This is a genomic window from Acinetobacter sp. V116_7 (assembly GCF_056735735.1).
The window spans coordinates 57,534-172,876 of sequence record NZ_JBWZIF010000011.1 but is presented as its reverse complement, the minus strand read 5'-3'; the positions used below and the strand labels follow the sequence as shown (position 1 = coordinate 172,876).

The following is a 115,343-nucleotide window of genomic DNA, read 5'->3' as shown; positions in this document are numbered from 1 at the left end:
CGCTTGGTTTATTCAAGAAATTATTGATGCTTTAACAGCTGTGCCAGAGGTTTGGAGTAAAACAGCACTCATTATCAATTTCGATGAAAATGATGGTTACTTTGACCACGTACCGTCACCATCAGCGCCATCTCGTCTCAAAAATGGCCAGTACGCAGGCAAATCGACATTAAGCAGTGCCGATATGCAGGATGAGTATTTTGATCATGCTGCGCCTGAAGGAAGCCATTCTCAGCCTACACCTGATGGACGCGTTTATGGTCCGGGCCCTCGTGTTCCGTTATATGTGATTTCCCCATGGAGCCGTGGTGGCTGGGTGAACTCGCAAGTGTTTGACCATACTTCTGTGCTTATGTTTTTAGAAAAACGTTTCGGTGTAAAAGAGCCGAATATCAGTCCATACCGCCGTGCAGTGTGTGGTGATTTAACCAGTGCATTTAACTTTAAAACACCAAATGCAGATGTTTTACCGCAGCTGAATGGTAAACAAACACGTTTGCAGGCCGATGAGCTAAGAAAAAATCAAGAAGCTTTACCAGCTGTTCCTGTACCAACGGATATTAAGTTCCCGATTCAACAGAGTGGCATACGTCTGTCGCGTGCGCTACCTTACGAGCTGCACACCAGCGCGCGCTGTAAAGCCGATGGTAAAGTGCAATTGATTTTCTCTAATACGGGGAAACAGGCAGCAGTTTTTCATGTATATGACAAACTTAACCTAGACCGTATTCCAAAGCGTTATATTGTCGAGCCGAATAAAACTCTAGATGATGAATGGGATGTTTTAAAAGATAACTTGGGCCGTTATGACCTATGGGTACTTGGTCCAAATGGCTACCATCGTCATTTTAAAGGCGATACTCAACGTATTGTCGATAGTAGTGTTAAACCTGAAATTCGAGTGTGCTATGACATTGCCAATGGTGATGTTTATGTCGAACTCATGAATGATGGTACCAAGGATACAATATTGACGGTAAAACCTTGTGCATATCGACAAGATGCGCCGTTACAACTTACCGTAAAGGCGGGGCAGGTTGTTAAGCAACATTGGGCTTTGGCTGATGTCGGGCATTGGTATGATTTTGAAATCACGAGCCAGAGTGATCCATACTATTACCGACGTTTTGCTGGTCGAGTTGAAACGGGTGAAGACTCTTTTAGTGATCCCGCAATGATGTAAGCTAAAACGAGGCAAAAAGAGCTGTGTATTTTCTTTTTGCCTCATTTTTTATAATAAGAAATTCTCTAAAACCTCACGAACTGTCTCGGAAATTAGCACAGTCTTACGCGTTTCGCGATCAACAAACACATGCACAAAATGCCCTTGAGCTGAGGCTTGATCTTGACCTTGTTTAAAGATTGCCAATTCATAACGTAATGAAGTCGTACCGATTTTACCAATCGCCACACCTACCTGAATAATTTCTGGAAATGATAACTCTTGTAAAAAGCTACAAGCTGAATCAACCACTAAGCCAATTGACTTTGCTTCATGAATATCAAAACCTGTTTCTTGAATGAGCAAAGCATTGGCTGCTGTATCAAAGTAGCTATAGTAAGTCACATTATTCACATGACCATAGATGTCATTATCTGCCCAACGCGTTTGAATATCTAAAAAGAACTTAAATTGAGCTCGGGTTTTTAAAACGGGTTTAGTCATTAATGAATCGCCTGATAAATTGCTAAAGCAGCGGCTTCTGTCATGTCACGCGGGTTATTTTGTAGCAAGCGAGTTTGTAACATGGCATCTTGTGCAAGCCGAGGTAAGCTCGACTCATCAATACCCAAATCTCTAAGTTTTAAAGTTAAACCACTACGGTCCAAGTGGTTCTGCATATGGTCAATAAACAGATCACACAAGCCATCAGTGCTACCATTACTATATGGATCTAGCCATTGCATAAGCTCCGCATAGTATTTTTTTGCATTAGGTGCATTAAATTTTAATACTTCGACCAACACTAAAGCATTGGTATGCCCATGCGATAAATGAAAATGTCCGCCTAATGGGTAAGCTAAAGCATGCACAGCAGCAACAGGCGAGTTTGCAAACGCTTGACCCGCGAGCATTGAACCAAAAAGCATGTTTTGACGTGCTTCTAAATCATTACTATCTTTAAGAACTTTCGGTAAGTTATGATTTAACAACTTCAAAGCATTTTTAGCTAAAATATCGGTGTATATATTCTTCTTGTGTTTAGAGGTATATGCCTCAATAGCATGTACCATCGCATCGATACCTGTTGCAGCGGTAATATGTGCTGGAAGGTTTTGAGTAAAAGTAGCATCAAGAATCGCAGTGTCGGCGTACAGTACTGGAGAGACAATCCCCATTTTTGTTGTCTCGCCAGTAGTCACAATTGAAATAGGCGTTACTTCAGAACCTGTACCCGCTGTCGTTGGAATCAAAATAAGTGGTAGGCGAGCAGTGGTTACTTGGTTTACGCCGTACATCTCTTGCAAATTTTGAGTTTGGTTGGGGTGGGCGAGTAAAGCGATTACTTTTGCAACATCTAAAGAACTGCCACCACCAAAACCAATGATGGCATCTACATTTTGCTGTTTTGCATAATTGGCTGCATCTAGTACTACTTGTTCAGGTGGATCAGCCTGCACATCTGCATAAATGTCATATTCAATATTGAGCGTATCTAAAATTTGAAGAATAGGCAGATGTAATTGATTTTTGACCATGCCTGCATCTGTGACTAGCAATAAATTACGGTAAGCTTTTGAAAACAAAACATTCTGTAATTTTTGTATAGAGCCTAAGCCAGAGATGATATTTGGGACGGTTTGAAATTGAAAATGGCTCATATACATTATTTCCTTATTTTTGAAAATTATTGTTGAACTGTTCTATAAGATTCAATCTTCAAATAACTTAGCATAAGACACCTTAAAATAAAGTAGTTCTGAGGCGATTATGTTGAGTGTTATATGAGATAAGCACTATTTTCATGTGGTCAGAGTCAGATGATAGACGGAGATCATGCAAGTAATTTAAAAGATCATCGAAAGGTGGGCTTTTTGTTATTTATAGGGTTATGTAGATTTTCCTGAAGGCTGCTAATTCATATAATGTCTTAACAATTTATAATTTTATTCGGTTCAAAAAATGAAAATTTCTAAGACTTTACTTAGTATTATTGGATGCACTTGCTTCATGCTGAGCTCCGCAGTAATGGCTAAAACTAGCTCTAGCGTCTATTCACCAAAAAAGGGTGTAATTTGTGACAAATATATTTGTGCTGACAAGAAGGGTGTATCTAAAAAACTTACCGCCAAATACTTAGGAACTCACAAAGCCAACAGAGCATTCTCTCAAGGCGATTTTGATACTTCAGCATTTACACTCTCAAATGGTGTGTTCTGTGATACCAAAATGAAACTATGTCATGTCGATCGATATTTTGAGAATGGGCACCGTAGCAAGATTGATAGAACTATGACTGATAAATTATTTAAAAATAAATAATTTTTGTCTTCATGTTGCTTAAAAGCCCATAATATTTGGGCTTTTCTCTAGAAAATATAAGATAAAATAGATTACTAATTAAAAACTATATAAGCTCTGAAAAATCAGTTTTTTATTTAGGTTTTCTGAATATATAAATAAAGACTAGTTTAATAAGTTGTATTACCGGCATTGAAAAATTTTATGGGTTTGCAATTATGAAGAAGGTAGCATTTGTTTTAATTAATGCGGACTCTTAACACATTAAATTCTTAATTATCATAGATGAATAGAATAGTAAGGCAAAATAATTATCGAATTAATTAGAAAATCAGAGATGTTATTGAAAATAGTTAACTACCCGTATGTTTGTCACTTATCGGATTTTATAAAAATATTTACCCACTTGTTTATACTAAGTGTTCAAAATAAAAACAGGATAATGATATGAAAAAGATAATACTAGCGACAATAATGAGTTTTGGTGGAGTAGGGAGTGCTTTTGCAGAATGTACTTATAACTTTGATGCAACGCTAACTCAATTACAATCTTTAGGTAATACTTCTGTTCAGAAGTTCCCAACTATTACAGGAAATAAGTTTTCCTATAAGACCTCTCAGCAAAGTCCCATTTATATGGCTTACAGTCAGGACTATCTTACAAGAGTATTAGCCGCAAATGATTCTCAGGCTTCGCTCTATACGCGTGGTGACAAAATACTACCGACAACTGGAATTATCGCTTTTGAATATAAAATTAAAGTTCCAACATTAGGTAATACAGGCTATGTAAATATTTTCCCGGCTTTATCTGGTGGAATCATGCAGAACGGTAAGGCTGTACATTTTATAGTGGCTTATCAACATGGTCCCACAACTAATAATTTTTATATTCAAACGACTTCAAATGATAGTGCATTAGTTTCTAATGGATTTAATTTAGCTCCTGAAGTTACTTCTGATGGTTATCAAAAGATTGGTATCTATATTAATCAGAATTCTAATCAAGTTGGTTTAGTTTTTAATGGGGTTAACAAAGGTTATTTTGCAACGTTTCCTTCCAAACTAGATAACTTGTATTTTTCATTAACCTCTAATTTTTATGATTTAGCCGTAACTGATGTAAATAAAGATGTTTCGATTGAGTTTCTACTTGATCAATCAAAAATTACACAAAGTTATCCGACTGGTACTAAAGATATTTGTGGAGTAGCTTTATAAAAAGTCTGTTAAATTTAAAAAAATTCTCATCAGCCACTTTCGAGTGGCTTTTTTACAGTTAAACGAAAGTGAGATGAACAGAACAAATTATTCCTTATTTCTGCGAGGAATGAGTTTCAATACCAGATTATTAAGATCTATGACTTGATTAGATGAATCAACAAGCTTTAATTTGAGTTGATCATCTGAATTCTTCTTAAAAACTTTCACGACATCTTTATCTGCTTCAATAAAATTACTACCAGATTCAAGCATGGCAAGCAAAACAATATTTAGACTTTTACCTTTTTTGGTGAGTAAGTATTCTTTACGTTCTCGTACACCCACTTCTTTATAAATTGATAGTTCAAATATTTCTAATTGAATGAGGTGTTTTAGACGATTAGATAAAATTTGCTTCGATATACCTGTATTTTCTAGAAAATCATTAAATTTCGTTACGCCGTAAAAAGCTTCTCTCAACAATAGGATCGTCCAACTATCGTTCAATATCTCAGCAATTTTGAAGATTCCACATACATCTACTGAAAATCTATGATCTGGAATAATATTTGACATTCTAGGGAGCTCCAATTAACATGAGTCTATAATTTAGACCTAGACTTAATTCAGGTAGCATTATGCCATTTATAAATATACAAACTATAGAGGGTTTACTAGATAAAGATAGTAAAGCCGAGCTTTTTAAACGAATAACAGATTTATTTGTAGAGATAGAAGGAAAGGGAAATCCAGCTTTTCAAGAGCATGTCTGGATTCGAATTGATGAACATCCACCTGAACAGTGGCAATTAGGTAGCTTAAGGCCAACGAAGGAAATGATTGAGTTAATTAGTAACGTTAAATGATTGTTTTGGGCCTTTTACTAAAGCTGTATTAGAAAATCATAAGTTGTACATTAAGTAGTTGCTATTCTTTTTTAGGATTTAAAGCTCATATAATTATTAATAATGTGAGTATCTACTTTGTTGTAAAAGCTCTCTTCGGAGGGCTTTATTGTTTTATTCAAAATTAGAAGGGCAGCTACTTTATCGACTGATTTATCAACTTTTAATCTATTGATAAACATTATTTTCCTTTTCAAGCCATGTGAGTTTTGACAAAATGCAACACGTCACAATGGTCAATTCGATTCTGACAATCATTGATAGTTTTGTCAGGGTTTTACATGCTCCATATTAATTTCTATTTAATTCAAATGTTTGGAAGTAGTTTCTAATGGAAACACAATATAAGGTGTTATGCGTCTGTTTAGGAAACATTTGCCGTTCTCCCACGGCTGAAGTGGTTTTCAGACATTATTGTGATGCACATCAACTTAATGTCATTGTCGATTCAGCTGGAACGAGTAATTATCATCCAAATAAAGCACCTGATCAGCGTAGTCAGTTGCACGCTAAAAAAAGAGGTTATGACTTGTCGTCTTTACGTGCAAGGCAGCTTTCAACACAAGACTTTTTAGAGTTTGATTTGATTTTGGCAATGGATCACCAAAACTTTGATGATATTCATGACATGCTACAAAGCGCGGTTTCTCAGTTTGGTACTCATCAAATTCGTGCAAAAGTAGCTTTAATGAGTGAGCATGATCCTCAATATCTACAACAAGCCTTACCTGATCCTTATTATGGTGGTGCTGATGGCTTCGAGCGCGTACTTGACCAATGTGAGTCTAGTAGTTTGGCGTGGATTAATATTTTAAAAAAACAATTGAATGTTTAAGAATAGGTTTTTCAACACAATGCAAATTCAGAATCAGATACAGCTTAAACCATTCAATACATTAAGTTTAGATGCAACAGTTTCACATTACACAAAAGTCGGTAATATTCAGGATATTGAAGAAGCTTTGGATTTTGCTAAGCAGCATCATTTAAATGTACTTGTGTTATCGGGCGGTAGTAACATGTTGTTGCCGCAGCAGATCAATGCCTTAGTGATTCATCTTGATATTCAAGGAATTGAAGTTTTATCTGAAGATCATGATTTCGTTCGGGTTAAAGTAGGTGCAGGTCAAGTCTGGCACGATTTTGTTTTATATAGTACAAAGCAAAATTGGTTTGGTTTGCAGAATCTAGCGCTTATTCCAGGCTTAGTAGGTGCATCACCTGTACAAAACATTGGTGCTTATGGAGTAGAGGTCGGTGAGTTTATTGAGTCGGTACAAGTGTATGACCGTAAATTAAAAGAAACTCAGTCAATTTTAGCGGCTGACTGCCATTTCGCTTACCGCCATAGTATTTTTAAAGATGATCCGAACCGTTATATCATCACGCATGTCACTTTTAAATTACTTAAACAGCCAAATTTAAAACTTAACTATGGTGATTTGAAGCAAGCAGTTGGTGATAATCAGACTGCTGAGAACTTACAAAATCAAGTGATTCATATTCGCCAAAGTAAACTCCCCGATCCAAAACAATATCCAAATGTAGGGAGTTTCTTTAAAAATCCGATTGTTAATCCTCAAGAATTTGAACGTCTAATCACACAATTCTCAACAATTCCACATTATCCTCAAGCTAGTGGAAACGTTAAAATTGCAGCAGGATGGTTAATTGATCAGGCGGGTTGGAAAGGGAAGCAACTCGATATGGTAGGGATGTTTCATAAACAGGCATTAGTTTTGGTGAATTATGCCAATGCATCTCTTACTGATGTAAAGAAAACTTATCAGGCTGTACAACATGATGTTGATCAGCGTTTCCATATTATGTTAGAACCAGAGCCTGTGCTTTATAACAGTTTAGGTTTAATTGAAAATCATACGGAATAGTTTTATGCCAAAAGTACACTTAATGGTACGTTTAGTACAAGTAGTCACCGTGCTATTTGTACTATTAGGCTGTTTCGTGGTTTTTTTATATTCGCCGTTTTATTCAAAATTAATTGTAGCTGGACTTAATTATTTTGTACCGGTTGATGTGAATCAAGTCGCCGCTGAAAGTCAGAGACAAGCTGCATTAAGTGAACATGATAATTTAGAGCCAGGTTCAAATCTATGGATTGCTCGTCAAGCGTATTTAAAGCTGACTGAAAAAGCTTTACGTGAAAAAAAGACAACAGATCTGACCTATCTTCAAGAAAACTATAAGGCTTTGCAGCAAATTATTCTTTTAGAAGAAAAGGAACAAGATTCAGAGGCAGCCGCTTCTGTAACGGTTCCTTTAGTCGTGAAAAACTCAGAAATTGATGCTGCTGATGAAGCAAGTAGCCCAATTGATGAAGCACTCTTTATTAATAGTTCAGAAAATAAGGCCCTTACAGAGCAATATACCGAGTTTTTAGCACGAAAACCTGTAGTGCCAGAACACCAGAAAGCTGTGAGCGAACCTGAACAGAAAATCGAGTATGTTCGTAAAAATCCTTTACCAGCTCCATCTAAAAAGTTATCACAACCTTATGCAATTGTTGTTTTAGGTGGTGGTTTGACTCTTGATAAAAATGGAAAAGATATTGTAGTTAATGGCTATACACGCTTGAGACTAGAAAAAACCTTAGAAGTTGAAAAACAAAATCAGCTTCCTATTGTACTGAGCGGTGTTGAAGCGCCTTATATGCAAGCTTGGTTAAAAGAGCGCGGCGTTGATGCAAAGTTACTAGAAAAACGTAGTATGAATACTTGTGAGAATACAAGATTTAGTTCTCTATTGCTTCAGAAAAAGGGTGGAGCACCGACGGTCATGTTGGTTACAGATGAATACCACATGCCGCGTACTCGCCGACTATTTGCTTTAAATGGTATAGAAACCATTCCTGTTGTGGCTCCAATGCCAACACCACTGACACGCTGGCAACCAAGTGTGCAAAATTACGATCATAGCCGTCGTGCAAATTATGAATTACTTGCGACAATTCGCGACATGTTGTTTGGTTCAAGTGATTGTCGAGAGGTACCTTAATGTCAGATATCCCATTTCTCAATCCTGCCGTATTAAAACAATTAGATTTGCCGGTTCCTAACCGTGATCTTACGCCACAGGTTTTAAGTCCACTTAATTTAAATACATTAGAAGAACCATCTCGAGATTTACTGGCTTACCGTAAGTTATATGGTTTGCATTTACTTGAATGTGATCATTGGCAGGGCTATGTTCAAATGCCTTTGTTTCGATTACATGTGCAAGTTTTCAAGCCTAAAGTAGAGAAAATACAAGGTACTGTCTGCTTATTACATGGCTATCTTGAGCATAGTGGTATTTATCAGCCTATTATTCGTGAAATTCTTGAACAAGGCTTTAGTGTCATTACCTATGACTTACCAGGGCATGGTTTAAGCAATGGCTCACCAGCAAGTATTCAAAATTTTGATCACTATCAACAAGTGCTGATGGCTGTTTATCAATATGTAAAACATGCAGATCAGTTACCAAAACCTTGGGTAGGAATTGGACAAAGTACGGGTGGCGCAATCTGGATGCATCACTTATTGGAATATGCTGAAAAACGCCAAGATCCGATTGTAGATAGAGTTTTGCTACTTTCTCCTTTGATTCGTCCTGCAAAAACAGCATGGTGGCATAACCCAGTTGGATTGGGCATTATTCGCCGTATTAAGCGCCAAGTACCGAGACACTTTAGACGTAATAATCATAATCCTGAATTTTTACGTTTCATTCGTTTAAAAGATCCTTTGCAACCTCGAATGATGGGTATGGACTGGATTTTGGCAATGTCTAAATGGATGCAAGAAATGGAAGAGCGGCCAGCTTGTCGTATTCCCGTCTGGCTTGCACAAGGTGCTCTCGATCAGACCGTTGATTGGCGTTACAACATTGAATTTATTCGTCGCAAATTTAGGTTGCAAACGTTATTAATGCTAGAAGAAGGATCTCATCAATTAATTAATGAGCGTGCGGATATACGTGCAGCTTTAACGGGATTGATTCCAGCATTTTTACATGCAAAGCCAAAACATTTTTATTATTAAAAAATAATGCATCTATCCAAAAAATGGATAGATGCATGACTTAATCTTTGTACTTTATTTTGAATTTTGATAAAGCTGCATAAAGTTTTTATAAACCGAAGACTGCTTTTGTGGACTATACATATTGCGTTCGATTGTTCCTTTATCCGTTTTTATCAAAACATTTACATTTTGAGCATTTTTAAACTCTTGTAAGAATTTACTTGGAATAACAAAGAACGTTGTAGAATGTTTAGGAACTAATCGGCTCACATTCGTTTTTTCAGTTGATTGAGCGGGTTGATAGTTAAATCGTTTCCCATCAATATCAAATGTTAACTCGTTAATATCATAAAAGTTATAACTACTACTTAAATGAACATCTACACGAAGCTGATCTTTTTGATTTTCGTTCCATTTCACGAGCAAGCTTGGGCATAGTTCAGTTGGTGAGCAGTTTAGCTGACCCGCTGTCTTTACCTCTTTAGGAGCTGTTGTACTAACCTGTGTGGTGCTACAAGCCGCTGTAAGTAGACATGAACCCAATAAGAGTAGAGATTTCTTCATCATATAAATTCCAAGAGAGTATGCTTAATATTATTTATGTTAAGTGTAGTAAATTTTGACATAAATTAACGCATAGATGGGCTTAAAAATACAAATGGTTTTGCAATTTTAAAAGAAGAAGTTGCATCACCTGCATATATATGGCTTTGATCAGGGCCTAAATCTAGTCTACGTGTTTTACCATCTTTGAAATTAATCTTTTTCAAATCAACCCAAAACACATTGGGCGATAGGGCAGACTCGAAAAAGTAAAGCATCTGTTTATGATCGGCCACAGTTCGCCAGCGAGTTGAAGAGATATTCGGTTCTTCTTGAGTATTTAGTCCATAGGGAACAGATGCATTTCGAATGACACTAAATACAGAGGCTTGAGCCTGTTTACTATCATCATTTTTAGGAATTGCATTAATGTAAAAAGAAGCACGTGCAAAGCGATCAGATGCTCGGTTTGTACCGGGGAGCATGATTGTTCCACCAATTTGTTTCCAATATTCGGCAAGTGCAAGTTGTTTATCGAAAGTAGGCGAGTTAGTCATGACTTGATAGCTGCGACTATGATGAATCACTTGTTTTCCACCAATATATTCAATAATTGCGCTATCACCTGTTTTGTCAGAAATAGATAAATGTAGGGTAGTGAGGCGTGTTTCGCCTGGGACATTATCGGTCACAATCGTGTAAGGTTCTTTTTCTAATGCTTTAACGGCTTCATCGACAGTTGCGAAATTATCGAGTACATATTGAGCCCATGCCGCAATACTGAGTAAAGGCTTATCCGTTTTTTTCACATCTGGGTATTGAGACTCCACTAACCATAAAATATTAGCAACCAAGCCAGCTTCATTCATTCCATCTGTTGTGGAAACTTCATAGCCTGTGGCAATTACACTTCCATATTTAGACGTCCATTTTATTGAATTGGAGCCTGCACTACCGTCACGACTAACCCCGCTTGGCATAATCCACAAATTTGTACCCGTATCAACTTTCCAGTCCATTGAGCGAGCAGTAATAATATGTTGGTTATTGCCTAAATATACGGCACGTGTACAAGCAACAGCATAGCTACTTAAACCTACTGCTAGTGCGACAAAAGAAGAGATGAATGATTTTTTCAACATGATGAGATACCTTCTTGTTATAAGCATTAAAAAATTTTTATTAAATAAAATTAAATTGTGTACGTTATTTATACTTTTATATTAGGTGAAAAATCTATTAAAGACAAATTAAAAGGGGAATGAAATTTGAGGGGAAATCACATATTCAATTCAAATATGGAAGAGCATCACACTCTAAATGTAATGCTCAACATATCAAGTTAATATAAATTAAAAGTGATTAGCATCTGCCATATTCCACATCCGATAATAAAAATTATCATCGTCATTATTAAGTTCAGACTGTAAAAGTTCGCCTTCTTTTAAGAAAAAATGCAATTGAGCATAGTTCTTAATTTCACGGTCGTTTACTCGCTGAGCCAAATGATGAGCTTTAATATCAGAAGGGTGACGCAAACCAGCCGCAGCAATCATTTCTGATAATGCATGCAATGTATTTTTATGAAAATTAAATACTCGTTCTGATTTTGTGGGTACATCAATTGCTTTTTGACGGTCTTTATCTTGGGTTGCAACACCTACAGGACACTGGTTAGTGTGACAGCTTTGTGCCTGAATACATCCAACAGCAAACATGAAACCACGTGCTGAATTAACCCAATCTGCACCTAACGCAAAAGTACTGGCAATATCGAAGGCACTAATGATTTTACCACTTGCACCAATCTTAACTTGATCTCTTAGTCCTGCACCCACAAGGGTGTTATGAACAAAACGTAAGCCTTCACGTAATGGAGTACCAATATTGTCGCTAAACTCAATCGGTGCTGCACCTGTACCACCTTCAGACCCATCAACAACAATAAAATCAGGAACAATTTTTGTTTCTAGCATTGCTTTAACAATACTCATGAATTGCCAAGGCTGACCAATACATAGTTTAAAACCAACTGGTTTACCACCTGATAATGTGCGCAATTTCTGTAAGAAATGCATCATTTCAATAGGGGTAGAAAAACTAGAATGTTTTGCTGGAGAAATACAGTCATGATCGCGAGAAACGCCGCGGATTTGCGCAATTTCTGCGGTAATTTTATGTTTAGGTAAAATACCACCATGACCTGGTTTTGCACCTTGGGAAAGCTTTAGCTCAATCATCTTGATCTGTGGTAATTGAGATTGCTTGGCAAACTTTTGTTCGTCAAATTTCCCATCCAAAGTACGGCAGCCAAAATAACCGCTGGCAATTTGCCAAACAATATCACCGCCATTTTCCAGATGATAAGGGCTTAAACTACCTTCGCCAGTATCATGATAGAAACCGCCTAACTGCGCACCTTTATTTAAAGCACGAATCGCGTTGGCACTTAAACTACCAAAGCTCATGGCAGAGATGTTCATAATTGATGCACTATACGGTTGAAGGCATTGTGCATTACCCACCTGAATACGAAAGCTCTTTGGATCTGCTGGTGGGCAAGGGCTTATTGAATGGACAATGAATCGATAATTTTCTTGATAAACGTCAATGATTGAACCAAATGGTTTATCTGCATTTTCATTTTTAGCACGCTGATAAACTAGACTTCTTTGCATACGCGAAAAAGGTAGAGCATCTTGATCCGCTTCAATAAAGTATTGGCGAATTTCTGGACGTATATCTTCAAACAAAAAACGGAAATGCCCCATAATTGGGTAGTTTCTTAGAATTGAATGTTTATTCTGCAAAACATCGTAAAGGCCTAATAAACTTAGTGCACCTGTAAGCACCCATAACCCGTTAAGGAGAGTATCAGAAATAAAATAATAGATACTGTGAGGGGTGTATACGGTTCGAAACCAGGTGATGCTTAGTGCAGTAAAAATACATAAGAACCAGAGAGAATGGCGCGAAAAGAATGTATTGAGAAATTTATGTCGAATGATTTGTGCTGGACTCGCCATATTGGAACAAATTCCTAATGTTTTACTGGTACATACCTTGCCAAGAAGCAAGTGAAACTACAAGTGTGGAATTGTTAGTTTCAAGAGAAAACAAACAGTACAGCTGTGGTTCACTCAATTTAGAAATAGATTTTAAAAAAAGTATTTAAGCGATTATTAATATCTAATTTGGAGGTTTAGGAGATTAAATAAATTATCAAATACTTAATTATTAAATTGATATATTTTATAAATTTTTAGCTGTAATAAAGAATATTTCTATTAAGTATTTTCATTGAAAGGGATGTGGATTAATTGGATTTAACTTTAGATTTAATTAATAATAAATTTTTTATTTGTATATTTTTTGATTTAATTAATGTTGTCCTAATTAATTATTTTTTGCTAATATAAATAAATTGAAATATTTTTTTAATACACATTACTACAACTATATAAGATTCTAAAAAATCATTTAAGGACTGAAATGAATTGGAAACTATTAATCTGCTCTGTTTTTCTCACAGAGGTTTTGTTCTTAACTTTAATGTTCTATCTCGGTTTTGATCTAGATACTTTTAAAAAAGTCGCTTTAGTACAAAGTATATTAGTTGCTGCAACTTTAATATTCGACTCTATGGAAAGGAAGAATAATCCTATTTTTCCTGGATTTATCGTTTATCCCTTACTGGGTGTTTTTTTTGTTTTTGGGTTTACACCTATTCTAGATTTTTTTGCAGAAAGACCTAAAGGATTCCATAGTTGGGACATTAAAAATATTTTAGTAATGGGGTCGCAAAGTGCAGATTATCAATTTAGGGAGTTAGCTTGGTACGGTAAAGCCTATATACAGTTGGGTTTTGCTATGGGAGGTGGTTTTATTGGCTTGATTTTTCATTTAATTTTTAGAAATAGTTAAGCTAACACGAACTTCTTTTTGTAGGGGGAAATTGTGTAAGTACTAAAAATTCTTAAAAAAATCCTGGAAGTATCTATAAGTTACTTAGATTTCTTATTCATAAAATATTCTTTTCTTATTCATTTAAAATATATAGAACAATCAGTAGCTTACTTTTTGTTCATACTTTTTTTACCAAAAATTAAAAAAATATAAAATACTAAAAGTGATGGTAAACTTTAACTAATGAAAATCTATACTTTTTTTAGTAAAACTAACAAAAGTTAGATAAAAGTATCGAAAATCGTTATAAAAAGCATGATAAACCATAAAAATTTTTATAATTGAGAAATTCATCAGAAGTTGAATTATTAATTGATATTTAGAATGAAAGTTATGTTAGTGTTTTTGTTGTTTTTTTGTATTATGCGCCGTAAGTAGAGTAAAAAAATAACGCTTTGAAAAAACAATCAGAAAAGCTAGTGATTGTGATGGGGAAGGCTAGTTTTTACATCTATTAATTTTATTGGCGTAATGTAAAAAGGTTTTTAACCATGAAAAAGTCTCTCATTTTATCAGTAATTACTTTGGGTTTAATGTCTATCAATGCGGCAAATGCTGCAACTGCAACAGGTACTTTGACTGTTAAAGCAACAATTACAAATAGCTGTGTATTGAATACTTCAGCTACAGGTACAACAGCTAACGCAGTTTTAGATTTTGGTACTTTAAGTTCTCTTGCGAGCAACGTAGACGCAGACACCACAACGACAGGTGGTACTGCAATTAAAGTTTTATGTAACAACACCGTGCCATGGACTTTGGCTTTCGATGCCGGCAAAAATGCTCAAACGACTCAACGTCGTATGATCGGTGGTGCAACCAGCAACGAATTTATTCCTTACAACCTTTTCTCTGACACTAACCGTGCAACAGCAATTGGTATTGCAACTACTGCTTATAGCGGTACTGGTACTGGTGTGCCACAAACAGTTAACGTCTATGGTCGTATCCCAGCTGGCTCAACTTTACCAAGTGCTGGTAGCTATGTTGACACAGTAACAGTAACAGTGACTTACTAATTTTTAATAAGTTTTATTGTGTCATTGCTAGCTCTTGATTTAGAGAGCTAGCCTAATTTGAGAAAAGTCGTTCTGGGCAAATCATGAGAAAAAATATCTTTGTTACTACAAGTTTATTGTTATTTTTGCCTAGTATGCTGAATGCTGCATCAATTCGCCTTTCGCCTGTAAGTGTTGAAATATTAAGCGATCAAGCTGCATCCTCAATTAGCTTATATAACCAGTCGAATGAAAGCAGTGATTTGCAGGTGCGTGTATTTGAATGGCGCCAAAATGCTGGGCAAGATCAATTAATACCTACAGATGAGATCGCGGTTAGTCCACCATTTTTAAAATTACAACCTAATGATTCTTATAACTTACGTGTAGTTAGAATTAATCCAGTACCAGTTTCTGGTGAACAAACCTATCGTATAATTATTGATGAGTTACCAAAACCGATTGATAACCGTAAAGTGGATCAGGGAGTTAATGTACTACTACGTTCGTCATTGCCTTTATTTGTGGTCAATAAAGATGCAATTACTAAACTTACTTGGTCAATACAACAAGAGCAAAATAATTCCTCTCTTATAATTAACAATGTTGGAAATCGACATGCACTTTTAAGCAATTTAACGCTTGTTGATACAACAGCGAATAAAAGCTATGCCATTAAAGTAAATACAGTGAATGGTTATATTCTTGCTGGTAAAGCAAGAAATTTTAATATTAGCCCTGATTTTAAATTTCAAGCGGATCATAAATATAATATTTCATTGAATATTAACGGTAAGCAAACATCTCTTTAAAGAGGCACACATGAAATATCTCGTAAGTGCCTTATGTGTTATGTACTTGCCGATTCATGCTTTTGCGGAATCATTGCAAGATAGCACCAATGCTGCTTTACCAAGTATTCCGGAAGTTACAAACTCTTCTCATCAGGTATTCATTTCTGATAAGGCGTATACACAGCTTTTCTTAAAGATTTCTATTAATTCGAGTATTTCAACAGATTTGATCTCGGTGCGCCAAGATCAAGATAGAAAGCTGTATATCCGTTCTCGTGACTTGAAAGTTTTAAGGGTGAAAATGGATGAGCAGACTCCTGATAACCAATGGGCGTGTATTGATGAACTAAAAGGAATCCGTTTTAAATATCTAGAGAATGAGCAGGCTCTAAATTTGCAAGTTCCATCGAACATGTTGACGGATTATTCAGTTGACTTAAATGGCCAGCAGATTACTAGCCCTCATTTGCTGAAAATGAAGCCCTTAAACGCAGCTATTCTGAACTATAGTTTGTATAACACCATAACCAATGACGAGAATGTTTTCTCAGGTTCGGCAGAAGGAATCTTTAACAGCGCAATTGGTAACTTTTCTTCGGGCGTTTTATACAACGGTAGTAATGAAACGAGTTATAGCCATGAAAAATGGGTGCGCTTAGAAAGTAAGTGGCAATATGTAGACCCTGAAAAGATCAGGATATATACCTTAGGGGATTTTATTTCCAATAGTTCTGATTGGGGTAGCAGTGTACGTCTGGCAGGTTTCCAGTGGTCAAGTGCTTACACCCAACGTGGCGATATTGTTACCTCGGCACTACCGCAATTTTCAGGCTCGGCTGCATTGCCTTCGACTTTAGATTTATACGTTAACCAGCAAAAGATTTATTCAGGGCTTGTGCCTTCAGGCCCGTTTGATATTAAGCAGCTCCCATTTATTTCAGGCAATGAAGTGACGCTTGTGACTACCGATGCAACGGGTCAGCAGAGCATTACTAAACAGGCTTACTATTTTTCATCTAAAATTCTGGCAAAAGGCATTAATGAATTCTCAGTAGATGTTGGGGTTCCACGCTATAACTATGGACTGTATTCAAACGATTATGATGATGCCACTTTTGCTTCGGGTGCGATTCGATACGGTTACAGCAACTCGCTGACCTTAAGTGGTGGTGCAGAGGCTTCAACAGATGGTTTATCAAATTTAGGCACGGGTTTTGCCAAGAATCTGTTTGGTTTTGGGGTGATTAATGCTGATATTGCAGCGAGTCAGTACAAAGATGAAAACGGTTATTCTGCTCTAGTCGGTTTAGAAGGGCGTATCAGTAAGAATATTTCGTTTAATACCAGTTACCGCAAAGTGTTTGATAATTACTTTGACCTTGCCCGTGTGTCTCAAGTTCGATATTTAAAAGATAACCAGATCACGTCTGAACCACAGAACTACCTGAGCTACAGTGCGCTGGCAGATGAGATTTTTAGGGCAGGAATTAACTATAATTTTTATGCAGGCTATGGCGTTTATTTGGGCTATAACCAGATCAAATATAGCGACAATGCTAATAAATTAGTATCTGCCAATTTAAGCGGAAGCCTGAACAAAAACTGGGGCTTTTATGCATCAGCGTATAAAGATTATGAAAACCAAAAAGACTATGGCATTTACTTTGCGCTACGCTACACACCATCTAGCCGAGTCAATGCGATTACAAGTATTTCTAATGAAAGTGGTAAAACAACCTATAGACAAGAAATAAATGGATTTAGCGATCCACAAATTGGTGCATTTGGATGGGGAGGCTATGTTGAGCGCGATCAAGATGCGAATCAAAACAATGCTTCAATTTATGGTTCTTACCGTGCTCGTGCAGCTTACCTGACAGGTCGATACAACCGAATTGGGGATAACGACCAAGTTGCGCTTTCAGCGACAGGATCATTGGTTGCGGCAGCAGGGCGAGTCTTTGCGGCCAATGAAATTGGAGATGGTTACGCTGTTGTAACTAATGCTGGGCCACAAAGTCAAATTTTAAATGGCGGGGTAAATTTAGGAGCAACTGATGGAACCGGTCGATTCTTAATTGCAAATTTAAGACCTTATCAGCTTCATCATATCTATCTAGATCCATCATATTTACCTTTAGAGTGGGATGTTAAATCCACTAACCAAACAGCATTTGTAGGTTATCGCCAAGGAGCTTTGATTGACTTCGGCGCTCATCAGGTCATTTCAGGATTAGTGAAACTTGTTGACCAGAATAATTCACCTTTACTACCGGGTTATACGGTTCGAATTAATGGACAACAAAATGGAGTGGTTGGCTACGACGGTGAAGTATTTATTCCAAACCTATTAAAGCAAAACAAGCTTGAAGTCGATCTTCTGGATCATGGCTCATGCCAAGTTAGTTTTGCGTATGAAAATAAGCAATACAGTGCTAAAAAATTGGGGCCTTATGTATGTCGTTAACTACTGCGAGTCATAGTTTTTGGATGAAGAGTGAAAAGTTTTCATTGGCCATAAAGTATATTTTAGCACCTGTTCTGTTTTTTATATTATATGCATTTTTTAGCTCTGCACATGCGGCTTGTACGGTAACGGGAACAACTAATAGTACTTATACCTATACGGCTGCTACGATTAATAGTGACGCAAACATCAACTTCTCTGGCACGATTAGCTGTCTTGGAGGGCGTACTACTCCTGAAATTTCAGGTTATATGTGCATGAAAACCGTATTTACGGGAACCACAAATACTAATAACAGCGTTTCATTACCTTACACCGTCATAGCAACCGTAGGTGGCGCTGGATCTTCTACCACCAACCAAAGCTCAAATGTTTGGTATGGTCCAGTGAGAACGGTCGCTTCAAATAATATTATTAGTTACTCGGTAAATGTAAAAGTCCCAGCCCGCACAGGGTCTCTTATTGCCTATCCTAAAGGGACATATACGGGTACGGTTCAACTTTTTTGGGATATGCAAGCAAGTTCTAGTACTGTCTGTGAAGGTGATAGCGGAGGCGGATGGGACTCAGGCAATACCACTATCACTGCTAATTATGTTGTACCGAGTATGTGCCAATTAGACTCCACATCAAATGTAGATTTTGGCAATATCAATGATATTGGTACGACGAGTCGTGATTACACGGCACAAGGTGCAGTGAATACGACGTGTAACAATGGAACCTCATATAGTATTTACTTGGGTGATGGAATTAACCGTATTGCTGGAGGCTTTAGACGTATGACAAATGGTAGTAGTCAATATATCCCTTACCAGCTATATCAGAACTCGACTTATACTACGGTATGGGACACTACTGGTGGTGTAGCCACGGTTGGAGGTTCTGGAGGTGTTTCTAAAACAGGCTCAGGCACTGCCCAAAGTACAAATGTCTATGGAAAAATTCCGCAGGGTACAGCTATTTCAACGACACCTGGTAATTACTCAGATACGATAGTTGTTACAGTAACTTATTAATAATCTGTTGGAATTTGATATTGAGTCTGTTTTTATATTGGGTTGCTCATGAGATTTAGATTTGATTTTTTAATTGTTCTAATTTGAAGATGGTGTAAAAGCTTTTAAAGAAAAGATAGATGTAAAAAGGTGATCAACGGTAATGTTGTTTTAGAATAAGTAAAAATAGAAAAAGACAAATTAAAAAAATAAGAAAAAACATCTGATGAATAAATACCTTATGAATATTAAATGTATTTTTACACAAGTTAACAGATTGTACAAATTAAATTACAGTTGTCTTATATTCATTTAGTCTTTCTTATCAATAAAAAAAGCTTTTAGAGGCGAAGTTGGTTATTAATAATTTAGTTATTTGTATTGGAAAACAAAGTGTTAAAATTATGGGGTTGGGATGCTTTGAATATACAATTATCTCGAATTTTAACCTATTGAAACTACTAAGGTTTACAACTTGTTCCAACCACTTACAATCCAAACCAGACTCGGCGGATTCTACTTTTTTTACTATTCCATTGTTGGTACGTTCATGCCTTATTGGAATTTATATCTTCAAGATCAAGGGTTTAATTATCAAGAAATTGGTGTTTTATCATCAATTGCGATTGTAACTCGTTTTTTTGCGCCTTTAGTGTGGGGATGGGTTGCCGACAAATCTGGTAAGCGAATGCTGTTAGTGCGGCTGGCCACTTGGATGGAATCATGTATATGGTTAGCTATTTTTATAGTACCAAATACGTTTCAATCCATAGCTTTACTCATGCTTATTTTTAGCTTCTTCCAAAATGCTATTTTAGCTCAATTTGAAGGGGTTACTTTATTTTGGTTGGGTGATCAAAAAGCTAAACTTTATGGCAAAATTCGTAAGTGGGGATCTGTTGGATTTATTGTCGGTGTTTTTGTTATTGGTGCACTTTTGGAAATAGTACCCATTTCGATGCTTCCAATTTTATTATTAATTATTGCTTCATTAGCATTTATTTGGTCTTTTACCATTCGAGAACCGGATGGTGCACCTACCTCACAGAAAAAGTTAGAGCCTTTACTTCCTGTATTAAAGCGCCCGACAGTAGCTGCATTTTTCACAATTGAATTTATTTTACTTTTTTCACATGCACCTTTTTATAGTTTTTATAGTAACTTTCTGAAATCTTTGAATTTCAGTACGACTGAAATTGGATTTTTATGGGCAATGGGGGTTTTTGCTGAAATTTTTATGTTTTCAATTGCCTCAAAGATTTTTCAACGTTTTTCGTGGCGTAGTTTAGTCATTGTGTGTTTGCTTGTGACGAGCATACGTTGGATGCTTGTTGCACTATTTTCACATTACTTTGTTGGTCAGCTTTTTGCACAGTGTTTGCACGCTTTTAGTTTTGGTTTATTTCACTTAATTGCAATGAGAGTTATTTTTCAAAACTTCTCTGCTGGACAGCAAGGGCGTGGACAAGCTCTTTACAGTACCATGTGGGGACTGGGTGTAGCTTTTGGTAGTGTTCTGGCTGGGCATTTCTGGAAAATTCTTTCTGGTGAACTCATCTTTATGTGTGCCGGTGTGGTTGTACTGTTAGGTTTGTGCTTTGTAATGTGGCTTCCGAAACAAGTCGATTCTTCAGCTGCCTAAGCTTGAGATAATCTAAAACAAAGAATTTATATTGAAAAAAGCAAGTAAATATAAAATTGTTTGATGACTTGTTGTAGCACGTTACAGTTGAAAAATATTGTTTTTATATGGTTATGGAGCAGTGATTTTGTCAAAAAATATGCTAACTTAACTTCATGCGTTTAATGATTAATAAATCTATGAAAAATATTTATATTATTGGATTATTGTGGGCTTGTTCTGGTTTAGCTGTGGCAGAAACGGCTACTCAACAGCCAGCCGAACAACCCGTTCGGACTGCAAGTAATCCTAATGCTATACGTATTGTTACGCGTCCTGAAATTATGGGATTATGGGGAATGGAAATTCCAAATAATAAGAAATGTGTGGAATATTATAACTTCCGTAGTAGTAATGATGTAGTGATCAAAAGTGGTCAAGAATGGTCATACGGCTTATATGAATATCAACCATCTGATGACCCTAAAGAGCAGTTAGCTGCTTTAGTAATGCAAATTAAATTTGATAATAACAAAGTGGATTGTTCAGGTCAGAAACAAGATCAAACAGGTGATGTTTCTCAGTATTTTGTACAGTGGAAAAATGACCATACTATCAACTTCTGTTCAACCGCTAAGGGTGAGCAGTGTTTTGCGACTTTACGTAGAGTCCTACCATAGAGTAATAGATATAAAAAAAGCCTCTTACGTATAAGAGGCTTTTTTTATTATGCAGTTTCAGCTTTCTTCTTTTCTTCCAATTGCTTTAACAAGTGCTTTTCAAGGTAATGGATGTCCATTGCTTGAGAACAGAAGCTCTTATCTTGCAAAATGAGATCTTTATGCAGAGGAATGTTAGTTTTAATTCCTGTAAGGATCATTTCATCTAACGCTTGACGCATACGTGCAAGTGATGTTTCACGGTCTTTACCATGAGAAATCAATTTAGCAATCATAGAGTCATAGTAAGGTGGAATGCTATATTCTGGGTAGATATGAGAATCTAAACGAATACCAGCACCGCCTGGCGCATAGAAACTTTCAATTTTACCTGGTGAAGGTAAGAAAGTTGTTGGATCTTCAGCATTGATACGACATTCGATTGCATGACCATTAACTTTGATGTCTTCTTGTTGAAGCTCTAGTCCTAGGCCGCCTGCAATACGTAATTGTTGCTCAATAATATCAACACCAGTAACCATTTCAGTAACAGGGTGCTCTACCTGAACACGAGTGTTCATTTCGATAAAGAAGAATTCACCATCTTCAAATAGAAATTCAAACGTACCAGCGCCACGATATTGCATTAACTGACATGCATGAACACATGCTTCTAAGATATCAGCTCGAGCTTGCTCTGGTAGATTTGGTGCAGGTGCTTCTTCTAACACTTTTTGGTGACGACGTTGTAATGAACAGTCGCGGTCATATAAATGGATCGCATGGCCATTACCATCACCAAGAACTTGCACTTCAACATGGCGAGGTTTCTGTAAGAAGCGTTCCATGTAAACGGTATCATCACCAAACCACATTTCTGCATCGCGCTGAGCTGCTTGAACTGATTCAAGTAGTGTATCTACACGTTCAACAATACGCATACCGCGTCCACCGCCACCAGATGCCGCTTTAACAATAAGCGGGAAACCGATTTCTTTAGCTTCTGCAAGGGCATTGTGGATGGTTACAGCATGGTCACAACCAGGTACAGTAGGTACACCAGCTTTTTTCATGGCAACAATCGCAGAAACTTTGTTGCCCATAAGGCGAATGTGTTCTGGACGTGGACCAATAAAAGTAAAACCTGAACTTTCTACAATTTCAGCAAATTCAGCATTTTCTGAAAGAAAACCATAGCCGGGATGAATAGCATCGGCACCGGTAATTTCTGCAGCAGTAATAATTGCCGGGATATTTAAATAGCTATCACTACTTGCACCGGGACCAATACATACTGCTTCATCAACAAAACGTAAATGCATCAAATCTTTATCAGCATCTGAATAGATACCAACAGTCTTGATTCCTAATGTTTTGCAAGCCCGGGTAATTCGTAAAGCGATTTCACCACGGTTTGCAATTAAAACTTTTTGCAACATAGACGTCCCCGAGGTAATTACGCGCGATAACGGAATAAAGGTTGACCGAATTGGATTACATCGCCATTTTTCACTAAAATTTCTTCAACCACGCCACTTTGAGTTGCTTCAATTGGGTTCATGATTTTCATTGCTTCAATAATACCCAAAGTTTCACCAGCAGATACAGTTTGACCTACTTTAACAAATGGTGCTTCGCCTGGACTTGGGGCAGCGTAGAACACGCCAACCATTGGAGAGGTTTCAACTGCTCCACGTGGTGTTTTTGCTACTGGTGCTGCTGCAACAGGAGCTGCTGGAAGTGCTACACCAGCCGCAGCAACGACTGGACTACGGCGAGTTAAAGCGATTGATTGATCACCTTCTTTAACTTCAATCGCTTGCAAGTCAGACTCAATCATTAAATCGATGAGTTTCTTAATTTTGCGGATATCCATGGGCGACTATTCCTAAACTAGTTTGGGTTAGATGGTTGAATTTTTTCAATAGCGTAATCGAGTGCAAAACTATAACCTTTTGCACCAAGACCACAGATCACGCCAATTGCTTTATCGGATAAATATGAATGATGTCTAAATGCTTCTCTTGCATGGACATTCGACAAATGTACTTCAATAAATGGAATGGCAACGCCGAGTAGGGCATCACGTAGAGCAACGGAAGTATGGGTGAGGGCCGCAGGATTAATAATAATAAGTTTTACGCCTTCGGTTTGTGCCTGATGAATACGGTCAACAATGGCACCTTCCCAATTGCTTTGAAAAGTATCTAATGTAATTGATGCGTTTTGAGCTTGGATAACGAGTTGTTGGTTAATATCACCTAAGGTAAGATGACCATATACTTCTGGTTCGCGTTTTCCCAGCAAATTCAAATTCGGTCCATGAATCACCAAAATGGTCGAACTCATTCAGATTGCTCCAGCTCTAAAGTTGCAAATATTCTTTGCAAGATGTCTGCAAAGTTTGCTTATTATGGCATATGTTTCTACAATTTTTTTATAATTTGTTTTAATTGTCGCAGAAAGGGTATACCAAATTCGGCTTATATATTGTAAATTTTGCGATGATTTAGCAATGTTAAAAAATGACAAAATTTCAAGTAATTTAATGAAGCTCATTTTAAACTGAATTGACAAAAACAGTTCATGTATTTTGTGTAACGGCTGTAGAATTCTCTCCAATTACAAGTAGCTCATTCCATCGAGTTAGATAGTTTTTTGAACGGTGACATTGTTTCATATGCCAAGATTGGCTACGGGAATGATAACCGACTTGTAGATAGTGACTGCCGAATCGATTACGAACTGTACTTAGTGTTTTCATGAGTTGTTGTCTTTGCTGAATTAACTCAAGAGGTTGCCATAAGTCATCAATGTGATGTTGACGGGCATGCAAACCACAAAATAAGACTCCAATCTTAATATATTTTTTATTTTCTTTATATAAAACATCAATTTGTTGCATTGCTGCTTTAGTTAATATGCATAGGTCATCTGTTGCATACGTTAAACCTATCGCTTGAGATGATGCTTTTTTATAAGGTGGTTTATCTGTTTTTTCATAAAGCATGACTTGAATACAGGCACACAGCTGTTCTTGTTTCATTAAACGCCGGTGAGCACGATTGAGATGAAAGATAAGCGCTTGTTTAATAATCTCAATGCTGGATAAAGCTTGAGCGAAACTTCGTGATGCTAAAATTCGTTTTGTTAAGATGGCAGGATCATCAAGTTGGATACAAGATTGGCCTTTTAGCTCACGAATAGTACGTGCCATAACCACAGAGAAAGCTTTTGCGAGATGGTGTTCATTGGCAAAAGTTAAGTCTAGGCATGAATAAATTTCATAGCTTCGTAATTGTTTGACCAATTGATAGCCAATTCCCCACACTTCTTTGACAGAAGTTTGTTGCATGAGGTCTTCAAGCAGTAGGGGATCTAAAGTAGTGAAATTACAAATTCTATTAAAGCTTTTAATTTTTTTAGCGTAGTGATTGGCTAACTTGGCCTGAGTTTTTGAATATCCGATGCCAATACAGCAAGGTAAGCTTAACCATTTTTCTAGGGTTTCTACTGCTTTGGCACAATGAGAATGAATATCTAGAGATTGAAGATAAGGGGTTAAACGGATAAAGCATTCATCAATAGAATAAGCTTCTAAATCATCGGGTGAGAAGAATTCACCTAAAATCGAAAAAAAGCGACGAGACATCTCAGCATATAAAGTGTAGTTACTTGAATAGACGTGTACGCCTGCTTGGAGAGCTTCTTCTTCAATTTGGTACCATGGGATTGCCATCTTTATACCCATGTTTTTTGCTTCTTCACTGCGTGATACAACACATCCATCATTATTAGAAAGCACGACAACGGGCACGCCAATAAGTTTGGGGGCAAATAGTCGCTCACAACTGACATAACAGTTATTAATGTCTACAAGCGCGTAAATTTCGCGGTGTGAGATGTCCATTCTGACTTGCCCCATTAAAAATGTTCGTAAAACTACATAATTTTGAATATGTAACAAAATCAAGTTAACAAAATTTCTAGTGGAAAGCTAGGGGAGTTCCGACAGTCGGCATTTAGCTAATAAAGGAAAGAAAATAAAACTTTATTTTTTTAGTAAAAAAAGGAGATCGCGCTGATCTCCTTTTTTTGTGAATCATTCTATGTCAGTTTTGATTACCACTTGTGACTATAAGTCACTTTAAGCGTTGCACCATTTGCAACTAAATGGCTGGTGTTATTGCCAGATCTTAATAATTGACTATAGAGAGGATAATACTTGCGGTTAAACATGTTCTCTAAACCAATTGTCACAGTGTCTTTTTTGTTAAGCGCAAAACTACTGATTAAATCTGCTGTTGTATACGTTTTTACATCATAACGGCCAAAACTATTCACACCATTTAAACGGTAATCTTCTGAACCGAAGTAAGTTGCTTGTAGGCGGTTCGTCCAAGTTTCAGTTGGGCTATAAGAAACGTAAGCTGTGAGTTTTAATGGTGGAATACGGAAACCTGTCATGTCCTGTTCTGCACCGTTTTGAGGTTTTTCACGGCCTTTCATCCAAGTAACGCTACCACCAGTTCCCCAAACATTTGCATCATCAAGATAATCAAGTGTTGCCTCAACACCAGTGATTTTCTCTTTAGTTCTAAGCATAACCAAACTATTACTCACTGGCTGCACAGCACCAAGATCAGAAGTAGAGTGGAATACAGCTAAGCTTGGTGAAAAGTTATTGAAGTTTCCTTTCCAGCCAAGTTCGTAGTTATCAACTTTTACAGGCTCTAAGAATGATGACCCAAGGTTAAATCCTGTGTCGGCATTTCGGATGATCACACCGACATCAGGTAACTGAAAGCCTTGATTAAACGATGCATAAATAGAGTTTTGGTCATTTGGAGAGAAGGTCACATTAGCATTGTATAACCATGCATCAGCTTTCACTTTTCCGCCTGGAACAGTGTAAGGGTTAGTCTTGCCTAATTGTGATAATGGAACAAAACTATCAATTTGCGCATAGCTATCTTCATAGCGTGTACCAGCTTCTGCTGACCATTGGTCATTAAAGCGATGTTTTAACTGTACAAAACCACCAACACTTTGCGTGGTGAGTTCAGGTAAATAAATGAGCTTGCCAGTTTTTACAAATTCTAGACCACCAGATTGATCATAAATTTTTTGGTCGAAAATATCTAAAGGCATTTCGCTTTTTTCACGGCTGAAGTCACCACCCCAAACCAATGAGGTGTCACCTAGAAACTCAAGTGGTGTGGTCACAGTTAAGCGGCTACCGAGTACGTTATTTTCTTGATAGACCTGATCTACTTGTCCACCGCGTGGACTGACTTTATCTGGGGCAACACGTGCATCAAATGGTGAAAAACGAGTAAAGAAGTCGCGATAATAAATTTGAGCATCAATCTTATTACCAAAAAGGTCTTTATGGTTATAAGTTAAATTGTATATCTGGTTTTCGTTTTTAGTCTGGTCTTTGAGCTTTAAGCCTTTAATTGCTTTTGCCGGTACAGTTCCAGCAGGAGTATTCTTAACGCTTGTGTCAGATGCATAATCTGAGTCTTGCTCGGCATTATAGTAGTTTGCAGCAAATTGTAGATATTGATTGTCATCAATATGGTAACCCAGCTTACCGCCTATGCTATAGCCATCGGAATCATAAAGGTCGCCCTGACTTGGTTCAGGTGCAACACGGTCACCACTTGCATCGTATGGGCTACCAATACGTTGATAACCAAAATCAAATGCATAATCAAAGGCATTAAAGCTGCCTGTGAAATATTGGTGAATATCTCCACCTAAAGCATCAGAGCGGAAATTCGTTAAAGGCGTTTGTAGTCCAATAACGGTTTTTGCTGTAGGTTCACCACCCGCAGCTTTTGTGGTAATTGAAATAATTCCACCCGCAGCACCACCGCCATAAATTGCGTTACTGCCGCGAATCACTTCAATGTTCGCAATACTTTCAGGGTCAATGGCTGAAAGTCCACGTGATGTATCGCGCGTCAGATTCATCGGCACGCCATCGACTAAGATGAGGGCATTACGGCCACGTAAGGTTTGACCATAATCGGTAATAGTTCGGCTTGAGTCCGATAGGCCCGGTACGGCTTTCGCTAAAACAGTCGCAATACTTCCAGATGAACCATTTCTTAAAAGTTCAATTTGTTTTTCATCTAACTTGGTGACTTGTTTGGCAGAGGTAGAGAGTTCATCTGCACGTGAAGCAGTGATTGTAATTGTAGGAAGTGCTTCAGGTTTCTTTTCTGTTTCTGTGGTTTCAGCAGGTGAAGCTGCAAATGCTGAGTTTGAAAGGAAAATGGCTCCACCAAGTGAAAGAAGTGGAATGATATTTTTAACTTCAGACTTTCTTGTAAAAAGTTTATTACTTTTTATCTTATTTCCCATTATCTCGCCCTGAGAGTGATTTTAAATTGAGCGAATTATAAATGAGAATCATTGTAATTAACAATATTATTAATTGCTTAAAAATAATATATTTGAAATTTATTCAATGAATTAGGGGAGTAGGAGTCTATTCCCCCAAAAAGTTGAATAGTGATTAGATTTCTTTAAAAGTATTTAGGTGATTTTGATGGGCACGGCGAATAATGCTTCGGTCATCACCGAGCACAAAAAGCTGAACAGCTTGCTGTTTCCACGCCGCGATATCTTCAGGTTGTCGGGGAATAGCACAGAAATGCTTTTGACTATTTTTAGTCTTTAAATACATCTCTTGAACTTTTTCTTTGACCAGCGGATGGCTGGTTTGCCACGGCATTCCCATCGATTGAGAAAGATCGGCAGCACCTTCAAGAATAATATCGATACCTTCGACTTTTAATATTTCATCTAGCTGCTCTAGTCCTTCTAAGCTTTCAATCATAGCAATGACAACAGTCTCGTTTGCAGCCTGTTGAACAAAACTCGCTAAATCGTCCATACCATATCGATTTAACCTTGTTGAATTCAGTCCTCTTTGTCCAAGCGGCATATAGTGACAATAGTTCACGGCTTCTTGTGCTTGCCGAGCATTTTCAATACGTGGAAACACAATGCCCGTTACACCTGCATCGAGCAGAGGTAAAACTAGGTGGTTAGCGTTTAAAGGTACTCTTACAAACACATCGAGGCTCATGGTTCTAGCGGCTAAAATCATGGTCTCGACTTGAGACGTACTAAATAAAGTATGTTCCAAGTCGATAATAATAAAGTCATAGCCCGCGAGTGCCATTTGCTCGACATTAATCGGAGAAGCTACGGAACAAAATATTCCGTAGAGCGTCTCGCCATTTGCTATTCGTTTCTTAAAAGAAATCGAATGCTTATTCATATTCAATTTCCTTAATAAGGCTGAGCGGGTTGGGTGTGGTTTGTACTCTTAAGCGAATTTCCGGAAGGAAACGGCGGCTTGCGAGCTGTTCAATATCGATAGTGTCATCTGTAAAGTTAAACAGTTCATATCGCTCGGCAAACTCTGGGTGAGCTTCTTTATGCTGATTAATGATGGTTCTTAACATGGTCCAGAATTTGATTTCATCGAAGTCATAATGTTCATTTAAGAAAATTGCTAACTCGGCCAAATTTACAAACCAAAGTGCATCTTGAGTAAAGTCTCTTAGCTCATTTGGAGAGTGGGTTTCCAAGAACGAGTTCGGGTTAATTTTAGCGTGTTCCTTTGGTGCATCTTGTAGGTTAGGTAAAAGCTCTGGCTCACGTAAAAGATGACGACTAAAACGGATTCCATCGTGGAAATCTTTCAAGGCAGCTTTAACAGGTAAGCCATTTTTATGAATCAGTACCATGTTTTGCGCATGTGACTCTAAAGCGAGGCCGTGGCACCATAAAATATGCATGATTGGTAAATAAGCATTGCTGAGTAATTTTTCTAACCAGAACTCGATACCGTACTCTTGAATCCACTCATCGATTAGCGGTTTTTGATCCGTATCAACTTGCATTAGGCCTGTTACAGGCGTTGCTGATTCACCATCTTTTAAGTAGCTGTAAATACTTTCGCGCCAAATGCAGGCGAGTGCGCCGTATTGAACAGGTAGCGCAATCTGCTGGTTAACCGAAAGACCGCCAATCTCTCTTAAAATAACAGGCTTGCGCTGTTTTTCTAAAATATGATCTTGTTCAACAATGTTATACAGCCAGTCACTCATTCTTGCCGCATTTTGAACGGTATGCGGTGCCAATACGCGAGAGGTCGAAGTATTGACCAAGTTCATTGCCAGCTTGAGAGAAAGTGCCGAAATATCACTAATATTCGACAAGGTCCTAATCGACTGCTGTGGTAAATAAGTTGGACCTTCAATATCTAACGGAATGATCAGTTGGTTACTAATCGCATCTTGATAATATAATTCAATAATTTTATCCCACTGCCATGGGTGAATTGGGGTAAGGGTATAATCTTTAAAATCTACATTTTGCTCTTTCAATTGATCATTAATAGTTTGTAGATCTTTCTCTGAAAAATGCTGTTTATAGAGCTGCTCTAAGTTAATGGTTTCACTTAAAACTAGTTTGCATAAACTGTTATGAGTTGCCACCCATTTAACCGTAAAACCTTCAGAAAGCTCAGGTGCATATTTTTGATTTTCTTTTAAATCGAAGCCGATACGAGACTTAAAACTCGGGTGATATAAATGCGCGTTGGTAATTCGCGCTTCTTGTTCTAGGTAAGGCAAGGTTCTTAAAGGTTGGGCAGGAACTTGGCTCAAAGTCTGCGCATGTTTAACATAAGTTAAATTGAGTTCATCATTAAAGTTTTGCCATTTAACAGGGTCTGCTTCAATAATATTTTTTAGGTCAGCAAGTAGCGTTTTTAAGTTAGGGCGAGTTTCAGCGTCTAAGGTAATATCAAAACGAATTAAGCTTGAAGGATCTAACTTAATTCGTTTAAAACTAAAGTGTCGTTTAGCCGCACAGGTATAAAAGACGGTATCGGAAATATAGAACTTGATTTGACCTTTAGAAAATTCGTATTTAAAAGTATTTTCAAAAATGAGTGCTTCTAGTAATTGGCCCATCACGCGGTTTTCCGCGATGGTTTTATAATTAATTTGTTGTGTTGGTTGAAGAGGGCAAAGTGCTTCTGCGCCGCGATATTTATAAATAGGGTTTTCAACTTCAATCCAGATTGGATTGCCACCACTGTAGTAGAGCGTATTTAACATATTTGCCTTGATTGGTAATGTGAGTGAATGAATTAATAAATCGCGGTATTGCTGACCTTTGGCGCTAAAGTTTTCTTGTGTGAGCGTAAGGCGGGTGGCTTGCCAAAGTTCAGATTCTTCAATGGCCGTAACGCGTGCAATTGCACTGATGAGATGAGCAATGTGATTGATCACGAGGTAATATTTTAAAAAGGTCCATGCATCTTTTTGAGAGAACCAAACAGTACTATCTTCAGAAATAGATGAGTCATCTGCTATCATTTCTGGAACAATACTAATGCCTTCCATGTCTCGAAGAATAAGACGATGTGGATAGCCGTTTTTAAATTCCATTAAGCTGTTTTGCATATGCGCTTCTACGCTAATGCCTTTGTTTGCAAACAACTCAACTAATGGAATAAGCGAAACTTTAACGTACTGTTTCCACCAAAAAGTGATGAAGTCTTTAGCATCGTTGGATTGTAGATTTTGATTCGGTGCCGCTTGCTGAATAAAGCTTAGAAGTGGGATTTCATAGTTTTCGTTTTCTTCGACCAAACCACCCAGCATTCGGGTATTTTCTAATACATCTGGTGTGAGTCCCGCTCTATAAATAATACCAAATGAACTTTCAAGCTCTGGAATTTTGACTGTTTTTGCCTCTAACTCTGGCAGAATCACAAGGTCAGGATATTGCTCATTAATCTTGTGATTAATAATAATTTTGCTCGCATCAATCGCGCGTTCCATTTCATCCATTGGGTTATTACGAATGAAACTGGTAATTCGCACATCAATGGAAAGCTTTAAGAATAGATTCGATTGAGGTAACCACACTGTACGAACGGATGAAGTTGGCCATACAGTTTGACCTAAAGCTCCCAAATAGATCACGTCTTGGTTATCTAAATGTTTCTTTAAAGATGGATGTTGAAGTAAGAAATTGGCTTGCCACGGATGGGTTGGCATGAGCTCATAGTTTGCAAAGTTTTCTTGCAAACGCTCTTTTACAGTTTCTAAAACTTCATTTTCAATACGGTGAGAAGGTTCGGTCTCACTTACAAGATTTTGGATTAAAGACGAATGAACCACGAAGTAGTGGAGTTGAAAACTTGCACCTAACTCGGGGCTATACTTTTTCATGTCCTCTTTAGAAAAACCTAGATTGGCTTTAGAGGTCACATGAAAAGGGTGCCCATATAACATGCCTTGTTCAGTAGCTTGAAAGCCACTCAATGCTTTAGTTGCTGTTTGAGATGGCTTATTTTCTAAAAAGAATTTTGTGTTCTCGATACTATTGGCAATATCGGAGTACAGATTTTTATTTTGGTTTTTATCTTTAAATAAGCTATTCAGTTCATCTGTAATCAGCTTCACTAAGTATTTAGGGTCGGTGAGCGAGTCAAACGTATTATCGTTCAAATTTTGCAGAACAAAACCACGTTGATATCTGTGATAACCCGTAGTTGATAAGTGCTGAGCTGCACCATAAACAACCGTATTAGATGCATGAAATGTATAAGCAAAACATAGGGTGTCTGGTTGCTCTGCATATAGGGTGAATAAAGGAGAATCTTGAGAGGGAATAATGCATTCTTCAAGATCTACTTTAAGTTCACGAAAGAAAGTATTCAGGTACTGTTCGAAAAGTTTATAAGACCATGCATCTGTTGTAGTAATTGAGTTCATTCTTGTGCCTCTTTTAAAATTGTATCCATTAAGAATCTATTCAAAATCACCACTAATCCCGCACCCATAAAAAATAGTGAGGTGCAGATTAATGCCGCGGTAATATTGAAAAATGAGTAGGTGAGCGTGATGGTGATTGGGCCAATAAGCTGTCCTAAGACAAAGGCACTGTTAGAAATGCCAATCACTTTTCCTTGGCTTTGAGCGCCAGCTTTTAGAGAAATGGTGTGTAAGATCGAAGGAATCAGGGCGGCAAAGCAAAAGCCTTGTATGAGTCGTAATACAAGAACTAGCCAAATATTCGAAACCCAGATCAAGGCAAAAATCGTGGTGCCGCAAATTAAAGATGCGTAAACGAAGTTATTAAAAGAGTCTCCTTTATTATCATTTCTTTTTCCCCAATAGGTTGCAGCAATAAAAGCTGCTCCCCATGAAAGTGCATGAATAGTTCCGGTTAAACTTGCAGCAGATAACGAAGAGTGAGTGCTTTGGCTTATTTCACTAATGTATAAAACAAAGCAAGACACTAAACCAAAGCCGCCCGCTTGAACTAAAATGCCAGCGCTTAACCATGAAAAAATCGTTCTATCAAAGAAAGCGGGAAGCTTAGATTTCTCTTTGGTTTTTGTGGTTTCAGTTTTAACGGGATTAGTTAATACAAATGACGCAATTACAATAAGTGTCATCACAACAAATGCTGTTGCGTTGAGTAATACTTCAACCCGCCATTGATCCATAAATATCCCGCCGAGCAAGGGGCCACATAGGCAAGCGAGCGCGACACTACTTTGTAGTTGCCCAAAAGCGGCACCTCGTTGTTGTTCATTGGAAAGATATGAAACATAAGCATTTAAAATGACTGAGAGACCGCAAAAACCGAGTAAAATTCGCGCAAGAATAAACAGGTATAAATGCTGGGCGCTCGCCATGAGCAGTATTGAAATACAAAAACCAGCCAGAGAAAGTAGCAAGGCTTTTTTATGGCCGAATGTGTCAGATAAATGACCCACAATCGGTGCTGTAAATAAACTGCCAATAGCTGGAGCTGCAAGTGCCAAACCTGCCCAGATAGTGGGAGCACTCATATGCGCCGTCAGTTTTTCCATATAAAGCGGCATGATCGGAATAAGCACCATGAGCCCGAAAGTGGAAAAAAACTGACAGAGCAAAATAATGAAATGATCTAGGCGAGATGAGCGCATGATTTAGATATCCATGGTCTCATAGCTAGAAACAGATAAGCTGTGATAAGGGTTTGGCGTAGTTCCGATTTTACTTGGCATGCCTGTAGAGTCGCTTTCTTGCGCAAGTAAAGGCGTAAGTAGCTGTTTGAATGGCCAAGTCTTATTGTCAAAAAGATAGGTTTGAATTTGTGATTTTGTTTGTTCTGAAATGGGTTGGGTTTCTACAAAATCTTGAATAATGTCTTGAACCATTTCCCAAAAATCGCTTTCTGTACGATCCGTATATTTCAAAGTAGCTAAAGCAATTGGGTAGAGGTTAATTTGAATCCCTAAGGTGATGAAGTAATTAAATAAGTCTTCATTTTTAGTAAAGATAAGATTGTTCGGTGTACTGGTATCAATGGTATAAATCGGAGGTGTAAAACCATTTTCTTCAATGGCTGTCGTACATATTCTTAAGGTATCGTGGTCACGTAAAACAAAGCATTTCAACTTATTATTTTCATAACACACCATGGTGTTTTGCCCGTGGCATTCAGGCATGATTCCTTTTGCCCAAAGTGTTAAGAATGTTTGAATAAAATGAACACTTAAGTCTTTTAGTAATGACCATTTGTCACCTTCAACGCCTAAAGTTTCCCAAGGGTCGACATAGGTACAGCTTAAAGCTGACATGGTGATTGGTGGAACGTTTTTATCTTGGCAAAAGTCGGGTAAATGTCGGACTTGGCAACCAATCACCCCTAAATTTTTTACAATCGGCTCTTGTTTACCCAGCACCCACCAGTGGGTTTCATTGCTCAAAAAAAGACGATTTTTTAATAAAGAAGTTTCATTAATAACGTCATTTAAAAAATCATAAGCCGTATGTCCATTCATTAAATAACGGCCTGGCATAGAGCGGATTGCACCTAATGTTTTGGCATTGGTCGAGAGTTTTAAATGCAGAGTAGGGTTTGTGTTGTGAATAAGCGTTCTTAAAGAAGAAGTCGGTAAACCAATTGTGGTGACATGATTTAGGTCAATACCTTTATACTTATTTTCATCAAGCTTTAAATAGCGATGTTGAGTCTCTAACAAAGGCAGGGCTAAGTAATCATCTGAAAGCTCAGCTATTTTGTCAGCAATAAGACTTTCCTCAGCTTCTGATAACAAAATCTCTTTGTGAGGAGTCGATTCCATATTGTTGATCACGTCATCTTTCTTAAATGCCCACCAATACACCTCAATTTCTTTTTGAGTTGTGAGTGGTGCAAGTTCACCTTTTGAGTGAGCGAACGGATGAAATGGACGATCAGCTACCAGCGATAGCAATTCACTCGTAATCAAAGGCGAAGAAAATGAAAGGGCTGACTGTAAAATTTGAGGAATTTTTTCAGCCGTTACTAAGTTATCGAGCCAGTAATTAATCGCTTTTTGATGGTGTGGTGAAGGCCACCAAGTTGCTTGGGTTAAATAGTTAAAAACTTCAGAAATCGAAATTTTAGTTGTCGTATTGTTTAAGAGGTTATGAAGCAAAACTTCGGGTTGGGTAACATAGAAAGGATTTACACCATCTACTTTTAAACAGTTGAAATAGAGCTCCAACTCATCATTGAGAGTAATTGCCAGATAAGGCTTTTTATAGGAAATATAATCTTTAAAATCTCCATAATTCTCCATGTAGAGTGCATCTATCGTTTTTTGTAGTTGTGCTGTGTAAATCCGATCTAACATTTTAGTTATTCCTATTCTTATAAAAGCGGTAGAACTGTGCCAACGTTTTGTTCTTGTGCGGCATTGAAGAACCACTTAGCGCAGACAATGTCATCAATCGCCATGCCCATTGGGTTGAGCAAAATGATTTCATCTTCGTGTTCACGGCCGTTTTTATGACCAATAATTATGTCCCCAAGTTCAGCATGCAGTTTTTCACGACTGAATAAGCCGTCTTCAACCAGTACGTTGATGACTTTCTTTTCTCGATTTGATTGGTCCCAGTCGTCCACAATAACTTTGTCCACTTTTAAGAAGACTTCAGGCTCAATATCCATAATTGAAATATTTGAAACAAAGCAGCCTTTTTTAAGCCATTCAAATGGGATGTAAGGCTTATCTGAAACTGTGCAGGTAATAAGTACATCTGCTTGTTGAATCGCAGATTTGGCACTGTCATGAATTTCAATTTCTAGATGTGGATATTCTGAAAGGAACAATGCTTTGAGTTTTTCAGCGGCTTCAGGGTTCACATCAAATAAATGGATTTTTTTCACTTGAGCGTATTGTTCAAGCACAGTCTTAATCTGCATTTGAGCAATTGGTCCGCAGCCAATCACGGTAATGTCTGAAAAGTCTTTTTTTGCTAGATATTTAATTGAAACACCAGTAATTGCCGCAGTTCGCATTGCACTGATGAGGCTGCCTTCCATTACTGCAACTGGATAGTTTGTTTCTGAGTCATTTAAAACAATCAGCGCGCTAGCACGTGGAATATTGAATTTTTTAGGGTTATGTTGTCTTGAACCAATCCATTTAATTCCGGCAATCGGGTCGTTGCCACCTAAATAACAAGGCATAGCGATAATACGGTCAGCAATATGGTCTGCACCTTGCCAGCGAAGATAAGGTTTTAAAGGTTGTACAAACTGTTTATTTGCATGCAGGGTTAAACCTTCAGTAATCGCTTCAATAAATGAATTACTATGATTTGCGCCAAGATTTAATAAATCTGATTGACTTAAATAGCGAAGGGTAGCCAAATTGCTCATGAATATTTCCTAAGGAGAAAGTTAAACAACATTTTGTAAAGTAAGGTTTTCTTGGCGTCGTACATTTCGATTGAAGTGACGCTTTTTGATCATTTCGAACCATTCATCTTCATAAACCAGATCGAGATAACGGTCGCCGCGATCGGGCAGCAACGTTAAGACGCACGATCCATCAGGAATGGTTGGAATCAGTTTTTTGATGGCTGAAATAGATGAGCCGCTTGAACCGCCTGCAAAGATGCCTTCATGTTCAAGAAGTTCTCGGCAACCGAGTGCCGATTCATAGTCATCTACATAAATGACATCATCAATTTCATCGGGGGAGAGTAGAGCTGGAACGGTACTTGCCCCAATGCCGGGAATTTCGCGTGGACCAGATGTTCCACCGAACAGCACAGAGCCGACAATATCGACAGCGATGACTTTTAATTCTGGGAACTTTTCTCTAAGGCGACGAGACACGCCCATAATCGTGCCGGAGGTACTTGCTCCAATCACGAGGTAATCAATCTTGCGATCAATTTGACTTAAGATTTCTTCTGCTTCACCAAAATAGTGGCTTTTCCAGTTGTTTGGATTTGCATACTGGTTAATCCAGACTGCATTGGGAAGTTGTTGGCAGAGACGTTTTACGGTGTCAATTCGGGTTTTTAAATAACCACCGTTTTGGTCTTTTTCAGAGACCATTTCGATGTTGGCTTTGTAAAGCTTCAGCATTTGTAGGTTTGCTGAGGCAATTTTCGGGTCAATAACGGCAGTAAATTTTAATCCATATATTTTGCATGCCATTGCAAGCGCAATCGCTAAGTTTCCTGAAGAACTTTCAACAATATGACTATCTTTATTAATCACTCCCGATTTCAGGCCTTCCTGTAGCATGAATAATGCTGGACGGTCTTTAATGCTTCCTCCTGGGTTTAACAATTCCATTTTCGCAATCACTGAGATCGATTGATGCGTGAATAGCCTTGATAGTTGTAATAGTGGCGTTTTACCTATGCAGTCGAGAATATTTTCATGGATCATGGTAGATCTTCTCAGGTTTTTATGTGATCTGAATGATAATGATTATTAATTTAATTATTATTACCATTTGTGCCATGATTGTTGCGGTTTGTAACGCAAAATAGGGGGGACTTATAGGATTTTTCACTAATTTTTTTTGTGTAATTATTTGAATCGTAATATTTATATTTAATAAAGATAAAAATTAATAAATGTTTTAAATATAAGTAGATAGGCAATAAATTACTTTTTAACTAAAAAAATTAATCTAATTAAGACGGATGTTTGAAATTACTTTGAAGCAATAAAATTTATGATCTGACCCACATAATTTGTGTATGGCTATTTTGTAGAGATCATAGAGAGGTTTAATGCATAAAAAGAGAGGACTATTTGAGTACTTTCTTAACAGGCTGAGAATGATTAACGAAATTGATGATGTGGCAGTTATTGATATGAAAATGTCTGAAAATGATATGTTTAGATAGATATGATCATTTCCATAAGCGCTATATTTTCAATGGATCAGTTGAGCCTAGAAAATATAGTAATGCGTGTTTCGCATTTTGTCTTATGGGTCTTTCAAGCTGTCTTTTTTTTATAAAAGACAGCTTTTTTTATGCTGATTTGACTCTTAGATAGCTTATGAAGAATATCGCTGTTTGGCTTGTTCATAAGCCTCAAGATTAATACATTGAGCACCCAAGCTTGTGATTTGTGCTTGGTCAATTTGAAGTTCATCCGACTTTTGCATTTGCTCAAACAGCCAATAAAAGTCTTCTACTTTTGGAAGCGCACTTTCTTTTACTAGATGTCGAACAATTTCCTGAATCTTAAAATATTTATCGACATGCACTTCTTCTGAGCAATGAAAACGAACAATTTCAAACTCAACCAATAACTTTAAAATTGGAGCAAAGTCTTGGAACTCACTCAATTCTTGTTGGGCTTTCATAATTGCTGCGGTGAGCGCGACTAGTGTTTGTGGGTGCTGATTTGCCCATTCCTGTGTTACGGCTAAAACCTTGTCAGCCACTGGAGGAATAATGTTTTGGCTTGAGGATATTATTTTACTTAAACCAAGAAGCTCACCTTGGGTATTCCAAGGTTCACCCACACAAAAACCATCAATCACATGTTTATCGAGTGCTTCGACCATATAAGGTGGCGGTAATGTTTTGAGCTGAATAGACTGTGCGATTTTTGGATTTGCTAAAGCCAACCATTCTCTTAAACAATAATGATGAATGGAATGCTTAAACACATGCGCTAACGAAATGGAGTGACCTTGTTCAAGATGGCTCACCACTTTCTGCGCCGTTATTTGAGCCGTATCATTTTCTTTAATTGCAAGTTGATGAGTAAGTTTTTGACTTAAGCTAATGAAAGCACGGTTTTCACTTAAAACCAGTGATGTTTGTAATGGCGTGCCAATTTGATCTGTGCCTACAGCCGCCGCAGGTAACATTGCAGATAAGCAGTGCGCTGCATCTAATAATCCAAAAGCCAAACGGTCTCGAAGACTTGCCCATGATGCTTCCTTAACTAAAGTGACGTCTAAACCAACTTCTTCAAAGAAACCTCTTTGTTTTGCCCAAAGTAATGCAAGACAATCAAGCAAAGGAATATAGCCGAGTTGTAATTGAGTCTTTTCTAATGTGCTCATTTATTCATCCTTTAGTTGGTTGCCAAGTAATTTTTGAGCGTCAAGTAAACGCCGTGCCATTTCTCCAATCGTAATCCGGTGACTCATCGCATTTTTTCTAAGAAGCTGAAATGCAGTTTCTTCAGGTAGTCCATGCAATTGCATGAGTAGAACTTTAGCTTTTTCAACATCCTTACGGTCAGCAAGTTTGGTTTGAGCTTCTTTTAAATCACCTTCGAGTTTTTTGTGCTTTTTATATTGCTCGATTGAGATTTCTAAAATGGTATGTAAGCGTGCAGGGTCTATGCCATCGACGATATAAGCAGTTACTCCTGCATCGATAGCTTGTTTGATGGTGTCTTTATCTGAATTTTTAGTGAACAGGACAGTAGGTAGATCATAGCTACTGACACAGCTTTCAATAATGTCGCGATGAGGATGATCCATATCGAGCAAGATTACATCGGCTTGTAAATCTTCAAGACGAAAGATATTCAAGTGATCCAAAGTAAGGCAAGCGACCACTTCAAAGTCATTTTCAAGCAGACTGTTTTTTATATAGTCCGCTCGCGCATGATCATCATCAATAAGGGCTATTTTGAGTTTTGGCATAAGTTCAGAAAATCAGGCTAAGAAAATGCGCCAATTCGACGCGTTTTTTGTTATTGGGTTTTAAGCAAGATTAGTGCCATCCAAAACTACTCAAAAATCGAAATTTAGTGGCAATTTTGGATGCTAAAGAATTGATGTGTTCGATCTTGGTGCAAAAATACGGTTCATTTTGTGGCAAAGCTTATTTTTGTTTAAACCATATGAGTGTGCAGTGATAGAGCAAGCAAAATAAAGTTTGATTCTTTATTTACTTATTAAAAACTTATATCTATATGAAATTAAATATGAAAATATTGTTTGTTTAAGTTTTTTTAAATATTGGCATGTAAAGTGCTTACTTAATTACAGGTCGAAGACGACCATGAGTTTTAAAGACGGCCAACGATGTCCGTTCTGATCGAGTTTGTGAGTGCAACCGCACATACAAAGAAGTTACGTTCAGTCGGAGTGAAGGTCATGTCTTTATTTTTATTGCATAAAAAAGTTACATCTGAATTATTTAAATTTTCAGTTCCAGCGATGCGAGCCTTCTCTAAGAGGGGGCTCGCTTTTTTTATTTCTTTTTTTGATTTTGCTGTGCATTGGGTGTCATTAACGAGTGAAAAAAATTGGTTTCAAGCAGCTATACGCCTTGTGGGCTTGATTCATTTCTCGATAGAGCACAAAGCAAAAGAACAATGTCTATTTGAGAACGGAATAACGCAGCTTAAAAGCAACGTGATTTGAGGAGAAACACTATGAAATTGGTAATGATTGGTCATGGTATGGTGGGCCACAAATTCATCGAAGCCATTTTAGAAAAAGCAGATGATGAACTAGAAATCACGATTCTCGCGGAAGAACCTCGTATCGCCTATGACCGCGTGCATTTGACAGAATATTTCTCTGGGAAATCGGCAAAAGATTTATCTTTAGCACGTTTTGACTTTGCCGATGCTCATGGTATTGACTTACGTCTTAATACAAAAGCAACTGCAATTGATACAGCTGAGCAAACAGTCACAACCAACCATGGTGATGTGATTAGCTATGACAAATTAGTGTTGGCAACAGGTTCTTATGCCTTTGTTCCACCAATTCCGGGTAATGACCGTGAAAACTGTTTTGTTTACCGTACGATTGAAGACTTAGACGCGATTCGTGCTGCGAGTCTTAATGCAAAAACAGGCGTAGTGATTGGTGGTGGTTTACTTGGACTTGAAGCTGCAAAAGCCTTACGTGATTTAGATTTAGAAACACATGTTGTTGAGTTTGCACCACGTTTAATGGCAGTTCAAATTGATGATTTAGGTGGTAAAGTTTTACGCCGTAAAATTGAAGATCTTGGTGTAAAAGTTCATATACAAAAAGCGACGCAATCTATTGAATGCGGTGACAGCACAACTCATGTAATGAAATTTGCAGATGGTAGCGAGCTTGAAGCAGATGTGATTTTATTCTCTGCGGGAATTCGTCCACGTGATGAGCTTGCACGTAATAGTGGACTCGCGATTGGTGAGCGTGGTGGTATTGTGATTAATGATTACTGCCAAACTTCAGATCAAAACATTTATGCCATTGGTGAATGTGCGCTTTGGCAAAATAAAATTTATGGCTTGGTTGCACCGGGCTATGACATGGCACGTATTGCAGCAAAACATATTTCCGATGAGGAATGTAACTGCTTTGCTGGCGCAGACATGAGCACCAAGTTGAAACTCATGGGTGTGGATGTAGCCTCTGTTGGTGATGCACATGCCATGACTCCGGGTGCATTAAGCTATTTCTATGCAGATGAGCATGCGCTGGTTTATAAAAAGATTGTTGTAAATGCGGATAAAACCAAATTGCTGGGCGCAGTTTTGGTGGGCGATGCAAAAGAGTACAACGACCTTTTACAAATGATGTTAAATGGTCTGGCTTTGCCTGAAGTGCCTGAAAGTTTAATCATGCCAGGCTTTGAGCAGTCGGCAGGAAAATCTGGTGGTAGCGGAGTCGATTTACTACCTGACAGTGCAACAATCTGTTCGTGTAATAACGTATCAAAAGCGGACATCTGCCAAGCGATTAGTGATGGTTCGACCTCTTTAGGTGCATTAAAGAAATGCACCAAAGCAGCAACTGCATGCGGTGGTTGTGCACCATTAGTGACTCAAGTTTTAAAGTCAGAGTTACAACGTCAAGGTGTGACTGTAAATAACCATATCTGTGAACACTTCCCGTACTCGCGTCAAGAGTTACATCACTTGGTTCGTGTCAATGAAATCAAAACTTTTGATGATTTAATTTACCAACACGGCCATGGTTTGGGTTGTGACATCTGTAAACCGACTGCTGCAAATATCTTAGCTTCTTGTTGGAACGATTTCGTACTTGAGCCAAGTCATGCAGGTCTACAAGATAGTAATGACTACTACTTGGGTAACATTCAAAAAGATGGCTCTTACTCAGTTGTACCACGTATGGCTGGTGGTGAAGTGACTCCAGATGGTTTGATTGCCATTGGTCAAATTGCGAAGAAATATAACCTGTACACCAAAATTACTGGCGGTCAACGCGTTGACATGTTCGGTGCGCAGGTTCACGAGCTTCCATTCATTTGGGAAGAGTTAAATGCTGCTGGTTTCGAGTCTGGTCATGCCTATGGTAAGTCGTTACGTACAGTGAAATCTTGTGTGGGTAGCACATGGTGCCGTTACGGTGTAGACAATTCGGTTGGTTTGGCGATCGAGCTTGAAAACCGCTACAAAGGTTTGCGTTCACCACATAAATTAAAAATGGCTGTGTCTGGTTGTACACGTGAGTGTGCGGAAGCGCAAGGTAAAGATGTAGGCGTGATTGCCACTGAAAAGGGTTGGAACCTTTATGTATGTGGTAACGGTGGTATGAAACCGCGTCATGCCGAGTTACTTGCATCTGACCTTGATAAAGCAACGCTCATCCGTTACATCGACCGTTTCTATATGTTCTACATCCAAACAGCAGACCGTTTACAACGTACCAGTGTATGGCGTGACAACATGGAAGGCGGTCTAGACTACCTTAAATCTGTGATCGTTGAGGACTCTCTTGGTTTGGCTGCCGAGCTTGAGCGCCGTATGGAACATATTATTGGCACATATCAAGACGAATGGCGTACTGCGGTAGAAAATCCTGAAGTTCGTAAACGCTTCCAAACGTATATCAACGCAGGTGCAAATGAGCAGGCTGATCCGCACATTCAATTTACAACTGAACGTGGTCAAATCCGTCCATTAACCGAAGCTGAACGTTCAGAAGACCGTATTCCAATGGTTGAAGCATAAAGGAGAACTTATATGAATATTGTACAAGACAAAAATATGCTTCCTGATGATCAATGGATTGATGTGTGTGCACTCGATGATTTAACCCCAAACACTGGTGCAGGAGCGCTAGTAGGCGGTCAAGCGGTAGCAATTTTTCGTGTAGGGCATGAAAAACGTGTTTATGTACTGAGCAATAAAGATCCGTTTAGCCAAGCGAATGTGATGAGCCGCGGCATTATTGGTGATTTACAAGGTGAGCGTGTCATTGCATCGCCAATCTATAAACAACATTTTAGTTTGGCAACGGGACGTTGTTTAGAAGATAAAGACCAAAAGCTTTCAGTTTATCCGAGCAAAATTGTTGATGGCCGTGTTTGGGTCAATGCAGTACTGCAAAAAACTTATATTACCAATACAGGTGTGTCTCAAGACAAACTTAAACTGGTATTGATTGGTAATGGTTTAGCAGGAATGCGTTGCCTAGAAGATTTACTGGATATGGCACCAGACCGTTACGAAGTCACGGTGATTGGTGAAGAACCTTGGGGTAACTATAACCGCATTATGTTATCTCCGGTTTTATCGGGTGAAAAAACCATTGAAGATATTATGCTGCACCCGCCAAAGTGGTATGACGATAAAGGTATTAAATTTATTGCTGGCGATAAAGCGGTAAAAATTGATCGTCCGCGTAAAGTGGTTTACACCGAAAAAGGCCAGACAGTTGATTATGACCGTTTAATCTTGGCGACAGGTTCGGCTCCGTTTATTCCACCAGTTCAAGGTGTCGACTTAAAAGGCGTTTTAACTTTTCGTGATATTTATGATGTTAACACCATGATTGAGTACTGCGGTTCAAAAACTAATGCAGTCGTGATTGGTGGTGGTTTACTCGGTTTAGAAGCTGCGTACGGTTTAAAACAACGCGGTATGAATGTGACAGTATTGCATTTGATGGACCGCATTATGGAGCGTCAACTTGACAGCCGTGCGAGCCAGTTACTGCGTCATAGCATTGATCAAAAAGGCATTAACATCATTACCGAAGCTAATACAGAAGCGTTAATTGGTGATGGAAACGGTCATGTGAAGCAAATACGCTTGAAAGATGGCACCGTTTTAGACGCTGACCTTGTCGTATTTGCAGTGGGTATTCGTCCAAATATTAGCTTGGCACAAAGTGCAGGATTACGCTGTAACCGTGGTGTGTTAGTCAATGACACCATGCAAACGTTTGACCCAAGTATTTACGCAGTGGGTGAGTGTATTGAACACCGTGGACAGACCTTTGGTTTAGTTGAGCCACTATGGGGCCAAGCTTTTATTTGCGCGACCCATTTGGCTGAACACGGCAGCTTAACTTTTAAAGCACCGACCGTACCGACTCAGTTAAAGGTCAGCGGTGTCGATGTGTTCTCTGCGGGCAATTTTGAGCCGAAAGATGATTATGAAGACATTATCCTGAACGATGAAAAACGCCAGATTTATAAACGTATTATTATCCAAAGTGATCGAGTAATCGGTGCAGTATTGTTTGGAGATACTGAAGATGGTATGTGGTATGCAGAGTTAATTGCAGATCAAACTCCTGTTTCTTCATTTAGAAATAAGCTGCTATTTGGTCGAGATTTTGCATTAAAAAATGCAGGCTAAATAGGGAAAGGAGCAGTTATGAATAGTATTCCAAGCGTTGAAATCGATAGCTCCGACCATGTTGCAAAAACAACATGTCCATATTGCGGTGTAGGTTGTGGTGTTAGTGTAAACGTCCAACAAAAACCGCAAGGACCTGTGGTGCAAGTAGAGGGGGATGCTGAGCATCCTTCCAATTTGGGACGCTTATGTATTAAAGGTAGCCGTTTGGCGGATACTTTAGGATTGGAAACACGTGTTTTACAACCAATGATGGGACGAAAAGCTGATCGGGTAGTAACGACATGGGATGCGGCAATTAATAAGATCGCTGATAAATTCCAATCTTGTATCGACAAATATGGTAGTGACAGCATTGCATTTTATGTTTCAGGTCAGCTTTTGACTGAAGACTATTATGTGGTGAACAAGTTTGTAAAAGGCTATTTGGGCACTGCAAATATCGATACCAATTCACGCCTTTGCATGTCATCTGCAGTTGCGGGCCATAAACGTAGTTTTGGTGAAGATATTGTCCCTGCAAGTTATGAAGATTTTGAACATGCAGACATGGTGGTTTTGGTTGGTTCCAATACCGCATGGTGCCATCCTGTACTTTATCAGCGGATCATGCAGGCTAAAAGCCAAAATCCAGATATGTTCGTGATCGTGATTGACCCACGTTTTACCAGTACCTGTGAGCAAGCGGACTTGCATTTGCCAATTTTACCGGGCCAAGATGTCGCTTTATTTAATGGCTTATTTCAATATCTATATCAAAAAGGTCATGCTGATCAGGTCTTTGTAGATGCCTATACCGAAGGTTTGCAAGAAGTTTTGGCAAGCAGTCAGCCAGAAACTGATATTGAATATGTGGCAAAGCGTACAGGAATTGCACTCGATAAATTACAGCAGTTTTTTGAAAAGTTTGCACAGACTGAAAAAGTAATCACCCTATTTTCAATGGGTGTGAATCAATCCACTCAGGGAGTTAATAAAGCTAACAGCATTATTAACTGCCATTTACTGACCGGCAAAATTGGTAAGCTCGGCGCTGCACCATTTTCGATGACAGGTCAGCCAAATGCGATGGGTGGACGAGAAGTCGGTGGCCTAGCCAATATGCTGGCAGCACATATGGATTTAGATAACCCACTACATCAAAAGGTAGTGCAAACCTTTTGGAACAGTCCATTCATTGCAAATCAAACTGGTTTAAAAGCGGTTGATTTGTTCCATGCCGTTGAAGCTGGAAAGATTAAAGCCATTTGGATTATGGCGACCAATCCAGTCGTGAGTTTACCAGATGCCGATCAGGTAAAACGTGCATTAGAAAAGTGCGAATTGGTCATCGTGTCAGATATCTGCGCAGATACAGATACTACGGCTTACGCCGATGTATTACTTCCAGCTTTAGGGTGGGGCGAAAAAGATGGCACAGTGACCAACTCTGAGCGCCGTATTTCACGTCAACGCGCATTTTTACCTGCACCGGGTGAAGCAAAAGCAGACTGGTGGTCGGTGAGTCAAGTCGCGAAAAAATTAGGCTTCAATGGTTTTGAATTTACCAGTGCTGTTGATATTTTTAATGAGCATGCAGCGTTATCTGCACAAGACAATACAGACATACATGTGCGAGAAGAAAGTAATAATTTTCGTTATTTCAATCTAAAAGGTTTAATGAACCTAAGTAATGCTGAGTACGATGCTCTGCAACCAACTCAATGGCCAGTGTGGAATAAAAACCAAGATGCTAAAGCCGTTCAACAACTGTTTGGCAATGGACAGTTTAGTCATAAAAATGCCAAGGCAAAACTGATTCCAACTGTTGCAATTGATCCAGTTCATGCGGTTTCAGAAGACTATCCACTCATTTTAAATACAGGCCGTATTCGTGATCAATGGCACACCATGACGCGTACTGGTTTGTCACCAAATTTAACCAGTCATCGTGCTGAACCATTCTGTGAGATTCATCCGAGTGATGCTTTGAAGTTTGGTGTACGCGATCAAGGCTTGGTAGAAGTTCGTTCGAAATGGGGCAGTTGTGTACTACGTGTGACATTTTCATCTGGTGTGCGTCGTGGGCAAATTTTTGCACCAATTCACTGGACTGAACAGGTCGCATCCGATGCCCGTATTGGTAAAGTTGTTAATCCAGAAGTTGATGCAATTTCAGGTGAACCTGAGTTCAAACATACACCTGTCACTATTCAACCGTTCTATACCACTTGGCAGGGAGTGCTTTATGTACGTGAAGGATACGATTCGTATATTCAAGAATCGCTACATCACTGTGCATGGTGGAGCAAGGTCAAAATGTTGAAAACCAACCGTTACGAACTTGCGGACCGTCAAACTTTTCATGACACTCAAAAGAACTTAAAAAGCTTCTTGCCGTTTGCAGATGAAACTTTTGAATGGCTGAGTATTGAAGATATTTCATCACAATTAAGTCATAGCGTTGTTTTGAAAGATGGCATCGTAATTGCAAGTCTGTATATTGCACCGCCAGATTTATTGCCAGATCGTGATTGGGTGGCAAGTTTGTTTAAACGCGAGCGTTTAAGTGCGTTACACCGAAAAGCATTACTGGCTGGCATGCCAATGTCTGCTACAAATAATGACGGACCTTTAGTCTGTAGTTGTTTTAAAGTAGGTAAGAACAAAATTATAGAAGCAATCAAAACTCAAAATATTACTCATGAAAAACAAGTGACGGCTTGTTTAAAAGCAGGTGGTAACTGTGGTTCATGTTTACCTGAAATCCGTGGCTTGATTAAAGCTTGCCAACAGGAGGTGGAAGTGTGAATAAGGGGTATCCCGTAACTGATCTGGTCATTCTGGCAGGCGGACAAGCCCGCCGTATGAATGGTTTAAATAAGTTGTTACAGCAATTTGATGGTGAAACTCAACTCATTAAAATTCATCAGAAATTAAGATCATCCGTATCTGAAATTTGGGTGAATAGTCATCGTGATTATTCAATTTATCAAAGTATTGTGCCTGACATTCAATGTTATCAAGATGATGCAGCAGGTTTTTTCGGTCCACTGATGGGAATGAAAAGTGCATGGTCAAATGTAAGCGCAGACTATGTTTTGTTTATTCCTTGTGATGTGACCTATATACCTACGCAAGTTGTTGCCAAATTACATGGCGCACTTCGGAAAAATAAACAGGCTCAGGCAGCCTATGTTTCAATTAATGGAGATTCCTTATATCCATTTTGTTTGTTAAAACGTGAAAGTCTAGATATTTTAGAGCAGCAAATTGATAAGCAACAATTGAGTTTAAAAAACTGTTTCAAGCTTTTACATGCTCAAGTCGCTATATTTCAAAAACAGAACCTTTTTTTTCATAGTATTAATTCATTGGATGAGCTTCAGCAATACAAACAAATCAAAGCATTTAAAGAAATTTTTACAGCAAATTAACTTCGGATATTAGCGCTTTAAAATTTACATTGGTCGAGTGAACCACATTTTTAATCTTTGTGCGGTTGACTATTTATTGTTTAAGTTCTATTTTGGAACTTGATGTTTTTATTCTAGCCAGATGTATAAAAATAAACGGAGCCAGAAAATGATGGATGTAGTGCAGCAAAATAAAACAGATGTGACCGCATGTATTTTATGTTCAAGAAACTGCGGTTTAAGTGTGGAAATTAAAGATAACCAATTTGTTAAAATTAAAGGTAATCCTGAGCATCCATTTTCACAAGGCTACATTTGCCAAAAAGCTGCCAGATTACAGCACTATCAGCAACACGCAGACCGTTTGACCACACCTTTAAAACGCCGGCCAGATGGTTCATTTCAAGAAGTGAGTTGGGATGTTGCCATACAAGAAATTGCCGATCGATTAGTACATATTAGAGATAATTTTGGCGGGACTGCTTTTGCTTCTGTTGGGGGCGGTGGTCAAGGCAATCATCTCGGTGCAGCGTATGGCCGACAGCTCTTGCTGGCCATGAAAAGTTATTATGCTTATAACTCTCTTGCTCAAGAAAAAACGGGTGATTTTTGGCTCAATGGACGTTTCTTCGGTAGTCAGGCCTGCCATACGACAGAAGATGTTGAATATGCTGATTATGTTCTTTTCATTGGCACAAATCCGTTTCAGGCACATGGAATTCCAAATGCACGAGACACGCTAAAGCATATTAAAAAAGACCCCAATCGTACCATGGTGGTATTTGATCCGCGAGTTACCGAAACGGCAAAGCAAGCAGATATTCATGTGCAGCTAAAACCTGGAACAGATGCTTTTTTAATGTCGGCCATGATTGCCATTATTATTAAAGAACAACTTTATGATGTGAAGTTCATTGAACAGCATACACAAAGCTTTGAAGAGGTAAAAACAGCTTTTAGCCGTGTCCCGATTGAAGAATATATTGCAAAAGCTGATGTACCAGTCGATTTGATTTATCAAGTGGTGAGAGATTTTGCGAAGGCTAAAAGAGGCTGTGTGCGCATCGATTTAGGTATTCAGCATACTTTAAATACGACATTAAACGGATATTTAGAAAAACTACTGTATTTATTGACCGGAAACTTTGGAAAGCAAGGCACCAATAATTTACACACTATGTTCATTCCAATTTTAAGTGATACAGATGAAAGAAAGCCGAAATATCGACGTAGCGTTTATCATAAAATGTTCCCGATTTCTGGGTTCTTTCCACCAAATATTTTGCCCGATGAAATATTAAAAGCAGGCGAAAAACGAATTCGTGCAGTTTTTGTAGATAGCTGTAATCCTTTATTAACCTATCCAGATACACTTGCCTACGAAAAAGCATTTAAAGCATTAGATTTGTTGGTTGTGGTCGATGTTGCTATGACAGAAACCGCTCGGTTAGCAGATTATATTTTACCGGCACATACTCAGTTTGAAAAATGGGAATTTACAGGTTTTAATCTTGAGTTTCCTAAAAACGGTTTTCACCTGCGTCATCCTGTATTGATCGCTCAAGCGAATACTTTGCCAGAGGCAGAAATTTATACACGATTACTTGAAGCCATGAAGGTCATTCCTAAAAGCTTTCCAGTGTTAGAAAAAATAGCCGCGGTCGACTCGAAAAAAACAGCATATTTACCTTATCTGTCGGCTTTAGGTTTAACTTTTGCTCGACATAAAAAATACATTCCTTTTGCAGCTTCAATTCTCTATCGGACGTTAGGTAAACATTTAGAAAATTCGGCGGCGTCAACGGCATTTTTATTACCACTGTCTATTCAATATGCTGTTTTACATACCAAAGCGGTGCGCCGTGCAGGTTATAAAGGTAATCCTTTAACCTTAGGTGTTCGTTTGTTTGAGCAAATTTTAAATCAGCGTTCAGGTGTGGTGTTATCACAACATGAATATGACGAAATGTGGAAGCTCGTGGCATATAAAGACAAAAAAATACGTCTGGCTATTCCTGAAATGTTAAGTGAGTTAGCAAATTTAAAAAATCATCAATTTAGTATTGAAGAGTTTCCTTTCATACTTTTGTCGGGGGAGCGCCGTAGTTATAACGCTAATCAGATTTACCGTGACCCTGCATGGCGAAAAGTAGATGCAGAAGGGGCTTTGCGAATTCATCCTGAAGATGCAAAGCACCTAAATGTAGATGCAGGAGGTCAGCTTAAATGTATTTCACAACATGGAGAAATTCAGGTTACTGTAGATTTTGATGAGGGAATGCGAAAAGGTGTAGTTTCACTTCCACATGGTTATGGCATGCGCTTTCAAGGTGGTGAACCCATTGGACCACAATTAAATCGACTGATTTCCGCTGAACATTGTGATCCATTATCTAAAACGCCGTACCATAAATATGTACCCATTCGCTTAGAAAAGTGCTAGAAATAATGTAAGGCAAATAAGAGATTAATGCTGCACCAACTTTATACAGTTTTAAAATTACAGTGAAGTGGTGCAGCCAAAGGTCTATCAAAAAACCGAAGAAGTTATGGATGATAAATAGAATTGGAACAAATTTTGCATAAAAATCAGAGCACTATTGAAGAGCAATTTTTTATTTTAATTGCCCGGAAAAAGTGCCAGCAATATTTGAACTGTTCTCGACATGAGTGCAAAAGATGAAACAATACCACTCTGAAAATACGCCATCTGTTCTAAAAGACCAATATGGGCGTATCAAGCGAAAGTTACGAATTTCGGTAACTGATCGCTGTAATTTTAAGTGTGTATATTGCATGCCAGAACATCCTGAATGGTTAAATAAACAAGACTTGCTTAGTTTTGAGGCGCTCTTTCAGTTTTGCCGTTTTATGGTGCAACAAGGTATTGAAAGCATCCGTATTACAGGCGGCGAACCATTAATGCGTCAAGGCATTGTTCATTTCGTTCGTGATTTACAAGCTTTAAAAGCATTAGGTCTAAAACGCATTTCAATGACCACCAATGGACATTATCTTGCTAAATACGCTAAGCAGTTAAAAGATGCTGGTTTAAATGATTTAAACATTAGTTTAGATAGTCTTGATTCAATTCAATTTAAAGAACTCACCAAGAAAAAGTTAGAACCAGTTCTTGAAGGTATTCAAGCTGCAAAAGATGCAGGACTACCTTTTAAAATAAACTGCGTATTAATGAAAGACAAAAATGACGATCAAATCCTACCTATGGTGAGATGGTCAATCGCCAATCATATTCCGCTACGTTTTATTGAGTTTATGCCGCTTGATGGTGATGCACTCTGGTCAAATAAAGATGTGGTGAGTGAAGCTGAAATTTTACAGGCATTGCAACCGTATTATTCGGTACAAGTCATCGAGCAACAACATGAGCCAGCGCGTCAATATCTGCTTAACAATAACTACGCTCTAGGCATCATTTCCACCATTACTCACTCATTTTGCCACCAATGTGACCGCATACGACTTACCGCAAAAGGTGAGTTATATAACTGTCTCTTTGCTCAGCAGGGGTTAAATATTAAGCCGCAGCTTCAAGCACTATTACGCGCACAGAACTCAACTGATCATGTGCTACATAGTCAGCACTTAAAAAATCAAGTTATGCCGTATATCTGGAATAAAGCCAAAGGCTTTCATGCCTTACAACATCAACAAACCCGTAAAATCAGTATGCATATGCTTGGGGGATAAATGCAGCAATCTATCCAAATTAAAATCGAATCATTTGGTGCAATTGAAAAATTGCTTCCACAAAATCTTTCGTTAGTTTTCCCCACCGATATTTTAGTTAAAGATGTCTTAGATGAAATTGTTTTATTGCATCCAGAATGTACACAGGCCATGGAAAAATGTGCATGCGCTATTGGCGATAATGTCATAACAAGGCAATCAGCTTTAAGTCAGCCATGTACTTTGGTTTTATTATCACCAGTTGCAGGAGGATGAGCCATGCGAGATTTTGCACGTATACAAGAGCAGGCTTTAAGCCTTGATACCTTTGATCCTATTGAATCATTTCCTGAATGCGGTGGAATTGATATTTTTATGGGTACAGTTCGTAACCATCATGAAGGTAAAGCTGTTAAAGCACTGAAATATACCTCGTATAAACCGCTTTCTGAAAAAATGATACGTGAAATTGAACTGGAAATTGAGAAAAAGTATCAGGTATCTTATGTGCGAGTGGTTCATCGGATTGGATATCTAGATGTGGGTGAAACAGCAATCATTGCAATTGCTTATGCAGCCCATCGTCGTGAAGCTTTTCAAGCATGTGAAGAAGCGGTTGAGCGAGTAAAACATGAAGTGCCTGTGTTTAAAGAAGAGTTCTTTACAGATGGTACGAGTCACTATGTAGAAGGCTGCTGTATTCGTAAGGATGCACCGCACGAACACAAACATCACCATCATGCCGGCCATGAACACTCACACTGAAATAAGCAAGACTAGGATAAATAATGAAAAATGTAGGAATGAAGCCGGAAAGTTATCGAGTTGCTGAAGCACAAGCCATTTTATATGCACCACCGCACTGTATTGAGTTATTAAGACAAGGAAATACTGAAAAAGGGGATGCATTAAAAACTGCACGTGTTGCAGGAATTTTGGCAGCAAAACGAACTGATGAGCTGATTCCTTTGTGCCATCCACTGCCGATTTATCGTGCAGATGTTGAATATGAATTAGAACATGATTTTGTAAAGATTATTACCGTGGTCGAAACCATCGGTCCGACTGGCGTAGAAATGGAAGCCTTAACGGCTGCAAGTCTTGCAGGGTTAACCATTTACGACATGTTAAAGCCACATTGTGAACCAGAAGAGCTCTGGATGGATCAATGTAAATTGCTTAAGAAAAAAGGTGGAAAATCACACTTTAAGCGCGTTCTTCGTCAGCCTGTTTCGGCTGCTGTTATTGTCTTATCCGATACCGTCGCAGCGGGCAGAAAGCCCGATACTGCCGGAAAATCTGTGGTTGAAACTTTAACCGAGGCAGGATTCGACCCGATTCACTACCAGATTTTGCCAGATGAAGCGGATACTTTAAAAAACTTAGTACTTGAGTTGAGTAAATCATATGCTTGCATTATGACCGTCGGCGGTACGGGGATTGGTAAGCGTGATATTACGGTTGATACGCTAGAACCACTTCTTGAACGTAAGCTAGATGGGTTAATGGAAGCTGCGCGTTCATTTGGGCAAAAACGCACGCCATATGCTGCAATGTCGCGTGGAGTAGCTGGTTTTATTGATCGGTCTTTAGTGGTGACTTTACCAGGAAGCCGTGGTGGAGCAAGTGAATCAATGGCTGCTATTTTACCTGCCTTAGTCCATATTTTTGATGTTTGCCGTGATTTACCACATCCGGGAGGCTATGAATAATGTCAGGTTGTGGTGCAGAACGTGGGTTGATTAGCGTAGATGAAGCAATTGAGCTGATTAGTAACCGACCTAAAAAATTAGGCTCAATTCAGCAAACTCTTCAAAATAGCCTAAGTAGATATCTTGCTAAAGAAATTTATTCAGAAATTAATTTGCCAAGTTTCTCTCAAAGTGCTGTAGATGGTTACGCACTTTGTAGCCATGCAGAAGATTTAAACACTCAAAAGTTTCAGGTTACTGGCGAGATTCGCGCTGGAAGCGAAAGTCATAACATTCTGAGTGAAGGGCAGGCAATTCGTATATTTACTGGTGGCAAAATTCCTGAAGGCACAACGCATGTTGCGAGGCAGGAAATAGTAGAGGTCGTTCCAGCGCAAGAAATTTTGTTAACTGAACATATTTGCCCTCAAGCTGATATCCGTTTTACGGGTGAAGAAATCAAGAACGGGCAGTTGCTTGCCCAAGTTGGACAGTTTTTAAATATTGGAAGCTTGGCTGCCTTAAGTATGGCGGGTGTACAAACGGTTGACGTTTACCGTGCGCCGAAAGTTGCTCTTTTAGTCACGGGTGATGAAGTTGCTGAAAAAGCAGAAGATCTTGCAGAAGGCAAAATCTTTGATGCAAATGGTCCATTACTAAAAGCTTGGTTTGAAGATTATGGCTTAGAGATTGAACTCATTCATGTGGCAGATGAAGCGGCGCAAGTCACGCATTACTTTAATCAGTTAAAAGATAGTCATGATGTCATCATAACCACAGGCGGAGTGTCAGTAGGTGATTATGACTTTGTTCGGCCATGCGCTTTTGAGGCTGGCTTTGAACAGATCTTTTGGAAAGTAAAACAAAAGCCGGGTAAGCCACTCTTTTTTGCTGAATATTCTCACACGAAAAAAGATCATCGCTGTTATTTGCTGGGGTTACCGGGTAATCCAGCTGCGGTCTATGTATCAATGCAAGTTTACGGTAAAGCATTGCTCGACACTTTGCAGGGAAATTCAGCAGAGCCAGAATGGTTTAGTGCAATTTTAGATCATGATTTAAAAGAAGATGCGCGTGAACGTTTTCTAAGAATGCATGCTTATTTTGACAATGGACAACTTAAAGTTAAAAGTCTGGCAAAACAGCAATCACACATGCTCAGTAATTTAATGCAGGCCAATTGTCTGGTGCGAATTCCAGCAAGTGTGAAACTAGAAGCAGGTCATATTTTGAAGGGTGTATTCATCTCAAATTAATGATGATTAATAATAGATATAACTCACTATACAATTGGGTGAGTTATATTTGTTAAGCAAATTTATATAATAGCTTTCTATTTTTTTATAATAAAAAATTCTTTTATAAAGTTGATAAGAAGTTATTTTTATAATGAATCTTGCATAACTCGTGGTAAGTGGTTTAGGGTATAAACAATAGGGCCATTAGGCTAGGAAATATCGAGGAACGCATAAAGATGAAATGGGATGACATCGGTGATCAACCTTGTTCGGTTGCTCGTATGCTATCAGTGATTGGCGATCGATGGACGATGCTAATATTACGTAATGCTTTTATGGGAATACGCCGTTTTGATGATTTTCAAAAATCATTAGGTGTAACTCGTCATGTCCTTTCAGATCGTTTAAAGCGTTTGGTTGAATATGAAATTTTAGCCAAAGCTCCTTATTTTGATCGTCAAGAACGCTTTGAATATCGCCTTACTGATAAGGGTTTTGAACTTTATCCAATTATTTTATCTATGGCGAATTGGGCAGATAAATGGATGGATCAAGGTTTAGGCAAACCTTTAGAGTATCGTCATAAAACTTGTGGCCATAAGTTCGAACCAGTCATGGTATGTTCAGTCTGCCATGAACCTTTACATGCAAAACAAGTGCAAGTTTCAGCTGGGCCTGGCTATTTTGCATATATTGAACAAAAACAGAAACAAGCTTAATTTACCCTGCTATAAATTATGAGGACTCTTGTTGAATTGCATCAGCTAGAGTCTTATAAATGTGGTCATGATTTGACTGTGTTACATTAAAACGTATGAATTGACCAGCATTAGGAGCTTGGCTAAACGCATTTCCTGGTGCAAGAATAACTTGATGGTTAATACAGTATTTTGCAATTTTTGAAGCTTCAACACCCTCTGGCAAATGACACCAAACAAAAATTCCCGCTTGAGGCTTAATCCATGGCTTTATGCCCAAAGGTTCTAGTTTGGTAATGGTATCGTGCATCGCTTTTGCTAAACGAACTTTTAATAATTCTATATGTTTACGGTAAGATCCATCTGTTAAAGCACTTAATAAAACTTCAGCAGACACGCCATTGTGAGAAAAGCTTGTGGCAATTTTTAGGTCAGTGAGCTGATCAATCCATTCTGGTTTTGCAATGATATAACCACAGCGAATAGATGCTGATAACGTTTTAGAAAAACTTCCAATAAAAATTACACGTGACAGATTATCCAAAGCCGCAAGCCGAGGAGCAGCGTTATATTCAAAATCTGAAAAAATATCATCTTCAACGACAATCAAATTGGATTGTTCAATAAGTTTTAATAATTGATGTGCTGTAGAAAGAGACAGCGTCGCACCAGTTGGATTGTGAATTCCTGAGTTGGTGATATAAAGACGTGGATTGTAAGTCTCAATTGCTTCTTTAAATGCCTCTAAGTCAGGGCCTGTTGGTGTGTAGGGAATACCAATAACTTTGACTTGATGAACTTTAAGTAATGCATGAAAGTTGAAATAACAAGGATCATCAATCAAAACAACATCATCGGGCTTTAATAAAAATCGGCAAACCAAATCAATCGCTTGAGTTCCTGAATCAGTTAAAAGTACCTGATTAAGATTCGCCTCTATACCTTTTGCTTGAGCACGTCTTGCCAGTAAATCACGTAGAGCTGGTAATCCCAATGGTGTTGAATAACCCATTAAACAATCATCAGGGCTTTTCGCGGCCGTCCTTAAAGCTTTACGAATACTGTCTAATGGCATCCAGTCATCAGGTAGCCAACCGCAACCAGGCTTAAAAACATCTGCTTTCGCTTCCAGAGATTGACGTGAAATCCATAATGGATCAACTGAACGATCTAATTTAGGGCCTAATTCACTTAAAGCTAAAGGTGCGAGCGGACCAACAATATAAAAACCAGATCCAGTTCTTGATTCGATTTTGCCTAAAGCAATTAATCTTTCATACGCCTCTACAACAGTGGATACTGAAAATCCCAGATCATTTGCTAATTTACGAACAGAAGGCAAGCGTGCTCCCGGCAATAAAGATCGATTTTTTATTTGTTGCTCAATTTCTGAAATGACAATTTCAATTTTTGTTTTGCTCTGATTCACGCGCTTAAAATCCCAACTGTATTGGTTGTTAATACATAACAGTTCTTTTAAATTGTACTGCTTTGTATCTGGTTTAATCACCCTAGCACAGCTTAAATTCTTCGTATAGTGACGGAGAAAATTATGAATAGGTTTATGAATGGCTGGGTGAATGGTTTTATTGGCGTGGCTATTTTTGCGGGGTCACTACCAGCGACACGTGTAGCGGTAATGGGGTTTGAACCGGGCTTTCTAACCGCAGCACGAGCTGCGATAGCAGGTATTTTGGGGCTTATTCTTATATTGGTTTTAAAACAAAAGAAACCAGCCAAACAAGATTGGTGGCCTCTTGCTATTGTTGCTTTAGGAGTGGTGATTGGTTTTCCGTTGTTTACAGCACTTGCTTTGCAATACATGAATGCAGCGCATTCAATTGTCTTTGTTAGTCTTTTGCCGCTTGCAACAGCAATATTTGCTGTACTCAGAGGCGGAGAAAAGCCGAATCATTTTTTCTGGATATTTGCAGTATTGGGGAGTGCGGTTGTTTTTGCCTATATGTTCTTCCTTTCTGGTGATACATCACTTGGAATAGGGGACTTTTATATGTTGATGGCAATTATTTTTTGTGGCTTTGGCTATGCAGAAGGCGGTGTACTTTCAAGAAAAATAGGCGGGTGGCAAGTCATTTGTTGGGCACTGATTTTGTCTTTACCTTTTATGCTGTTGCTTACTATTTTCTATATGCCAGCTTCATTTCAGAGTGTGTCTACATCAGCTCTAGTCGGTCTTATTTATGTGTCTTTGTTTAGTATGTTAATAGGCTTTTTCTTTTGGTACAAAGGCCTTGCACAAGGCGGTATTGCTGCCATAAGTCAACTACAACTTTTACAGCCTTTAATGGGGCTAGGTATTGCAGCGGCTTTATTGCATGAACATGTGAGCTGGTCAATGTTAGTGGTCACAGCAGCAACTATTTTATGTGTCGCTGCTGCCAAAAAGTTTACTTAACTTTATAAACAATTTGCTGGTTTAGGAACACCCGCCAAACGGCTTAAATGGCGGGCAACTAAACCAGTATTAAATTGTTGCTGTAAAACAGCATTATTAATCTCTGGACTTACCGTTTTCATTAAAAACTTAATGAGAGGACGAGTTGCAGGAGAGTGCCCAAACTGTTGATAAAATTGACGTACAGCAGTTAAAACTTCGAAATGCCACTCGGTGAGTTCAATATCAAGTGACTTGGCAAGCTCTTGTGCAACTTCAGGATTCCAGATTGTATAATCAACCAAATGACCATCTTGGTCTAATTCTAAATTCATGAAACCAGCCTAAATATATTATTTAAAAGAAATACAACGATTAAATGTTAAAACAAGATCTGCAAATTGATCATAGTCCAATACATTTATCTGAGTTAAAGTATCCGTATCGATTAAATCTTTTTCGATGCTTAAGCATGAAACACTTTCAAACTGTTGAATCATTTCAGCTGAAAGTCGTACAACAGAATCACCCATAAAAATAATCTGGTCCCCTTTCTGATAAAGGTTCCCTAATTCATCAATAACATTCGGTGTATTGTGATAAGTAGATTGCACGAGATAAAGTGTTGATGGATTCATTAAAATTACACCTTCATCTACCAATATAAGACATGGTCAAAAGACTGAATGAACTCATTATTTAAATGAATGAATTCGAGCTCTTGTTCTGTTTGCTGAACAAAAGGATTTTGCTGATTTTTACTTTCGATCAGAATTGGGCTTAAGTCATAAAATTCAAAGCTTTCGACCATATTTGATGCGACTTTGAAAGCATGATGAAGTTGGCTAAAGCCTAAGTCATTTTGTAAAAGGCTAAGCGCAGCATCTTTCAATAATACTTTGACTGGTGAGCCAAAGGTTGCTAAAACCATAGTAGCGGAAAGGCTTTCATTGATTTGCAGACTGGTTAAGTTGGCTTGGCTTAAAATGACGAGTACAGATTTCACACAATATACCTTTTAAAAGCAACAATCTAAGCAAACAAAGTAACTTAAAATTGAATAAGACGAGATGCTGACTGTACCGCATCAGCAAGTTCACCTAACCCGACCAGTTGAAAGTCTTTGGCAAGGTTGTGATGAGTAAGGTGATGGCGACTGGCATTTTCTGCATCGGTAATACCACGAGCGAGGGCAGCACTCACACATACAGGAAGTCGAATCGCAAGCTTTTGCCATTCATGCGTTAAATTACGCTGGTCGTCAGGAACCCATTGAAAATCATTAGCAACCTGCACGCCATCTTGGTAAAAGAATACACGAAAGTCTTCATTTTTACTTTTGAGTGCCTGAGCAAGTCCTAAAGCATGCCAAGCATGAATGGAAGTAGGAGCAGAGGTAATTAGTAGTAATGTACTCATTGAGAATTCACTATGGTCATACGTCTAAATGGGCGTAGATGCATTAAGAGAAAGGTAAGTATACAATGATTTTAGTGACAGGTGGTTTAGGCTTTATCGGTTCACACATTGCGTTGAGTCTCATGGCTCAGGGTCAAGAAGTGGTAATTGTCGATAATTTGGCTAATTCAACCTTGCAAACGCTGGAACGCCTAGAGTTTATTTCAGGCATGTACGTTCCATTTGTTAAACTTGATGTACGTAATACACCCGCATTGAATAAGGTCTTCGAGCAATATTCAATTGATGCAGTTATTCACACTGCTGGGTTTAAATCAATTGAAGAATCTAATCTTAAACCTCTTGAATATTATAATGATAATGTAAGTTGCATCATGAGTTTACTACGTGCCATGCAACGCACAGGTGTTCGTCACTTTATTCATTTGTCTAGCCTTGCAGCATATGGAAAATCTGGTCTGCAATTAAGCGAAACAGACGAATTCAATTATGCTTATCCTAATCCCTATATTAAGTCTCAACAGATGATTGAAGAAATTATCCGTGATACTTATAAAATTGATCATGAGTGGAAAATTGCGATCTTGCGCTTATCTAATATCGTAGGTGCATTTGAACATGGGGTGCTCGGAGAGTATGTTGCTCAGCTCCCTAAAAATATTGTACCGCTTGCCATGCAAGTTGCAGCAATGCAACGTGATTTGATTGAATTACAAGATCAAGCTGAAACATCAGATCATACGACTGAACGCAGTTTTCTACACGTTTTAGATGTGTGTGAAGCTGTAACTGCCAGCTTACATTGGCTACGTGATCAAACACATTGTTGTGAAGCATTTAATATTGCCCATGACCAAGTTCACTCTGTGCGTCAATTACTAGATGAAATTTCACAGGTAACTCAATCTGAAATTCCGACTCAACCTGCGATTTACAAACATGTTGAATTAAGTCAGGTTGCGGCAGACATAACGAAAGCAAAAACATTATTGAATTGGACACCTAAACGTCCGTTAAAACAAATGATTGAAGATGAATGGCGTTTTTATCAAAATACATTAAATGGAAGATAAGATAATGATTCTTATTTACAATAATGGAATGCTTGAGTACGATACTAAAAATTAACTAGCCAGAGCAAATAATTGCTTCAGCCCGTAAGTTCTTTAACCAGACAACTGAGGTTTCTATGCAAACACGAATTGAACATGACACTATGGGTGAGATTGAAGTTCCAAATGAAGCATTGTGGGGGGCACAGACTCAACGCAGCTTACAGAACTTTAAAATCGGGCAAGAACGATTACCTCGTGCCATGATTCGAGCAATGGGGCTGGTGAAAAAGGCTGCTGCAATAACTAATGCTGAACTTGAACAGTTACCGCAAGATTTGAGCCAATATATTGTGGTTGCGGCTGAAGAAGTCATTGATGGTAAATGGGATTCACAGTTTCCTTTAGTGGTCTGGCAGACGGGTTCAGGTACGCAAAGTAACATGAACTGCAATGAAGTGATTGCCAATATTGCCAACCAAAAATTAGGCCAAGTGTTGGGTGCGCAAAAACCTGTACATCCAAATGATCATGTCAACCGTGCTCAATCAACGAACGATTCATTTCCAACCGCTATTCACGTAGCAGCAAGTTTGCAAATTAATGAATTGCTTATTCCTGCAGTAGAACAGCTTAAAGCGACTTTGCAAAAAAAATCAGATGAGTTTCAGTCTATTGTTAAAATTGGTCGTACCCATTTACAAGATGCAACTCCATTAACACTAGGTCAAGAATTTAGTGGCTATGTGTCTCAGCTTGAGCATGGATTAGTTCGTTTGCAACAGGCATTGACAGGTTTATATGAATTACCATTGGGTGGTACTGCGGTAGGTACAGGGTTAAATGCACATCCTGACTATGCAGTGAAAGCAGCTGCTCAACTTGCTTTGCTTACAGGTTTACCATTTGTGACTGCTCCAAACAAATTTGAAGCGCTTGCAGGGCGTGACGCTGCTGTTTTTGCTTCTGGTGCATTAAAAACGCTTGCAGTTAGTTTAAATAAAATTGCGAATGATATTCGTTGGTTGGCCAGTGGTCCACGTTGTGGTTTCGGTGAAATCCGTATCCCAGAAAATGAACCTGGCTCAAGCATTATGCCAGGTAAAGTAAACCCAACACAAAGTGAAGCAATGACCATGGTTGTTGCGCAAGTGCTTGGAAATGATACGACCATTAATGTGGCTGGTGCTTCAGGTAACTTTGAATTAAACGTATTTATGCCTGTGATTGCTTATAACTTATTGCAGTCTATTCAATTGCTGGGTGATGCTTGTAATAGTTTTAATGATCACTGTGCGGTAGGAATTGAACCTAATCAGGATAAAATTGATCACTTCTTACATAACTCTCTTATGTTAGTCACTGCTTTAAACCCAGTGATTGGTTATGAAAATTCTGCAAAAGTTGCCAAGACTGCCTATAAGGAAAATAAAACTTTGAAGCAGGTTGCTGTTGAGCTTGGTTTAGTTACAGCAGAGCAATTTGATGAAGTGGTTAAACCTGAAAAAATGGTTTCACCAAATAGTAAATAATCTCTCCTAATGGGCTTTTTTATTCTTAAATACTTCTGTAATATCCGCGAGTTGCTAAGTACAACAAAAGTCCTGAATGATCAGCGCAAAAAATCATAAGGGGAAGGCCTGCTTGAAAAAGTGGGCTTTTTTATACTTTGAAATATAAATGTCATATCTAGACTTTATTTTTGCTACGTTATTTTATTTTAAGTTCAAATAAATGGAAAAGACTAAATCAATAGTTGTTTTAGCAGTAATAGCTTGTACCTTGTCGGGTTGTCTACAAATGTTTCCACCTACTGTAGCTGAGGTGAATCCTGGGGTTTATCAACTTCATGCTCAAAGTAATGCATTTGGTTCAAGAGAAGCCTTGAGGGCAAAGTTAATCAGTAAAGCAGAAGAAATATGTAAAGATAAGGGTTTTGATGAGTTGGATAGTAATAACAAAATCGTAAATCATCATACTGTTTATAATTCAGGAATGCTTATTCCAGTGAATACCAAAGCAGCCGTTCTGAAAGTTAAGTGTAAAGATTAATTTAAATAGTAGTGAACTCCATTCGAGAGTTAATTTTGTTAGACATATGACAGTACAAGAAACCCGAATAGCTATCGACTAATGGCGGGGTTTTTTATTATTAAGTATTTCTGTAATATCTGTATATAAATTTAGCGCTAAATGATGGGTGTTAGAAATCAAAAGAAGTGGAGATTTTTTTAAACTAGCATAAATTTATATGTTTTTTAGTTTTAAATATTTGAATTATTTTATTTTTAATTCGATTTATATTGATGGAGTTTAGGTGTTATCAAATTGGAAAGTGACTGTATGCATCTTTCCAATTCTAGTTTTAAGCAACTTTTTCGGTAGGCTTATTTTTGGGTGAAAAGAGGAAGCAGCCTTTTTTATTAATTAAGAAAAAACATAATTTTTTAGATGGAATTTAAATATTGATGTACACAATTAGATATGTTCATCGGAACAACACTTACTATATCGCTTCGAATATCGAAGGAAATTTTATTATTCTTGAGTCAATTGATTCAGAATTTCGTATGGGTCATCAAATTTCTTATGATGGTGAAAAGGTATTTAACCTTACTTTGAATGATGAAACTGATGCAGTCATTAAATTAGAGAGTAATGAAAAAACAGCATATGAATACTTACTTTCAATTAAATAAATTAGTTTTTTATGATGAATTATTTCTTTAAGAACTAGGTACGCTTAAAAGATATTTCATACAATAAAAAGTTTTATTTTTATTGAAAAAGCTATGGTATGGTTATTTAAGCTTTAATTTTGGGCAGTTAAAACAAATGAACTGTTTATTGAATAAAATCACCACTACCACGACCTCTAAAGAAGGCTGTGTGTGATTTTTATTAAAGTGACTTAATAAGATAACTAAACCCAGCCAATAATGGCTGGGTTAATTTTTCTCTGTTCATTATTGGTTTTTACAGAGAGAAATGATGGAAAAACTCAATAGTAATTCAAAATCGGCTTTACTGGTCATTGATATGCAAAATGGCCCATTTAACAGCCAGTCTAAGCCACATAATGCTCAACTCGTACTTTCAAATATTCTTAGTCTTATTGAATATTGTCGCTTGAATGAGAGGCCAATTATCTTTATTCGGCATGTTGGTGAGAAAGGCACACCATTAGATCCGAGTGGACCGAATACTCAGCTAATCACAGAGTTAGCTCTTAATCTAGATAAAGATCTAGTCATTGAAAAAATGTACCCAAGTGGCTTTAAAGATACTGTTTTAAAAGAAGTGTTAGAGGAGCTTGGTGTTGATGAAATCATCATTACTGGCATGAAAACTGAGTATTGTATTGATACTACTGTTAGGGCTGCTTCTGAGTACGGATATAAATTGATATTAATTTCAGATGCCCATACAACAACTGATTCAGTAGCTTTAAATGCTCAGCAAACAATTGATCATCATAACCAAATTTTAAGTAATGCTTTTGCTAAGTTAAAAATGACAGAAGAGTTCATTTCTCAAATTTAATTTAGAAATGAACCGACAACTTTATTCAAAAAGTTTGATTAGCTGTATCACTAAAGTACAAAAAACCTTTTGAAGACTAGTGGTTGCTCTGTTTTTAGCGGTAGCAAGAATTGAACTTGTATCCACAAAGAGCTCTTTTCGGAGGGCTTTTTATAAAGAGGGTATAAGTTTCACTAATTAATGGCGAATTAGCGTTGAATAAGCTGTCATAATTGTTAAAATGCCCACCTTGTCCTGTTTTTATTTTGCATTTATTTTACGAGATTTAAGATAAAGTAATTGAAAACAGAAGCTTAGCTAAGGATTTTTGAATGCTCTCTATTTATTTAACAGATACCCAACAACATGTGCAATTTAATGATTATCCCGGTGATCAGCCTGTTAAGTTTCTGTTAAATCTTAAAAAGATTTTCCCAAGTACAGGTGACCTGTTATTGCCAGTTTTACCTGATGATAATGATTTAGAAAATGTAACATGGGAATCAACTTCAGAAGATTTTGATGTCTTTAAAAAGCTCTTGGCTGGATGGGGTGTTATTGAACTCCGTTTAAATGCAATTACGGCTTATAAAGATAAAAACTTTGCGAATGAGTTAGTGAAACTAGCTCAAGCGAAACGTAAGAAAACAGCACAAAAAAATCATCAGCTCTCTTTGGTTGCACTTGATTATATTTTTATGCACGAAGTTCACGCATTGATTGATGCGGAATTGGTCACTATTGGTGAGAAATTTTATTTACCAACTTTGCGTGAGCAATGGAAGGGTATAGTTTCAGACTCAGTGCTCAATGGAAAATTCTAATTAAACACAAAAGGTGAATTTATGAAAATTCACCTTTTTTATTTTTATAATTAAATTAATGCTTTATAACTTGATAATTGCTGGTACAAAAGTTTACAAGAAAAGAATGCGTTTTTTCTAAAGTGGCAGATACATTGCTTATATAAATACAAAATTATTGCGGGAGAGAGGTTCGTAAGAACCCGCCGAAGGAGCAACAAGCCCGGAAACTCTCAGGCAGAAGGACTGTAATAATTAAAAAATCTGGAGAGAAGCTTAGATTTATAAGAATTGAAAATAATAACTTATAAATTATAAACTCACCGAAGGGGAAGATCTAAACGTTAAAAGGTAACGTTGGGGTCGAAACTCTCAGGTACCAATGACAGATGGGCTGTACTGATGAAATGTTTTGCATTTCTGAGGAGTCTGTTATGCCACATGTTATTGTGATAGGTGCGGGAATCACAGGGGTTACCTCTGCTTATGAATTATCGCAACTGGGTTATCAAGTCACAGTGATTGATCGACATCTATATCCTGCAATGGAAACATCATTTGCCAATGGAGGGCAATTATCGGCTTGTAATGCCGAAGTATGGAACCAAAAAGCCACTGTAGTTAAGGGCTTTAAATGGATGAGACAAAAAGACGCACCGCTACTGCTGAATCCTTCATTTAGTTTGCATAAATATAGCTGGCTAATTGAGTTTTTATCCCATATTAAAAACTATGAAGCAAACACGATTGAGACGGTCCGTTTGGCATTACTTGCTCGTAAGCGTTTGTTTGAGGTTGCTGAAAAAGAGCAGCTCGAGTTTGATTTGGAGAAACGTGGAATTCTCCATATGTATCATAGTAAGGCTGACTACGAGATTGCTAAACAAGTAAACAATGTATTGAACAAAGGTACATTAGAGCGCTATTCAGTTTCACCTGATGAGATGAAAACGATAGAACCATCGTTAACAGGTGAATATTTTGGTGGTTATTACACACCAAGTGATGCAACGGGGGATATTCATAAATATTCAACTTCTTTGGCTGAAAAGACTAAACAATACGGTGTTGAGTATAAATTTGGTCTGGAAGTCACAGATATTAAGTGTCATCCAGACAAAGTGATCGTAAGTTGTCAGCCAAGTGCAGAGCATCCTTATCTTGTTGAATCCGATAGTATCCAAATCGAAGGTGATGTGCTTGTAGTTTGCGGTGGTGTAGGAAGTTATCAACTCGCCGATATGATTGGAGAGCGAGTAAATGTCTATCCAGTAAAAGGTTATTCAATTACCGTGCAATTAAAAGATGAGCAAAGTGTAAAGAATGCGCCGTGGGTTAGTTTACTAGATGAGAGCGCTAAAATTGTCACTTCTCGTTTAGGTAAAGATCGGTTGCGCGTGGCGGGAACTGCTGAATTTAATGGTTACAACCGCGATATACGGGCTGATCGTATTCAACCTTTAGTAAATTGGGTAAACCGTAACTTTGATATTTCAACTGAGCATGTCGTACCTTGGGCTGGGTTAAGACCGATGATGCCTAATATGCTGCCTGTGGTGAAGCAATCTAGACAGCCTCGTATTTTTTACAATACAGGACATGGGCATTTAGGATGGACTTTGTCTGCGGCAACCGCGGTTTTAGTGGGTCAGGATATTGCTCAAAAATATCCGATCTAGAAAGTAAAAAAGCCAGTGTTCAACACTGGCTTTTATTTAACGCACTAATCATATAATCGGTAGATTCCGCTAAAACGCTCACAGCCTTTTTGCTGGGTTTTTACGTTTAGTAAAGCTTTTTGAAAATTAAACTGATATTTGCAATTATGCTCATTGTCTAAGATTTCATTTTTTTGTTCAGGTGAACTATAGGCCATCAAAGAAATCGTTTGAGTTTCTTTACGGTTATTTGGATTACGGTATGCTATTCCTTCAATCTTGATTTTATCTTTCGCGAGCTGATGGACCTGAATGTGAACAGGTTGTGCTGCTAGACGTCCATTTTCAAACTTAAGATAATGTTGGGTAAGCGTTTGCTTAAGCGATGCATAAAAATTTAGGTCATCAGTTCGTAAATCAAACTGTTGTTGAAAACATGAATTACTCTTGCATTGCTGAGTATGTTTAGACCATAACTTTTGTGTATCCTGCAAAAGCTGTAAGGGGGCATCAGTAACTAAATATGCAGAAAGATATTTATTATTGAGTTGCTTTCTCGATTCACTAAATGTTTTTGAACAGATTTTAAGCTCAGCTCCACGATTGGAACAGTCTATTGGTTCTGCAAAAACATGAGATGAACATAAACAACTCAGTGTCACGGCAAAACTTAATCTTTTCAATTGATTCATATCAGTATTAGACAGCATGATCGCTTATACTTTCAGTCTACTTTGCTAGGTGTACTATAGCGAAACAGAAAGGCTGAATACAAGATTTCTTAAGTTTTTATGGAAGGTAATAGTTATATGGTTGCTCAAATTCGCATTGGACAAGGAATGGATGTGCATGCCTTTGAAGAGGGGAACTTCGTTACATTGGCTGGCATTCAAATTCCACATACGCATGGCTTGAAAGCGCACTCTGATGGCGATGTTGTACTCCATGCTTTGTGTGATGCTTTGTTAGGTACTTTGGCACTTGGAGATATAGGGCAACATTTTCCTGACACTGACCCAGAATTTAAGGGTGCGGACAGCCGAGTACTATTAAAGCATGTTTATCAGTTAATCTTAGATCGCGGTTATCAGTTAAATAATGCGGATATTACAGTGGCTTGTGAGCGTCCAAAATTAGCTAAACATAATTTGGAAATGCGTCAAAGTATTGCTGATGTTTTAAATGTAGATGTTAATCAAATCAGTATTAAAGCAACGACAACCGAAAAACTTGGGTTTACCGGTCGTCAAGAAGGGATTTTAGCTACAGCAACTGTTTTAGTCTCTCATCACACCAAGTGATCGGCTTGTTGCAAAGACTGCTGAAGCTCAAGAGTTGCCTTACGGCCTTGTAGCTGTAAGGTTATACTATGAATAAGGCCTGTCCAAGTTTCATTGGGTTCCCAAATTTCATGAAGTAAATCTTGAGAAGTAGGCATGTCCATATTCATATAAAACTGTCTATAAACATACATCAGGCAACTAGAACGATCGTTTTTAGTACAGTGAATCCAGACAATTTCGTTCTGGACTAAATGATCAATAAGATCGAGTACCAATAAACATTGTTCGGCCGATGGAGTTTCCCAGTCAATTGGAATGTGGATGTAATTTAAACCGAGGTCTAAACAAATACGATCTTCATTTTCAATATGATTCGGTGCGTTACTTAAAGCGAGATTAATGACTGTACTACAACCATATTCTTTAATTAGTTTCAGTTGTTCAGCAGAAGGCTGTGCTGAACTAAATAAATGTTCATGAATAATTGAAAATGCGGGAATTTGAGATAATGATTGTTCAAGGGTAGTCATGATCGCACTCTACGAGAGTAGGCTTAGCTTATTGTGTAGAATGTTATACACGATTCTAGGGAATAGTTGAAATACAGCCTGCTTATATATTCGACAACGTTATCAAAACTTTAAAAATAATTAACTGGAAAAGTACAAGTTTTATAAAATAAAAAAACAGCATCATAAAGATGCTGTTTTTTTTGTCTAAATAATTATGATTTTAGATTTTCATTCAATAAAAATTCTACTAAAGCTTTTTGAGCATGAAGACGATTCTCTGCTTCATCCCATACCACTGCATTTTTATGATCAAGCATAGTTTCAGAAATTTCTTCGCCACGATGAGCAGGTAAGCAGTGCATGAATAAACATTCAGGATGAGCAAGTCCCATTAATTTTTCATTGACTTGAAAAGCAGCAAAAGCTCTTTCACGAAGCTTCTGTTCTTCTTCTTGTCCCATGCTTGCCCATACATCTGTCACAATGAGGTCAGCATTTACAGCAGCATCTTCTGCGTTGTCAAAAACTTCCACACAATGACCAAACTCTGCTAAAAATTCAGGTTTAGGCTCATATCCTTTTGGTGATGCAATTTTAAGTTTAAAGCCCATCATGTGTGCAGCTTCAATATATGAGTTACACATATTATTGCCATCACCAATCCAAGCAACGGTTTTACCTTTAATGCTACCGCGGTGTTCATTATAAGTCTGTAAATCTGCAAGTAACTGGCAAGGATGATGGTCATCTGTCAAACCGTTAATCACAGGAACTTTTGAATATGATGCAAAACGTTCAACAATGTCATGACCAAAAGTACGAATCATCACAATATCAAGCATACTAGAAATTACACGTGCTGAATCTTCGATCGGTTCGCCACGGCCTAATTGTGTGTCGCGAGGTGATAGGAAAATCGCGCTACCACCAAATTGGTTAATGCCTGCTTCAAAAGAGATACGTGTACGCGTGCTTGATTTCTCAAAAATCATTCCCAATACTTTACCAACAAAAGGTTGATATACCTTATTGTCATGCTGCATTTTTTTAAGTTCGCTTGCGCGTTCTAAAATGCGATTAAGTTCTAGAGTGGATAGATCACGTAAAGTCAGGAAATGTCTTAGAGCCATGTAGCTACTCCATAATAATCGTTATGAAATACAACAATTATCTGTTGTTGGCTGGGTGGAGGTGGGAAAAAAGAAGTCTACTATACTATAAGCATTTTAAAATGCAAAAGAATTAGACTTTATGATGGCCCTTTAAGAAAACATCTACGCAATATTCAATATAATCAGTGGCTTCCTGTTCATCTGGTAGGGCTGGCATACCCATAATCATGCGCCATTCAATATCGCGCAAAATCCCAAAATACATGAGTGAAGAATAATAAGGAGAAGGGCATGTAATTTCGCCTGATTTGTCTGCAAATTCTAATGCTTGGGTAAGTGTATTCTGTAAATTATGTACCCATTTGTCATATAGATATTGTATGAGGACCGTATTACACTCGGTCTGTTCAATAATGAGTCGCAAAAATGCAACATGCTCGGGTTGAATGATGTGAACATAAACACGATTGAGCGTTTGAATTAAGTATTCTCTTAAAGTAGTTTTCTCTGGTTGAAATGGAATGCAAACGTCCTTAAAAAACATTTCACGTTTATAGTCGCAAATAGCAGTAAAAAGTCCTTCTTTATTACCAAAATATTTATAGATAGAAGTTTTTGAACCTCCTGCATGGTTAACAATGTCATCAAGAGAAACAGCATCATATCCTTTATCCAAAAACAGCTCGGTTGCACTTAGCAATAGAGCTAGGCGACGTTCTATACCTCTGCGTGTTTGTGGTTTTTCACATACTGAATGATGTGGGTCAAGGACGGAATCATGCATAAAATTTCATAACAACAGTTAGCTTTACTTATTTAGTATAGCAAAACTATCTTTAAGGATGGTCATCGCTATTTTTTTAGATCATCTGCTGAACAGTAAATAGATATTTTAAAAAATAAAAGAATAGAAAATATAAGCTTAGAGTGAATTTTGAAATGATTTAATGATGTAACCTGATGTTCAATTTTAAATTGAATAAAAAATCTAATCAAAATAAAAGCGGCTAAGAATGTCTTAGCCGCTTTTATTTTAGATGCTAAGTTTTTTAGGCTTCGGTTTGACTAACCTTATGTTCATCTTCTTCATCATCGTCAGCAGAATCCATTCCAAGTTCTTTTAACTTGCGAGTTAAGGTGTTACGGCCCCAACCCAGTAATTCTGCTGCATGGCGTTTGCGTCCACGTGTTTGTTGTAAAGCAGCGTTAATTAAGGTGCGTTCAAACATTGGCGTAGCAATATCCAAAATCTTCATTTCACCATTCTTAAGCTTTTGAATCGCCCATTGATTCAGTAACTCATCCCAATGGTGTAAAGAAATACGTTCAAATGAAGGTGCTGGTTGCCCAGAGTCATTATTCTTTTGCAATGGAACTTGTTTCAGTTCAGAAGGTAAATCTTCTGGATAAACTTCACGTCCGGTGATCATCACAGTTAACCAGCGACACGTGTTTTCAAGTTGTCGAACATTACCGGGCCACGGTAACTGTTGCATATAGTCCGTTGTTTCAGTACGTAAGATTTTTGGACTCACGCCAAGTTCTTTACCGGCACGTGCAAGAAAATGCTGAGCCAGCATAGGTATATCTTCACTACGATGAGCAAGTTTAGGAATGTGTATACGAATTACATTTAAACGGTGATATAAGTCTTCGCGGAATCGGCCTTCATTCACCAATTTTTCTAAATCCTGATGCGTTGCCGCAACGATTCGAACATCAACTTTAACTGGAATATGTCCGCCTACACGATAAAATTCACCGTCGGCGAGCACACGAAGTAGTCGAGTCTGTGTTTCAAATGGCATGTCGCCAATTTCATCAAGGAATAAAGTTCCACCATTTGCTTGCTCAAAGCGACCTTGATGTTGAGTGTTTGCACCTGTAAATGCACCTTTCTCATGACCAAATAACTCGGTTTCAATCAAGTCTTTTGGAATTGCCGCCATATTTAAGGCAATAAAAGGCTTCGCTCGGCGTGGTGAGTGCTTGTGTAAAGCATGCGCAACTAATTCTTTACCTGTACCAGATTCACCATTAATTAAAACAGTAATATGAGATTGAGATAAACGACCAATAGCGCGGAAAACCTCTTGCATGGCAGGAGATTCACCAATAATTTCTGTTGATTGAAGTGGTGAAGCTGTTTTTGTAGCTTCTTGTTGTTGTAGTTTATTGATATGCAGAATTGCACGATTGACTAGAGCTAAAGCTTCATCAATATCAAATGGCTTTGGTAAATACTCAAATGCGCCTGTTTGATAACTTGATACAGCAGACTCTAAGTCAGAATGTGCTGTCATAATAATGACAGGTAAATCCGGATGAGTGTTTTTGACTTTAGATAAAAAAGTTAAACCATCAATTCCAGGCATTCGAATGTCAGTTAAGATGACATCGGGAGCATCATGATGCAAACGTTCAAGCGCAGTTTGAGCTTCCTCAAAATTGGTAACGTCAAAACCTTCTTCTTTAAAGGTCTTTTCTAATACCCATCGCATGGCGCGATCATCATCAATAACCCATATTTTATTTCGCGACACGGTCTGACTCCCAAGGTAAATATAAGCTAAAAATAGTTTTTCCAGGAACAGATTGGCATTCAATCATTCCGTTATGTTGATGCATAATATTCTGTGCAATACTCAGGCCAAGCCCAGTACCTTTTGCTCGTCCAGTAACCAATGGGTAAAATACCGACTCTAAAATACTCTCAGGTATACCTGGCCCATTGTCTTCAATATCAACCCGCACGGTAGATCGATTCAGCACACCATTAATTGTGACAAGTCGTTGTATGCGAGTACGTAGAATTAGCTCTGGTTCATGATCGATAAAGAATGCTTTATTCTCTGTTATGGCTTGAATTGCATTTACACTAATGTTGAGCATGACTTGGATTAACTGATCACGATCGGCATTCACATCAGGTAAAGACAAATCATAGTCACGTATAATTTTAATTTTTTTCTTTGTCTGGTTCGCAATAAGAGAGCGTACTCGTTCTAAAGGTTCGTGTACGTTAACATTTTCATAGCTTGGTAATTGTCTAGAACCTAACATGGTGTCAGCCAAGTTCGTTAAACGATCCACTTCATTAATGATGACATCGGTGAACTCTGCATAAGTCTTATCATTTAAACTACGAGCGAGTAACTGGGTTGCTCCCCGAATACCTGCAAGTGGGTTTTTAATTTCATGCGCAACGCCACGCACGAGCTGCCTAGCGACCTGATGTTGTTGAACTAGATTTTCTTCTTTTGAAATCTTTAACATGCGGTCAATTGGGTTGAGCTCAATCAACAATAATGGATGATAGCTTTTACCGGCATTTAATTGAGAAACTGTGTAATCCACATGTAGATCTTTGAAGTTAACATTAATGACAGCTTCTCGACGCGTATAAGGTTGTCCGGTTTTTATGGTGTTCAATAAAGCTTCATGTGTATTAAAAGTATCATCTGGCGCATGAAGTAAATTTAAAACTGGTTGTCCTGAAGCACGGAGCAAACTAATGTCAAATAGTGCTTCGCAGGCTGAATTTAAATAAAAAATATTCAAGTTACTATCGATTAATAAAATCGCAGTAGTTAAATTGTCTACCAATAGGCGATAGTCGATAGGGTTGTGTTGATCCATTAGCGAATCGTTCCTGTCTTAAAATAGCGCAATGGCATCTTCATTGGTTATCGGATTTTCACCGTTATAGAACATGAACGATGCAAAATATACGCCAACTTTGTTTATGGGTTATTTTAAAGTTTTAAGGTACTTAAAAACGCGCTGAAATCGTTCTTTATATCTTTTGATCAAAACAAATAGCTTTAGTCTAGATAATAACATGATCTAAATTGGTGCAAAGGTGAGTTTTGGTGCAAATGTTGGTTGTATTTTGGTGCATTACACAAAGAGTAGGCTTTCCACCTATGCTTGAGACAAGAAAAGACATACAATACGCGCATTCAAGTGGAGCGCAGATTCATGAAGACCCCCAAAGTCGGTTTTGTTTCTTTAGGTTGTCCTAAGGCATTGGTAGATTCTGAACGAATTTTAACTCAGTTAAAGACTGAAGGTTATCAAGTTGCATCAGATTATGATGGTGCTGATTTAGTAGTTGTTAATACCTGTGGTTTTATTGAATCTGCGGTACAAGAGTCGCTAGATGCAATTGGCGAGGCCATGAGTGAAAATGGTCGAGTAATCGTTACAGGATGCTTAGGTAAAGACGAAGATAAAATTCGTCAAATGCATCCGAACGTTTTAAAGGTTACTGGTGCGGCAGCTTATCAAGATGTGATGGAAGCTGTACATGAATATGTACCAGCACCACCTAAACATAATCCGTTTATTGATTTGGTTCCTGAACAGGGAATTCGCTTAACACCAAAGCATTATGCCTACTTAAAAATATCTGAAGGATGTAACCATCGTTGTACCTTCTGTATTATCCCAAGTATGCGCGGTGACTTGGTTTCGCGTCCAGTTGGTAGTGTATTGGAAGAAGCTGCGGCACTTAAAAGAGCGGGTGTTAAAGAAATCTTGGTTATTTCTCAAGATACATCAGCTTATGGCGTAGACACCAAGTACAAACTTGACTTCTGGAATGGTCAGCCTGTTAAGACAAAATTCTTCGACATGTGTGAAGCACTAGGCCAATTGGGCATCTGGGTGCGTCTACATTATGTATACCCATATCCACATGTTGATGCAGTTATCGATTTAATGGCTCAGGGAAAAATCCTGCCATATCTTGATATTCCTTTCCAACATGCAAGCCCACGCGTTCTTAAATTAATGAAGCGTCCGGCACATAGTGAAAATACACTAGAAAAAATTAAATTATGGCGTGAAAAATGCCCTGACCTTGTGATCCGTTCTACTTTTGTGGTTGGTTTTCCAGGCGAAACTGAAGAAGACTTCCAGATTTTGTTAGATTGGTTAGTTGAAGCTCAACTTGATCGCGTAGGCTGCTTTACCTATTCACCAGTAGAAGGCGCTACGGCAAATGATTTACCCGATCATGTGCCAGAAGAAATTAAGCAAGAGCGTTACGAGCGCTTTATGCAAGTGCAGCAGCAAATATCTGCTGCCAAATTACAAAAACGTATTGGTCAAACGATGACTGTATTAGTCGATGGTTTAGAAGACGAATATCCTGTTGCCGTTGCACGTTCTTATGCCGATGCTCCGGAAATTGACGGTAATGTGTTTGTAGAAGATATCGATAAGAGCACTATTCAACCGGGCGATATATTGGAAGTCGAAATTACCGATGCAGATGAATACGATTTATTTGCAAAGTTAATTAAAATTAAATCGGTTTAATCGAAATATATTTAAAGAGCATTCAGTTTAAGAGGTTTTGGAGCAAAGTCATGGCGGAAACAATTAGCCCACGTTATTCACGTATTCTATTGAAATTATCTGGTGAGGCATTGTCAGGTAATAAAGATATGGGTATTGATGCCCAAGTTTTAGATCATATGTCACTTTCAATTGCGCACTTGGTTGGTTTAGGTGTGCAAGTGGGTATCGTTGTGGGTGGCGGTAATTTGTACCGTGGTAGTCAGTTGCAAAAAGATGGCTTGGTTGGTCGTGTAACAGGCGATCAAATGGGTATGCTTGCAACTGTGATGAATGGCTTAGCTATGCGTGATGCTCTAGTTCGTCGTAATATCAGAACTCGTCTTATGTCTGCATTACCAATTGGTACAGTGGTAGAGTCTTATTCAAGTCGTGATGCGATTCGTCATTTGAGTCAAGGTGAAGTTTGTGTTTTCGTTGCGGGTACAGGAAATCCATTTTTCACGACGGATACAGCAGCATGTTTACGCGGTATCGAAATTGAAGCGAATTTGATTTTAAAAGCGACTAAAGTTGATGGCGTTTATAATAAAGATCCAAGTAAATATGATGATGCTGTTAAATACGATCATTTAACTTTTGATCAAGTGTTAGATGAAAAGCTTGGTGTTATGGATTTGACTGCTATTTGTTTGTGTCGCGACCATAATGTGCCATTGCAAGTTTTTGATATGAATAAATCAGGTGCGTTATTGTCAGTAGTAATGGGTGAAAAAGAAGGAACGCGTGTTACTAAGTAATGTACGTGTTACTGAAAGCTCTTTATACTAGCGCTAAATTAAATTTGTTAAATATATCTTTGAATAAATAAGTAAGGTAGATCATATGATTAACGATCTGAAAAAAGACAGCGAACAGCGTATGTTAAAAACTCTAGAGTCTTTAGAACTCGGGTTTGCTAAAGTTCGTACCGGCCGTGCACATCCATCAATCTTAAATGGTGTGATGGTTCCTTACTACGGTTCTGATGTGCCATTAAATCAAGTAGCAAACGTGGGTGTTGAAGACTCTCGTACACTTATTGTTCAGCCATTTGAGCGTACAATGGTTTCAGCTATTGATAAGGCAATCCGTGAAAGTGATCTTGGTTTAAACCCGATTACAGCAGATGCAATTCGTGTACCTTTACCAGCATTAACTGAAGAAACACGTCGTGATATGCAAAAAGTTGCGCGTAACGAAGCTGAAAATGCAAAAGTTGCGATTCGTAATATTCGTCGTGATGTTTTAAGTGATATCAAAGCATTGTTGAAAGAAAAAGAGATTTCTGAAGATGATGAGCGCCGTGCAGGTGATGATATTCAGAAAATTACTGACAAATATGTTGCAGAAGTAGACAAGCGTCTTGCAGCGAAAGAAGCAGAATTGATGAAGGTCTAATTTTTATGACCGATTCTGAAGAGTATCATCTTCCCAAGCATGTTGCCATCATTATGGATGGCAACAACCGCTTTGCAAAAAAAAATCAAATGCAAAAGGGTGATGGGCATCGGGAAGGTAAAAATGTTCTTGATCCTATCGTTGAACATTGTAAAAAAACTGGTATTCGTGCTTTAACTGTTTTTGCATTTTCAAGTGAAAATTGGAATCGACCGCAGTATGAAGTCGATCTGCTTATGAAGCTTCTGGAAGAAAGTATTCATGAGCAAATACCTCGCATGAAGAAATTTAATATTGCTTTGCGTTTTATCGGTGATCGTTCTCGATTATCCTCACACTTAGTTGCCTTAATGGAAGATGCAGAGCAACAGACAGCACACCATGACACTATGACCTTAACCATTGCAATAAGCTATGGTGGGATGTGGGACATTGCTAATGCAGCAAAACAAGTTGCAGAGGCTGTTTCCCGTGGTGAATTTAGTGCTGATCAAATAAATGTTGATTTGTTCGAAAAATATGTCAGTCTAAACGATCTGCCGGCTGTGGACTTGTTAATCCGCACAGGCGGAGATTATCGCATATCTAATTTCTTGTTGTGGCAAGCAGCTTATGCGGAACTGTATTTTACCGAAGCGTTATGGCCAGAATTTACAGTAAAAGAGTTCGATCATGCATTGAATGTTTTTTCAGGGCGTGAACGTCGTTTTGGCAAAACATCTGAACAAATTCAGCAAGAGAAAATAGAGAATTTATAATGTTAGAGCGGATTGTTACCGCATTGGTACTTGTTGCAGTTGTTTTAGGCTGTATGTTTGCTACGCAATCACATTATCCAATGTTGGTTCTTATGATTGTTGCGGCAGGGGTAGCAGGGTATGAGTGGTATAAGTTAATGCCTCGCGAAACTGCAAATGCTGTAAAACCTAAAGCTTGGTGTTACGGTCTGCTTGTTGCATTTGTTTCAGGTGTCGCCCTATTTTTCCATGATATTGCATTACTTTTGTGGTCTGCTTCAATTTTGACTTGGATTGTCAGTGTATATTGGGTTAAGTCATTTCCTGAATTTGATGGTTGGTATAATGCAACCTTGTATGTGATTGGCATAATCTTAGTCTGCGCTGCCGTAACATCAATTTTTGTAGTATGGCAAAGTTCACCATGGTGGTTAATGTATCTGTTCTTGCTTGTATGGGGCGCGGATAGTGGTGCTTACTTTGTTGGTCGTAAATTTGGAAAAAGAAAACTAGCTCCGACTGTAAGTCCTAATAAATCAGTAGAGGGTTTGTACGGTGGTATTATTACAACCGTAGTAATAATGGTGGTTGTGCAATATCATTATTTAAATTTAACTTTAATTCAGCAAATTCTGTTTCTTATATTGTCGTTAATTACGGTATTTGGTTCAGTTTTAGGTGACTTATTTGAATCAATGATTAAACGTCGTGCCGGTATTAAAGATTCTGGTCGTGTTTTACCAGGTCATGGTGGTGTGTTAGATCGTATTGATTCTTTACTTGCAGCAGCCCCGATTTTTGCAACGGGAATGTATATATTAAAACTTATTGGTGTAGATTTATAGATGACACAATCTGTTTGCATATTAGGTGTAACCGGTTCCATTGGTCAAAGTACCTTAAAAATTTTAAATCAACATCCTGATAAGTATTCAGTGTTTGCGGTTTCAGCTCATAGTCGAATTTCTGAGTTGGTTGAAATTTGCAAACATTTCCAACCAAAAGTTGTGGTCGTTCCTGAGCAGAAAGTTGCCGAATTAACAGCTCTATTTTCATATAATAAATTACAAAATATTGAAATTTTGGTTGGTGAGGAAGGTCTGATAAGCATTGCTTCACATCCAGAAGTTGATATTGTTATGGCTGCAATTGTTGGTGCTGCAGGTTTGTTGCCAACTCTAGCTGCGGTGAAAGCTGGTAAACGCGTATTGCTTGCTAATAAAGAAGCTTTGGTTATGTCTGGTGAAATCATGATGCAAGCAGCACGTGATCATCAGGCATTATTATTACCGGTAGATTCTGAACACAACGCTATTTTTCAGTCATTGCCTCATAACTATTTAGAAGCTGAAAGAAATGGACAACCACAACAGGGTGTATCAAGAATCTTATTGACCGCTTCAGGTGGACCATTTTTAAACCATTCGTTAGAACAATTAGAAAAAGTTACTCCTGCACAGGCTTGTAAGCATCCCAACTGGTCTATGGGACAGAAAATCTCAGTTGACTCAGCTACTCTTATGAATAAAGGGTTGGAGTTGATCGAGGCATGTCATTTGTTTTCAATATCTGAACATTTTGTTACAGTTGTTGTTCATCCACAAAGTATTATTCATTCTATGGTGCAATATGTGGATGGTTCAACATTGGCGCAAATGGGTAATCCAGATATGTGTACGCCAATTGCACATGCTTTAGCATGGCCTGAGCGTTTACAGACGAGTGTTCCTGCTTTAGATTTGTTTGAATATTCTCAGCTTAATTTCCAAGCGCCAGATATTCAGAAATTCCCAGCACTTGATTTGGCTCGTCAGGCAATGCGTGCGGGAGGTTTGGCACCTACTATTTTAAATGCTGCAAATGAAGTTGCTGTTGCTGCATTTTTAAAGGAACAGATTGGATTTACAAATATCCCACAAGTGGTAGAGCATACTTTGCAAAAATTGGAAAATTCAGTTGCTGAAAATATTGAGTGTATTTTAGCTAAAGATGAAATAGCACGACATGTAGCACAGCAATATATATCAAGTATAGGAGGCTGAAAATGAGTGCATTATTTATGATTGCAGCAGCGGCTCTTTTACTTGGTCCTTTAATTGCAATTCATGAGTTTGGTCATTATTGGGTAGCACGGAAACTAGGTGTTAAAGTTTTAGTGTATTCCATTGGTTTTGGACCTACATTACTTAAGTGGACATCAAAAAAATCTGGCATCAAATATCAACTTTCAGCTTTACCATTGGGCGGCTATGTAAAAATGCTTGATGAGCGTGAAGGTAATGTTGCAGAGCAAGATTTACCTTATGCATTTAACCGTCAAAAACCATGGAAACGTATAGCAATTGTTGCAGCTGGTCCATTAATTAATCTGATTTTTGCTGTCTTACTTTTCTGGATCTTATTTTTACCAGCACAAGAACAACTGAACACTAGAGTCGGTAAAGTTATACCAAACTCACCAGCAGCAACTGCACAAATGCAAGTCGGTGACAAGATTGTTGCTGTTGATGGAAAAGAAACGCAAACTTGGGAAAAACTTAACTTTGCTTTAATTGATCGTGTAGGTGAAACTGGTAGTGTAAATGTTGATGTAGACCGTGCAGGTACTGAAAAAAATATTGTTTTACCCATTAAAGACTTCTTAAAAAACCAGAATGAATCAGCTTTAGATGTGTTAGGTTTTTTACCATATCGTCCTGTTATTCCTGCTGTTGTTACTGAATTGACTCAAGATGGAGCTGCAATTCGTCAAGGAATGAAAGTGGGTGATCGCATTGTTTCAATTAATAGTCAAGCAATGAAAGACTGGTTTGATGTTGTTGAGGTCGTACAACATTCTCCAGAAAAATTACTCAATATTGATGTGTTGCGTAATAGTCAATTAGTCCATTTACAAGTCATGCCTCAAGGAAAACGAGATAACATGGGGCAAGTGAGTGGTGTTTTGGGTGTGAAAAGTGATGCAGGAAAAATTACAATTCCTGACGAATATAAGCAAACAATTCAATATACTCCAATACAAGCTTTAGAGATGTCACTAGAGAAAACTGGTCAAATCTCTAGCATGATATTGAGTTCAATAGTAAAAATGGTTAAGGGTTTAATTGGTTTAGAGAATCTTTCTGGACCAATTACAATCGCGAAAGTAGCAGGACAAAGTGCGGAAATGGGATGGCAGACTTTTATCTCATTTATGGCTTTAATGAGTGTAAGTCTTGGAATTTTAAATTTATTACCAATTCCAATGCTAGATGGTGGACATCTCGTTTATTACATTATTGAGGCTATTCGTGGTAAGCCTGTTTCTGAACAAATACAAATGTTTGGTCTAAAAATTGGTATGGTACTGCTCGGTAGTATGATGCTTTTAGCTTTATTTAACGATTTTATGCGTTTGTAAACGTATATGGATTTATAACTTACTGGAAAAACTGGCATGCGGCACACACATTTTTTAATGCCTTTGGCACTTGTTAGCGCTATGGCAGCGGTACAACAAGCATATGCAGCTGATGATTTCGTCGTTCGAGATATTCGTGTAGATGGTTTAGTCCGTCTTACTCCTGCAAATGTTTCTACCATGTTGCCAATCAACAGTGGCGATCGCGTTAATGAACCGATGATCGCAGAAGCAATTCGAACATTGTATGCCACTGGACTTTTTGACGATATTAAAGCATCAAGAGACAACGATACTTTAGTTTTTAATGTCGTAGAGCGCCCAATTATTTCAAAACTTGAATTTAAGGGTAACAAACTTATTCCTAAAGAGGCTTTAGAGCAAGGCCTCAAAAAAATGGGCATTGCCGAAGGCGAAGTTTTCAAGAAGTCAGCTTTACAAACAATTGAAACTGAATTAGAGCAGCAATATACCCAGCAAGGCCGTTATGATGCTGATGTAACTGTTGATACGATAGCTCGTCCAAATAACCGTGTTGAACTTAAATTAAATTTTAATGAAGGTACGGCGGCTAAAGTTTTTAATATCAATATTATTGGTAATACTGTTTTTAAAGACAGTGAAATTAAACAAGCCTTTGCAGTTAAAGAAAGCGGTTGGGCTTCAATTGTAACTCGTAATGACCGTTATGCTAGAGAGAAAATGGCAGCGAGCCTTGAAGCTTTGCGTGCGATGTATCTGAATAAAGGTTATATCAATTTTCATATTAATAACTCACAGCTTAATATTAGTGAAGATAAGAAGAACATCTTTATTGAAGTTGCTGTAGAGGAAGGCAGTCAATTTAAATTTGGGCAAACCAAGTTTTTAGGTGATGCACTTTATAAACCTGAAGAATTACAAGCTTTAAAAATCTATAAAGATGGCGATACCTATTCGCAAGAAAAAGTAAATGCTGTTAAGCAATTGCTATTGCGTAAATACGGTAATGCTGGTTATTACTTTGCAGATGTGAATATTGTTCCACAAATTAATAACGATACAGGTGTTGTTGACTTAAATTACTATGTAAATCCAGGTCAGCAAGTTACTGTGCGTCGTATTAATTTTACTGGTAACAGTAAAACTGCCGATGAAGTATTACGTCGTGAAATGCGTCAAATGGAAGGCGCTTTAGCGAGTAATGAAAAAATTGATTTGTCTAAGGTTCGTTTAGAGCGTACAGGATTCTTCAAGACTGTTGATATTAAACCGGCTCGTATTCCAAACTCACCAGATCAGGTGGATTTAAACGTAAATGTTGAAGAACAGCACTCGGGAACTACAACATTAGCGGTAGGTTACTCACAAAGTGGTGGTATCACATTCCAGGCAGGTTTGAGCCAAACTAACTTTATGGGAACGGGTAACCGTGTTGCGATCGATTTATCTCGTTCTGAAACTCAAGATTACTATAATTTAAGTGTTACAGACCCTTACTTTACAATTGATGGGGTAAGCCGAGGTTATAACGTTTACTATCGTAAAACAAAGCTAAATGATGACTATAACGTTAATAACTACGTTACTGATAGTTTTGGTGGTAGTTTAAGTTTTGGTTATCCAATTGATGAAAATCAAAGTTTAAGTGCTTCATTAGGTATTGATAATACTAAAGTAACGACGGGTCCTTATGTGTCTACCTATGTTCGTGATTACTTATTGGCGAATGGAGGTAAGGCAACAGGTCAAGATACTTACTGTCCACCAGATCAGTTGGAAACAACTACAGATCCAGTTACAGGAGCGGTGACATATACAGGTAAATGCCTTGTTACACCAACTCCATATAATAATGCATTTGAAGGTGAGTTCTTTACATATAACTTAAATTTAGGCTGGTCATACAATACATTAAACCGTCCTATTTTCCCTACTTCAGGTATGTCTCATCGTATAGGTCTTGAAATTGGTTTGCCTGGTAGTGATGTTGACTATCAAAAAGCAACTTATGATGCACAGGCATTCTGGCCAATTAAAGACACAGGTTTCGTGCTGCGTGGTTACGGTAAACTTGGTTATGGTAATGATTTACCATTCTATAAAAACTTCTATGCGGGTGGTTATGGTTCTGTTCGTGGCTATGATAACAGTACCTTGGGTCCAAAATATTCAAGTGTAAATTTACAAGAAACCAAGCAAAATGACGGTTCTCCAGAAGAAGTCGGTGGTAATGCTCTAGTGCAGTTTGGCACAGAGTTGGCTTTGCCATTACCATTCAAAGGAGATTGGACTCGTCAAGTACGACCAGTTCTTTTTGCTGAAGGTGGTCAGGTATTCGATACCAAGTGTGACGTTGGTTCTTATTCTATGATTATGAATGGTCAGCAAATTGCAGATGCTAAAAAATACTGTGAAGATAACTATGGCTTCGACTTAGGTAATATGCGTTATAGCGTTGGTGTTGGCTTCACATGGATCACCATGATCGGACCATTATCTCTTAGCTATGCATTCCCTCTAAATGATAAGCCTGGTGATGAAACTAAAGAGATCCAGTTTGAAATCGGTCGTACTTTCTAAGTACGACTTGAATAAACATGCAATAAGGACACAAATTTAAATGAAAAAATTAAATATATTAATGTTAGGACTAGGTTTGACAGTTTCTGCCATGACTAATGCTGCCGGTTATGGTGTCATTGATCTTGCTAAAGTTGTTGAAAGCAGTACTTATTTGAAACAACAAAACGCAAGTTTAAATCAATCAGTTAAGCCAACCACAACTCGTCTTGAGCAGTTAGGTAAAGAGTTAGAAGGTCTTCAACGTCAAGCCCAAACTCAAGGGCAAAAAATGAAAGAAGATGATATCAAAAAGCTTCAGGCGCAATATCAAACAAAACTCAATGAATTTAATTCTACTCAACAAGGTTTGCAGTCAAAAGTTCAAACTAGTTTGCAAGGAATGAACTCAACTTTTGAGACTCGTGTGAAGCAAGCAGCTGAACAATTACGAAAAGAAAATAATCTTGACTTTATTTTGAATAAAAATTCAACTGTTGCCTATGACGCTAAATATGATTTAACTGATAAAATGATACAAAAGGTTAATTCAATGAAATAAATTAATGAAAGTGCAACATTATCGTTTAGATGAACTAGCTCACCTAGTAAATGGTGAGCTAGTAGGTACGGGTAGTCTTCAATTTATAAACTTAGCAAGTTTAGAAAATGCTGAAACTCATCAAATTGCTTTCGTGAATGGCGAAAAGTATATTGATCAAGCAAAGGCTAGCCGTGCGGGTGCGTACATTGTTACAAGCCTTATTAAAGAACAGCTTCCTGACAAACAAAATTTTATTATTGTTGATAATCCATATTTAGCTTTTGCTATCCTTACACATGTTTTCGATAAAAAAATCACATCGGTGGGTATAGAAAGTACTGCTCAAATTCATCCTTCTGCGATCATTTCTGAAACAGCATATATTGGTCATTACGTCGTTATTGGCGAAAATTGTGTAGTTGGTGATAACACAATTATTCAGTCTCATACTCGACTGGATGATAATGTGGAAGTTGGAAAAGATTGTTTTATTGATGCTCATGTCACCATTACGGGTGGATCTAAGTTATTTGATCGTGTGCGAGTTCATGCAAGCACTGTAATTGGTAGTGAGGGTTTTGGCTTTGCGCCATATCAAGGAAAGTGGCATCGTATTGCCCAATTGGGTTCAGTTGTTATTGGTAATGATGTTCGCATTGGTTCAAATTGTAGTATTGATCGAGGTGCACTCGACAACACCATTTTGGAAGATGGGGTAATTATTGATAACCTTGTGCAAATCGCGCATAACGTTCATATTGGTTCAAATACAGCTATCGCTGCTAAATGCGGAATTGCTGGTAGTGTTAAAATTGGCAAAAACTGTATTCTAGCTGGGGCTTGCGGTGTATCAGGCCACCTTTCTATTACCGATAACGTGACTTTGACCGGAATGTCAATGGTCACAAAAAATATTTCTGAACCTGGTACTTACTCTTCGGGAATTGGATTATTTGAAAATAGCCATTGGAAAAAGACAATTGTACGCTTGCGACAATTAGCAGATGTGCCATTGACCCAAATCACTAAACGACTTGATCATATACAAGCTCAAATAGAGTCTCTTGAATCAACCTTTAATTTGCGTAAATAGAATATTATGACCGAGTCAACTACACCTAAATTTGCCATCCCTGAATTACCAATGCAGATTCAAACGATTCGTCAATATTTGCCGCATCGTTATCCTTTCTTATTGGTTGATCGTGTGACTGAAGTTACTGACAATAGTATTGTTGGTTATAAAAATGTTTCTATCAATGAAGAGTTCCTACAGGGACATTTCCCAGAATATCCAATTATGCCTGGTGTTCTAATTGTTGAAGCATTAGCTCAAGTTTCAGGTGTTCTAGGGTTTATTATGAACAATGAAACGCCAAAACCTGGTTCTTTATTCCTTTTTGCTGGTGCGGAAAGAGTTAGATTTAAAAAACAAGTAGTTGCTGGTGACCAACTTGTATTAAAATCTGAATTAGTAATGCAAAAACGCGGTATCTACAAATATAATTGTACGGCTACCGTGGATGGTATTGTAGCAACAACCGCTGAAATTATGATTTCACACCAAAAAACAGAGCAGGCATGAGCAATCACGACTTAATTCATTCTACGGCCATTATTGATCCATCTGCAGTGATTGCTCCAGATGTCCAGATAGGACCTTATTGCGTTATCGGTCCAAATGTGACGATTGGTGCGGGTACTAAACTTCATTCTCATGTAGTAGTGGGTGGTTTTACCAAAATTGGTCAAAATAATGAGATTTTCCAGTTCGCAAGTGTTGGTGAGGTTTGCCAAGATTTGAAATATCAAGGTGAAGAAACCTGGTTAGAGATTGGTGATCATAATTTAATTCGTGAACATTGCAGTTTACATAGAGGAACTGTGCAAGATAATGCTTTAACTAAAATAGGAAGTCATAACCTATTGATGGTTAATACACATATTGCACATGATTGTATTGTTGGTGATCACAATATTTTTGCGAATAACGTTGGTGTCGCTGGGCACGTACACATAGGTGATCACATCATTATTGGTGGTAATTCTGGTATTCATCAATTCTGTAAAATTGATTCTTACAGTATGGTGGGTGGAGCATCACTAATTTTAAAAGATGTACCAGCTTACGTTATGGCTTCTGGTAACCCAGCTCATGCATTCGGTATTAATATCGAAGGAATGCGTAGAAAGGGTTGGTCTAAGAATACAATTCAAGGTCTCAGAGAGGCTTATAAATTAATTTTTAAATCAGGCCTTACTTCTGTTCAAGCTGTTGAGCAGATTAAAAATGATATTCTTCCGAATGTTCCTGAAGCTCAATTACTAATTGACTCTGTTGAACAGTCAGAACGTGGTATTGTGCGTTAAGAAAATATATTAAAAAAAGACACTGCATTTTGCAGTGTCTTTTTTTTCTTAAAATTATTATTTATTAAAAAATTTGGCTTCTTCAGATTTTGGATACTGACTTAAAATTTTAGTTTTATATTGGTTTGCTGAAGCTGTATTTTTATCGACATCTTTAGCAATGCTATAGAGTTGATAAAGGGCGCGAGGAGCTTTACTCGAATTTGGATATCGAGTTGCTACTACATTGTAGTTCTTTTTAGCTTCATTATAATTCACTGGATCAGTTGCTAAATTAAACTCAGCTAACCAAAAATAGGCATTCCCTGTATAGACGCTATTAGGATGATTTTTGATAAAGTTCTGCATTGGAGCAATCGCTTTTTTTGCTCCACCTTGTTTATAGGCATCTAAAGCGACCGTGTAAGCTGCCTTTTCAAGCTCTATAGGGTTTGATTGGTTTTGTGAAGGTGGTTGTGAGGCTTCCGGTTGAGGTGGAGGAGTAGTGGATGGGCTGCTTGTTGGGGCAGTATTGACTACTTTGTTTTCAACTGCAGGAGTTTCTGTGCTTGCCGTAGCAGGAGTATCACTGTTCGTTGGATTATCTGATTGTGCACTTTCAGGATCAACTTTCTGATTAAGGAGTTCTAGGCGTTGATCTAGGTCTGTGTAGCGATTGGATAGATCTTTTTTCAATTGTTCAATATCGTTTGATTGTTCTTCTAATTGCCCACGCAGGGTACGTATATCATTTTCTAATTGTTGATTTTTTTGCATTAATTCCCAGTTTAAATTACTAGGTACCGAAACATTATTAGAAGAAGTATTAGTTGCGCTACCACCACTTTGGCTTAAACCGCGAGACTCAATTGGAATGTTGGCATAGAGAGAGGTAGTGCTCATTAAGGCAATAAATAAGAAAGAATGCTTCATCAATCGCATGAGTATAGGTCCATAATTTTATGTAAAAGCCAACTTAAAAAAGGAATATATAAACTATTCACTTAACTATCTAACTAAGATTTTAATTGGTCAATGCAATTAAAACAGCTAACAATATAAATGCAAGAATAGTTTACAATCTTCAAGCATATTTTATCCAAAATTAGATACAAGAAAGAATATAGGGGAGAGAAGTATAGGAATTTAAGGCTTTTTGCTGATGAATTAATCAATCGAAACATAAACTTGCTTAAAACTGTGAAGAAGGCTTGCAACTATTTTAAAAATCTCTATACTCTGTTTTGCAATGGTAGCCCCGCTGGTGGCTTCGCAATTGTACTCTGTGAACCCCGCCAGGACCGGAAGGTAGCAACGGTAGCAGATCTATGATGTGCCGAAGTTTTGCTAGTGGGGCTGCCACCATTCTTTTAATCCACTCTCCGTTGGATTGCCTTCATAATTACATCTAAATCAAATCCTCTATATTGTAAAAACCTCATCTGTTTTGCTTTAAGTTTAGGATCTTTTTCTACTTCTTCACCGAATTTCTTCACTTTCAGTTGATAAGCCTGTTCTACCCAATCAATATTATGAATTTCATCAGCAATTAAATCATTTTCGATTTGTTTTGTTTTTAAAGCTTGCTTAATACGTTTTGGACCTTTGCCTTTACGAATCTGGCTAGCTAATGTTAATTCGGCAACGCGTTGATCACTTTGATAGTTTTGTTCAGATAATTCTTCAACAAGTCGCTTAACCTCTTCAGGGTTTTGTGCATAACGAGTTAATTTTTCAGTAAGCTCTGCTTTGGAGTAATCTCGACGAGTCAATAAAGCAAAAGCATAAGAGCGTAAACGTTGACCTGTAAGCAAAGCTCTTTGTTGAGACTGTTCTTCAGTTCTTTTGAACATAGTATTAGGGTTCCCTTGTAAAAAAACGCCCCGAAGGGCGTTTTAAGGCTCATGAATAATTAAGATTCTAGTAGAAGATCAGCTTCTTCTTCATCTTCAACTTGAGCAGTATTAGTACCTGTTGTTAACAACTGTTCGCGGATATTACGTTCAATCTCTCCAGCCATTTGAGGATTTTCTTCAAAGTGGCGAATAACATTGTTCTTACCTTGACCAATTTTATTACCTTGATATGAATACCAAGCACCTGCTTTTTGTACGATATCTTGTTGTACAGCTAAATCTACAAGTTCACCTAGCTGGTTTGTGCCTTTACCATATAGGATTTGGAAAATAGCCTCTCTGAAAGGAGGAGCCATTTTGTTTTTAACCACTTTAACTCGGGTTTCAGAGCCAACGATTTCATCGCCTTCTTTTACTTGACCAATACGACGGATATCTAAACGTACAGAAGCGTAGAACTTCAATGCGTTACCACCAGTTGTAGTTTCTGGACTACCAAACATTACCCCAATCTTCATACGGATCTGGTTAATAAAGATAACCATACAGTTTGAACGTTTAGCATTACCCGTAATTTTACGAAGTGCCTGACTCATTAGACGAGCTTGCAAGCCCATATGAGAGTCACCCATCTCACCTTCAATTTCTGCTTTAGGAGTAAGTGCAGCGACTGAGTCGACAACGATTAAGTCAATTGCACCAGAACGAACGAGCATATCTGCAATTTCGAGTGCTTGTTCACCGTTATCAGGTTGCGATACAAGCAGATTATCAATGTCTACACCAAGCTTACGCGCATATTGTGGATCTAATGCATGCTCTGCATCGATAAAGGCACAAGTACCACCAGTTTTTTGACATTGTGCAATTGCTTGTAGAGTCATTGTGGTTTTACCAGAAGATTCTGGACCATAAATCTCTACAATACGACCTTTTGGTAAACCGCCAATCCCCAATGCAATATCTAAAGTCAAAGAGCCTGTAGATACAGCTTCAACAGCTTGAACAGTGTTGTCACCGAGACGCATCACCGTATTTTTGCCAAATTGTTTCTCAATTTGACTTAGCGCGGCTTGTAATGCTTTGCTTTTATTCTCATCCATCTCAAAAACCTCAATACTCTATGTTCATCACGTTTAACCCAAGTGGATGCATTGAATCTCAACTTGTTTCACTAGGGTAATAGTGACAGATTTTTTCTATAGCTTCTATGTGTTGTATGTGTGTGTGCGACACAACTCGACGTTTTTATTCATCACCGTATGACCAATTTTGATCATTCTCCTGTTTAAACCGAATAATTTGACGACGATCCTTTTTACCCGGTCTATGGTCAGGTCGAGCTAGATTATGCAATTTTCGTTGGGATGCAATCAACTCCCGTCTAGCAATACTTACTTCGGTTTCTTCATAAAGTTGCTGTGCGATTGGAGCTGGACCACGTGTGTTCGAAAGAGCTTTTATCACAATAGTTTTCTTATCAAACCCTTGCTGAATAACAAGTTCCATTCCAACTCGAATTTCTTTGGAAACTTTTACACGCTCATTATTGTGATGTACTTTACCTCCCTCAATCGCTCCTTTAGCAATTGAACGAGTTTTAAAAAAACGAGCAACCCATAACCATTTGTCGACACGCATGGTCTCTACAGCATCGTTTTCAGGCAATTTTGACATCATTATCCTTTCTATCAATTTCATTCAATATAGACAGCAATTCTGTAAGTCGATCTAGTGCTTTAAATTCTAAATCTTGATGCTGTTTTATATCCTTTAGACTTGAGGGCTGCGAGATAGTAAACAAGTGTTGAATACCAAATTTTTCTGCTGTCTTTAATACGGGAGCCGTATCATCAATAAAAATCGTTTCATCTGGATTGAATGGATGTAATCTTTGGAGTTCTTGCCAAAAATTAATATCTTCTTTGGCATAACCTACTTGTTCACTTGATATGATGACATCGAAGAAATGTTCAATCGCAATATTATCGAGTTTTAAGCGTAAGCTCGCGCGGTCAGCATTCGTCACTAGCCAACACATGTATCCTTGCTCTTTAAGTTGTTGCAAAAGCTCAATACAGCCAGAACGAGCTTGAATCTTAGATTGAAATTCTTGTTGTAATTTGAGTACATCAACGCCTACAGTTTTAGTCCAATAGGTTGATGAATACCAAACAAGCGTATGGCGATGTGATTGATAAAATTGATATAGCTTTTCTTTGCTCTTGGAGAGGGGAAGTTGATGTATTTTTGCATGTCGTTCAGGAAGACATTCATTCCATATGAAATCATCAAAAGCGAGATCTAAGAGTGTACCATCCATGTCAAACATTATGATTTTAGACATTTTTTTAAATATCTCCAAAATCATTCATAGCAAAATTTTTAAGACACATTTACCATATATCCTTTTAAAATCATAAATTAAATAAACTTATAAATACTCAAACTAATTTAAAACTCCATCCAATAATTTTCTAAAATTTACATAGCTTCATAGGACGGATAGGAAAGATAAATGGTTTGAAATTATAACGTGGAATTTGGTAAAACAAAAAATAATAATGAAGCAGTTTTAGTAGAAAATTCCTCCTTTAAATTAAAAATATTTAAAATTTATTTAAGATTTTTAGCCCCTAGGATTAAGTTTGCTTACATAGGATACGTATTGACAAACATTTTATAAATTGAAGGATACTTATTTAAAGTTATATTTAAAATTATTCATATAAGAATTTAGAGAAAGCAATGAAAATTGGATTTATTGGTGGAACCAATGACGGTATCGTAATCAATGCTGCCGATGGCCTTGATACTTATAAACTTGAGTGGCACTACAAAGCAGAAAAACATTGTGAGTCACAGCTTAACTTAGGGCTGAATGGACCTGAGTATGATTATTACAATTTATTAATTCTAAGAAAGAATAAAGAGGCTAAACTTTTTTATGTGCTTACTACTATGGAAAAAGAAGAAATAGCAGATAAGCTTCATGAATATTGGGAATGTTCAACCTCTGTCGGTTATGACTTTGATGAGTAAGCATTCGTGATTTCATATAACACATGTTCTCTTAATTCGTGATGAAGAGGAACTTTAGGATGTTCGAAGTTTTTAACTTTTTGCATTCCAAGTTTTTTCATGACAGCTTGAGAGGGTGTATTAATTGTAGCGGTAAATGAAACGATCTTATCTAAATTCAGTATATTAAAACCATAATCTAAAACTGCTTTTGCTCCTTCTGTTGCATAACCTTGTTTCCAAAATTCTTTTGCAAGTCGCCACCCAATTTCCACACATGGAGAGAAGTCAAATTGTTCAGGTTGGCTGTGTAGACCAATAAATCCGATAAATTGATGGGTTTCTTTTAATTCTACTGCCCAAAAGCCCCAACCATTTTCATGAATGAGAGATGAAATTTTTTGGATTAAATTAAGGCTTTCTTGGGGTGTTAAAAGATTTGGGAAAAATTGCATAACATCTTGATCTAAGCCCATTGTTATAAATGGCTCAAAATCACTTTCTTTCCACTGTCTTAAAATTAAACGCTTTGTTTCGATCATGAGATGACTCTTTAATTAAAAATGAGGGGTCAAAGTGGTTTTTGCACAATCTTCTGTAAAATGATCTTGGAATTGATGCTCACTACACCTTTTATTTTATTTAAGGTGTTAATGACAAAATGAGAAAAAGAACTCAAATCTTTGGTCGCAACGTGTAAAACATAATTAGATTCGCCAGTAATAATATATGCATTAATGACTTCATCAAAATTTTTGATCTGACTTAAAAAGAAGTTGTGATCATTTTCTGTTAGCTGGGCAAGTTTTATTTCGACGATTGCCTCAATTTTTATGCCTAGTTTTTCATAATTAACTTTCGCTTGATATTTTTCAATTACACCATTGCTTTCTAAAATTTTAACACGCCGATGACAAGCTGAAGCCGAAAGGTTAACGAGATCGGCCAGTTCTTGGTTACTTAACCGAGCATTATCTTGTAAATACTTCAGAATTTTTAGGTCGATTGCATCCACATTCATTTTCGAATTTCATCCATGTTTTTTAATTTTAATTCGAATTTTATACGAAAATAGCAAATTTTAATCAAATATTATCGAATAAATCGAAAGAATTAGCGTGATAAAATTCAAATACAAAGGAAATGTTGAAAATAGGTGAAATAACAAATGATTACTCGCGAACAATGCCTCTATTGGGATCAGGAAGATGAACTCAAAAAGTTTAAAGATGAATTTGAACTGCCAAAAAATGTCATTTATTTAGATGGTAATTCTTTAGGTGCAAGACCAAAGAAATCATTAGAGATTGCTCAGCATATTATTTCAAAAGAGTGGGGCGAGGACCTCATTAATAGTTGGAATAAAGCAGATTGGTGGGGGCTACCGACTAGGCTCGGAGATAAAGTCGCGCAGCTTATTGGTGCCGAAAAAGAGGAAGTCATTATTTCAGACTCAACGACCTTAAATTTATTTAAAGTTTTATCGGCAGCGGTAAAAATTCAAGCCGAAAAATTTCCGGAACGTAAAATTATTGTTGCGGAAAAAGATGCTTTCCCAACCGATATTTATATTATTGAAGGCTTTATAGACTTGATTAATCAAGGTTATCAAATTGAGTTAATTGATGGGGCCGATGATTTGCCTCGTGTTTTGGCAAAAGATGTGGCTGTCGTTGTTCTTTCTCATGTGAATTATCGGACTGGATATTTCTATGATATGGAATCTATTAATCAACAAATCCACGCTAAGGATGCTTTGATTATTTGGGATTTATGTCACTCGGTTGGTGCAGTGCCTATGGATCTTAATCAGAGCAACAGTGATTTTGCGATTGGTTGTACTTATAAATATTTAAATGGCGGCCCAGGTTCTCCAGCATTGTTATGGGTAAATCGAAAGCATCGTGATCAGTTCTGGCAACCTTTATCAGGCTGGTGGGGGCACAAAAAACCATTTGATATGGCTCAGCACTATGAACCAGCTAACAGTATTCGTCGTTATTTGTGTGGAACACAACCTATCATTTCGATGAGTCTAATCGAATGTGGTATCGATATTTTCTTACAAGCTGATATGCAACAAATACGCGAGAAATCTCTCAAATTAACTGATTTGTTTATTCAACTTGTTCAACAAGAATGTCCTCAGTTTGGTTTTGAGCTGATTACACCTTTAAACCATAAATATCGTGGCAGCCATGTCAGTTATAGACATGAGTTTGGTTATGAAATTATTCAGGCGCTTATTGCCCGTGGTGTGATTGGGGATTACCGAGAGCCGGAAGTATTACGTTTTGGAATTACACCTCTATATTTAGGTTTCGAAGATATTTGGAATGCCGTACAGCAACTTAAGCAGATTATGTTGAATAGTGAATGGAAAAATGAGCGTTATCTGGTGCGTAGCGAAGTGACCTGATCGTTAACGGTTAATATCAGAAGAATGGCTAGGAGGGCCTATGAGCAGTTTTGATGAAATACAAAATCGAGAAGCGGGTTTACATAAGAAATTATCCGCAAAACAGATGGGAATGATTGCAATTGGTGGAGCGATTGGTACAGGACTGTTCATGGGAAGCAAGTTTGCAATTAGCTTTGCTGGACCAGCTGTCATCGTGAGCTATGCCATTGGCGGCTTAATTGCATTTGCTATTATGGCTTGTTTGGCTGAGATGACAGTTCAGCATCCTACGTCAGGCTCATTTGGAGCATATGCTGAGCATTATGTAAGTCCTCTTGCTGGGTTTTTAGTCCGTTATTGTTATTGGGCATGTATTGTATTAGCGGTCGGTACAGAAATTACAGCAGTTGCTGACTATATGAAATTATGGTTTCCCCATGTAGGTTCCTGGGTCTGGATCGCTTTTTTCTCGCTGACTTTGCTTGTGGTTAATGCATATAGCGTTAAAGCTTTTGGATTGGTTGAATATTGGTTTTCGACAATAAAAGTCTTTGCAATTATTGTATTTATTCTTTTAGCAATTGGTATTTTGACTCAAAGTCATGGAGGAACAGAACAGGTTCTCTCTAATTTAACCGAGCATGGTGGCTTTTTTCCTCATGGTTTTAGTGGGGTCTGGATCGGGGTAATTATTTCAATATTTAGTTATTTAAGTATAGAAATGATCGCTGTTGCGGCTGGTGAGGCTAAGGATCCGGAAAGAGCCGTTAAGAAAGCTTTTAAAAGTACTGCAATTCGCTTAATCCTATTTTATCTACTGTCTTTATTTCTCATTGTGGCACTTGTTCCTTGGACAACTTTAATTGGAGCCGATGCGACCAGCCCTTTTGTGATGGTAATGAAAATTGTAGGCATTCCATATGCGGACAGTATTTTAAATTTTATTGTAATTGTCGCGGCCTTATCCGCCATGAATAGTATGTTGTATATCTCAACACGTATGCTATTTAGCTTGTCACGCGCAGGTGATGCACCAAAACTATTTGGTCGTATTAGTCATAATGGTGTACCAATCAACGCGTTGCTATTGTCAGCAGTGGGTATTGGGATCGCGAGTATTGTTTATACCATTAATCCGAGCTCGGCATTCCCGATCATGATTGCTTTATCTATGTTTGGTGCACTGTTCACGTGGGGCAGTATTTTTGTTACCCATATGTGTTTCAGAAGGCACATGGCACGAAAAGGCCAGCAATTAAAGTTTAAGGTTCCAGCAAGCCAGTTAATTTCACTGTTGGGGTTAATCGCAATTTTAAGTATCACAGTCACCACATGGTTTACCAATGAATTCAAGTCAACTTTACAATTTGGAGTTCCATTAGTTGTTGTGCTTACTGTTTTCTATTATTTAAAACGGTCATCAGCCAAGCTTGCTTTAAATGCTCATGAAGAATCGTTGAAGTGAGAGACCTATGAGACCCTATGACAATGCTAGAACTGTGGCCAATGAACATGAGATATTGGCAGAATTTCAACGAACAAGTTTACTGAGCTACCAAAAATTTACTCATATTAGAGATATCGAATATGGCAAATATCCAAGGTCAACCTTAGATTTATTTCCATTAGAGCAAGCCCAAAAGACTGTTATTTTTATTCATGGCGGCTATTGGCAATGGTGTGATAAATCAGATTTTGGATTCATCGTACCGTATGTTCGAGCAAAAGGAGCCCAGTGTGTTCTTTTAGAATATGATTTGGCACCACAAAGCAAAATTTCAGATATTGTTTCTCAAGTTAATCAAGCTCTCGATTTTATTCGAGAGCAAGACTGGAGAACCGATGAGATGGTTCTGGTAGGGCATTCAGCAGGGGCGCATCTGGCTGCTTTGTCATTAGGCCATCCACTCATATCTGAGATGGTGTTGTTAAGTGGAATTTATGACTTAAGACCTATACAAAGCACTCATTTAAATCATGCTCTCAATCTTTCAAGCGAAGATATCTTAAAATATAGTCCTGTTCATCACAGTGATCGAGTCACTATTCCATGTTCAATTTACTGTGGTGAACTTGAGCTCGAAGAGTTGAAATGGCAAAGCCAAAATTATTTTGATATTAAAAAAGAGCAAGATCAGGATTTTGTTTCTTTTAAGCTTATTCCTAAAATTAATCATTATTCTATTTTAGAACACTATTTTAAATCGATATTAGTTTAAGCAGTCGAATTACAATATATGCAATGTGATTGTATGAGTAATTAATTTTATAGAAAGATAAAGTGTGAAGTGAATCACATCTTAACCTGTTTTTTTATAGAAATTATTTATTGTTGTTGACCTAACAGTGGAACTTAATTAGATTAAAAAGATAGTGCTTTCTCACTAGACAATAAATTGTTTAGCTGTTGTTTAGTTGAGTTTTTAAGTCCGTAGCTTCCCAAGATGCGGACTTTTTTATTTGACTTTTAAAAACAATAAGATAAAGGGTGGTATAGCTATAATATCTATCCAAAGATTAATATGAATGAATAAGATAGACCTGTGATAAATAAGAAATAAACTAGGATTTTTTCATGATTTAACTCGAATTATCATTTAATAAGTAGATTAATTAAAATATAAGCTGTTTTAATCTTCATAAATTTGTCATATAGGTCCGATAAATTATAAGAAAATAAAAAGCTATAAAGAATAATTAAATAATATATATAGCATTGGTAAGTACTTGATTTAGTCGGCTCTCATAAGTTGGCTTTTTTTTATTTATAAAGGAGCCTTTATGAAAGTACAATATTTTGAAGGCGGCATGTATAAACATATGTGCCCAGGTTGCGGGTATCTTCATTATATTCCTGTCCATTATCCTTTTTCTAATGGTAACCAATGGACTTTTAATAATAATTTGGAAAAACCAACTTTTGATCAGCTCATAATTATGTATGGGCATTGTAATTACTTTATTAAAAGTGGCTTTATTGAATATAGTGTTAACTGTAGACATCATTTAGCAGGATGTACAGTTGAGTTGCCAGAACTAAAATTAAAAAATTATAGGTTTTATTAATTTTAGTTTTTGTCTTATATATTTAAGATCATTTAAAAATTTATAGAATCGGTAAGTAATAGAGACTCTGGAAATATATCTTTACATATTTAATACTGAATATGTATAGTTAAAGAAATTGTAAATTTATTTTGGTTGAAGCTAGGATTGAAATTTGCAAAAATTTATATAACTTACTGTTTTATAGTTTTTTATGGATATCTGGAAATTTTTAAGAAGTTTTAACACTATTGGAACATATCTCATTATTTCTACATTTATATTGTTTTTAATGATTATATATTTTTACATTATACATCCCAGCTAATCTAAATTATCAATAGAATAAAATAATCTTCGACTTTTTAATTTATTTGAATTGGTTCTCACTTTTAATAGAAAAGGATAAGAGTATTGTATAGACCCAAGTTTTATGAAAATATGACTTGGTTATAATACATGGAGAATATAATAAAAATTCCTTTCTAAAAAATTTTAACCTCTAAATATAAAGACTGTACTGATCATAACAACGATGTCTGAAGTAAAAATATGGAGATTTTTTATGAAATTTTGCCAAATATCGGCTGCTTTCTTATCAATGGCCGCCGTCAATCTAGTCGATGCAGCACCTGCTACAACAAATTCTGTACTAACTTCTTCGGAAGCTAGAGGAATTATTAAAAACCAATATATTGTTATTCTCAATAAGGATGTTGGTCCTTCTAATGATTTTGCACAAAGTATTGCTAAACAACATAGGGGAAAGATATTACAGACTTATGATACTGTACTTAAGGGATTTGCAATTTATTTACCCGATGTTGCGGGTAGTGCTTTTGTTGAAGCTATGAAAAAAAATCCCAAAGTTCTTTCAGTAGAAAATGACACAGTCATAAAAATTGATGCAACTACACAAAGCAATCCAGATTGGGGCTTAGATCGTATTGATCAGAAAGCCTTACCTTTAAATTCCGCTTATTCATATTTGCAAACAGGCTCGGGCACAACAGCTTATATTGTTGATACCGGAATATTATCTACGCATCAACAGTTCTCTGGACGAGTAGTAAGTGGCTATACTGCGATCTCTGATGGAAATGGTACAACGGATTGTAATGGGCATGGTACTCATGTAGCAGGAACAGTTGGTGGCAGTACTTATGGTGTTGCTAAGAACGTAAGTTTGGTCCCAATACGAATTTTAGGATGTGATGGGTCTGGTGCTTCGAGTAACGTGATTGCGGGGTTAGATTGGATATTAAAAAATGGTAAAAAGCCAGGCGTGGTGAATATGTCTTTAGGCGGCGACGCAAACACATCCTTGGATAGCGCAGTAGAAAACTTATTTAATAACGGTTATGTGATGGTTGTCGCTGCAGGAAATTCTAATGCAGATGCATGTAGTTCTTCTCCAGCAAGAGTGAGTAAAGCAATTACTGTCGCTGCTACAGATAATACTGATACACGAGCGAGTTATTCTAATTATGGAAGCTGCGTCGATATTTTTGCGCCGGGAAGTCAGATCAATTCTTCATGGATTGGGAGTAATACCGCAACTAAAGTTTTAAATGGAACGTCAATGGCTACTCCACATGTTGTTGGTGTTGTAGCTGAAATGTTACAAAGTACCCCTACAGCAACACCTCAGACAATCTCAACTAATCTGTTAAATCAAGCAAGTAGTAATGTGGTAAAAAATCCTTCTGGTAGCCCAAATCGATTGTTATATAAATCACCTTAATAAGAAGTATGTCTTGAAATTGGAAAAGGTCCCGAAGGACCTTTTTTAGATTTTTGCATGAGTACCATATTTATCAATCATGATTGAACTGGCTTCATTTAAACCGCGAACCGTTACCTGAATACCGTTCTTTTGAAATTTATTTACTACTGAATCTAGCATAGCAACTGAAGTCACATCCCAAATATGAGAGTGGGTAAGATCAATAATGACTTCTTTAATTTCTTCTTTAAAGTTGAAACGTTGCATAAATTTTTCAGATGAACTGAAAAATATTTGACCTCTTAATTCATATAGACGAGCTTGATTCTCGAATGAAGGTTCTATACGAATATCATTTTCAAGTTTATTTACTAAGAAAAGTGCTGAAAGTAATACACCCGTTAACACACCTAGCGCTAAGTTATGGGTAGCAACCACTACAATAACGGTAGCGATCATAACGACATTACTACTTTTAGGATTATTTTTAAATTGAGTGAGAGAGTTCCACTCAAAAGTACTGATCGATACCATAATCATGACTGCAACCAGAGCAGCCATAGGAATCACTTTTAACCAATCACTTAAAAATACCACTAAAATAAGTAAGAATATGCCTGCGCAGAATGTGGATAAACGTGTGCGACCACCCGATTTTACATTAATCATTGATTGACCAATCATGGCACAACCAGCCATGCCACCCATAAAACCTGAAGCAATATTTGCTATACCTTGACCTTTACATTCTTGAAATTTATCACTAGATGTATCTGTCATTTCATCAACGATTGTTGCAGTCATCATTGATTCAAGTAAGCCAACCGCGGCAAGGGCTAAAGAATATGGAAGAATAATAAGGAGGGTTTCTAAATTTAAAGGAATATTCGGAATTAGAAATATAGGTAACGTATCTGGTAATGATCCCATATCACCCACTGTTCGAACGTCAAAACCTAAAAAAATAGCGAGTAATGTGACCACTACAATACAAATAAGAGGTGAGGGAAAGAACTTTCCAATTTTTGGAATATAGGGGAATAGATAAATAATTCCTAAGCCGATTGCTACTAATAAGTAGACATGCCACGTCACATTTACCAATTCTGGTAATTGAGCCATAAAGATAAGTATGGCGAGAGCATTCACGAATCCAATAACCACCGATTTAGAAACAAAACGCATGAGTTTGGCGAGTTTGAAATATCCTGCCAAAATCTGTATGACGCCAGTTAATACTGTTGCTGCAAATAAGTATTGAAGCCCATGGTCCTTTACGAGCGTTGTCATAACCAAAGCCATTGCGCCTGTAGCCGCCGAAATCATAGCGGGACGACCACCTACGAAAGAAATAATAACGGCAATACAAAAGGATGCATATAAACCGACTTTGGGATCCACACCCGCAATAATTGAAAATGCAATTGCTTCTGGAATTAAAGCAAGACCCACAACAAGACCAGAAAGAATATCTGCGCCGACATTAGAGAACCATTGTTCTCGGACATTCGATAACATGAGAAATAGCCTAAGTTCTAAATTTTGAAAGGCTAGTGATGTGATATACCAACACAAGCGACTACACCACATCACTAAACAGTGATGAGTTATTTACAATGAATAAGGGTAAATAAACTTAAGGTGGCGTAAGTGTCATAGGTATAAAGATTTGAGGCATCTAAAAGTGCCCGAAGAATAGCATAAGTTTTTAAGGCTGACTAACCTAAGTCGACTAAACCAATTTAATCATAATTCTTCATTTCAGCTTTCGGCATTGAGGTAAATTCATTCGCAGGCATATCTAAGAAAAAATCTTTTGCTTCAGAATGAGTGCAGTTGAGCCAATCATTTCTAAGATCATCTGGTATTACAATAACTGAGCGTTTTTCATCATCTGGTTTATGAAATTGTTTCATAAAAGGGTGATGATCAGCATTGATTGTTAATAGCGACATTGATCTAACTTTCTGTTCATCAATAAGTGTTTCTTCAAAGATCGCAGCCAGTGTAAAAGGTTGCTCATCTTGCCGGAAAATACCATACCAATGCGCTTTTCCATTGATATATTTAGGTTCATAAATGGCTTCAACAGGAATAAGCGCAAATTGGTCATTTAACCAAGCATGTTTAAAAGAGCGCTTTTGTTGTACTGTCTCTGTTCTGGCATTATACGTTGCGTATTTGAAAGCAATTTCTTTGGCATAAGGGGGAAGCATTCCAAATTTAGCTTTTCTCCACTCAAGCTCATTTTCATTCGATAAAATGAGTGGGCAATCATCACTTGGAAAAATATCCATCTTATATTCAAAAGTGGGTTCAAATAAGTTTAATTGATTGGCATGTGTTTTCTTAATAGGTTTAAAGTTTGCACACATAAGACACCTTCATTGCAAAAATAGCTCTCAATTACAGCTTCTAACTTTTAATCTTTAGTGATGTATATTTTTATAATTAGAATTGTCTCTTTGAGTATTAATTTTTAACTATCAATTACTTCGTTAATAAATATTTATTTAAATAATGGCCATTTCAAAAAAGTTTCAGATATAAAATGAATTGAATAGATAAATCGTATAGTTAAGTTGCTCATCTTAAAGAGAGTTTATTCAGTTTTAATAGCTACTTTTATGCAACAGAGCCTTTCAGAAATTTAGATTTTAATAGATTCGTTATTCATCATAATACAAATCATATAGAGAACTCTTACAAACCCTTTATTAGAGGTTTAAAAATTCTCGGAAAATTTTGACAATTTATAAGGTGGACACATGAATAAACATTTATTGGCTAAAATTGCTTTATTAGGCGCTGCTCAGCTAGTTACACTCTCAGCATTTGCTGATATTCCTCTAACTCCATCTCAATTTGCTAAAGCGAAATCAGAAAACTTTGACAAGAAAGTTATTCTATCTAATTTAAATAAGCCACATGCTTTGTTGTGGGGACCTGATAATCAAATTTGGTTAACAGAGCGCGCAACAGGTAAGATTCTAAGAGTGAATCCGGAGTCAGGCAGTGTAAAAACAGTTTTTCAGGTGCCTGAGATTGTAAATGATGCTGATGGACAAAATGGTTTATTAGGCTTTGCTTTCCATCCTGATTTTAAAAATAATCCTTATATCTACATTTCGGGTACATTTAAAAATCCGAAATCTACAGATAAAGAACTACCGAATCAAACGATTATTCGTCGATATACCTATAACAAGTCAACTGATACTCTTGAGAAGCCAGTCGATTTATTAGCAGGATTACCTTCATCAAAAGACCATCAATCCGGTCGTCTTGTCATTGGTCCAGACCAAAAGATTTACTATACGATTGGTGATCAAGGGCGTAACCAGCTTGCTTATTTATTCTTGCCAAATCAAGCACAACATACGCCGACTCAACAAGAAGTGAGTAGCAAAGACTATCATACCTATATGGGTAAAGTACTACGCTTAAATCTTGATGGAAGTATTCCAAAAGATAATCCAAGTTTTAACGGGGTGGTTAGCCATATTTATACGCTCGGACACCGTAATCCGCAGGGCTTAGCATTTACTCCAAATGGTAAATTGTTGCAATCTGAACAAGGTCCAAACTCTGATGATGAAATTAACCTCATAGTTAAGGGTGGTAACTATGGTTGGCCAAATGTAGCGGGTTATAAAGATGACAGCGGCTATGCCTATGCAAATTATTCGGCAGCAACCAATAAGTCACAAATTAAAGATTTAGGGCAAAACGGAGTAAAAGTAGCGGCAGGTGTACCTGTGACGAAAGAGTCTGAATGGACTGGTAAAAACTTTGTATCACCGTTAAAAACTTTATATACCGTGCAGGATAGCTATAACTATAATGATCCAACTTGTGGGGATATGACCTACATTTGCTGGCCAACCGTTGCGCCGTCATCTGCTTATGTCTATAAGGGCGGCAAAAAAGCAATTGCTGGTTGGGAAAATACATTATTGGTTCCATCTTTAAAACGTGGTGTTATTTTCCGTATTAAGTTAGATCCAACGTATAGTGCGACTTATGATGATGCGGTACCAATGTTTAAAAGCAACAACCGTTATCGTGACGTGATTGCAAGTCCAGATGGAAATGTTTTATACGTGTTGACTGATACAGCCGGAAATGTCCAAAAAGATGATGGCTCTGTAACGAACACATTAGAAAACCCTGGGTCTCTGATTAAATTTACATATAAAGCTCAGTAACACAGGCCATTAAAAAACCGATCTACATAAGATCGGTTTTTTTAGCTTAAGAAAAATTATTCAGTTACGACTAATACCGGTAAATGAATTTCTCCTAAAAGAGCTTGAGTCACACTTCCTAAGAAGAACTTTTTAAACCCTTTTCGACCATGAGAACCAATCACTAATAGGTCAGCTTTGAGTTCAGTAGCGGCTTTAATAATTTCTGTGTGAATTGTTTGACCCTCAACAATTTTTGTTTCAACAGAAATTCCATGTTGGCTAAATTGTTCTTTCGCTTGGTCTAAAATACCCTGAATAGATGCTCTAGCTTTATTAAAGTAATCCTGTGCTAATTCTGTACTATCAATGAATTCTACAGAAATAAAAGGATCTATAGTAAGCGCATATACTAGAGTCACTTTACTACCAAAGGCCTTAGCAAGTGCTGCTGCATGATTGACAGCAATGAGTGAAGTAGGAGAACCATCGACTGGAACCAAGATATGGTGATAACTCATATATTGCTCCTTATTGTCCTGTGACAATGTATGGTGCCAAAACACCGATTTATTATCTTTATGCTTATATTATGAACAATTTTTGAAAGATTATTGTTTATTTTTAGTATGGAGAAAAGTAAGAGATTTTATTAAAAATTTTATCTTAAAGCGTGATAATGACTTTCTAAGTAAGGTTGATTCTGTTTAAGTATTGAAATGACTTGATTAGCATCTATAGCAGATTCAAATAAAAATCCTTGGCCTATACTATATCCAAATTGTCGAAGTAGTTCTTCTTGTTCAGGGGTTTCAATTCCTTCTGCAATAAGCCCCAGTGATAAATTTGGAGCGAGTAGCCCAATTGCTTGAACAATCGCATAAATTGATGGGTCATGTTGCATCTTTTGTATAAAACTACAGTCTACTTTCAAACTATCAATTGGATAGTCTCGAATATGGGTGAGTGATGAAAAACCTGTACCAAAGTCATCTAGAGCAATATGTACGCCATGCTGTTTTAATTTATTAAGTGCACGGATCACATACTCTGAACCTCGATCGCCCAACATATGTTCAGTGACTTCTACTTCAATATAATGTGTTGGAATTTGAAATTGATTGATCTTTTTCAAAAGCCGTTCAGCATAGTTGTCTCTTAAAAACTCAACAGGAGCAGCATTGAGTGAAACAGGAAGGGGTTTAATACCAAGATCTATCCATTTTGCGATGTCCCGTAAAACTTGATGTTGCATCGTTTCACCGATTTTACTCGCTAAATTATAATCTTTAAAAGCCTCTGCAATTTGTGACGGATAACCCTTTTGAGCGGAAGTTGTATGCCATCGCAATAAAGCCTCAAAACCTACAACACGATGAGTTTTTAAATCTACTTTAGGTTGATAGTAGGGTTGGATTGTATGATGACGAATAAGCTGACGTGCTAAATTAAGCTGAGAAGCGACTGTTTCGGTCATTTGCATCATGCATGGGTCATACATGCGAATACCACCACGACCACGTGCTTTTAAGTCATGCAATGCCATATCTGCACAACTGAGTAAACCAGATTGGTCGACGGCATCTTGAGGATAAATTGCACAACCAATACTCATACCACCATTTAGAACATTGCCTAAATAAGTAATAGGTTGATTTAGCTGCTGAAGTAAGATTGCGGCTAAGTCACGCACATCACTTTCAGATTTAAGGTTATTAATAATAACCGCAAACTCATCTCCACCCAGTCTTGCGACAAAGCATCTTTCATCATCAACACAATGACTAAACCGTTTGGATAAAACTTTTAAAAGATGGTCGCCTGCGCTATGCCCTAATGTGTCATTAATATGCTTAAAATGATCGAGATCAATTAATAGTAAACCCACACTTGTTTGGCTATCTTTTGAAGATGCAAGTGTACGTTTAAGTTGAAATTTAAATGAACGCCGATTACATAATCCAGTCAGTTCATCTCGTTCACTTATATTTCTAAGCTGATTTTCTGTCAAATGCTGTTGAGTCACGTTACGTGATACACACAGTATTTGTATGATTTCCCCATTTTCCCGATGAATCGGGGTCAGCATATTATCCCAATATTCGGGGTCCTGATCTGGTAAACAACTCATTCCAGCGAATCTGGCAACTTTGCCTTGAAGGGCTTTTTTTAAAGCCACACGTCCACGTTTACGAATATGAGGTGGCAATAGCTCAAGCCATTTCATTCCAAATTTTGTTTCATCAACAGGAACACCTAAAGCGAGGCATCCTGATTTATTCATATGAGAAACTGTGCCGTCTACATTCAATACTTTAATGCAATCTACACTGATGTCTAACATTTGATTTTGTATTTCAATATTCTTTTGCAGGTTTTGTTGCTCTTGAATATCGTGATCAATATCTAAAAAGCTGACATACCATTCACTCGCTAGAGAAGAGCCACGATATTTAGATGCTTGAATGGAAAGCTTGCACCATCTATATTGATTGCCACTTTGTAAAAGTCGGCATTTTAATTCTATTCTTTTTTGCAGGCGAATTGCTTCGAGCCATCTATTTTTGACTTCGTCTAAATCGACAGGAGATATAAAATCTAACCATTGCTGAGGTAATGGAGAAAAAGTATCCTGCCAATATTCTGTACACTCTACATTGCAATATAATATCAAGCCATTTTCATCACTGACCCAAGTCGGTAGTGGAATCTGCTCAACAATAAAATGCTTTTGGGTGTTGTTCGACATTGAAGTCATAACATGCCTAGAAAGATTGTATGGGCGGGTAATCTAATTATTAGTCGTTATTGTAATCTTTCTGTAGTAATCAAAACAGTAATAAATAAATTTCAATTGTCTTTTTTTTGAACTAAATTTGAGATCTTAAATAAATTATATACTTAATATTTAATTTATGTTTTTGTTATTTATTAATTTTTATCTGTCTTAAGTTAAAAAAAGATTTATGCTTATTTTTGTAAAAAACTTATTAAAACAGAAGCTTATATTTGTCTCTGTAGAACTATCTTAATAAAAGCCATGAAAATAAATTATAAAAATGAGAAGGATTAAATTGCGAGGATTAAAATCTTAATAAGCCAAAATTTAACCATAATATATATAAGAGGGGAGATTTTAGAAAGTCTAAATAAATACAATAACCACCATTAAGTTTACAAAAGTAATATAAAATAAAGGCTTATATTATCGTAAAATTCTTTTCATCAAGAAGGATATATATTTCCTTTTTGTGCATTTTATAGCCTACATTTTCCCCAAGATGTAGGTTTTTTTTATTCTTAATTTTTGACCTTATAACCTTTAAATATTAAAAATAAAAAAAAGCCAAATGGCTTTTTTATGCAGTTTCAGGTTTTTTCAACTCTTGTTGAATATAAAGATTCATATAATATTGTTCAATATAATCATCAGCATAGTTGTTTGCTAAGGTCTTTGTTGCCACTTGTTCATGTTTTAAATAGCAGTTTGATTCAAGGTCTTTTTCAAGTACCCACCATTGACGGTTAATACGACGCACTTGAAACTTGTCACTTTTGTATTTTCTTTTAGCCATTTTCAAAAATTTGCTATGCAGTTGTTGAAAGAGAATTTCTACTGGAGTTAAGGACTCAAGTCAACAGATGAGAAGTTAATTGATTATTTTATGTAGGGTATTGTTTCTATCAATGCCTTGATGAGGCATTAAAATAGAAAAAGCTCTCCTGAAGAGAGCTTGGTTCTTGTTGACTAGTAAAAGATCTATTCCATTTTTAACGAGAAAGATTCTTTAAAAGTAATTTTAAACTTTCCATCATTTTTTCTAATTGCAGAGGGGTGATACCTTCGAATGATTGTTCAAGTACTACGCTGGTTAAATCGTTAATCTTATTGATCATTTCAGTACCTTTGTCTGTAAGTACTACGCGGGTGATTCGACCATCGGTCTGACAAGAATAAGTCTCAACCAAACCTTCATCTTTTAAACGATAAACAATCTTGGTGGTCGTCGACATTTTTGAAATTATCATATCTGAAAGTTCAGAAACACTCGCATGGGGCTTACTACTTAAAGCCAACATAATGCGTCGACGTGAGTTATCTAAACCATATTTTTTCAAAGCATTATCAATATTTTGTACATACTGAGCATGTACTTGAGTAATCCAATAATATGGAAAATCTTCAAGAGTAAAAGATTCTGTTGTAGGTAAAAAACGCGCATACTTCTTTGTCATTGACTTTTCCCCATACCTTGGTGGATCGCATTTCTGGTGAACTATCTTTAATAGTTGAAAAATATAGTTTCATCAAGCAAGTTATATCAGGACTTTACTTGGTGAGCAAAATTTATATAGCTAAATTTAACAATGACATGGTTTAAAGGACCTTGTCTTGATAAGTTTTTCTATACTTTGCACAAACTAAAAATACTCTTCTTCTATGGTCAAAGTTTGTTGAAAGTTAATGTGACTTGATGAGTCATAGTCATTAATTCCTTAAAATCTTTGAACAGATATACAAGATTGCATCTAGGCTTGCTTGATCGTTAATTGAACGATATTGGCTTACAAGCGCATCGTAGAAAAAAAATTATGATTTGAACGTGGCATTGAACGAGATAGTTTTTGTCTCTAAAGTCATAATTATGAAAAATTAAGACATTTAAATAATAAATATTTATAAATATCAATTATTTGTTTTGTTATGTGGTTTGTGAAATTTACCATACATTTAACATGAATCATCTATTATTTAGTGAAATAAAGTTGATTTATTTATTAAATTATTGATTGTTATATATAAAATTAAATAGCTGGTGGAATGGTTAACCTTTTATATTTAGCTTTTTTGTCTATAAATTATATTTTTAAGAGTTTTTGCTCATGTTGCATGCTACTCATCTTCTAAATCACAGATAGGTTCACTTTAACAATAAAGTTGGAAAAGGAAGTGCTAGCGCAGCTTATAGCAACAGTTATTTAGATTAAATTATGCGAGTAGCGTAAAGCGGGTAATTGAAAAGTTTTATTTGTTGAAACATATGAAGTGTAAAAAAGGGAGAATTTATATTCTCCCTTTTTTAATTATGCAGTGGTCACAATTTTTTCTGCTATTTTTTTCTTAACAATCGCATAGCTTATGCCTGTAACGATACTACCTGCTGCAATGGCAGCGAGATATAGCCAAGCATGGTTAATTGCATTTGGAATTAAAAGAACAAATACGCCGCCGTGAGGAGTAACTAATTCGCAATGGAATAAAGCAACAAGTGCTCCAGTTACAGCACCACCTAAAATACAAGTTGGAATAACACGCATTGGGTCTTTAGCTGCAAAGGGAATAGCACCCTCTGAAATAAAACATAAACCTAATACGAAAGCAGCTTTACCTGCATCTTTCTCTCCTGTACTAAATTTATTTTTAGCAATGAAAGTCGCAATGGCCATACCAATTGCAGGGACCATACCGCCCGCCATTGTTGCTGCCATTGGCATATATGTATTTGTTGTCAACAATCCCACAGTAAAAGCGTAGGCTGCCTTATTGATTGGACCGCCTAAATCTATACACATCATGCTTGCTAATATAATTCCCATTAACACAGCATTTGTTGTACCCATGTTATTTAAGAAATCTTTCATTAACTCGAAAATATGTGCTACAGGTTGTCCAACCACATAGAACATAATTAGACCAACAAATAATGTACCTAATAATGGAATAATTAAAATTGGTTTAAGTGCCTCTAAACTTGTAGGGAGTTTAAGTTTTTTAGCAATAAATAGTGCGATATAACCTGCAAGAAAACCTGAAACAATACCGCCTAAAAAACCTGCTTGTAGTTGAGAGGCGAGTAACCCTCCAATTAGACCAGGTGCAAGACCAGGGCGATCAGCAATTGAGTAGGCAATATAACCCGATAACATCGGGACCATAAGCATAAATGCGGCAGCGCCAATTTGTTTTAATATGGCGGGTAAGCTACCTGCTTGTTCAGCAGCATTTAGACCAAAGCATAAGGAGAGGGCAATTAACAGACCTCCAGCCACCACCATAGGCAACATAAAAGAAACACCAGTTAAGAGATGTTTATATACGCCAACTTTTTCGGTTTTATCTTTATTTTCTGTCGATGCTTGTTGTTTACCTTGTTCTAAAACTTGTGCATTGCTGATTGCTTCAGCAAAAACTTTATCTGTTTGCTTTAGAGCAAAGCCAGTACCACACCGATAAACACGCTTACCTACAAAACGGTCTGTGTTAACTTCAATGTCAGTGGCAAGAATCACAATGTCCGCTTCAGCAATAGCTTGAGCTGATAAAATATTTTTTGCACCAACGGAACCTTGTGTTTCTACTTCAATCTCATAACCAAGTTTTTCTGCGCCTTGTTGTAAAGCTTCGGCAGCCATAAAAGTATGTGCAACACCCGTAGGACACGCAGTGATTGCTACAAACTTTTTAGTAGTAGTTACTGCCAAGCTATTATCACTTAGCCAATCTTGAGCTGGCTTAAAGTGATCTAAGGCAGTTTGGAAAGCTGTGTGAGCATCATTTTTTATCTCTTCAATGCTAATGAAAGATAATGGATGTGTATCAAAACTATTAAGATCTTTCGGGCGTTGTCCAACAACAATAACTTGATCAAAGTTTTCACTTATTTCGAATTTATCAAGCGAAATAATGTTATTTGGATAACCCTGTTGGGATGCGACTTGTGCAAGTTTTCGAGCTAAAATCAAAGCATTGACTTGCTGTTGCGGACTATTAATGACAAATAATAAATGTTTAGCAGTTAGCATCAGATTCACTCAATGAATTGATTGTGGTTTGGGCTTTTAATTGGTTTAGCGTTTCGGCATTGGGAATACGAAAGCCAATTTGTGTGACAGCATGGCTTGCGATTGCGGTAGCAGTTTTTAATGTTTCTTCATCAGAGAAGCCATTTATTAAGCCATGAATCATACCAGCTAAAAGAGAGTCACCTGCACCAACAGTACTTTTAACTACTACTTTAGGAGCTTTGGCATGAAGTGGGTGAGTGTTGTGTAGCCAGTTTACACCGTCTTCGCCCATTGAAATAACGACATGTTCAATTTTAGCTAAGTTTTCAAAAAGCTTTTTTTGTTCAGCATAAGTCGCGGCAGGAAGCTGATAACTTTCTAGTAACTCATCTGTGTTTGGTTTGATCATCCATGGTTGGCATTCAATTGCAGCGACCAATGCTTTACCACTTGTATCAAGTGCAACTTTTTTCTCTTGCTGTTGAATGAGCTTAATAAGTTGCTGTAATTCATCAACACTAAAACCTTGTGGAAGGCTCCCGGCAATGGCAACTACATCTACTTGTGGCAAAATCATTTCGATTTTTTGAAAGAGGTTCTTTTTATCTAGTTCAGAAACTAGGAAACCTTTTCCATTTAAATCGGTCATACGCCCAGAATGTTCAGCAATTTTTATATTTTGACGAGTCTCGCCTTCAATATAAATAAACTCAGGTTGGAATTGAGCTTCTTTAAAATGATCATCAAAAATTTGTTTGTTTGTTGTTCCTAGAAAGCCAGAAACAATAACTTCATGCCCCAAATCTTTTAAAACTTGTGCAATATTTAATCCTTTGCCTGCTGCATGTATCTCTACAGATTCTTGGCGATTTACCTCGCCAACCTGTAACTCATTGAGTTGTATCGTTACATCAATTGCAGGATTTAAAGTAATTGTTAAAACTTTAGCCATTACTGTTCCTAATCTTTAGATTTCTTGTTCGGATAACTGACGTACAGCAGTGGCGCTCTCACATTCTAGTGCGCATTTTGCAAGCGCTTGAGCTTGGCTGTAGTTAAGTGTACGAATTTGGGCTTTTACTAAAGGAATACTATTTGGAGACATGCTGAGCTCATCTACGCCTAATCCCATAAGAATCGGTACAGCTTTTGGATCCGCTGCGAGTTCTCCGCATATACCCACCCATTTGCCATGTTTGTGTGCAGCTTTTACAGTGTGATCAATCAATTGCAAAATACTTGGGTGAAGGCCGTCTGCTTCAGCCGATAGGATAGGGTGACCACGGTCAATAGCTAAAGTATATTGGGTTAAGTCATTTGTTCCTATGCTGAAAAAGTCCACTTCTTGAGCAAGAATAGGAGCGAGTAAAGCAGCAGAAGGGACTTCTATCATAATACCAACTTGTAAGTCAGCGCATGGATGTGCAGCTTTAACTTCATCAAGAATAGCTTTGGCAGCACGCCATTCTTCCACACGGCCAATCATTGGAAACATGATTCGTAAAGGACGATCATCTGCGGCTTTAAGCAAAGCGATAAGTTGTTGACGTAACAGCTCTGGCTGTCTTAGCGTTAAACGAATACCTCTTAGACCTAAAAATGGATTTTCTTCTTCAGCAATTGGCAGGTAAGGAAGCGGTTTGTCACCACCTACATCAAGAGTACGTACTACAAGTGGGCGACCAGCAAGGGCATCTAGCACAACACGATAATCTGCTTCTTGGGTAGCTTCATTTGGAGCACTGCTATGAGCCATAAAAACAAGCTCTGTTCTAAGTAAGCCAATTGCTTCTGCGCCACATTCAACTGCATGAGCTGTAGCTTGAACTTTTCCTAAATTGGCAGCAACTTCGATTTGGTGTTGATCTTGGGTAATCGCAGGTTCTTGACTGTGACGTTCAGCCTCTTCACGAATTTTTTGTTGAAGCTCTCGTTCTTGTTTGGCTTGTTCGATTTGCTGGGTGTTAGGGTTTAATACAAAAGTTCCTGTATCTCCATTAATTAAAAGAGAACTCTTTTGTTCAATCTCTAGTACTTGATCACCAGCACCAACAATTGCAGGAATACCTAAAGCACGAGCAACAATAGCGCTATGTGCACTTGCACCGCCTACAGCTGTCAAAATGCCCGCTACTCGATCTTTATTAAGGCGAGCCACATCACTTGGGCCCACATCATACATGATCAAAATATAAGGTTCTTTAGGTTCCTCGATAATAACTTCACCACAGAGCTGTGCTAAAACCCGATCGCCAATATCACGTAAGTCTGTAGCACGCTCAGCCAATAAGCGGTCTGGTAAAGCTGCTTGCTCTTTAGCTGCTGCTTCAATATGTTCGTGCCAAGCAGCAGGAGCAGAAAGGTTTAAGTTAATCTTTTGATAAACACCATTAATAAGATCTGGGTCGTCTAGCATTTCCAAATGTGCTTGGAAAATTTGCTTAATTTCAGTTACTTCAGATTTTGCAATAACTTGGTGAATATTGTTTTTAACTGCGTGAAGAGCAATATCAAGTTTCTCTTTTTCTGCTTTAACGCTTAAACCCATACGTTCATATTGGTAAACCTTAGGTTTGATGACATGTACGGGGCCAAAAGCTAGACCACTAGAAGCTGGAATACCTGTATTTGTACTCAATGTTTTTGGCAATGATTTTACTGTTTGAGACGATTGAGCTTGGGTATCTGAAGATTGAATAGGTTCAACTTCTTCTCCTAAGCCTTCTTGCACGGCCTGAATAATTTTATCTAACGCTTCAACAGCATCTGTTTCTGGCTCGGCAATAAAACGTAAAGTCTGGCCACGTTTACATCCTAAAGCCAAGAGGCGCGTCAAACTTTTGGCCGAAACAAAATTACCATCGTCCACCGCGACCTGAATATCACCTTGAAAACTTTTAGTTAAGTTCACCAAATGAGTCGCTGGTCGAGCATGTAATCCATGGGCATTGGCTAATACAACCGAACGATGAGGCCAATCTGGAATAACATCTGCACCAATAATTTTAGCAATCTCATTTGGTGCTTGTGTTTGATCTAGCTGTGCAACTTGTTCTGGGTTAAATAAAATATCAATCAGTCGGTTAAATCTTTGACTATCTAACTGCTCATTAGCAGCAATACAGACGAGAGTATTTAGTTTTTGTCCATTTACATCTAAAGCATGGCGTGGTTTTACAATACTGATTGCTGGCTGTTGAACAAACTTACTGCTAGAAATAGACCAGATCTGGTCTTGTAACTGGATAACTTGATCTGGCTCAAGTGAGCTTAAAAAACCACATTTTACGAAATTATGTTTTTTGAGAATTTGAGAGGCTGACCACAATAAGTCTTCGATATCTTGAGATTCAATTTCAGTTTGAATTAAATTTTCATGCAGTGTTAAGGATAGGGGTTGAGCTTGTAATAGTTCAATAATTTGCTCAGGTTGCGACGCATTTTTTACTTGTTCACTTACATCCTGCATTAACGCTCTAGTTAATATTTGTAGTACTTGTAAATGTTCATCAGATTTTGCTGCAATAACAACAGCTAAATAAATCGTGTTTTCCCCATCCCAGATTATTCCTTCAGGGAAGTGAGCTAACCGAATACCTGTTTCTAAAATAAATTCACGAGATTGTGGCGTACCATGTGGAATAGCAATACCTTGGCCTAAATAGGTAGCGCTTTGTTGTTCACGATTGATGAGTCCTGTTATATATTCAGGCATAACTAACCCATCTTTTACTAATATATCTACTAGACACTGTAATGCATGCTTTTTATCAACAGCATGTTGATTCATATGAATATGTCGAGGCTCGAGTGCTAGCATACTTATCCTTGAACAATTTCTTAGGTTTTAACTAAAACAGAAAAAAAGAAGCTGTTTGTATTAAAATAGGTTGGTTTACCTGTTTTTAAACAACAGCTTCAGACAAATTACCATAGCAGAACTTTAAATTTATATCGACGTATTTACGTAAATAATGCTTATTAAAAATACAAAGGAATCACGACTTAATATATTTTAGTTTCTTATGGTAACTATAAATTTAATAAAGTTATTTTATAAAAAGGGGACTGCTAATAATAAAAAAACCTCTACACCGGATTACGGGCATAGAGGCAAAAACTAAATGATAGAATTTAAATTACTATTGAATTTCTTGCTCTAAGACTGACCACAGCTTTTGATGTGATTTTTTAAACATTAACATGTGGCCGATTGATTTATAGCCGAGTTTTGTCGGGTTCAGTTCTAGCATTTTAGTAGATGCATTCGGGTATAAACTTAATAAATCTGCAACGTTGTGTTGAGTCGCAATTTCATCATCACTTGCCCAAATTGAAGTAATAGGGCAAATAATTTCACTATGAAAGTCATGAAAAATAGTTTTACCAATAGCATTTTTCACATAGCCGGGTTGACTACAAAACTCTCTCCACTGTTGTGCGACTTTTTTAGGCAAGTTTTCACCCATTCCAATAAATTGAGTAGCACCATAGCCTTTTAAAGTACTCGAAATTGGAAAGATAACGTTAAACATGACAGGGGCTAGAAATTTTGTTTTACCTTTAAGTCCTTTTACATGGCCTGTAGAACCTGCTACCGCAACAACTTTTGCTACTTTATGAAAATTTGGCACAATCCCTAGCAGTTGCCCACCCGCACTATGGCCAAGAAGAGTAACTTTTTCTGCTTCGGCTTTTTCTAATAAAGTTTCAATTGCGCAAGGGATATCAAGCATTCCCCAATCATTAATACTCGCTGTACTTTGCTTTAGAGGCCCATGCAATGAATCTCCAATTCCACGGAAATCAAAACTTAATACATCATAGCCTTGCTGACTTAACCATGTAGCAAAAGAATGATAAAAGTTTTTGGTAATACCTGTTGCTGGACAAATCAAAACAGGATGTACCGATTTCTTTGATTGAGTTGGATAAAATTGTGCAGCAAGTTGATAACCATCTTCGCAGGTCATCCAAAATGATTCAAAAGTGTTATCCATAATATTACGTAATGATTAGCTTATTAATGACTTTAATTTACACGAGTTCCAAAACGATACTTGATTAAAATGTGACTATAAAGTCAAGATTTATGCTATACAGCTTTTTAAATTTTAATAAAACGAATAATTGGAAAAAAGATGGATTTACCGAAAGCTGTACAGTTAGCAATTGTGTTTAGTGGCATATTTTTATGGGTAGGAATGTTCACAGGGGTGTGGAAGTATTGGCAAATACGCCGTTCAGAGTTACATCGTGCCCACTATTATGTTGACATTGCTCATCGTAGTAGCTTGCTATATGCGGCTGCTAGTCTGATTCTTGCTGTATTAAGCTATTTTACTGTTTTAAATGAAAACGTTGCTTTGTGGTGTGTGTTAGCGAATATTTTCTTTTTTAGCTTTTCAATATTGGTTTATATCATACATGGATGTTTACAGGACACGACAAATCAATTCAAAACTCCCTATCGGTTGGGCAGATTTAATTTACCTTCGTGGATAATGTCTTTAATGATGGTGGGATTAATTGTGACTGAATTATTCGCTACAGCTATTTTAGTTATTGGAACAATTTTTTTATTTATAGGTGTATAAAAATGGATGATTACTCATCCATTTTTTAAGAATTCAAATTTTGTTGACTAAGACGTCTTTTAGCTAGTTTTCGCATCTTATGATCGACAAAGGCCCACACACAAAATATGAAAGAAACGACCATCGCATACATAAAGTATTCGGGTTTCAGATTTCCTTTAATCATACCTTGAAACAGTAAAGTCAGCATAAGAGCAAGTGGTGTTACTCCATAAACAACTGAATCTTTGCTGTTCAGAGTGTTAATGAAGACTTGTTTGTTGAAATGTAATGATAACATCTCCATCCCTCCTTGTGGTTGCGCTAAAACCTAATGTTTTAGTCAAGAATAAGTTTTAAGTTTAATGTTGTACTGCTATTTTTGATTCAGTTCAATAGCAAATAGAAAATTTTTTGAGCAGTTTTATAAAAACCTCTATATTTATAAAGGTTTAAGGTATTAAAAAAGTAAATGTTTAATATTTTTGTATGAAATACTTGTTCTTTTAGAAAAGAGAAATTATTTAAATGAAAAGTGTATTAATTTCTCTTTCCTGTGGTTTTGCTTTAGCTATTATATTTTTTTTAAAAAACTATCGATCGCATGTTGAGCAATTTCTGCATCTTCAAAAGATTGAACACCCGATACACCAATAGCACCTAAAATTTCACCTTCATAAATAATCGGTATTCCACCTTCTAACATACCTTGAGCACTAGGCATACTTAAGAAACCAAGACGCCCACTTTTTAGAAGTTCTTCGTAAAATTTTGACGGTCTACCTGATATTGAAGCGCATTTTGCTTTTTCTAGGCATAGGTGTGTAGTTAGAGGAGAAGCACCATCTAATCGTTTCATGAATAATAGAGAGCTTGTTTCATCAACAATCGCAATGCTGACTTTAAAGTTGTGTTCAATTGCATATTTTTGAGCTTCTTCCATTAAAAACTCTGCATCTGCTAATGTTAGGTAATATTTAGTTTTCATTGTTGCTCTTCTTTCCTGAGTAGCTAAAAATTATTTTAGTGTAATTTTACAGTAAAAATTAATTATATCTATAGTTGATTTGTCATTAAAAACTAGTGTGGAAATAAAATGCTGGTTGGGTAAACACAGCATTCTATTCAATATATAAAATCATGTTTGGATAAAACTCGATTTCAAAAAAGTCACTAGATTAAATGCTTTTGAATTTAACTTTGTCGATAATTACGGTAACTGCAAGAACAACTAAAGATGGGATCAACCAAGCTAAGTTTTGTTCATTTAATGGTAAATGCTGAAGGAATTCAGGTAAATAATTGCTGAAGCCTGCAACTTTAAGACCATCGATAATACCGAAAATTAAAGCAATACTTGTTACTGAACCGACAATGAAAGAAGGTTTATG

The 115,343-nt window shown here is 37.4% G+C and carries 107 protein-coding genes, 1 other RNA gene, 1 pseudogene and 1 riboswitch (2 of these 110 cut by a window edge); of the genes and pseudogenes, 59 read left to right on the top strand and 50 right to left on the bottom strand.

Translation table 11 applies throughout. The features are described 5' to 3' along the window. Positions 1–1,183, top strand: the 3' portion of a protein-coding gene (locus AC1PJP_RS01520; RefSeq protein ID WP_479766405.1) for a phosphocholine-specific phospholipase C. The gene continues 1,046 nt to the left of window position 1, outside the view; the window shows 1,183 of its 2,229 coding nt (coding positions 1,047–2,229); its start codon lies off the left edge, out of view; the stop codon is at positions 1,181–1,183. Positions 1,184–1,231: 48 nt separating this feature from the next. Here AC1PJP_RS01520 and AC1PJP_RS01515 read toward each other — a convergent pair whose 3' ends face one another. Together AC1PJP_RS01515 and AC1PJP_RS01510 are read right to left on the bottom strand one after the other, a co-directional pair. Beyond that, the gene (locus AC1PJP_RS01515) at positions 1,232–1,666 is read right to left on the bottom strand and encodes an acyl-CoA thioesterase (RefSeq protein WP_479766404.1); all 435 of its coding nucleotides are present in this window, start codon (positions 1,664–1,666) and stop codon (positions 1,232–1,234) included. Beyond that, positions 1,666–2,823: an iron-containing alcohol dehydrogenase gene (locus AC1PJP_RS01510; protein WP_479766403.1), complete on the bottom strand. Its 1,158-nt coding sequence runs from the start codon at positions 2,821–2,823 to the stop codon at positions 1,666–1,668. Before AC1PJP_RS01510 ends, AC1PJP_RS01515 begins: the two co-directional genes overlap by 1 nt. 301 nt (positions 2,824–3,124) lie before the next feature. Here AC1PJP_RS01510 and AC1PJP_RS01505 point away from each other — a divergent pair, with 301 nt between their 5' ends. Together AC1PJP_RS01505 and AC1PJP_RS01500 are read left to right on the top strand one after the other, a co-directional pair. Continuing rightward, positions 3,125–3,484, top strand: a complete 360-nt coding sequence (locus AC1PJP_RS01505) for a YcgJ family protein (protein ID WP_479766402.1) — start codon at positions 3,125–3,127, stop codon at positions 3,482–3,484. Between the two features lie 426 nt (positions 3,485–3,910). After that, positions 3,911–4,684, top strand: a complete 774-nt coding sequence (locus tag AC1PJP_RS01500) for a DUF4882 family protein (RefSeq protein ID WP_479766401.1) — start codon at positions 3,911–3,913, stop codon at positions 4,682–4,684. 87 nt (positions 4,685–4,771) lie between these two features. Here AC1PJP_RS01500 and AC1PJP_RS01495 read toward each other — a convergent pair whose 3' ends face one another. Continuing rightward, entirely contained in the window at positions 4,772–5,242 is a 471-nt protein-coding gene (locus AC1PJP_RS01495) for a winged helix-turn-helix transcriptional regulator (protein WP_013197441.1), read from the bottom strand. A gap of 62 nt (positions 5,243–5,304) precedes the next feature. Between AC1PJP_RS01495 and AC1PJP_RS01490 the strand changes: the two genes are divergently transcribed. From AC1PJP_RS01490 to AC1PJP_RS01470, 5 genes are all read left to right on the top strand, one after another. Beyond that, positions 5,305–5,532: a tautomerase family protein gene (locus AC1PJP_RS01490; RefSeq protein ID WP_111854160.1), complete on the top strand. Its 228-nt coding sequence runs from the start codon at positions 5,305–5,307 to the stop codon at positions 5,530–5,532. 370 nt (positions 5,533–5,902) lie between these two features. Beyond that, on the top strand, positions 5,903–6,406 hold the full coding sequence (locus tag AC1PJP_RS01485; protein WP_005306419.1) for a low molecular weight protein-tyrosine-phosphatase: 504 nt from the start codon (positions 5,903–5,905) through the stop codon (positions 6,404–6,406). Positions 6,407–6,425: 19 nt separating this feature from the next. Further along, a complete protein-coding gene (gene murB / locus AC1PJP_RS01480) occupies positions 6,426–7,460 on the top strand; it encodes a UDP-N-acetylmuramate dehydrogenase (protein WP_479766400.1) in 1,035 nt (344 codons plus the stop codon). 4 nt (positions 7,461–7,464) lie between these two features. Further along, a complete protein-coding gene (locus AC1PJP_RS01475; protein WP_107880867.1) occupies positions 7,465–8,586 on the top strand; it encodes a YdcF family protein in 1,122 nt (373 codons plus the stop codon). Further along, a complete protein-coding gene (locus tag AC1PJP_RS01470) occupies positions 8,586–9,614 on the top strand; it encodes an alpha/beta hydrolase (RefSeq protein ID WP_004791742.1) in 1,029 nt (342 codons plus the stop codon). Before AC1PJP_RS01475 ends, AC1PJP_RS01470 begins: the two co-directional genes overlap by 1 nt. 54 nt (positions 9,615–9,668) lie before the next feature. On the opposite strand, the gene AC1PJP_RS01465 is transcribed toward AC1PJP_RS01470, so the two are convergent. The 3 genes from AC1PJP_RS01465 to AC1PJP_RS01455 form a co-directional block, all read right to left on the bottom strand. Beyond that, on the bottom strand, positions 9,669–10,163 hold the full coding sequence (locus tag AC1PJP_RS01465) for a hypothetical protein (RefSeq protein WP_252612702.1): 495 nt from the start codon (positions 10,161–10,163) through the stop codon (positions 9,669–9,671). 62 nt (positions 10,164–10,225) lie between these two features. Next, on the bottom strand, positions 10,226–11,281 hold the full coding sequence (locus AC1PJP_RS01460; protein WP_151989194.1) for a linear amide C-N hydrolase: 1,056 nt from the start codon (positions 11,279–11,281) through the stop codon (positions 10,226–10,228). 210 nt (positions 11,282–11,491) lie between these two features. After that, complete coding sequence (locus AC1PJP_RS01455; protein ID WP_004791750.1) at positions 11,492–13,165, bottom strand: FMN-binding glutamate synthase family protein; 1,674 nt, start codon at positions 13,163–13,165, stop codon at positions 11,492–11,494. A 466-nt stretch (positions 13,166–13,631) separates the two neighbouring features. Between AC1PJP_RS01455 and AC1PJP_RS01450 the strand changes: the two genes are divergently transcribed. The 7 genes from AC1PJP_RS01450 to AC1PJP_RS01420 all read left to right on the top strand — a co-directional run bounded on the left by AC1PJP_RS01450 (position 13,632) and on the right by AC1PJP_RS01420 (position 21,663). After that, positions 13,632–14,063: a hypothetical protein gene (locus AC1PJP_RS01450; protein ID WP_013197448.1), complete on the top strand. Its 432-nt coding sequence runs from the start codon at positions 13,632–13,634 to the stop codon at positions 14,061–14,063. A gap of 533 nt (positions 14,064–14,596) precedes the next feature. Continuing rightward, entirely contained in the window at positions 14,597–15,124 is a 528-nt protein-coding gene (locus AC1PJP_RS01445) for a Csu type fimbrial protein (RefSeq protein ID WP_479766399.1), read from the top strand. 83 nt (positions 15,125–15,207) lie between these two features. Further along, entirely contained in the window at positions 15,208–15,915 is a 708-nt protein-coding gene (locus AC1PJP_RS01440; RefSeq protein ID WP_479766398.1) for a fimbrial biogenesis chaperone, read from the top strand. Between the two features lie 40 nt (positions 15,916–15,955). Beyond that, positions 15,956–18,364, top strand: a complete 2,409-nt coding sequence (locus AC1PJP_RS01435; RefSeq protein ID WP_479766481.1) for a fimbria/pilus outer membrane usher protein — start codon at positions 15,956–15,958, stop codon at positions 18,362–18,364. After that, entirely contained in the window at positions 18,355–19,383 is a 1,029-nt protein-coding gene (locus AC1PJP_RS01430) for a Csu type fimbrial protein (RefSeq protein WP_198307755.1), read from the top strand. Before AC1PJP_RS01435 ends, AC1PJP_RS01430 begins: the two co-directional genes overlap by 10 nt. A gap of 454 nt (positions 19,384–19,837) precedes the next feature. Beyond that, the gene (locus AC1PJP_RS01425; protein WP_479766397.1) at positions 19,838–21,004 is read left to right on the top strand and encodes an MFS transporter; all 1,167 of its coding nucleotides are present in this window, start codon (positions 19,838–19,840) and stop codon (positions 21,002–21,004) included. 155 nt (positions 21,005–21,159) lie between these two features. Further along, positions 21,160–21,663 carry a hypothetical protein gene (locus AC1PJP_RS01420; RefSeq protein WP_004791762.1) on the top strand — a complete coding sequence of 168 codons (504 nt, stop codon included), beginning with the start codon at positions 21,160–21,162 and terminating at the stop codon, positions 21,661–21,663. Positions 21,664–21,710: 47 nt separating this feature from the next. Here the strand turns inward: AC1PJP_RS01420 and accC are convergent, their stop codons facing one another. From accC to sbnA, 11 genes are all read right to left on the bottom strand, one after another. Continuing rightward, on the bottom strand, positions 21,711–23,081 hold the full coding sequence (accC, locus tag AC1PJP_RS01415) for an acetyl-CoA carboxylase biotin carboxylase subunit (protein WP_004791764.1): 1,371 nt from the start codon (positions 23,079–23,081) through the stop codon (positions 21,711–21,713). Between the two features lie 17 nt (positions 23,082–23,098). After that, on the bottom strand, positions 23,099–23,518 hold the full coding sequence (locus tag AC1PJP_RS01410; protein WP_004791766.1) for an acetyl-CoA carboxylase biotin carboxyl carrier protein: 420 nt from the start codon (positions 23,516–23,518) through the stop codon (positions 23,099–23,101). A 17-nt stretch (positions 23,519–23,535) separates the two neighbouring features. Beyond that, positions 23,536–23,991 carry a type II 3-dehydroquinate dehydratase gene (aroQ, locus tag AC1PJP_RS01405; RefSeq protein ID WP_004791768.1) on the bottom strand — a complete coding sequence of 152 codons (456 nt, stop codon included), beginning with the start codon at positions 23,989–23,991 and terminating at the stop codon, positions 23,536–23,538. 235 nt (positions 23,992–24,226) lie between these two features. Next, positions 24,227–25,552, bottom strand: coding sequence for a Y-family DNA polymerase (locus AC1PJP_RS01400; RefSeq protein ID WP_479766396.1), 1,326 nt, complete (start codon positions 25,550–25,552; stop codon positions 24,227–24,229). A gap of 212 nt (positions 25,553–25,764) precedes the next feature. After that, on the bottom strand, positions 25,765–28,014 hold the full coding sequence (locus AC1PJP_RS01395; protein WP_479766395.1) for a TonB-dependent receptor: 2,250 nt from the start codon (positions 28,012–28,014) through the stop codon (positions 25,765–25,767). Positions 28,015–28,168: 154 nt separating this feature from the next. Next, positions 28,169–28,939, bottom strand: coding sequence for an HpcH/HpaI aldolase family protein (locus AC1PJP_RS01390; protein WP_416663280.1), 771 nt, complete (start codon positions 28,937–28,939; stop codon positions 28,169–28,171). Then, on the bottom strand, positions 28,932–32,459 hold the full coding sequence (locus AC1PJP_RS01385; protein WP_479766394.1) for an IucA/IucC family protein: 3,528 nt from the start codon (positions 32,457–32,459) through the stop codon (positions 28,932–28,934). Before AC1PJP_RS01385 ends, AC1PJP_RS01390 begins: the two co-directional genes overlap by 8 nt. Continuing rightward, a complete protein-coding gene (locus AC1PJP_RS01380; protein WP_440206103.1) occupies positions 32,456–33,661 on the bottom strand; it encodes an MFS transporter in 1,206 nt (401 codons plus the stop codon). Before AC1PJP_RS01380 ends, AC1PJP_RS01385 begins: the two co-directional genes overlap by 4 nt. A 3-nt stretch (positions 33,662–33,664) precedes the next feature. Then, positions 33,665–35,305, bottom strand: a complete 1,641-nt coding sequence (locus AC1PJP_RS01375; RefSeq protein ID WP_348888142.1) for an IucA/IucC family protein — start codon at positions 35,303–35,305, stop codon at positions 33,665–33,667. Between the two features lie 71 nt (positions 35,306–35,376). Beyond that, on the bottom strand, positions 35,377–36,390 hold the full coding sequence (gene sbnB / locus AC1PJP_RS01370; protein WP_003652251.1) for a 2,3-diaminopropionate biosynthesis protein SbnB: 1,014 nt from the start codon (positions 36,388–36,390) through the stop codon (positions 35,377–35,379). A 21-nt stretch (positions 36,391–36,411) separates the two neighbouring features. Continuing rightward, a complete protein-coding gene (gene sbnA, locus AC1PJP_RS01365; protein WP_348888082.1) occupies positions 36,412–37,416 on the bottom strand; it encodes a 2,3-diaminopropionate biosynthesis protein SbnA in 1,005 nt (334 codons plus the stop codon). Between the two features lie 499 nt (positions 37,417–37,915). Between sbnA and AC1PJP_RS01360 the strand changes: the two are divergent. Beyond that, positions 37,916–38,037: pseudogene (locus tag AC1PJP_RS01360) on the top strand (hypothetical protein). A 1-nt stretch (position 38,038) separates the two neighbouring features. Here AC1PJP_RS01360 and AC1PJP_RS01355 read toward each other — a convergent pair. Together AC1PJP_RS01355 and AC1PJP_RS01350 are read right to left on the bottom strand one after the other, a co-directional pair. Beyond that, positions 38,039–39,061: an ABC transporter substrate-binding protein gene (locus AC1PJP_RS01355; protein ID WP_479766393.1), complete on the bottom strand. Its 1,023-nt coding sequence runs from the start codon at positions 39,059–39,061 to the stop codon at positions 38,039–38,041. Beyond that, entirely contained in the window at positions 39,062–39,652 is a 591-nt protein-coding gene (locus tag AC1PJP_RS01350; RefSeq protein ID WP_005306352.1) for an ANTAR domain-containing response regulator, read from the bottom strand. Positions 39,653–40,108: 456 nt separating this feature from the next. On the opposite strand from AC1PJP_RS01350, the gene AC1PJP_RS01345 reads away from it, so the two are divergent. The 12 genes from AC1PJP_RS01345 (at position 40,109) to AC1PJP_RS01290 (ending at position 55,304) form a co-directional block, all read left to right on the top strand. Beyond that, positions 40,109–40,378, top strand: a complete 270-nt coding sequence (locus AC1PJP_RS01345; protein WP_479766392.1) for a hypothetical protein — start codon at positions 40,109–40,111, stop codon at positions 40,376–40,378. An 11-nt stretch (positions 40,379–40,389) separates the two neighbouring features. Next, entirely contained in the window at positions 40,390–42,936 is a 2,547-nt protein-coding gene (gene nirB / locus AC1PJP_RS01340; protein ID WP_005306346.1) for a nitrite reductase large subunit NirB, read from the top strand. 12 nt (positions 42,937–42,948) lie between these two features. Further along, positions 42,949–44,571 (top strand): nitrite reductase small subunit NirD, encoded by a 1,623-nt coding sequence (gene nirD / locus AC1PJP_RS01335; RefSeq protein ID WP_479766391.1) that lies wholly within the window; start codon positions 42,949–42,951, stop codon positions 44,569–44,571. Positions 44,572–44,589: 18 nt separating this feature from the next. Continuing rightward, complete coding sequence (locus AC1PJP_RS01330) at positions 44,590–47,361, top strand: molybdopterin-dependent oxidoreductase (RefSeq protein WP_479766390.1); 2,772 nt, start codon at positions 44,590–44,592, stop codon at positions 47,359–47,361. Continuing rightward, positions 47,358–47,987: a molybdenum cofactor guanylyltransferase gene (mobA, locus tag AC1PJP_RS01325; RefSeq protein WP_267530635.1), complete on the top strand. Its 630-nt coding sequence runs from the start codon at positions 47,358–47,360 to the stop codon at positions 47,985–47,987. The genes AC1PJP_RS01330 and mobA overlap by 4 nt, the downstream gene beginning before the upstream one ends. Positions 47,988–48,135: 148 nt before the next feature. Further along, positions 48,136–50,409: a molybdopterin-dependent oxidoreductase gene (locus AC1PJP_RS01320; RefSeq protein WP_282496501.1), complete on the top strand. Its 2,274-nt coding sequence runs from the start codon at positions 48,136–48,138 to the stop codon at positions 50,407–50,409. A gap of 227 nt (positions 50,410–50,636) precedes the next feature. Then, the gene (gene moaA, locus AC1PJP_RS01315) at positions 50,637–51,677 is read left to right on the top strand and encodes a GTP 3',8-cyclase MoaA (RefSeq protein ID WP_479766389.1); all 1,041 of its coding nucleotides are present in this window, start codon (positions 50,637–50,639) and stop codon (positions 51,675–51,677) included. After that, the gene (locus AC1PJP_RS01310; protein WP_005306329.1) at positions 51,678–51,932 is read left to right on the top strand and encodes a MoaD/ThiS family protein; all 255 of its coding nucleotides are present in this window, start codon (positions 51,678–51,680) and stop codon (positions 51,930–51,932) included. A gap of 3 nt (positions 51,933–51,935) precedes the next feature. After that, a complete protein-coding gene (locus AC1PJP_RS01305; protein ID WP_013197471.1) occupies positions 51,936–52,421 on the top strand; it encodes a molybdenum cofactor biosynthesis protein MoaE in 486 nt (161 codons plus the stop codon). Positions 52,422–52,444: 23 nt separating this feature from the next. After that, complete coding sequence (gene moaCB, locus AC1PJP_RS01300; RefSeq protein ID WP_000799986.1) at positions 52,445–53,368, top strand: bifunctional molybdenum cofactor biosynthesis protein MoaC/MoaB; 924 nt, start codon at positions 52,445–52,447, stop codon at positions 53,366–53,368. Then, positions 53,368–54,603 (top strand): molybdopterin molybdotransferase MoeA, encoded by a 1,236-nt coding sequence (locus AC1PJP_RS01295; protein ID WP_282496503.1) that lies wholly within the window; start codon positions 53,368–53,370, stop codon positions 54,601–54,603. The genes moaCB and AC1PJP_RS01295 overlap by 1 nt, the downstream gene beginning before the upstream one ends. A gap of 218 nt (positions 54,604–54,821) precedes the next feature. After that, the gene (locus AC1PJP_RS01290) at positions 54,822–55,304 is read left to right on the top strand and encodes a winged helix-turn-helix transcriptional regulator (protein WP_004791810.1); all 483 of its coding nucleotides are present in this window, start codon (positions 54,822–54,824) and stop codon (positions 55,302–55,304) included. 16 nt (positions 55,305–55,320) lie between these two features. Here AC1PJP_RS01290 and AC1PJP_RS01285 read toward each other — a convergent pair whose 3' ends face one another. Continuing rightward, on the bottom strand, positions 55,321–56,712 hold the full coding sequence (locus AC1PJP_RS01285; RefSeq protein ID WP_199987677.1) for an aminotransferase-like domain-containing protein: 1,392 nt from the start codon (positions 56,710–56,712) through the stop codon (positions 55,321–55,323). Positions 56,713–56,835: 123 nt separating this feature from the next. On the opposite strand from AC1PJP_RS01285, the gene AC1PJP_RS01280 reads away from it, so the two are divergent. Then, on the top strand, positions 56,836–57,699 hold the full coding sequence (locus AC1PJP_RS01280; protein WP_199987676.1) for a DMT family transporter: 864 nt from the start codon (positions 56,836–56,838) through the stop codon (positions 57,697–57,699). A 2-nt stretch (positions 57,700–57,701) separates the two neighbouring features. Here the strand turns inward: AC1PJP_RS01280 and AC1PJP_RS01275 are convergent, their stop codons facing one another. From AC1PJP_RS01275 to tusD, 4 genes are read right to left on the bottom strand one after another with little or no spacing between them, the layout of a single operon-like run. Beyond that, the gene (locus AC1PJP_RS01275) at positions 57,702–58,013 is read right to left on the bottom strand and encodes a TusE/DsrC/DsvC family sulfur relay protein (protein WP_009390289.1); all 312 of its coding nucleotides are present in this window, start codon (positions 58,011–58,013) and stop codon (positions 57,702–57,704) included. A gap of 18 nt (positions 58,014–58,031) precedes the next feature. Further along, on the bottom strand, positions 58,032–58,316 hold the full coding sequence (locus AC1PJP_RS01270) for a DsrH/TusB family sulfur metabolism protein (protein WP_198307778.1): 285 nt from the start codon (positions 58,314–58,316) through the stop codon (positions 58,032–58,034). A gap of 17 nt (positions 58,317–58,333) precedes the next feature. Next, positions 58,334–58,684: a hypothetical protein gene (locus AC1PJP_RS01265; RefSeq protein WP_192453986.1), complete on the bottom strand. Its 351-nt coding sequence runs from the start codon at positions 58,682–58,684 to the stop codon at positions 58,334–58,336. 44 nt (positions 58,685–58,728) lie between these two features. Beyond that, positions 58,729–59,097, bottom strand: a complete 369-nt coding sequence (gene tusD, locus AC1PJP_RS01260) for a sulfurtransferase complex subunit TusD (RefSeq protein ID WP_004791822.1) — start codon at positions 59,095–59,097, stop codon at positions 58,729–58,731. A 65-nt stretch (positions 59,098–59,162) separates the two neighbouring features. Between tusD and galE the strand changes: the two genes are divergently transcribed. From galE to AC1PJP_RS01225, 7 genes are all read left to right on the top strand, one after another. After that, the gene (gene galE / locus AC1PJP_RS01255; RefSeq protein WP_151821505.1) at positions 59,163–60,170 is read left to right on the top strand and encodes a UDP-glucose 4-epimerase GalE; all 1,008 of its coding nucleotides are present in this window, start codon (positions 59,163–59,165) and stop codon (positions 60,168–60,170) included. Positions 60,171–60,286: 116 nt separating this feature from the next. Further along, complete coding sequence (gene fumC / locus AC1PJP_RS01250) at positions 60,287–61,681, top strand: class II fumarate hydratase (RefSeq protein ID WP_013197478.1); 1,395 nt, start codon at positions 60,287–60,289, stop codon at positions 61,679–61,681. Positions 61,682–61,883: 202 nt separating this feature from the next. After that, on the top strand, positions 61,884–62,201 hold the full coding sequence (locus tag AC1PJP_RS01245) for a hypothetical protein (RefSeq protein ID WP_479766388.1): 318 nt from the start codon (positions 61,884–61,886) through the stop codon (positions 62,199–62,201). A gap of 416 nt (positions 62,202–62,617) precedes the next feature. Next, on the top strand, positions 62,618–62,848 hold the full coding sequence (locus AC1PJP_RS01240) for a hypothetical protein (RefSeq protein WP_216070135.1): 231 nt from the start codon (positions 62,618–62,620) through the stop codon (positions 62,846–62,848). Between the two features lie 292 nt (positions 62,849–63,140). After that, positions 63,141–63,692 carry a cysteine hydrolase family protein gene (locus tag AC1PJP_RS01235; protein WP_479766387.1) on the top strand — a complete coding sequence of 184 codons (552 nt, stop codon included), beginning with the start codon at positions 63,141–63,143 and terminating at the stop codon, positions 63,690–63,692. A 311-nt stretch (positions 63,693–64,003) separates the two neighbouring features. Further along, positions 64,004–64,495, top strand: a complete 492-nt coding sequence (locus AC1PJP_RS01230; RefSeq protein WP_479759236.1) for a hypothetical protein — start codon at positions 64,004–64,006, stop codon at positions 64,493–64,495. Between the two features lie 150 nt (positions 64,496–64,645). After that, positions 64,646–64,733: riboswitch (glycine riboswitch) on the top strand. A 175-nt stretch (positions 64,734–64,908) separates the two neighbouring features. Next, a complete protein-coding gene (locus AC1PJP_RS01225) occupies positions 64,909–66,153 on the top strand; it encodes a D-amino acid dehydrogenase (protein ID WP_479759238.1) in 1,245 nt (414 codons plus the stop codon). A gap of 44 nt (positions 66,154–66,197) precedes the next feature. On the opposite strand, the gene AC1PJP_RS01220 is transcribed toward AC1PJP_RS01225, so the two are convergent. Next, the gene (locus AC1PJP_RS01220; RefSeq protein WP_013197483.1) at positions 66,198–66,842 is read right to left on the bottom strand and encodes an A1S_1983 family putative colistin resistance protein; all 645 of its coding nucleotides are present in this window, start codon (positions 66,840–66,842) and stop codon (positions 66,198–66,200) included. Positions 66,843–66,941: 99 nt separating this feature from the next. Here AC1PJP_RS01220 and ispF point away from each other — a divergent pair, with 99 nt between their 5' ends. Next, complete coding sequence (ispF, locus tag AC1PJP_RS01215) at positions 66,942–67,433, top strand: 2-C-methyl-D-erythritol 2,4-cyclodiphosphate synthase (RefSeq protein WP_004791837.1); 492 nt, start codon at positions 66,942–66,944, stop codon at positions 67,431–67,433. Here ispF and AC1PJP_RS01210 read toward each other — a convergent pair. From AC1PJP_RS01210 to glnL, 5 genes are all read right to left on the bottom strand, one after another. Continuing rightward, a complete protein-coding gene (locus tag AC1PJP_RS01210) occupies positions 67,421–67,945 on the bottom strand; it encodes a protein tyrosine phosphatase family protein (RefSeq protein WP_151822412.1) in 525 nt (174 codons plus the stop codon). The two genes, ispF and AC1PJP_RS01210, sit on opposite strands and share 13 nt — an antisense overlap. A 194-nt stretch (positions 67,946–68,139) precedes the next feature. After that, entirely contained in the window at positions 68,140–69,057 is a 918-nt protein-coding gene (gene argF, locus AC1PJP_RS01205; RefSeq protein ID WP_005306284.1) for an ornithine carbamoyltransferase, read from the bottom strand. A 112-nt stretch (positions 69,058–69,169) separates the two neighbouring features. Continuing rightward, positions 69,170–69,823: a TetR/AcrR family transcriptional regulator gene (locus tag AC1PJP_RS01200; protein WP_013197485.1), complete on the bottom strand. Its 654-nt coding sequence runs from the start codon at positions 69,821–69,823 to the stop codon at positions 69,170–69,172. A 265-nt stretch (positions 69,824–70,088) separates the two neighbouring features. Continuing rightward, a complete protein-coding gene (gene glnG / locus AC1PJP_RS01195) occupies positions 70,089–71,582 on the bottom strand; it encodes a nitrogen regulation protein NR(I) (protein ID WP_151767436.1) in 1,494 nt (497 codons plus the stop codon). Beyond that, a complete protein-coding gene (gene glnL / locus AC1PJP_RS01190) occupies positions 71,569–72,678 on the bottom strand; it encodes a nitrogen regulation protein NR(II) (protein ID WP_004791847.1) in 1,110 nt (369 codons plus the stop codon). Before glnL ends, glnG begins: the two co-directional genes overlap by 14 nt. A gap of 342 nt (positions 72,679–73,020) precedes the next feature. Between glnL and rimO the strand changes: the two genes are divergently transcribed. The 12 genes from rimO (at position 73,021) to lpxA (ending at position 85,375) form a co-directional block, all read left to right on the top strand. Next, positions 73,021–74,364 (top strand): 30S ribosomal protein S12 methylthiotransferase RimO, encoded by a 1,344-nt coding sequence (gene rimO / locus AC1PJP_RS01185; RefSeq protein ID WP_004791849.1) that lies wholly within the window; start codon positions 73,021–73,023, stop codon positions 74,362–74,364. A gap of 50 nt (positions 74,365–74,414) precedes the next feature. Beyond that, positions 74,415–75,143 (top strand): UMP kinase, encoded by a 729-nt coding sequence (gene pyrH / locus AC1PJP_RS01180; protein WP_004791851.1) that lies wholly within the window; start codon positions 74,415–74,417, stop codon positions 75,141–75,143. 85 nt (positions 75,144–75,228) lie between these two features. Beyond that, entirely contained in the window at positions 75,229–75,783 is a 555-nt protein-coding gene (gene frr, locus AC1PJP_RS01175; RefSeq protein WP_416663241.1) for a ribosome recycling factor, read from the top strand. Between the two features lie 5 nt (positions 75,784–75,788). Beyond that, the gene (gene uppS / locus AC1PJP_RS01170; RefSeq protein WP_004791854.1) at positions 75,789–76,541 is read left to right on the top strand and encodes a polyprenyl diphosphate synthase; all 753 of its coding nucleotides are present in this window, start codon (positions 75,789–75,791) and stop codon (positions 76,539–76,541) included. Next, positions 76,541–77,365, top strand: coding sequence for a phosphatidate cytidylyltransferase (locus AC1PJP_RS01165; protein WP_004791856.1), 825 nt, complete (start codon positions 76,541–76,543; stop codon positions 77,363–77,365). Before uppS ends, AC1PJP_RS01165 begins: the two co-directional genes overlap by 1 nt. After that, the gene (gene ispC / locus AC1PJP_RS01160; protein ID WP_174758424.1) at positions 77,366–78,562 is read left to right on the top strand and encodes a 1-deoxy-D-xylulose-5-phosphate reductoisomerase; all 1,197 of its coding nucleotides are present in this window, start codon (positions 77,366–77,368) and stop codon (positions 78,560–78,562) included. Positions 78,563–78,564: 2 nt separating this feature from the next. Further along, positions 78,565–79,920, top strand: a complete 1,356-nt coding sequence (rseP, locus tag AC1PJP_RS01155) for an RIP metalloprotease RseP (RefSeq protein ID WP_479766386.1) — start codon at positions 78,565–78,567, stop codon at positions 79,918–79,920. A gap of 36 nt (positions 79,921–79,956) precedes the next feature. Next, the gene (gene bamA, locus AC1PJP_RS01150; RefSeq protein ID WP_005306270.1) at positions 79,957–82,482 is read left to right on the top strand and encodes an outer membrane protein assembly factor BamA; all 2,526 of its coding nucleotides are present in this window, start codon (positions 79,957–79,959) and stop codon (positions 82,480–82,482) included. Positions 82,483–82,522: 40 nt separating this feature from the next. After that, positions 82,523–83,023, top strand: a complete 501-nt coding sequence (locus AC1PJP_RS01145) for an OmpH/Skp family outer membrane protein (protein WP_049836885.1) — start codon at positions 82,523–82,525, stop codon at positions 83,021–83,023. A 4-nt stretch (positions 83,024–83,027) separates the two neighbouring features. Continuing rightward, positions 83,028–84,098 carry a UDP-3-O-(3-hydroxymyristoyl)glucosamine N-acyltransferase gene (lpxD, locus tag AC1PJP_RS01140; RefSeq protein ID WP_049836884.1) on the top strand — a complete coding sequence of 357 codons (1,071 nt, stop codon included), beginning with the start codon at positions 83,028–83,030 and terminating at the stop codon, positions 84,096–84,098. Between the two features lie 6 nt (positions 84,099–84,104). After that, entirely contained in the window at positions 84,105–84,590 is a 486-nt protein-coding gene (gene fabZ / locus AC1PJP_RS01135) for a 3-hydroxyacyl-ACP dehydratase FabZ (RefSeq protein ID WP_003652176.1), read from the top strand. After that, the gene (gene lpxA, locus AC1PJP_RS01130; RefSeq protein WP_003652175.1) at positions 84,587–85,375 is read left to right on the top strand and encodes an acyl-ACP--UDP-N-acetylglucosamine O-acyltransferase; all 789 of its coding nucleotides are present in this window, start codon (positions 84,587–84,589) and stop codon (positions 85,373–85,375) included. The genes fabZ and lpxA overlap by 4 nt, the downstream gene beginning before the upstream one ends. A 57-nt stretch (positions 85,376–85,432) precedes the next feature. On the opposite strand, the gene AC1PJP_RS01125 is transcribed toward lpxA, so the two are convergent. Beyond that, on the bottom strand, positions 85,433–86,296 hold the full coding sequence (locus AC1PJP_RS01125) for a YbgF trimerization domain-containing protein (protein WP_282496516.1): 864 nt from the start codon (positions 86,294–86,296) through the stop codon (positions 85,433–85,435). A 317-nt stretch (positions 86,297–86,613) separates the two neighbouring features. On the opposite strand from AC1PJP_RS01125, the gene ffs reads away from it, so the two are divergent. Beyond that, positions 86,614–86,710: signal recognition particle sRNA small type (ffs, locus tag AC1PJP_RS01120), an RNA gene on the top strand. A 14-nt stretch (positions 86,711–86,724) separates the two neighbouring features. On the opposite strand, the gene AC1PJP_RS01115 is transcribed toward ffs, so the two are convergent. The 4 genes from AC1PJP_RS01115 to AC1PJP_RS01100 all read right to left on the bottom strand — a co-directional run bounded on the left by AC1PJP_RS01115 (position 86,725) and on the right by AC1PJP_RS01100 (position 89,557). Continuing rightward, positions 86,725–87,207 carry a regulatory protein RecX gene (locus tag AC1PJP_RS01115; protein ID WP_005306262.1) on the bottom strand — a complete coding sequence of 161 codons (483 nt, stop codon included), beginning with the start codon at positions 87,205–87,207 and terminating at the stop codon, positions 86,725–86,727. Between the two features lie 59 nt (positions 87,208–87,266). Beyond that, positions 87,267–88,313 (bottom strand): recombinase RecA, encoded by a 1,047-nt coding sequence (recA, locus tag AC1PJP_RS01110; RefSeq protein ID WP_049836882.1) that lies wholly within the window; start codon positions 88,311–88,313, stop codon positions 87,267–87,269. Between the two features lie 145 nt (positions 88,314–88,458). Continuing rightward, positions 88,459–88,887, bottom strand: coding sequence for an RNA-binding S4 domain-containing protein (locus AC1PJP_RS01105; RefSeq protein WP_282496517.1), 429 nt, complete (start codon positions 88,885–88,887; stop codon positions 88,459–88,461). Next, the gene (locus AC1PJP_RS01100; protein WP_151989163.1) at positions 88,871–89,557 is read right to left on the bottom strand and encodes an HAD-IA family hydrolase; all 687 of its coding nucleotides are present in this window, start codon (positions 89,555–89,557) and stop codon (positions 88,871–88,873) included. Before AC1PJP_RS01100 ends, AC1PJP_RS01105 begins: the two co-directional genes overlap by 17 nt. A 401-nt stretch (positions 89,558–89,958) precedes the next feature. On the opposite strand from AC1PJP_RS01100, the gene AC1PJP_RS01095 reads away from it, so the two are divergent. Next, complete coding sequence (locus tag AC1PJP_RS01095) at positions 89,959–90,252, top strand: hypothetical protein (protein WP_151768749.1); 294 nt, start codon at positions 89,959–89,961, stop codon at positions 90,250–90,252. Here AC1PJP_RS01095 and AC1PJP_RS01090 read toward each other — a convergent pair. Continuing rightward, on the bottom strand, positions 90,234–90,773 hold the full coding sequence (locus tag AC1PJP_RS01090; RefSeq protein ID WP_282496518.1) for a GNAT family N-acetyltransferase: 540 nt from the start codon (positions 90,771–90,773) through the stop codon (positions 90,234–90,236). The genes AC1PJP_RS01095 and AC1PJP_RS01090 overlap by 19 nt on opposite strands. Before the next feature lie 29 nt (positions 90,774–90,802). Next, positions 90,803–91,252 carry an Lrp/AsnC family transcriptional regulator GigD gene (gene gigD, locus AC1PJP_RS01085; protein ID WP_004791887.1) on the bottom strand — a complete coding sequence of 150 codons (450 nt, stop codon included), beginning with the start codon at positions 91,250–91,252 and terminating at the stop codon, positions 90,803–90,805. 147 nt (positions 91,253–91,399) lie between these two features. Here gigD and kynU point away from each other — a divergent pair, with 147 nt between their 5' ends. The 6 genes from kynU to AC1PJP_RS01055 all read left to right on the top strand — a co-directional run bounded on the left by kynU (position 91,400) and on the right by AC1PJP_RS01055 (position 97,421). Further along, a complete protein-coding gene (kynU, locus tag AC1PJP_RS01080) occupies positions 91,400–92,650 on the top strand; it encodes a kynureninase (protein ID WP_479766385.1) in 1,251 nt (416 codons plus the stop codon). A 40-nt stretch (positions 92,651–92,690) separates the two neighbouring features. Beyond that, positions 92,691–94,097, top strand: coding sequence for an amino acid permease (locus AC1PJP_RS01075; RefSeq protein ID WP_416663230.1), 1,407 nt, complete (start codon positions 92,691–92,693; stop codon positions 94,095–94,097). Positions 94,098–94,104: 7 nt separating this feature from the next. Then, entirely contained in the window at positions 94,105–94,851 is a 747-nt protein-coding gene (locus tag AC1PJP_RS01070) for an alpha/beta hydrolase (RefSeq protein WP_416663228.1), read from the top strand. Positions 94,852–95,413: 562 nt separating this feature from the next. Further along, positions 95,414–95,698, top strand: a complete 285-nt coding sequence (locus AC1PJP_RS01065) for a ubiquitination-like system serine protease family protein (RefSeq protein WP_479766384.1) — start codon at positions 95,414–95,416, stop codon at positions 95,696–95,698. Positions 95,699–95,891: 193 nt separating this feature from the next. Continuing rightward, positions 95,892–96,005 carry a hypothetical protein gene (locus AC1PJP_RS01060; RefSeq protein ID WP_225623321.1) on the top strand — a complete coding sequence of 38 codons (114 nt, stop codon included), beginning with the start codon at positions 95,892–95,894 and terminating at the stop codon, positions 96,003–96,005. A 237-nt stretch (positions 96,006–96,242) separates the two neighbouring features. Continuing rightward, positions 96,243–97,421, top strand: a complete 1,179-nt coding sequence (locus AC1PJP_RS01055) for a S8 family peptidase (RefSeq protein ID WP_479766383.1) — start codon at positions 96,243–96,245, stop codon at positions 97,419–97,421. A gap of 45 nt (positions 97,422–97,466) precedes the next feature. Here the strand turns inward: AC1PJP_RS01055 and AC1PJP_RS01050 are convergent, their stop codons facing one another. Both AC1PJP_RS01050 and AC1PJP_RS01045 read right to left on the bottom strand, forming a co-directional pair. Beyond that, positions 97,467–98,921 (bottom strand): SulP family inorganic anion transporter, encoded by a 1,455-nt coding sequence (locus AC1PJP_RS01050; RefSeq protein ID WP_250375535.1) that lies wholly within the window; start codon positions 98,919–98,921, stop codon positions 97,467–97,469. 224 nt (positions 98,922–99,145) lie between these two features. Continuing rightward, the gene (locus AC1PJP_RS01045) at positions 99,146–99,778 is read right to left on the bottom strand and encodes an SOS response-associated peptidase family protein (RefSeq protein WP_013197622.1); all 633 of its coding nucleotides are present in this window, start codon (positions 99,776–99,778) and stop codon (positions 99,146–99,148) included. A gap of 393 nt (positions 99,779–100,171) precedes the next feature. Here AC1PJP_RS01045 and AC1PJP_RS01040 point away from each other — a divergent pair, with 393 nt between their 5' ends. Beyond that, positions 100,172–101,611 (top strand): glucose/sorbosone family PQQ-dependent dehydrogenase, encoded by a 1,440-nt coding sequence (locus tag AC1PJP_RS01040; protein WP_013197623.1) that lies wholly within the window; start codon positions 100,172–100,174, stop codon positions 101,609–101,611. A 56-nt stretch (positions 101,612–101,667) separates the two neighbouring features. Here the strand turns inward: AC1PJP_RS01040 and AC1PJP_RS01035 are convergent, their stop codons facing one another. From AC1PJP_RS01035 to AC1PJP_RS01000, 8 genes are all read right to left on the bottom strand, one after another. Then, complete coding sequence (locus AC1PJP_RS01035) at positions 101,668–102,111, bottom strand: universal stress protein (RefSeq protein WP_005046644.1); 444 nt, start codon at positions 102,109–102,111, stop codon at positions 101,668–101,670. Between the two features lie 140 nt (positions 102,112–102,251). After that, positions 102,252–104,348, bottom strand: coding sequence for a sensor domain-containing protein (locus AC1PJP_RS01030; RefSeq protein WP_416715261.1), 2,097 nt, complete (start codon positions 104,346–104,348; stop codon positions 102,252–102,254). Between the two features lie 601 nt (positions 104,349–104,949). Further along, the gene (locus AC1PJP_RS01025) at positions 104,950–105,165 is read right to left on the bottom strand and encodes a hypothetical protein (protein WP_005306224.1); all 216 of its coding nucleotides are present in this window, start codon (positions 105,163–105,165) and stop codon (positions 104,950–104,952) included. A gap of 196 nt (positions 105,166–105,361) precedes the next feature. Beyond that, on the bottom strand, positions 105,362–105,826 hold the full coding sequence (locus AC1PJP_RS01020; protein ID WP_004791909.1) for a MarR family winged helix-turn-helix transcriptional regulator: 465 nt from the start codon (positions 105,824–105,826) through the stop codon (positions 105,362–105,364). Between the two features lie 849 nt (positions 105,827–106,675). Then, complete coding sequence (locus AC1PJP_RS01015; protein WP_479766382.1) at positions 106,676–108,394, bottom strand: fructose-specific PTS transporter subunit EIIC; 1,719 nt, start codon at positions 108,392–108,394, stop codon at positions 106,676–106,678. Beyond that, the gene (gene pfkB / locus AC1PJP_RS01010) at positions 108,381–109,328 is read right to left on the bottom strand and encodes a 1-phosphofructokinase (RefSeq protein ID WP_479766381.1); all 948 of its coding nucleotides are present in this window, start codon (positions 109,326–109,328) and stop codon (positions 108,381–108,383) included. Before pfkB ends, AC1PJP_RS01015 begins: the two co-directional genes overlap by 14 nt. 15 nt (positions 109,329–109,343) lie before the next feature. Continuing rightward, entirely contained in the window at positions 109,344–112,196 is a 2,853-nt protein-coding gene (gene ptsP, locus AC1PJP_RS01005; protein ID WP_479766380.1) for a phosphoenolpyruvate--protein phosphotransferase, read from the bottom strand. Positions 112,197–112,518: 322 nt separating this feature from the next. Continuing rightward, complete coding sequence (locus AC1PJP_RS01000; protein WP_479766379.1) at positions 112,519–113,376, bottom strand: alpha/beta hydrolase family protein; 858 nt, start codon at positions 113,374–113,376, stop codon at positions 112,519–112,521. Between the two features lie 141 nt (positions 113,377–113,517). Here AC1PJP_RS01000 and AC1PJP_RS00995 point away from each other — a divergent pair, with 141 nt between their 5' ends. Next, on the top strand, positions 113,518–113,973 hold the full coding sequence (locus tag AC1PJP_RS00995) for a hypothetical protein (protein WP_479766378.1): 456 nt from the start codon (positions 113,518–113,520) through the stop codon (positions 113,971–113,973). A gap of 25 nt (positions 113,974–113,998) precedes the next feature. Here the strand turns inward: AC1PJP_RS00995 and AC1PJP_RS00990 are convergent, their stop codons facing one another. From AC1PJP_RS00990 to brnQ, 3 genes are all read right to left on the bottom strand, one after another. Beyond that, positions 113,999–114,253, bottom strand: a complete 255-nt coding sequence (locus AC1PJP_RS00990; protein WP_004791919.1) for a hypothetical protein — start codon at positions 114,251–114,253, stop codon at positions 113,999–114,001. Positions 114,254–114,526: 273 nt separating this feature from the next. After that, positions 114,527–114,940, bottom strand: a complete 414-nt coding sequence (locus AC1PJP_RS00985; RefSeq protein ID WP_151827509.1) for a GlcG/HbpS family heme-binding protein — start codon at positions 114,938–114,940, stop codon at positions 114,527–114,529. Positions 114,941–115,130: 190 nt separating this feature from the next. Further along, positions 115,131–115,343: the 3' end of a branched-chain amino acid transport system II carrier protein gene (brnQ, locus tag AC1PJP_RS00980; protein ID WP_049836864.1), read on the bottom strand. 1,089 nt of this gene lie beyond the right edge of the window; the window shows 213 of its 1,302 coding nt (coding positions 1,090–1,302); its start codon lies off the right edge, out of view; it ends in the stop codon at positions 115,131–115,133.

Coding starts and splice junctions, on each gene's coding strand:
- murB (WP_479766400.1), top strand. CDS start 6,426: ATGCAAATTCAGAATCAGATACAGCTTAAACCATTCAATACATTAAGT.
- AC1PJP_RS01030 (WP_416715261.1), bottom strand. CDS start 104,348: ATGACTTCAATGTCGAACAACACCCAAAAGCATTTTATTGTTGAGCAG.
- sbnB (WP_003652251.1), bottom strand. CDS start 36,390: ATGAGCAATTTGGCTACCCTTCGCTATTTAAGTCAATCAGATTTATTA.
- frr (WP_416663241.1), top strand. CDS start 75,229: ATGATTAACGATCTGAAAAAAGACAGCGAACAGCGTATGTTAAAAACT.
- sbnA (WP_348888082.1), bottom strand. CDS start 37,416: ATGATCCATGAAAATATTCTCGACTGCATAGGTAAAACGCCACTATTA.
- AC1PJP_RS01320 (WP_282496501.1), top strand. CDS start 48,136: ATGATGGATGTAGTGCAGCAAAATAAAACAGATGTGACCGCATGTATT.
- AC1PJP_RS01145 (WP_049836885.1), top strand. CDS start 82,523: ATGAAAAAATTAAATATATTAATGTTAGGACTAGGTTTGACAGTTTCT.
- AC1PJP_RS01050 (WP_250375535.1), bottom strand. CDS start 98,921: ATGTTATCGAATGTCCGAGAACAATGGTTCTCTAATGTCGGCGCAGAT.
- AC1PJP_RS01020 (WP_004791909.1), bottom strand. CDS start 105,826: ATGACAAAGAAGTATGCGCGTTTTTTACCTACAACAGAATCTTTTACT.
- rimO (WP_004791849.1), top strand. CDS start 73,021: ATGAAGACCCCCAAAGTCGGTTTTGTTTCTTTAGGTTGTCCTAAGGCA.
- AC1PJP_RS01090 (WP_282496518.1), bottom strand. CDS start 90,773: ATGATCGAAACAAAGCGTTTAATTTTAAGACAGTGGAAAGAAAGTGAT.
- AC1PJP_RS01395 (WP_479766395.1), bottom strand. CDS start 28,014: ATGGGAAATAAGATAAAAAGTAATAAACTTTTTACAAGAAAGTCTGAA.
- AC1PJP_RS01270 (WP_198307778.1), bottom strand. CDS start 58,316: ATGAATCCATCAACACTTTATCTCGTGCAATCTACTTATCACAATACA.
- pyrH (WP_004791851.1), top strand. CDS start 74,415: ATGGCGGAAACAATTAGCCCACGTTATTCACGTATTCTATTGAAATTA.
- AC1PJP_RS01510 (WP_479766403.1), bottom strand. CDS start 2,823: ATGAGCCATTTTCAATTTCAAACCGTCCCAAATATCATCTCTGGCTTA.
- gigD (WP_004791887.1), bottom strand. CDS start 91,252: ATGAATGTGGATGCAATCGACCTAAAAATTCTGAAGTATTTACAAGAT.
- AC1PJP_RS00985 (WP_151827509.1), bottom strand. CDS start 114,940: ATGAAAACTAAATATTACCTAACATTAGCAGATGCAGAGTTTTTAATG.
- AC1PJP_RS00990 (WP_004791919.1), bottom strand. CDS start 114,253: ATGTTATCATTACATTTCAACAAACAAGTCTTCATTAACACTCTGAAC.
- AC1PJP_RS01495 (WP_013197441.1), bottom strand. CDS start 5,242: ATGTCAAATATTATTCCAGATCATAGATTTTCAGTAGATGTATGTGGA.
- AC1PJP_RS01115 (WP_005306262.1), bottom strand. CDS start 87,207: ATGTTCAAAAGAACTGAAGAACAGTCTCAACAAAGAGCTTTGCTTACA.
- AC1PJP_RS01060 (WP_225623321.1), top strand. CDS start 95,892: ATGGATATCTGGAAATTTTTAAGAAGTTTTAACACTATTGGAACATAT.
- rseP (WP_479766386.1), top strand. CDS start 78,565: ATGAGTGCATTATTTATGATTGCAGCAGCGGCTCTTTTACTTGGTCCT.
- AC1PJP_RS01000 (WP_479766379.1), bottom strand. CDS start 113,376: ATGGATAACACTTTTGAATCATTTTGGATGACCTGCGAAGATGGTTAT.
- AC1PJP_RS01345 (WP_479766392.1), top strand. CDS start 40,109: ATGTCTTTATTTTTATTGCATAAAAAAGTTACATCTGAATTATTTAAA.
- AC1PJP_RS01500 (WP_479766401.1), top strand. CDS start 3,911: ATGAAAAAGATAATACTAGCGACAATAATGAGTTTTGGTGGAGTAGGG.
- AC1PJP_RS01330 (WP_479766390.1), top strand. CDS start 44,590: ATGAATAGTATTCCAAGCGTTGAAATCGATAGCTCCGACCATGTTGCA.
- kynU (WP_479766385.1), top strand. CDS start 91,400: ATGATTACTCGCGAACAATGCCTCTATTGGGATCAGGAAGATGAACTC.
- fumC (WP_013197478.1), top strand. CDS start 60,287: ATGCAAACACGAATTGAACATGACACTATGGGTGAGATTGAAGTTCCA.
- AC1PJP_RS01295 (WP_282496503.1), top strand. CDS start 53,368: ATGTCAGGTTGTGGTGCAGAACGTGGGTTGATTAGCGTAGATGAAGCA.
- bamA (WP_005306270.1), top strand. CDS start 79,957: ATGCGGCACACACATTTTTTAATGCCTTTGGCACTTGTTAGCGCTATG.
- AC1PJP_RS01305 (WP_013197471.1), top strand. CDS start 51,936: ATGCGAGATTTTGCACGTATACAAGAGCAGGCTTTAAGCCTTGATACC.
- argF (WP_005306284.1), bottom strand. CDS start 69,057: ATGGCTCTAAGACATTTCCTGACTTTACGTGATCTATCCACTCTAGAA.
- AC1PJP_RS01380 (WP_440206103.1), bottom strand. CDS start 33,661: ATGCGCTCATCTCGCCTAGATCATTTCATTATTTTGCTCTGTCAGTTT.
- ispF (WP_004791837.1), top strand. CDS start 66,942: ATGGTTGCTCAAATTCGCATTGGACAAGGAATGGATGTGCATGCCTTT.
- AC1PJP_RS01450 (WP_013197448.1), top strand. CDS start 13,632: ATGAATTGGAAACTATTAATCTGCTCTGTTTTTCTCACAGAGGTTTTG.
- AC1PJP_RS01375 (WP_348888142.1), bottom strand. CDS start 35,305: ATGGAGAATTATGGAGATTTTAAAGATTATATTTCCTATAAAAAGCCT.
- AC1PJP_RS01290 (WP_004791810.1), top strand. CDS start 54,822: ATGAAATGGGATGACATCGGTGATCAACCTTGTTCGGTTGCTCGTATG.
- accC (WP_004791764.1), bottom strand. CDS start 23,081: ATGTTGCAAAAAGTTTTAATTGCAAACCGTGGTGAAATCGCTTTACGA.
- AC1PJP_RS00995 (WP_479766378.1), top strand. CDS start 113,518: ATGGATTTACCGAAAGCTGTACAGTTAGCAATTGTGTTTAGTGGCATA.
- AC1PJP_RS01475 (WP_107880867.1), top strand. CDS start 7,465: ATGCCAAAAGTACACTTAATGGTACGTTTAGTACAAGTAGTCACCGTG.
- galE (WP_151821505.1), top strand. CDS start 59,163: ATGATTTTAGTGACAGGTGGTTTAGGCTTTATCGGTTCACACATTGCG.
- lpxA (WP_003652175.1), top strand. CDS start 84,587: ATGAGCAATCACGACTTAATTCATTCTACGGCCATTATTGATCCATCT.
- AC1PJP_RS01410 (WP_004791766.1), bottom strand. CDS start 23,518: ATGGATATCCGCAAAATTAAGAAACTCATCGATTTAATGATTGAGTCT.
- ispC (WP_174758424.1), top strand. CDS start 77,366: ATGACACAATCTGTTTGCATATTAGGTGTAACCGGTTCCATTGGTCAA.
- lpxD (WP_049836884.1), top strand. CDS start 83,028: ATGAAAGTGCAACATTATCGTTTAGATGAACTAGCTCACCTAGTAAAT.
- pfkB (WP_479766381.1), bottom strand. CDS start 109,328: ATGGCTAAAGTTTTAACAATTACTTTAAATCCTGCAATTGATGTAACG.
- AC1PJP_RS01210 (WP_151822412.1), bottom strand. CDS start 67,945: ATGACTACCCTTGAACAATCATTATCTCAAATTCCCGCATTTTCAATT.
- AC1PJP_RS01125 (WP_282496516.1), bottom strand. CDS start 86,296: ATGCGATTGATGAAGCATTCTTTCTTATTTATTGCCTTAATGAGCACT.
- AC1PJP_RS01165 (WP_004791856.1), top strand. CDS start 76,541: ATGTTAGAGCGGATTGTTACCGCATTGGTACTTGTTGCAGTTGTTTTA.
- AC1PJP_RS01435 (WP_479766481.1), top strand. CDS start 15,956: ATGTACTTGCCGATTCATGCTTTTGCGGAATCATTGCAAGATAGCACC.
- nirD (WP_479766391.1), top strand. CDS start 42,949: ATGAATATTGTACAAGACAAAAATATGCTTCCTGATGATCAATGGATT.
- AC1PJP_RS01400 (WP_479766396.1), bottom strand. CDS start 25,552: ATGGACATCTCACACCGCGAAATTTACGCGCTTGTAGACATTAATAAC.
- AC1PJP_RS01225 (WP_479759238.1), top strand. CDS start 64,909: ATGCCACATGTTATTGTGATAGGTGCGGGAATCACAGGGGTTACCTCT.
- AC1PJP_RS01235 (WP_479766387.1), top strand. CDS start 63,141: ATGGAAAAACTCAATAGTAATTCAAAATCGGCTTTACTGGTCATTGAT.
- AC1PJP_RS01055 (WP_479766383.1), top strand. CDS start 96,243: ATGAAATTTTGCCAAATATCGGCTGCTTTCTTATCAATGGCCGCCGTC.
- tusD (WP_004791822.1), bottom strand. CDS start 59,097: ATGAGTACATTACTACTAATTACCTCTGCTCCTACTTCCATTCATGCT.
- recA (WP_049836882.1), bottom strand. CDS start 88,313: ATGGATGAGAATAAAAGCAAAGCATTACAAGCCGCGCTAAGTCAAATT.
- AC1PJP_RS01095 (WP_151768749.1), top strand. CDS start 89,959: ATGAAAATTGGATTTATTGGTGGAACCAATGACGGTATCGTAATCAAT.
- AC1PJP_RS01420 (WP_004791762.1), top strand. CDS start 21,160: ATGCGTTTAATGATTAATAAATCTATGAAAAATATTTATATTATTGGA.
- AC1PJP_RS01035 (WP_005046644.1), bottom strand. CDS start 102,111: ATGAGTTATCACCATATCTTGGTTCCAGTCGATGGTTCTCCTACTTCA.
- AC1PJP_RS01200 (WP_013197485.1), bottom strand. CDS start 69,823: ATGCATGATTCCGTCCTTGACCCACATCATTCAGTATGTGAAAAACCA.
- fabZ (WP_003652176.1), top strand. CDS start 84,105: ATGACCGAGTCAACTACACCTAAATTTGCCATCCCTGAATTACCAATG.
- AC1PJP_RS01075 (WP_416663230.1), top strand. CDS start 92,691: ATGAGCAGTTTTGATGAAATACAAAATCGAGAAGCGGGTTTACATAAG.
- glnL (WP_004791847.1), bottom strand. CDS start 72,678: ATGGATCAACACAACCCTATCGACTATCGCCTATTGGTAGACAATTTA.
- AC1PJP_RS01025 (WP_005306224.1), bottom strand. CDS start 105,165: ATGGCTAAAAGAAAATACAAAAGTGACAAGTTTCAAGTGCGTCGTATT.
- nirB (WP_005306346.1), top strand. CDS start 40,390: ATGAAATTGGTAATGATTGGTCATGGTATGGTGGGCCACAAATTCATC.
- AC1PJP_RS01105 (WP_282496517.1), bottom strand. CDS start 88,887: ATGTCAAAATTGCCTGAAAACGATGCTGTAGAGACCATGCGTGTCGAC.
- AC1PJP_RS01280 (WP_199987676.1), top strand. CDS start 56,836: ATGAATAGGTTTATGAATGGCTGGGTGAATGGTTTTATTGGCGTGGCT.
- AC1PJP_RS01505 (WP_479766402.1), top strand. CDS start 3,125: ATGAAAATTTCTAAGACTTTACTTAGTATTATTGGATGCACTTGCTTC.
- AC1PJP_RS01455 (WP_004791750.1), bottom strand. CDS start 13,165: ATGGCGAGTCCAGCACAAATCATTCGACATAAATTTCTCAATACATTC.
- moaCB (WP_000799986.1), top strand. CDS start 52,445: ATGAAAAATGTAGGAATGAAGCCGGAAAGTTATCGAGTTGCTGAAGCA.
- aroQ (WP_004791768.1), bottom strand. CDS start 23,991: ATGAGTTCGACCATTTTGGTGATTCATGGACCGAATTTGAATTTGCTG.
- AC1PJP_RS01240 (WP_216070135.1), top strand. CDS start 62,618: ATGTACACAATTAGATATGTTCATCGGAACAACACTTACTATATCGCT.
- AC1PJP_RS01065 (WP_479766384.1), top strand. CDS start 95,414: ATGAAAGTACAATATTTTGAAGGCGGCATGTATAAACATATGTGCCCA.
- AC1PJP_RS01275 (WP_009390289.1), bottom strand. CDS start 58,013: ATGAATTTAGAATTAGACCAAGATGGTCATTTGGTTGATTATACAATC.
- AC1PJP_RS01430 (WP_198307755.1), top strand. CDS start 18,355: ATGTCGTTAACTACTGCGAGTCATAGTTTTTGGATGAAGAGTGAAAAG.
- AC1PJP_RS01310 (WP_005306329.1), top strand. CDS start 51,678: ATGCAGCAATCTATCCAAATTAAAATCGAATCATTTGGTGCAATTGAA.
- AC1PJP_RS01350 (WP_005306352.1), bottom strand. CDS start 39,652: ATGCCAAAACTCAAAATAGCCCTTATTGATGATGATCATGCGCGAGCG.
- AC1PJP_RS01015 (WP_479766382.1), bottom strand. CDS start 108,394: ATGCTAACTGCTAAACATTTATTATTTGTCATTAATAGTCCGCAACAG.
- AC1PJP_RS01460 (WP_151989194.1), bottom strand. CDS start 11,281: ATGTTGAAAAAATCATTCATCTCTTCTTTTGTCGCACTAGCAGTAGGT.
- AC1PJP_RS01465 (WP_252612702.1), bottom strand. CDS start 10,163: ATGATGAAGAAATCTCTACTCTTATTGGGTTCATGTCTACTTACAGCG.
- AC1PJP_RS01045 (WP_013197622.1), bottom strand. CDS start 99,778: ATGTGTGCAAACTTTAAACCTATTAAGAAAACACATGCCAATCAATTA.
- AC1PJP_RS01355 (WP_479766393.1), bottom strand. CDS start 39,061: ATGAGCACATTAGAAAAGACTCAATTACAACTCGGCTATATTCCTTTG.
- AC1PJP_RS01390 (WP_416663280.1), bottom strand. CDS start 28,939: ATGAATAAGCATTCGATTTCTTTTAAGAAACGAATAGCAAATGGCGAG.
- ptsP (WP_479766380.1), bottom strand. CDS start 112,196: ATGCTAGCACTCGAGCCTCGACATATTCATATGAATCAACATGCTGTT.
- AC1PJP_RS01220 (WP_013197483.1), bottom strand. CDS start 66,842: ATGCTGTCTAATACTGATATGAATCAATTGAAAAGATTAAGTTTTGCC.
- AC1PJP_RS01230 (WP_479759236.1), top strand. CDS start 64,004: ATGCTCTCTATTTATTTAACAGATACCCAACAACATGTGCAATTTAAT.
- uppS (WP_004791854.1), top strand. CDS start 75,789: ATGACCGATTCTGAAGAGTATCATCTTCCCAAGCATGTTGCCATCATT.
- AC1PJP_RS01490 (WP_111854160.1), top strand. CDS start 5,305: ATGCCATTTATAAATATACAAACTATAGAGGGTTTACTAGATAAAGAT.
- AC1PJP_RS01485 (WP_005306419.1), top strand. CDS start 5,903: ATGGAAACACAATATAAGGTGTTATGCGTCTGTTTAGGAAACATTTGC.
- AC1PJP_RS01245 (WP_479766388.1), top strand. CDS start 61,884: ATGGAAAAGACTAAATCAATAGTTGTTTTAGCAGTAATAGCTTGTACC.
- AC1PJP_RS01445 (WP_479766399.1), top strand. CDS start 14,597: ATGAAAAAGTCTCTCATTTTATCAGTAATTACTTTGGGTTTAATGTCT.
- AC1PJP_RS01070 (WP_416663228.1), top strand. CDS start 94,105: ATGAGACCCTATGACAATGCTAGAACTGTGGCCAATGAACATGAGATA.
- AC1PJP_RS01100 (WP_151989163.1), bottom strand. CDS start 89,557: ATGTCTAAAATCATAATGTTTGACATGGATGGTACACTCTTAGATCTC.
- AC1PJP_RS01515 (WP_479766404.1), bottom strand. CDS start 1,666: ATGACTAAACCCGTTTTAAAAACCCGAGCTCAATTTAAGTTCTTTTTA.
- AC1PJP_RS01040 (WP_013197623.1), top strand. CDS start 100,172: ATGAATAAACATTTATTGGCTAAAATTGCTTTATTAGGCGCTGCTCAG.
- AC1PJP_RS01470 (WP_004791742.1), top strand. CDS start 8,586: ATGTCAGATATCCCATTTCTCAATCCTGCCGTATTAAAACAATTAGAT.
- AC1PJP_RS01440 (WP_479766398.1), top strand. CDS start 15,208: ATGAGAAAAAATATCTTTGTTACTACAAGTTTATTGTTATTTTTGCCT.
- AC1PJP_RS01385 (WP_479766394.1), bottom strand. CDS start 32,459: ATGAACTCAATTACTACAACAGATGCATGGTCTTATAAACTTTTCGAA.